Origin of the sequence: Lelliottia wanjuensis, from assembly GCF_030238365.1 — a bacterium.
In the GTDB taxonomy this organism is placed as follows: Bacteria; Pseudomonadota; Gammaproteobacteria; order Enterobacterales; family Enterobacteriaceae; genus Enterobacter; species Enterobacter wanjuensis.
On record NZ_JASSOT010000049.1, the window covers coordinates 1 to 115,343 of the forward strand.

A 115,343-nucleotide genomic window follows, 5' to 3' on the forward strand; every position below is an offset into this window, starting at 1 on the left:
TCTTCGGCACACTGAAATCGGAGTGTTTTTACCTGAACAGGTTCAGCAATCTGAATGAACTGAGGAAGGCGATAGAGGACTATATCCATTACTATAACAACGAGCGGATCAGTCTGAAATTAAAAGGCCTGAGTCCGGTAGAATACCGAACCCAGACCCCGATAGCCGCTTAACATGAACTGTCCAACTTTATGGGGTCAGTCCAACTGCGGGCCTTTTTTTATGCCTTTTCAACGGGCTGCATCGGCGAAATTTGTGATCTGTTTGGCATAATCCGCGCTTTTTGTTTACCCTTTACTAACCTGCCTGTCTCCCAAGTGAGATGGATTTTTTTTGTCTGGATTAGAAAAGGAAGAATGAATGGATGATCTCGGTGTAGTCGATGGCATTAACAATGCGGGCACCTGGCTGGTGCGCAACCAGGCGCTGCTGCTGAGTTATGCGGTAAACATCGTGGCAGCAATTGCGATTATTATCGTCGGGATGATCGTGGCACGCGTGGTGTCCAATGCGATCAACCGCGTGATGCGCGCGCGACAGATTGACGCCACGGTAGCAGATTTCCTCTCGGCGCTGGTGCGCTACGGCATTATTGCCTTTACGCTGATTGCTGCGCTGGGGCGCGTCGGGGTACAGACGGCGTCCGTCATCGCGGTGCTCGGTGCTGCCGGTCTGGCCATCGGTCTGGCCCTGCAGGGTTCCCTCTCAAACCTGGCGGCAGGCGTGCTGCTGGTGACCTTCCGTCCGTTCCGCTCCGGTGAGTATGTCGATTTAGGCGGCATCGCCGGGACCGTACTGCAGGTGCAGATTTTCTCTACCACCCTGCGCACCGTTGATGGCCGTATCGTGGTGGTACCAAACGGGAAAATCATCGCCGGGAACATCATTAACTTCTCCCGCGAGCCGGTGCGTCGTAACGAGCTGTTGATCAGCGTGGCGTACGATTCTGATATCGATCAGGTGAAAGCCCTGCTTACCCGCATCATTGAGTCGGATGAGCGCATCATCAAAGACCGCGAAATGACCGTGCGCCTGAACGAACTGGGGGCGTCGTCGATCAATTTCGTGGTGCGTATCTGGAGCAAAAGCGGCGACCTGCAGAACGTGTACTGGGACGTGCTGGAGCGCATCAAACGTGAATTTGACGCCAACGGCATTAGCTTCCCGTATCCGCAGATGGACGTGAACTTCAAACGCGTGAAAGAAGGTGCGAGCGAGTAAATCCGCCCGGAAAGACCATGCCCGCTGGGGGATCCCGGCGGGCTTTTTTTATCTTATGACGTCGTTAACAATAGCGCTGACACCCTTCATCAGCAGGCCTGCATCCGTTATCCCTTTATCTTCCTGCTCAGTTACCCATTCAGCCTGAACCTGCTGATATCCGGTGGCGGTTTGCCAGGCTTCCAGCTCCTGGTTCGTCAGGTAGTGAATGGATGCGCCCTCTTTTTTCATCCGGTTTACCATCTCAAGCAGATTCGCGTCTTGCGCTGCCCCGAGACGTCTTTGCGTCGCGGCGGCTGCCCGTCTGATAGCGCCACGATCCTTCACGTCGAGACTATCCCAGACTGTTTTATTCATCACCAGCAGATACACATGGCCGAGCCACAGGGAAGGGGAAAGCTGAATATGAGGGGCTGCACGCTCGGCATGAATATCGTATCCGCTGTCGAGGTTAACCATCAGGCCGTCAAGCTGCCCGTCCGCCAGCGCGTTGGTGATGTTGTCATTCCACGGCATACTCACCGGCACGCCACCCGCGTTGCGTAAAAAGGACTGGTGCCAAAAGCTGGCGGTACGCCATTTGCTGCCGTTTAGCTGATCCAGTTTGACGTTGGGCTGGGTGGTGAAAAAACCGACCGGATAGCCGAGGAAAAATTGCAGGTTCACGAGGTTATTTTTTTCCAGCTCGTTCCCGAACTGGCGATACTCGCTGAAGATGCGCCGAAAAGTCGCCACCTGCGCATTGCCGCTGGCCGGCCCGAGGGGGAAGCTCTTAAATATCTGGTGTCGCGGGAGCAGATCCGGCGTGTATTCGGGAACCACAATCCCGATATCTGCGACATCGCCCCGGCTGAGGGTCTTCAGGGCGTCATAGCTGGTGGAAAGCTCGCCGTTCCAGTGCGCCTCGATTTTCAGGCGGCCGATCGATTCGGTCTCAATCGCTCTAAAAAAGGTCTCTTTGATGAGCCTGGTGCGCATGTTTCCGTACGGTTCATGATCCGTATAGCGCAACGTTGTGGTCGCGCTGGCAGTGGCGGCCCACACACTGGCAACGACCCATCCGGCACAGAAGAGTAAAGCCTTCGCGTTATGCTTCATATCCATTCCTTTGGTACGGTTGCTGGTACCTTCAGCATACGCTAAATCCTCACTGAAAACGTTTGTCGTAATCCCAATCTGCCATTATTAGCCACACTTATCAGGGATTAAAATTATCAATTTCCTCTAATGAGGATCTCGCAGTATAGTCTGCCGTAACGACAATCCTGTGAGATTATTTTCCATGTTATCTTATTATTTTCAAGGACTTGTGCTTGGTGCGGCCATGATCCTTCCTCTCGGTCCTCAGAATGCGTTCGTCATGAATCAGGGGATCCGCCGGCAATATCATTTAATGATTGCGATGCTCTGCGCCGTCAGCGATTTAGTGCTGATTTGCGCCGGAATTTTTGGCGGCAGCGCTTTGCTGATGCAATCCCCGTGGCTGCTGGCGCTGGTGACCTGGGGCGGCGTGGCGTTCCTGCTGTGGTACGGCTTTGGCGCGCTGAAAACCGCCATGAGCAGCAATCTCGAACTGGCCAGCGCCGAGGTGATGAAGCAGGGGCGCTGGAAGATTATCGCCACCATGCTGGCGGTGACCTGGCTCAACCCGCACGTCTATCTGGATACTTTTGTGGTGCTGGGCAGCCTGGGCGGTCAGTTGGATGTGGAACCTAAACGCTGGTTCGCGCTGGGGACGGTGAGTGCCTCCTTCCTGTGGTTCTTCGGCCTGGCGATACTGGCCGCCTGGCTCGCCCCGCGTTTACGCACCGCCAAAGCACAGCGCATCATTAATATTCTGGTCGGCGTGGTGATGTGGGTTATCGCCTTCCAGCTGGCGAAAGAGGGGATTAATCACGTGCAGGTATTGTTCAACTAAGCGTTGTCTTATGGACAACTGAAACAGACGCGCTAAGCTTGCTGGCATGCGCCCTTCGGTGGGCACTTCGCAACATGGAGGAATAACAGTGAAGTTTAAAGTGATGGCCCTGGCGGCATTAGTAGGTTTAGGCGCAGTGTCGGTACAGGCAAACGAATTGCCAAATGGACCGCACATTGTCACTTCCGGTACCGCAAGCGTGGACGCGGTTCCTGATGTTGCAACGCTTGCGATTGAAGTGAACGTCGCGGCAAAAGATGCGGCGTCCGCCAAGAAACAGGCTGACGATCGCGTTGCGCAATATCTCTCTTTCCTTGAGCAGAATGGCGTCGCGAAAAAAGACATTAACTCGGCGAATCTGCGCACCCAGCCCGATTACGACTATCAGAATGGCAAAAGCATTCTGAAAGGCTACCGCGCGGTGCGTACTGTTGAAGTGACCTTGCGTCAGCTGGACAAGCTGAACTCGCTGCTGGATGGCGCGCTGAAAGCGGGGCTGAACGAAATTCGTTCCGTGTCGCTGGGCGTTGCGCAACCAGAGAAATACAAAGACGAAGCGCGTAAAGCGGCAATTGATGACGCCGTGCGTCAGGCAGAGCAGCTGGCGTCCGGCTTCAAATCGAAGCTCGGCCCGGTGTATAGCGTGCGTTACCACGTCTCTAACTATCAGCCGAGCCCGATGGTTCGCATGATGAAGGCGGATGCCGCCCCGGCCTCTGCGCAGGAAACTTACGAGCAGCCGACCATTCAGTTCGACGATCAGGTCGATGTGGTGTTCCAGCTTGAACCTCAGCAGGCCCCTGCTCAATAACTTGTAGGCCGGGTAAGGCGTAGCCGCCACCCGGCTTTTTTAATCCTGCCTCAACACCTTATGCCCATAAGCCAGCAGTGCATCGGTGACGTTGCGCATCATGCGGCTTTCCGGCGCAAAGCGGTGCCAGTACAACATGCGACGCTGATACAGCCCTGGCGTTAAGTCGATAAGCTCTCCGCTCTTCAACTCTTTCTCAATCTGCAGATGCGGGATCATACAACAGGTGGTTCCCTGGCGCGCCAGCTGCACGAAGGCTTCCGACGAGTTCACGATATGACAGGGCACGCTGCCCGGCGGCAGGTCGAAGTTTTGCTGTAAAAACGCCTGGTGCATATCGTCGAGATGGTCGAACGCAACGGCGGGCGCTTTCAGCAGCGCGGCGCGGGTGACGCCGTTCGGGAAATAGCGATCCGCAAACTCTTTTGAACCGACAAACAGGTAGTCCAGCGCGCCGAGTTGATCGACCAGGCAGCTTGGCAGCGCCTGCGGCTGAATACTGACGGCCCCGACCACTTCGCCGCGACGCAGACGTTCCTGAGTACGGGTTTCATCTTCCACCTGCAAATTGAGGCGGATCGGTGAGTCGGCCAGCACGGTGGAGAGGGCAGGCAACAGCCAGGTTGCCAGACTGTCGGCGTTGACCGCCAGCGACAGCAGCAGCGGCGTGGAGCCGGTCTGTTCATCGCCCAGCCACTCCTCTTCCAGCAGCTCAACCTGACGCAGCAGGGCGAGTAGTTTCTGCCCTTGCTCCGTCGGACGTGGTGGAACCGTACGCACCAGCAGCGGTTGTCCGAACATATTCTCAAGCTGTTTGATTCGCTGTGATACGGCGGATTGAGTGATGCACAGCTTTTGCGCCGCGCGCTCAAAACCTCGTTCACGAATGACGGCATCAAGCGCCTGTAGTGTTCTGTAGTCCGGACGTTTCATTGCGGGGCAGTACTCCTGAATTTTGCTGATTCTGCACTATGACACAAATTTACCTTTGTGACAGACCAATTCCGACCACATCGGATCTGTCAGAGCTTTGCTCGTTAATGTGACACCGGTCACAGGGACATTCCCCGCCCGCATGTTCTATAATGCGCCCTGAGTTTTCACACCACAGGCAGAACGATCATGACGCAGGATGAACTGAAAAAAGCAGTAGGATGGGCCGCTCTCCAGTATGTACAACCCGGCACTATTGTTGGCGTAGGGACGGGCTCGACCGCCGCACATTTTATTGATGCGCTCGGCACGATGAAAGGGCAGATCGAGGGCGCGGTATCCAGCTCCGATGCTTCCACGGAAAAGCTGAAAAGTCTCGGCATTACGGTCTTCGATCTGAACGAAGTGGATCGTCTGGGGATTTACGTGGATGGTGCCGATGAGATCAACGGCCACATGCAGATGATCAAAGGCGGCGGCGCGGCGCTGACCCGTGAAAAGATCATTGCCTCCGTGGCGGATAAGTTCATCTGCATCGCGGACGCTTCCAAGCAGGTGGATATCCTCGGCAACTTCCCGCTGCCGGTGGAAGTGATCCCAATGGCGCGCAGCGCGGTGGCGCGTCAGCTGGTGAAGCTGGGCGGTCGTCCGGAATATCGCCAGGGTGTGGTGACGGACAACGGTAACGTGATCCTCGATGTTCACAATCTGGAGATCATGGACGCGGTGGCGATGGAAAATGCGATTAACGCGATTCCAGGCGTAGTGACCGTAGGGTTATTCGCCAACCGTGGCGCGGACGTGGCGCTGATCGGCACCGCCGATGGCGTGAAAACCATCGTAAAATGATCTGACGGGGGGAGCTCTCCCCCCGCTAAATATTTTTCAAAAGCCAAATTCGGTGACTTGTGTCACGTTTTTTCGCCTGTTCTGACGATCCTGCCGCTTTCCCGATTAACCACAGCATTTTCCTCTGACATTTCGCTCTGGATGACTTTTCTTCAGAGTGCCGACGCAAACGTTCATATTGCTGCAATAGTTTTTTTTGATATGTTGGCTGGAGTGGATTTAAATCCAGCACAACATCAGTTCAGACAAAACAGGGTCGGGTAAATGGCAAAGGTATCACTGGAAAAAGACAAGATTAAGTTTCTGCTCGTCGAAGGAGTGCATCAGAAAGCACTGGATAACCTTCGTGCAGCAGGTTACACCAACATCGAATTCCACAAAGGCGCGCTGGATACTGAGCAGCTGAAAGAATCCATCCGTGATGCCCATTTCATCGGCCTGCGATCCCGTACCCATCTGACTGAAGAGGTTATTGCCTGCGCTGAGAAGCTGGTGGCGATTGGCTGTTTCTGTATCGGTACCAACCAGGTGGATCTGAATGCAGCGGCTAAACGCGGCGTGCCGGTCTTTAACGCTCCTTTCTCCAACACCCGTTCCGTGGCGGAGTTAGTGATTGGCGAGCTGCTGCTCCTGCTGCGCGGCATTCCTGAAGCCAACGCCAAAGCGCACCGTGGCGTGTGGAACAAACTGGCCTCTGGCTCGTTTGAAGCGCGTGGTAAAAAGCTGGGGATCATCGGCTACGGCCATATCGGTACGCAGCTCGGGATTCTGGCGGAATCTCTCGGGATGAACGTCTTCTTCTACGATATCGAAAACAAACTCCCGCTGGGTAATGCAACTCAGGTGCAGCATCTTTCCGATCTGCTCAACATGAGCGACGTGGTGAGCCTGCATGTGCCGGAAAACGCCTCCACCAAAAACATGATGGGCGCGGAAGAGCTGGCGCTGATGAAGCCGGGTTCTCTGCTGATTAACGCCGCGCGCGGTACAGTGGTAGATATTCCTGCCCTGTGCGAGGCCCTGCGCAGTAAGCATCTGGCGGGCGCGGCTATCGATGTCTTCCCGACGGAACCGGCGACCAACACCGATCCGTTCACCTCTCCGCTGTGTGAATTCGACAACGTGATCCTGACGCCGCACATTGGCGGCTCGACTCAGGAAGCGCAGGAAAACATCGGTCTGGAAGTGGCGGGCAAACTGAGTAAGTATTCCGATAACGGCTCTACGCTGTCGGCGGTGAACTTCCCGGAAGTGTCTCTGCCATTACATGGCGGGCGCCGTTTGCTGCACATTCACGAGAATCGTCCTGGCGTGCTGACCGCGATTAACCAGATCTTCGCCGAGCAGAGCGTCAACATTGCGGCGCAGTACCTGCAAACTAACTCGCAGATGGGCTATGTAGTCATTGATATCGAAGCAGATGATGAAGTGGCGGAGAAAGCATTGCTGAGCATGAAGGCGATTCCAGGCACGATTCGCGCGCGTCTGTTGTACTAATCTGCGGTTTGCTGTGTCGGGTGGCGCTTGCGCTTACCCGACCTACGGGTTAATCGTGGTTTTGTAGGCCGGGTAAGGCGTAGCCGCCACCCGGCTTTGTTATTTCACCACTCCCACAATTTCGAAGGCGTCACCACCGCAGGCAGCGGTACATCCCATTTCTCCACCGGCAGCGCTTTCACGCCCTGACAATCATGGGCATAACCCACCGGCTGCAAACCATACTGCTGCCAGTTCTGCAGCGTGCGATCGTAAAATCCGCCGCCCATCCCCAGACGCTGACCGCTCTCATCGAAAGCCACCAGTGGCGTAATCAGCACATCCAAATCCTGCAACGGCAGCACATCGCGCACGTCGAGTTTCGGTTCGGTGATTTTCAGACGGTTCACCACCAGTTCGCTTTGCGGATGGTAGTGCAAGAACAGCAGATTGCCCGGACTGAACGGATGCAGCACCGGCAGATAAACCTTTTTCCCGGCGCGCCAGAGTTGTTCGATCAGCGGTTGAGTATCAAGCTCGCCGTCAAACGACAGAAACAGGGCGACCGTATGCGCCATCACAACGGGCGGATACGCCATCATGCGCGCGGCAGCTTGCTGGGCAAAATGAGCTTGTTGTTCGGGCGAAAGCGCTCGACGGTGTTTGCGGATTAACTGACGGATAGCTTGTCGGGAAGCAGGGACTTCAGGAAATTGAGTCATGATGCTTGAAGGTAGTAAAGAAGGGGAATCTCCGAGATGCCGCCGCAGGCTGTAACCCTTGAACCCTTGGTTCAAGGTGAATGTGTCGTCATAGTCTTAAGGCTTCTCGGACGAACCGAGCATGCTCACCGACCATGGAGCGCCACATTCTTGTGGTATGAAATATCGGCTCAGGGGACTGGCCCGCTTGCGAACATCTCAGAGAAATTTTGTCTTCACAGTCACTCTACCATAGTCAACTGCGAAGTGTTATTCAAACTTTTGCACTGGCCTTTCGGGAGTGCGACCCTGATCAAGCAACGCTTGTTCAATGGTCTGCTGGAGCATTTTAATGCGTTGCTCCATGCTCGCCGCGTAGTCGCGGGTCTTCGCTTTTTCCTGAGTTAATTCATAGCTGATGTTCAACGCGGCGATGAAAACCAGCTGCTCAGTATTTGTGACTCTAGTGCGTTCTTTTAGATCTTGCAACCGCTGATTCAAGTCGTCCGCAGCCTGACTCAAAGCATCCCTTTGTTCAGGCGGACAATTCACTCGCAGCGAACGGCCAAAAATCTGGAGATCGACGGGTTGTGCAGACATGCCACCTTCCTGCTGATTGACTGCGCGACCTTCGCACTCGGCCCGGGGGCTGCGAAGGGGCGACACTATAGCTACCCTGATATGAAGATACAAGCCCTTTTCTGGTATCTCCAGGGTCCAAAGTGGTAGCATATCATGAATATTCCTCCAACGATGACGAATGCGCATGTCTATACAGAACGAAATGCCTGGTTACAACGAAGTAAGCCAGTTACTTAACCAGCAGGGCGTGGGTTTGACCCCTGCTGAAATGCACGGTCTGATCAGTGGCATGCTGTGCGGCGGAAACAGCGACAGCTCATGGCAGCCGCTGCTTCACGACCTGACGAACGAAGGTCTGGCCTTTGGTCACGAACTGGCGGAAGCGCTGCGTAAAATGCACTCCGCGACCAGCGACTCCCTGGAGGACGACGGCTTCCTTTTTCAGCTTTATCTGCCTGATGGCGATGACGTCAGCGTTTTCGACCGCGCCGATGCCCTGGCGGGCTGGGTAAACCACTATCTGCTGGGTCTGGGCGTCACGCAGCCGAAGCTCGATAAAGTCACCGGCGAAGCGGGTGAAGCGATCGACGATCTGCGTAACATCGCGCAGCTGGGCTACGACGAAGACGAAGACCAGGAAGAGCTGGAAATGTCCGTCGAAGAGATTATCGAGTACGTTCGTGTAGCGGCGCTGCTGTGCCACGACACCTTTACGCGCTCACAGCCGACCGCACCGGAAGTACGCAAACCGACCTTACATTAAAAAAAAGAACGCACAGGAGGGTGTCATGACTCAGCAGGAGTATCTTCGCCGCCGTCAGGCGCTGTTAGCCAACATGCAGCCGGGCAGCGCGGCGCTGATCTTTGCCGCACCGGAAGCCACGCGCAGCAATGACAGCGAATATCCCTATCGCCAGAGCAGCGATTTCTGGTACTTCACCGGCTTTAACGAGCCCGAAGCGGTGCTGGTGCTGATCAAAAGCGATGACACCCACAACCACAGCGTTCTCTTTAACCGCGTTCGCGATCTCACCGCCGAAATCTGGTTTGGCCGCCGCTTAGGGCAAGACGCCGCGCCGGAGAAACTCGGCGTCGAACGCGCGCTGGCCTTTAGCGAAATCAACGAACAGCTCTATCAGCTGCTGAACGGTCTGGACGTGGTCTACCACGCTCAGGGCGAATACGCCTACGCCGATGAGCTGGTGTTTGCCGCGCTGGATAAACTGCGTAAAGGCTCGCGTCAGAATCTCTCCGCGCCTGCGTCCATCACCGACTGGCGTCCGATCGTGCATGAAATGCGCCTGTTTAAATCGCCGGAAGAGCTGGATGTGATGCGCCGCGCGGGTGAAATCAGCGCGCTCGCCCACACCCGTGCGATGGAAAAATGCCGTCCGGGGATGTTCGAGTATCAGCTCGAAGGCGAAATCCTGCATGAGTTCAACCGCCACGGCGCGCGCTTCCCGTCCTACAACACCATTGTCGGCGGCGGCGAAAACGGCTGCATCCTGCACTACACCGAAAACGAAAGTGAACTGCGCGACGGCGATCTGGTGCTGATCGACGCGGGGTGTGAATATCGCGGTTACGCCGGTGACATCACCCGCACCTTCCCGGTGAACGGCAAATTCACGCCAGCCCAGCGCGCGGTTTACGACATCGTTCTTGAGTCTCTGGAAACCGCGCTGACCTTGTTCCGCCCTGGCACTTCCATTCAGGAAGTGACCGGCTCGGTGATCCGCATCATGGTCAACGGCCTGGTGAAACTCGGCGTACTGAAGGGCGATGTGGAAGAGCTGATTGCCGACAACGCCCATCGCGCGTTCTTTATGCACGGTCTCAGCCACTGGCTGGGGCTGGATGTGCACGATGTCGGCGTCTACGGCACAGATCGTTCCCGCACGCTTGAGCCGGGAATGGTGTTAACCGTCGAGCCGGGCCTGTACATCGCGCCGGACGCAGATGTCCCTGCCGAGTATCGCGGGATCGGGATTCGTATCGAAGACGACATTGTGATCACCGAAAACGGCAACGAAAACCTGACGGCGTCGGTCGTCAAAAAAGCCGATGAGATCGAAGCCCTGATGGCGGCGGCACGCGCATGAGCGTGGTAATCGTTGGCGGCGGCATGGCGGGCGCGACGCTCGCCCTGGCGATTTCACAGCTGACGCGCGGCCAGCTCCCGGTTCATCTGATCGAGGCCGTCGCGCCACAGACAACGGAACACCCAGGTTTTGACTCCCGCGCGATTGCGCTGGCGCAGGGCACCTGTCAGCACCTGTCGCGCTTAGGCATCTGGCAGGCGATTGCTGAGTGCGCCACGTCTATTAATACCGTTCACGTCAGCGATCGCGGCCACGCCGGTTTTGTCACCCTCGATGCGCAGGATTACCACATTGATGCCCTCGGGCAGGTGGTCGAACTGCACGACGTCGGTCAGCGCCTGTTCCGCTTACTACAGGACGCACCCGGTGTGACGCTCCACTGTCCGGCGCGCGTCGCCAGTTTCACCCGTAGTGAAGAGGGCGTGAGCGTGACGCTGGATAACGGCGATGTGCTGGAGGGCAAACTGCTGGTCGCCGCAGACGGTTCCCGCTCCGCGCTGGCGACCCAGTGTGGTATCGCCTGGCAGCAGCAGCCTTACGGTCAGGCGGCGGTAATTGCCAACGTTTCGACCGCGGTTGCCCATCAGGGCCGCGCCTTTGAACGTTTTACCGAGCACGGTCCGCTGGCGATGCTGCCGATGTCTCATGGTCGCAGTTCGCTGGTCTGGTGCCACGCCGTAGACGCGATGGATGACGTCATGGCCTGGTCAGATAGGCGTTTTTGCGACGAGCTGCAAAAAGCCTTCGGCTGGCGTTTAGGGCGCATCACCCACGCCGGAAAGCGCGCGGCGTATCCGCTGGCGCTGACCACCGCGTCGCAGTCGGTTTCTCATCGCGTGGCGTTAGTCGGGAATGCGGCGCAGACGCTGCATCCGATTGCCGGACAGGGGTTTAATTTAGGTTTGCGCGACGTCATGAGCCTGGCCGAGACGCTGGCGCAGGCCTGGCAGGACAGTGAAGATTGCGGCGCGTATTCCGTGCTTTGTCAGTATCAGAAACGTCGTCAGGCAGATAAAGAGGCCACCATCGGCGTGACCGATGGGCTGGTGCATCTTTTCGCGAATCGCTGGGCACCACTGGTGGCCGGGCGCAACGCGGGGCTGATGGCGATGGAACTATTCATTCCGGCACGCGACGTGCTGGCGCAGCGAACTCTCGGTTGGGTCGCTCGTTAAGGAGTTACTAAGTGCAGAATGTTGATGTTGCCATTGTTGGCGGCGGAATGGTGGGGCTGGCGCTGGCCTGCGGTTTACAGGGCAGCGGCCTGCGTGTGGCGGTGCTTGAGAATAAACCGCCGCAGCCCGTTGCGCAGGACTCAGCGCCAGAGCTGCGCGTGTCGGCCATTAACGCCGCCAGCGAAAAGCTGTTAACGCATCTCGGCGTCTGGTCTGATATCACGGCGTTTCGCGCCAGCTGCTATCACGGCATGGAAGTGTGGGATAAAGACAGCTTCGGTCATATTGCTTTTGACGACGAAAGCATGGGCTACAGCCATCTGGGCCACATTGTTGAAAATTCGGTGATCCACCACGCCCTGTGGCGTAAAGCGCAGAGCTGCTCCGACGTCACCCTGATGGCACCCGCCCAGGTGCAACAGATTGCCTGGGGCGAAAACGAAGCTTTCCTGACGCTGCAAAGCGGCGATATGCTGACCGCCCGGCTGGTGGTGGGTGCCGATGGCGCCAACTCCTGGCTGCGTAACAAAGCCGATATTCCGCTCACCTTCTGGGATTACCGCCATCACGCGCTGGTGGCGACGATCCGCACCGCAGAGCCGCACGGCGGCGTGGCGCGTCAGATTTTCCACAACGACGGTATTCTGGCGTTTCTGCCGTTAAGCGATCCGCATCTGTGCTCCATCGTCTGGTCGCTGGTGCCGGAGAAAGCGCAGCAGATGGAAGCCGCCACGCCGGACGAGTTCAATCAGGCGCTGTGCATGGCTTTTGATAATCGTCTCGGGCTGTGTACGCTTGAAAGTGAGCGCCAGCTCTTCCCGCTGACCGGCCGCTACGCGCGTCAGTTTGCCTCGCACCGAATGGCGCTGGTCGGCGATGCGGCGCACACCATTCATCCGCTGGCCGGTCAGGGCGTGAATCTGGGCTTTATGGATGCCGCGGAGCTGATTGACGAGCTGCGTCGTCTGCATCGCGAAGGCAAAGATATTGGTCAGCACATGTACCTGCGCCGCTACGAGCGCAGCCGCAAACACAGCGCGGCGATGATGCTGGCGGGGATGCAGGGCTTCCGCGAGCTCTTTGCCGGTAACAATCCGGCGAAAAAACTGCTGCGCGACGTTGGCCTCAAACTGGCGGACACGCTTCCCGGCGTCAAACCGCAACTTCTGCGTCAGGCGATGGGCTTAAACGATCTCCCCGAGTGGCTGCGTTAAGCACAAAACGTTAAATTAGACCCCCATCACACTTTCCTCTCCCGGCCTTTGTGCCGGGATGTTTCCCTCGTTTGAAATATTCTAATTCCACTCCTCTTTTCGCATTAGATTATCTAATGTCGCGTTTTTTTCATGACGGAAAATAGGCGCGTTTTTCCGCAGGAAATATCAGCCTGTGCTCAATTTTGTGAAATTTAAGTTAATTTTATGCGGGGTAAATCGCATTTTGCCAGTGAATAACTCTGTAGGCTTTTCAGCGTTTTTTGGTCATAAGCTAATGTGATGACCCGTTTTACCTTATGGTTAATCGCCGGTTTCGGTGGTAACTTCAGGGAAAAGAGAACGTTTGCGTCGACGTCCTGGAGTGATGCCGACGCCGGGTTTCGTGGTGAGAAATTTCGCGCGAAACGCAAGATTGCCCTGCTCTGATCATTCAACGAGGACAAGATGGCTCAACAGACTCCTTTGTACGAACAACACACGTTATGCGGCGCGCGCATGGTCGATTTCCATGGCTGGATGATGCCGTTGCACTACGGCTCGCAGATCGATGAGCACCACGCGGTGCGCACCGATGCCGGGATGTTCGATGTCTCCCACATGACCATCGTCGATTTGCGCGGCAGTCGCACCCGGGAGTTTCTGCGTTATCTGTTGGCGAACGACGTCGCCAAACTCAAAACACCAGGCAAAGCGCTCTATACCGGGATGCTAAACGCCTCCGGCGGCGTGATTGATGACCTGATCGTCTATTACTTCACTGAAGATTTCTTCCGCCTCGTTGTTAACTCCGCCACCCGCGAAAAAGACCTCTCCTGGATTTCCGAACACGCCGCCAAATTCGCCATCGATATCACCGTTCGCGACGATCTTTCCCTGATCGCCGTGCAGGGGCCGAACGCGCAGGCCAAATCCGCTTCCCTGTTCAGCGATGAGCAGCGTAAAGCCGTGGAAGGCATGAAGCCGTTCTTCGGCGTGCAGGCAGGCGATCTGTTTATTGCGACCACCGGTTACACCGGGGAAGCGGGCTACGAAATTGCGATGCCGAACGAGAAAGCGGCCGATTTCTGGCGCGCGCTGGTCGAAGCCGGTGTTAAACCTGCCGGTCTGGGCGCGCGCGATACGCTGCGTCTCGAAGCCGGGATGAACCTCTACGGTCAGGAGATGGACGAAGGGATCTCTCCGCTGGCGGCCAATATGGGCTGGACCATCGCATGGGAACCGGCTGACCGTGATTTCATTGGTCGCGAAGCCCTGGAGTCGCAGCGCGAGAAAGGCACCGAGCAGCTGGTCGGCCTGGTGATGAAAGAGAAAGGGGTGCTGCGTAACGAACTGCCAGTGCGTTTCACCGATGCCAGCGGCAATCTTCACGAAGGCGTTATCACCAGCGGGACCTTCTCACCGACGCTGGGCTACAGCATTGCGCTGGCGCGCGTCCCGGCCGGGATTGGCGAGACTGCCGTGGTGCAGATCCGCAACCGCGAAATGCCGGTCAGCGTGACTAAACCGATTTTTGTTCGCGCCGGTAAGCCGGTCGCCTAATCATTTTTATCAGGAGAATTCCAATGAGCAATGTGCCAGCAGAACTGAAATACAGCAAAGAACACGAATGGCTGCGCAAAGAAGCCGACGGCACTTACACGGTAGGCATCACCGAGCACGCGCAAGAGCTGCTGGGTGACATGGTCTTCGTGGACCTGCCGGACGTCGGTGCGACCGTGAGCGCGGGAGACGACTGCGCCGTGGCGGAGTCGGTGAAAGCCGCGTCTGACATTTACGCGCCAGTGGGCGGCGAAATCGTGGCCGTCAACGACGCGCTGAGCGACTCCCCGGAGCTGGTCAACAGCGAGCCGTACACCGGCGGCTGGATCTTCAAAATCAAAGCCAACGACGAAGCAGAAGTTGAAGCGCTGCTGGATGCGACCGCGTACGCAGCCCTGTTAGAAGACGAGTAACGTTGTGCCGGATGGCACTGCGTTTATCCGGCCTACAGAGCAACGTAGGCCCGGTAAGCGCCAGCGCCACTGGGCAAAAAAGTTCGAGACATATACGATTCACTGCACGTTTCAGGAACCATCGCTCATGACACAGACTTTAAGCCAGCTTGAAAACCGTGGCGCTTTCATTGAACGTCACATTGGGCCGGATGCTCAGCAACAGCAGGAGATGCTGAAGACAGTTGGCGCGGATTCGTTAAACGCACTGATCGGCCAGATCGTGCCCAAAGACATTCAGCTTGCCACGCCGCCGCAGGTGGGTGACGCGACCACTGAATACGCCGCGCTGGCAGAGCTGAAGGCAATTGCCGGCCTCAACAAGCGCTTTAAGTCTTACATTGGCATGGGCTACACCCCTGTGCAGTTACCGCCGGTGATCCTGCGCAACATGCTGGAAAATCCAGGCTGGTACACCGCCTATACCCCTTATCAGCCGGAAGTCTCTCAGGGACGTCTGGAAGCGCTGCTGAACTTCCAGCAGGTGACGCTGGATCTGACCGGTCTGGATATCGCCTCCGCCTCTCTGCTTGATGAAGCGACCGCCGCCGCCGAAGCGATGGCGATGGCAAAACGCGTCAGCAAACTGAAAAACGCGAACCGCTTCTTCGTCGCTGCCGATATCCATCCGCAGACGCTGGACGTAGTCCGCACTCGCGCGGAAACCTTCGGCTTTGACGTGATTGTCGACGACGCTGAAAAAGTGCTGGATCATCAGGATGTGTTCGGCGTGCTGTTGCAGCAGGTCGGCACCACCGGTGAAGTCCACGACTACACCAGCCTGATCGCTGAGCTGAAATCCCGCAAAATTGTGGTCAGCGTCGCCGCTGATTTTATGGCGCTGGTACTGCTCACCGCTCCAGGCAAACAGGGCGCAGACATTGTCTTCGGCTCTGCACAACGCTTTGGCGTACCGATGGGCTACGGCGGCCCGCACGCGGCCTTCTTCGCGGCGAAAGACGAATTCAAACGCTCCATGCCTGGCCGTATTATCGGCGTGTCGAAAGACGCCGCCGGTAACACTGCGCTGCGCATGGCGATGCAGACTCGCGAGCAGCATATCCGCCGCGAGAAAGCGAACTCCAACATCTGTACTTCTCAGGTGCTGCTGGCCAACATCGCCAGCCTCTACGCCGTGTTCCACGGCCCGGTCGGCCTGAAACGTATCGCCTCCCGCATTCACCGCTTTGCCGATATTCTGGCGGCGGGCTTGCAGCAGAAAGGGCTGAAGCTGCGTCATGCCCACTACTTCGACACCCTGTGTGTGGAAGTGGCCGATAAAGCGGGCGTGCTGGCGCGCGCCGAAGCCGCTGAAATTAACCTGCGCAGCGATATCCTGAACGCGGTTGGCATCACCCTGAACGAAACCACGTCCCGCGAAGATATTCAGGCGCTGTTCACCGTTCTGCTGGGCGATGCCCACGGTCTGGACGTGGATGCCCTGGATAAAGATGTGGCGCACGATAGCCGCTCCATTCAGGAAAGCATGCTGCGCGACGACGCGATCCTGACCCATCCGGTGTTTAACCGCTATCACAGCGAAACCGAGATGATGCGTTACATGCACTCTCTGGAGCGCAAAGATCTGGCGCTGAACCAGGCGATGATCCCGCTCGGCTCCTGCACCATGAAGCTCAACGCTGCCGCGGAAATGATCCCGATTACCTGGCCTGAATTCTCTGAACTTCACCCGTTCTGCCCGGCAGATCAGGCGGAAGGTTACCATCAGATGATCGGTCAGCTCTCCGACTGGCTGGTGAAACTGACCGGTTACGACGCGCTCTGCATGCAGCCGAACTCTGGCGCGCAGGGGGAATATGCGGGCCTGCTGGCGATTCGTCACTATCACGAAAGCCGCAACGAAGGGCATCGCGATATCTGCCTGATCCCAAGCTCTGCCCACGGCACCAACCCGGCGTCTGCGCAGATGGCGGGGATGGAAGTGGTGGTCGTGGCCTGCGATAAGAACGGTAACATTGACCTCGCCGATCTGCGTGCGAAAGCCGAGCAGGCGGGCGAAAAACTCTCCTGCATCATGGTGACCTATCCGTCCACTCACGGCGTCTATGAAGAGACGATCCGCGAAGTGTGCGAAGTGGTGCATCAGTTCGGCGGTCAGGTTTATCTCGACGGCGCGAACATGAACGCCCAGGTGGGCATTACCTCTCCGGGCTTTATCGGCGCGGACGTCTCGCACCTGAACCTTCACAAAACCTTCTGCATTCCGCACGGCGGTGGCGGCCCGGGTATGGGCCCAATCGGTGTGAAAGCGCATCTGGCTCCGTTTGTTCCGGGCCACAGCGTGGTGCAGATCGAAGGCATGCTGACCCGTCAGGGCGCAGTGTCTGCGGCACCGTTCGGCAGCGCCTCTATTCTGCCAATCAGCTGGATGTACATCCGCATGATGGGCGCTGAAGGGCTGAAACAGGCGAGCCAGGTGGCGATCCTCAATGCGAACTACATCGCGACACGCCTCAAAAACGCCTATCCGGTGCTCTACACCGGCCGTGATGGCCGCGTGGCGCACGAATGTATTCTCGATATTCGTCCGCTGAAAGACGAAACCGGCATCAGCGAGCTGGATATCGCCAAACGCCTGATCGACTATGGTTTCCACGCGCCAACCATGTCCTTCCCGGTGGCGGGTACGCTGATGGTGGAGCCGACCGAATCGGAAAGCAAAGTCGAGCTGGACCGCTTTATCGATGCGATGCTGGCGATCCGCGGTGAAATCGACCGCGTTAAACAGGGCGAATGGCCGCTGGAAGATAACCCGCTGGTGAACGCGCCGCACACCCAGAACGAGCTGGTGGCGGAGTGGAATCACGGCTATACCCGCGAGCTGGCGGTCTTCCCGGCTGGTGTGGCGAACAAGTACTGGCCGACCGTGAAGCGTCTCGATGACGTTTACGGCGACCGTAATTTGTTCTGTTCTTGCGTGCCAATGAGCGATTATCAGTAATACTTAAGCTCTGAACTGTAGGCCGGGTGAGGCGTAGCCGCTACCCGGCCTTTTTATTGGGAGAAAGGAAATGGCAATCGCACTGGTCACCGGCGCCAGCCGGGGCATTGGCAAAGCGACGGCGCTGCAGCTGGCGCGTGAAGGTTATACGGTGGCGGTGAACTATCACCACAACATCAAGGCCGCAACGGATGTGATCAATCAGATCGCCGAGGCGGGCGGCAAAGCCTTCGCCGTGCGCGCCGACATCAGCGAAGAATCTCAGGTGCTGGCGATGTTTGACAGCATCGACCGCGAAGGCGAGTCGCTGACGGCACTGGTTAACAACGCCGGGATTTTGTTTGAACAGAGCACGATTGAGAATCTCTCCGCCGAGCGTATCAACCGCGTGCTGGCCACCAACGTCACAGGCTATTTCCTCTGCTGTCGCGAGGCGGTAAAACGTATGTCCTTCAAACACAACGGCAAGGGCGGGGCGATTGTGAACGTCTCGTCGGCGGCATCACGTCTGGGCGCGCCGGGGGAATACGTTGATTATGCGGCATCGAAAGGGGCGGTGGATTCACTCACGACCGGCCTGGCGCTGGAAGTCGCGGCATGTGGCATTCGGGTCAACGGCGTGCGTCCTGGGCTGATTTACACCGATATCCATGCCTCCGGCGGTGAGCCAGGGCGAGTGGACCGGGTGAAATCGATGTTGCCGATGCAGCGCGGCGGACAGCCGGAAGAGGTCGCGCAGGCGATCGTCTGGTTGCTAAGTGAGAAAGCGTCGTATGTGACGGGCAGTTTTCTTGAATTGGCGGGCGGGAAATAGTGTTAATGCCCGGTGGCGCTGCGCTTACCGGGCCTACGAAACTGAAGGCCGGTGCAAGCGAAGCGCCGCCCGGCATGATGTTTAAATGTTCTCGCCGTTGCTGGCGATCACTTCTTTGTACCACTCAAAGCTCTTCTTGCGGGAGCGGGACATATCGCCCGTACCGTCGTCGTGCTTGTTCACATAGATAAAGCCGTAGCGTTTGCTGTACTGGCCGGTGGTGAACGAGACGCAGTCGATGCAGCCCCACGGGGTGTATCCCATCAGATCCACACCATCATAGGTGACCGCTTTCATCATCTCTTCCACGTGGGCACGCAGATAATCGATACGGTAGTCGTCGTTAATGCTGCCGTCTTCTTCGACTTTATCGTAAGCGCCGAAGCCGTTTTCCACGATAAACAGCGGCTTCTGATAGCGCTCATACAGTTCGCACAGGGCATAGCGCAGGCCAACCGGGTCAATCTGCCAGCCCCAGTCGGAAGCTTTGACGTGCGGGTTCGGCACGCTGCCTTCAAAGCCAGAAATCGCGTCACCGGTGCCGCCTTCAGCTTTGACGGCGTTGGTCATGTAGTAGCTGAAACCGAGATAATCGCAGGTGCCTTCACGCAGGATCTGCTCGTCGCCCGCTTCCATGTTGATAGTAAAGCCACGGCGTTCCCACTCGTTCAGGACGTAGCTTGGGTAGTAGCCGCGCAGCTGAACATCGGTAAAGACATAACGCTCACGCATGGATTCCTGGGCAAACATCACGTCTTCTGGCTTACAGGAGAACGGATAGAGCGCGACCATCGCCAGCATGCAGCCGACTTTCATTTCCGGGTTGATGCGACGCGCGGCTTTCACCGCCAGGGCGCTGGCAACGAACTGGTGATGCAGCACCTGGTACATGGTCTCTTCCGGATTTTCATGCTCGGTATAGACCACGCCGGAGCAGCAATACCCGAACAGTGGCGCGCGCCAGTTACGCTGGTTGTTGATTTCGTTGAAGGTCATCCAGTATTTGACCTTGCTCTTGTAACGCTCGAAAACCACTTCAGAGAAACGGACGAAGAAATCCACCACTTTACGGTTGGTCCAGCCGCCGTACTCCTGCACCAGGTGCAGCGGCATTTCGAAATGGGAGAGGGTGATCACCGGCTCGATGTTGTACTTCAGCAGCTCATCGAACATGTCGTCGTAGAATTTCAGCCCTTCTTCATTCGGCTGAGTTTCGTCGCCTTTCGGGAAGATGCGCGTCCAGGCGATGGAGGTGCGGAAACATTTGAAGCCCATCTCGGCGAACAGCTTGATGTCTTCTTTGTAATGGCCGTGGAAGTCGATGGCTTCGTGGTTGGGATAGTATTTGCCCGGCACCACTTCCTGGGTGATTTCACGCGGAACGCCGTGCGCGCCGCCGGTCAGGACGTCACAAATGCTTGGGCCTTTGCCGCCTTTATTCCAGCCGCCTTCAACCTGGTGCGCCGCCACCGCGCCGCCCCATAAAAAATCTTTCGGTAAGGTGAGTTTTTTCATGTTTGCTAATCTCGTCTTAGGATCTATTGTTTTCGAGTCTAGCAAAGCAGAATTAAATGTCACGATATAACAATTAGCTGGTAATGTAATATGTTACATCAAAAAAACAGGGCGTTTTATTCCGCCAGTTTCTTCGCCAGTTTCCGGCCGATGGATTCGAGAATATAAATAACCGGAATCTGTGTCGTAATATCGTAAACACCCGCAATACGGGTTTGTGGGACATGCCAGGAGAGATTAAAGTCCGCCAGTTTCGCCAGGCGGGAGTGCTCGTGGCTGGTGATAGAGAGCACCTTGCAGTGATGCAGGCTGAACTGGCTGGCGAAGCGCAGGATCTCTTCCGTCTCACCCGAAACGGAGAGCACGATCGCCAGTGCATTTTTCGCCATATCGTTGGTCACCGGGAAATAAGGGTCGTCGATATGGTTACTAAATTTCCCGATATTTGAGAAAAATCGCGCACCATATTTTGCCAGCGATCCGGAAGTGCCAGCACCGACAAAAATAATACGCTCAGACGATAATATAATATCAACCGCCTGCTCTAATAACGTATCAAACTCTTCATTGTTGACGCTTTTGAAAAAGCTAATAATTTCACTGGTGCCGAAATTCGCCTGCTGGGGTTCGTTTTGTTCCAGATATAATTTAAAGCGCACCCGGAATTCGGAATAGCCATCGCAGTTAAGCTTACGGCAAAAGCGCAGCACCGTGGTGGTGGACACGCCCGCCGCATCCGCCAGTTCACGGATAGTCATGTAGGTCACTTTGTCACGGTTTTTAATGACATAGTTGTAGACCATCATCTCGAGATTGTTGAGACTGGCAATGGCGGAATGGGAGAACATGCTCACAGGGGCTAAACTCACTCATCAGACTTCATCTACAGGGAATAATAACATGCAGCCTAACGACATCACTTTTTTTCAGCGCTTTCAGGATGACATTCTGGCCGGGCGTAAAACCATTACCATCCGTGATGAATCCGAAGCGCATTTTAAAACCGGCGATATTTTGCGCGTCGGGCGCTTTGAGGACGATGCGTATTTTTGCACCATCGAAGTGGTGGGAACCTCGACGGTGACTCTGGACACCCTGACGGAAAAGCACGCCCAGCAGGAGAATATGACCCTTGCAGCGCTCAAAGAGGTGATTGCGGAGATCTACCCGAATCAGTCGCAATTTTATGTGATTGATTTTAAATGCCTTAGTTCGGACTAACATCTGTTAGTTGAAAATTGAATTCAAAATTATGATTTATAAGGACTAATCCTGAAGTGAGATTTATTTTAGCTAACAGGTGTTCACTGGAATCATTCTCAGTTAGCATAGTCAGGTGATACATCATGATCTTACGTTCTCCCGGAGTCCTCCTATGGTTAGCAAACCATTTACTGCGCAGGGATATTCACTGGCCGAGGAAGTAGCCAACAGTATCAGCCACGGTATCGGCCTTGTTTTTGGCATCGTGGGCCTGGTGTTGCTGCTGGTTCAGGCGATAGACACCAACGCGAATGCGATGGCGATTACCAGTTACAGCTTGTACGGCGGGAGTATGATCCTGCTGTTCCTCGCCTCCACCCTGTACCACGCCATTCCGCATCAGCGGGCAAAACGATGGCTGAAGAAATTCGACCACTGCGCTATCTATCTGCTGATTGCCGGGACTTACACCCCGTTTTTACTGGTGGGATTAAACTCACCGCTGTCGCGCGGGCTGATGATTGTCATCTGGAGCCTGGCGCTGCTCGGGATCTTGTTCAAGCTCACCATCGCGCATCGCTTTAAGGTGCTGTCGCTGGTGACCTATCTGACGATGGGCTGGTTGTCGCTGATTGTGGTCTATCAGCTGGCGGTGAAACTGGCGGCGGGCGGAGTGACGCTGCTGGCGGTAGGCGGGATTGTCTATTCCCTTGGCGTGATTTTTTACGTCTGCAAACGCATTCCGTATAACCATGCCATCTGGCACGGCTTTGTGTTAGGCGGCAGTGTGTGTCATTTCCTGGCGATTTATTTGTATGTTGGGCAGGTTTGATAGCGGGTGCGGCCTGATGCCCTCACCCCAACCCTCTCCCACGGGGAGAGGGCGCAAAAACTAAAAACGGTAACCCAAGGGTTACCGTTTTGCTTTTACCTTCCGCCACCCGGCGATTCCCACCGACTAAAACTACTCTTCTAACGAATACGGCAACGGCTCAATGCTCAACGTGCTGGCATCGTCACGCACGCGGAACACGCTGTCCGGCTCCATATCGTTGTTCATCACTACCTGCACCAGCAGACGACCGTCGTCCAGCTGAACGGCAGCTAAAACGGTGCCGGTACGACGCCAGTTGTCGCCCATCTTCAGTTCGAGATCTTCACCGGCTTCCGGTACGCGGCTGGCATGGCCTGCCAGATACCACAGGGCGCGTTTGTTGGCCCCACGGAATTTCGCCCGCGCCACCATCTCCTGACCGGTGTAGCAGCCTTTCTTAAAGCTGATGCCGCCCAGCGCCTGCAGGTTTGTCGCCTGCGGGATAAACTGCGCGCTGTTGGCCGCATCGATAACCGCTAATCCGGCTTCAATGTTGAGAGCCAACCACTGCTGACTGTTGTTCAACTGCGCTTCGCCGCGCAGGGCTTCGGTCACGCGTTCAGCGGTCGCCGCATCGGTCACCAGCAGGAAACGCTCGGCAGGATGTTCAAACCACAGAATCGAGGTCGCGCCTTCGCTGACCAGCTGTTTCTCGGCATCCGGCAGTTCGCTGAACAGATTGTTCAGCGCGGCTCGCGCCTGGAAACCGGCTACACCCAGCAGAACGTGTTCGTCATCCGCGGCGATAGTGACCTTAGAAAATACGGCGTACTTCTTCAGTTCAGTCAACTGAGCGTCGCGCAGGCTGCGGCGTTCAATCAGGGCGAACCCGTCCTGACGGCGGAACAGACGCAGATTGCTCCACATCTTCCCTTTAGGATCGCAATGCGCCGCCAGCAGATGCTGGTGCTCAGTCATCTGGCCCACGTCGGCGGTCACCTGGCCCTGCAGATACTTCTCGGCATCCGCGCCGGTGAGGGTCGCCAGCGCCCAGTCATCAAGAGAGATCAGCGTCAGCGGCAGACGCGCGGAGGCGACGGGCTGGCGAGGAGGAAATGGAGTAAAAGCCATAATGATGTCCTGAATTGCATAACGCTTCGGTAATGCCTAATGGTAAAAGAGACTGTAGTCATTGCAAGCGCTTTCAGCAGCCCAATTGTGCCTTATCGCCGTTCTGCGTAGCGCCACGCAGAACAGAGTAATCCGCTTACATTGCAGGGTTTTTTCTGGAAGCGTGCTTCCAGTTAGCGATATTCCAGTAATGAAACAGCAAAAAACACGTTACACTAGAAATCGTCCCTCTTAGAGGTAGAAGAAACGTTAAGCAGGAAATCGACATGGACATTAACAACAAGGCCCGTATTCACTGGGCGTGCCGTCGCGGCATGCGTGAACTTGATATTTCCGTCATGCCCTTCTTCGAGTATGAGTACGACAGCTTAAGCGATGATGATAAACGCCTGTTTATCCGCCTGCTGGAGAGTGACGATCCTGATTTATTCAACTGGCTGATGAATCATGGCAAACCCGCCGACACCGAGTTGCAGCGGATGGTGCAATTAATTCAAACACGGAATCGGGAACGTGGTCCTGTGGCAATCTGATCTGCGCGTCTCCTGGCGCTCACAGTGGATGTCCCTTTTGCTCCACGGCGTTGTCGCAGCCTTTATTCTGCTGATGCCGTGGCCGCTCAGCTATACTCCGCTCTGGATGCTGTTATTGTCGCTGGTGGTGTTCGATAGCGTCCGCAGCCAGCGGCGTATCAATTCCCGTCAGGGTGAGATCAAACTGCTGATGGATTCGCGCCTGCGCTGGCAGGGCAAAGAGTGGGAGATCGTCGGCACGCCCTGGATGTTGAACTCCGGGATGATGTTCCGTCTGCGCAAAGAGGAAGGGGCGCGATGCCAGCATCTGTGGCTGTCAGCCGACAGTATGGATGCCAGCGAATGGCGAGATTTGCGTCGGATGGTTTTGCAGCAGCAGCCGACGCCGTAATGCCAGGGAACTAGCTAAACTTCTCGGCCATTTCGCCCAGAATTTGCTCGCACCAGTTTTGCAGACGCTCATCGCTTAAGTCGTACTGGTTGGTTTCATCCAGCGCCAGTCCGACAAACAGCTGGCCATCTGCGATGATCGGTTTTTGGCTTGTAAACTCGTAGCCTTCCGTCGGCCAGTAGCCAATAAAGGTAACGCCTTTTGGGGAGAGTTTATCGTGCAGCATACCGAGCGCGTCGAGGAACCATTCGCCATAGCCCAACTGGTCGCCCATGCCGTACAGCGCAATGATTTTGCCCTCAAGATTAAGCGAGTCGAGCTGATCCCAGATGGCTTCCCAGTCTTCCTGTAATTCACCAAAATCCCAGGTCGGAATGCCAAGAATCAGAACGTCGTACTGCTCCATCTCGGTGGGCGCGTCGTCTTTCAGATTGTGCAGAGTCACCAGTTCCGGGCCAATAATGTCGCGAATTTTCTCCGCGGCCATCTCGGTGTAGCAGGTGCTGGAACCATAAAACAGACCAATATTCATCGCGTAAACTTCTCAATACTTGCTTTGACTTTAGGCGTAGTGTACCAGAAACCTGTACCATTACGTCATAATGGCCGATGGCAGAATCACAGGAGCAGACGTGGAAAAGGATCTCGCCCTCATCGAACAATTTCTCGATGCGCTCTGGCTGGAAAAGAATCTGGCGGAGAATACGCTCAGCGCTTATCGCCGCGATTTGACCATGCTGGTGGAGTGGCTGGCGCATCGCAACTTGTCTCTTGAGCAGGCACAAAGCGACGATCTGCAGGCGCTGCTGGCTGAACGCATGGACGGCGGCTACAAAGCCACCAGTTCCGCGCGGTTGTTGAGTGCGATGCGGCGGCTGTTCCAGCATATGTATCGCGAGAAGCTGCGAGCCGACGACCCGAGCGCGCTGCTGGCGTCGCCCAAGCTGCCGCAGCGTTTGCCGAAAGATCTTAGCGAAGCGCAGGTCGATCGCCTGTTGCAGTCCCCGGCGGTTGACCTGCCGCTGGAGTTACGCGATAAAGCCATGCTTGAGGTGTTGTATGCCACCGGGCTGCGCGTGTCGGAGCTGGTCGGTTTAACGATGAGCGACATCAGCCTGCGCCAGGGCGTGGTGCGGGTAATTGGTAAAGGGAACAAAGAGCGGCTGGTGCCGCTTGGCGAAGAGGCGGTCTACTGGGTGGAAAACTACCTGGAGCACGGGCGTCCGTGGCTGCTGAACGGCGTGTCGATTGATGTGCTGTTCCCGAGCCAGCGCGCGCAGCAGATGACGCGTCAAACCTTCTGGCATCGCATTAAACATTACGCCACACTGGCGGGCATCGACAGTGAAAAACTTTCGCCGCACGTTCTGCGTCACGCCTTCGCGACGCATTTGCTAAACCATGGCGCGGATTTACGCGTGGTGCAGATGCTGCTTGGGCACAGCGATCTTTCCACGACGCAGATCTACACCCATGTAGCAACAGAACGCCTGCGGCAGCTACACCAACAGCACCACCCACGAGCGTGAGTGCCGACCCATAGTGATAGGATTGAAAATGAAAAAATCTTTAGTGCTGTTCTCCCTGCTGGCCGCCTCTTTTACCGGTTTTGCCCATGCTGATGACGCAGCGATCAAACAGTCGCTGGCGAAACTCGGCGTGACCAGCAGCGAAATCCAGCCTGCGCCGGTGGCCGGAATGAAAACCGTGCTGACCAGCAGCGGCGTGCTGTACGTGACCGAAGACGGCAAGCACTTCATCCAGGGTCCACTGTACGACGTCAGCGGCGCGCAGCCGGTGAACGTCACCAACCAGCTGCTGATGAAAAATCTGAACGCGCTGGAAAAAGAGATGATCGTCTACAAAGCCGCGCAGGAAAAACACGTGATTACCGTGTTCACCGATATCACCTGCGGCTACTGCCACAAGCTGCATGAAGAGATGAAAGACTACAACGCGCTCGGCATCACCGTGCGTTATCTGGCGTTCCCGCGCGCAGGCGTGCAGAGCCAGCCAGAGCAGGACATGAAAGCCATCTGGTGTGCCAAAGACCGCAATAAAGCCTTTGATGACGCGATGAACGGCAAGGGCGTCACTCCAGCCTCCTGTGATATCGACATCGCTAACCACTACGCGCTGGGCGTGCAGTTTGGTGTGACCGGGACCCCGGCCATCGTGCTGAGCAACGGCTACGTCGTGCCGGGCTACCAGGGGCCGAAAGAGATGAAAGAGTTCCTCGACGCGCACCAGAAACAGACTGGCGGTAAATAATTCGCGTGAAAGCCCAAACAAAATTGCGCCGCCGTGAGGTGGATGAAAGTATTGAGTTACCCGCCGATCTCTCACCGCTCCTGCGCCGTTTATACGCCGGGCGCGGCGTTCGCGCGGCCACGGAACTGGAGCGCAGTGTCAAAGGGATGCTGCCCTGGCAGCAGCTCAGCGGCATCGAAAAAGCGACAGAGATCCTTTATGACGCCCTGCGCGAAGGGACGCGGATTGTCGTCGTCGGCGATTTCGATGCCGATGGCGCGACCAGCACCGCCCTGAGCGTCCTCAGCCTGCGCGCGCTGGGCTGCGATAACGTCACTTATCTGGTGCCGAACCGTTTTGAAGACGGTTACGGCCTCAGCCCGGAAGTGGTCGATCAGGCTCACGCTCGCGGGGCGCAAATGATCCTGACCGTCGATAACGGGATCTCCTCCCATGCCGGCGTCGATCGCGCGCACGATCTGGGGATCCCGGTCGTGGTCACCGATCACCACCTGCCGGGTGAAACCCTCCCGGCAGCCGAAGCCATCATTAACCCGAACCTGCGCGACTGCGACTTCCCGTCGAAATCGCTGGCGGGCGTGGGCGTGGCGTTTTACCTGATGCTGGCCCTGCGTGCATTGCTGCGGGATAAAGGCTGGTTTGAGGCGCGCGGCATTGCGATCCCAAATCTGGCCGAGTATCTCGATTTAGTTGCCCTCGGTACGGTGGCGGACGTGGTGCCGCTCGATACCAACAACCGTATTCTGACCTGGCAGGGGCTGGGCCGCATCCGGGCGGGGAAATGTCGTCCGGGGATTAAAGCCCTGCTCGAAATTTCCAATCGCGATCCGCTGAAGCTGGCGGCAAGCGATCTCGGGTTTGCCCTCGGGCCGCGTCTGAATGCGGCAGGGCGACTGGATGATATGTCCGTTGGCGTGGCGCTGCTGCTCTGCGACAACATCGGCGAAGCCCGCGTTCTGGCCAATGAACTCGACGCGCTGAACCAGACGCGCAAAGAGATCGAGCAGGGGATGCAGGCCGAAGCCCTGACCCTGTGCGAAAAACTCGAGCGTAGCACCGACACGCTGCCCGGTGGACTCGCGATGTACCACCCGGAGTGGCACCAGGGCGTGGTCGGAATTCTGGCCTCGCGCATCAAAGAGCGTTTCCACCGTCCGGTGATCGCCTTTGCGCCTGCGGGCGACGGCACGCTGAAAGGCTCGGGCCGTTCCATTCAGGGGCTGCACATGCGCGATGCGCTGGAGCGTCTGGACACGCTTCATCCTGGGCTGATGATCAAATTCGGCGGCCACGCGATGGCGGCGGGGTTATCCCTGGAAGAGGCGAAGTTCGACGAGTTCCAGCGGCTCTTCGGCGAGTTGGTCACCGACTGGCTGGACCCGGCCTTGCTGCAGGGCGAAGTGGTCTCTGACGGTGCGCTGTCCGGCGCGGAGATGACCATGGAAGTGGCGCAGATGCTGCGCGACGCCGGTCCGTGGGGGCAGATGTTCCCGGAGCCACTGTTTGACGGGCGTTTTCGCCTGCTGCAACAGCGTCTGGTGGGCGAGCGTCATCTCAAAGTGATGGTCGAGCCGGTGAACGGTGGCCCGCTGCTGGATGGCATCGCCTTTAACGTCGATACCGCCGTCTGGCCCGATAACGGCGTGCGCGAAGTCGAACTGGCTTACAAACTCGATATTAACGAGTTTCGCGGTAATCGCAGTTTGCAGATTATCATCGATCATATCTGGCCAATTTAGCGGCACTATTCTCTATAAAAAAGAGCGTGGATTCGGTACAATCCCGCTCTTATCACCGCATTTTGACTAGTCCAATAAAGAAAACAGACCATGTTTGAAATTAATCCGGTAAAAAACCGCATTCAAGACCTCACGGAACGTTCTAGCGTTCTTCGGGGGTATCTTTGACTACGATGCCAAGAAAGAGCGTCTTGAAGAAGTAAACGCCGAGCTGGAACAGCCCGACGTCTGGAACCAACCTGAACGCGCACAGGCGCTGGGTAAAGAGCGTTCCTCCCTCGAAGCCATCGTTGAAACGCTGGATCAAATGACACAGGGGCTGGAAGATGTTTCCGGTCTGCTGGAACTCGCCGTCGAAGCCGACGACGAAGAGACCTTTAACGAAACCATCGCTGAACTCGACGTGCTGGAAGAGAAACTGGCGCAGCTCGAATTCCGCCGTATGTTCTCTGGCGAGTACGACAGCGCTGACTGCTATCTCGATATCCAGGCCGGTTCTGGCGGGACAGAAGCACAGGACTGGGCGAGCATGCTGGCGCGTATGTATCTGCGTTGGGCAGAAGCGCGCGGCTTCAAAACCGAAATCATTGAAGAGTCTGAAGGTGAAGTGGCGGGTCTTAAATCCATCACCATCAAGATCATTGGTGATTACGCCTACGGCTGGCTGCGTACCGAAACGGGCGTTCACCGCCTGGTGCGTAAGAGCCCGTTCGATTCCGGCGGCCGTCGTCACACCTCTTTTAGCTCTGCGTTTGTCTATCCGGAAGTGGATGAAGATATCGATATCGAAATCAATCCGGCGGACCTGCGTATCGACGTTTACCGCGCATCCGGTGCGGGTGGTCAGCACGTTAACCGTACGGAATCGGCGGTGCGTATTACCCACCTCCCGACCAACACGGTGACGCAGTGCCAGAACGACCGTTCGCAGCATAAGAACAAAGACCAGGCCATGAAGCAGATGAAAGCGAAGCTTTATGAACTGGAAATGCAGAAGAAGAATGCTGAGAAACAGGTGATGGAAGATAACAAATCTGACATCGGCTGGGGCAGCCAGATTCGTTCTTACGTCCTTGATGACTCCCGTATCAAAGACTTGCGTACCGGGGTTGAAACCCGTAACACGCAGGCGGTGCTGGACGGCAGCCTGGACCAATTTATCGAAGCAAGTTTGAAAGCAGGGTTATGAGGAACCAACATGTCTGAACAACAAGCACAGGGCACTGACGCGGTAGTCGATCTTAATAACGAACTGAAAACCCGTCGCGAAAAGCTGGCTGCACTGCGTGAGCAGGGTATCCCATTCCCGAACGATTTCCGTCGCGATCATACCTCAGACCAGCTGCACGCTGACTTCGACGCGAAAGAAAACGAAGAGCTGGAAGCGCTGAACGTTGAAGTGTCCGTTGCAGGCCGCATGATGACCCGTCGCGTGATGGGTAAAGCGTCTTTCGTGACGTTACAGGACGTCGGTGGCCGTATTCAGCTGTACGTTTCCCGTGACGATCTGCCAGAAGGCATCTACAACGAGCAGTTCAAGAAGTGGGACCTGGGCGATATCCTGGGCGCGAAAGGCAAGCTGTTCAAGACCAAGACCGGCGAGCTGTCCATCCACTGCACCGAACTGCGTTTGCTGACGAAAGCACTGCGTCCGCTGCCGGACAAATTCCACGGCCTGCAGGATCAGGAAGCGCGCTATCGTCAGCGCTACCTGGATCTCATCTCTAACGATGAATCCCGCAAAACGTTCAAAATCCGTTCCCAGATTATGGCGGGTATCCGTCAGTTCATGGTTGGCCGTGATTTTATGGAAGTTGAAACGCCAATGATGCAGGTGATCCCAGGCGGCGCGTCTGCCCGTCCGTTCATCACCCATCACAACGCGCTGGATCTGGACATGTACCTGCGTATCGCGCCGGAACTGTACCTGAAACGTCTGGTGGTTGGCGGTTTTGAGCGCGTGTTCGAAATCAACCGTAACTTCCGTAACGAAGGCATCTCCGTACGTCATAACCCAGAGTTCACCATGATGGAACTCTATATGGCGTATGCAGATTACAAAGACCTGATCGAACTGACCGAGTCTCTGTTCCGCACCCTGGCGCAGGATATTCTCGGCACCACTGAAGTGCCTTACGGCGAAGAGGTGTTCGACTTTGGTAAGCCGTTCGTCAAACTGACCATGCGCGAGGCGATCAAGAAATACCGTCCAGAGACTAATATGGCTGACCTGGATAACTTCGATTCAGCGAAAGCTATCGCGACCAGCATCGGCATCAAAGTTGAGAAGAGCTGGGGTCTGGGCCGTATCGTGACCGAGATCTTCGAAGAAGTGGCCGAAGCGCACCTGATTCAGCCAACCTTCATCACCGAATACCCGGCAGAAGTGTCTCCGCTGGCGCGTCGTAACGACGAAAACCCGGAAATCACCGACCGCTTTGAATTCTTCATCGGTGGTCGCGAAATCGGTAACGGCTTTAGCGAGCTGAACGATGCGCAGGATCAGGCGCAGCGCTTCCAGGATCAGGTTAACGCGAAAGAAGCGGGCGACGACGAAGCGATGTTCTTCGACGAAGACTACGTCACCGCGCTGGAGCACGGCCTGCCACCGACTGCAGGTCTGGGCATTGGTATCGACCGTATGGTGATGCTGTTCACCAACAGCCACACCATCCGCGACGTGATCCTGTTCCCGGCGATGCGTCCGGTTAAATAAGTCACTGAGTGGCAAAAAGCCCCGGCGTTTATCGCGTCGGGGCTTTTTTTATGGCTGCAAGTCGGCGGCGAACTGCCTGAGCTTCTCGTGGGCGATCGCCACCTGCGACACCATCCACGGGCTGAACGCCCACGGCGTTGCGTTGATTGCGCACAGCAGGGATTCCAGTTCAACCCACTGCACCGCCATCACTTCATCAGGATTGAGCGTGAGCGTGCCGACGAGCTTTGCCGCAAACACCGGGCAGATTTCGTTTTCGACGATCCCGGAAGGGTCGGTTTCGCAGTAGCGGAAATCGACTGCGACGGGCGTCAGGTGGGCGATTTCGGCACCAATTTCGTAGCGGCAGCGGCGAATCAGGGCATGCTCGGTACTTTCGCCGGTTTGTGGGTGCCCACAGACGGAATTCGTCCAGACGCCGGGCCAGGCTTTTTTGCTCAGTGCGCGGCGGGTGACGAGGCATTCTCCCTGGTCGTTAAACAACCATGTAGAGAACGCCAGATGCAGCGGGGTATGCGATGTGTGGGCGGCGTACTTTTCCTGCGTGCCGATGACCTCTCCCTGGTCATTAACCAAAATGACGTGTTCTTGTATGCTCATTCCGACTCCAGTACCCGAACGACGGGATGCTGACATTATATCGCACTCTTTCACGGACGGGTTGGCTCCCGGTGGCGGAAAGCATCTTGCAGCAAAGATTGGCAACAGAATTTAGGCTGCTATCATAGGACGCCATTTACGCTGACCGAGGAGCCGCTTTGTTTGCAGGAAGCCTGACAAGAAATCCCCTGATTGCCCTGATCTGCCTGATGCTGACGTTAATGTTGGCAGGGTGCTCGGGCAGTAAATCAGGCTCTGACGGAAGCTACAGCGGCTCGGTCTATACCGTTCAGCGCGGGGATACGCTCTCCAAAATTTCCCGCATGACCGGCACCAGCGTGCGCGATCTGGCCAGCATGAACGGTATCTCGCCGCCGTACACCATTGAGATCGGGCAAAAGCTCAAGGTAAACGGCAGCAGCTCGTCAGGCAAAAAATCCTCATCCAAAGGCAAAACGGCCAAAGTGACGCCGTCGTACGCCGTGCCGCAATCCTCCTGGCCGCCGGTCGGACAGCGCTGCTGGGTGTGGCCTGCCAGCGGGAAAGTGATCGCGCCGTATTCCACCTCAGAGGGCGGCAATAAAGGGATTGATATCGCGAATGCGCGCGGGACACCGGTGTATGCGTCGGGTGCAGGGAAGGTGGTCTACGTGGGCGATCAGCTGCGCGGCTACGGCAACCTGATCATGATTAAGCACGGGGAAGATTACATCACCGCGTATGCGCATAACGACACGCTGCTGGTGAATAACGGGCAAAATGTGAAGGCCGGACAGAAGATTGCGACGATGGGGAGTACGGGGGCGAGCTCTGTTGCGCTGCATTTCCAGATCCGTTACCGGGCAACGGCAATCGATCCACAGCGTTATCTTCCGAAGCAAGGCAGCAAAACGAAGTGCTAAATGGTTAATTAATCACCGGTTAGCAGCGATGAGGCTTGTGCAGACAGGCGTAAGGTCTATAATGCTTTACGCACCTCAAAGCGGGCGTAGTTCAATGGTAGAACGAGAGCTTCCCAAGCTCTATACGAGGGTTCGATTCCCTTCGCCCGCTCCATCTTTACCTCTGGTAACATCTGACTTCCTTGTCTCTTTCCTGTGAAACAATCTGATTTAGTGGACTGCGACGCTCAGTAACTTGATGAGATCCAGACAGAAATAACAAATGCTGTCGTAGTTCTCGGTTATGTAGGGAATGCAGGGGTAGCTGTCGGGTTGTTCATCCTCAAGCAGGGCAGCGATTTCATCTGGCGCAAACATGCTCAGGTCATAGCGTGACAGATACCAGTTTTTATATTCGGAATAATTATTTAAGATCACCACCTCACCGCATCGATCAAATGTCAGCGAATCATTGATGGTAAAATTCCGCATATAAACCTCCTCTTTTATCTCGTATTATCTATTCTCATTAAGTGCCCATAGTATTACATCAAAACCTGTTTTTTATAACTCTTTTATCGTCCAGGAAAAGAGCGATATAAATAATTTAATATCAAACAGTGATATTTACTTTTTTTTAATGGTGTAAACTACAGGGGCGCTCATGTCTTATGATTTTCTTACTGCTTTAAATTCATTAAGTTAGCAATATTTTGTCCAAAAATGGACTCATTTGTAACTGCATGTCTTTTATAGGAGGATATGCTGCTTCTGAATGGCTCAGAGACTTTGGTAAAGTAACTTCAGCGGGAAGTAAATCTCCCATTTATATTACCAGCCAAATAAATTTATATCTGGAGTCGTATTTCAATGAATTCTAAATTCAATAAAGCGGTATTCGTCTGTGCTTTATCCCTGGCAACCTCTTTAGCTGCTCATGCTGACAATAAAATTACCTTTACCGGAAAAGTCATTGATTCCGCCTGTACCATTAGCGTGAATGGCGGCGTGGCGACTCTGGATCTGGGCGAAACCTCTGCTGCAGATATCGCGGCAAAAGGGCAAACCGGCGCACCTAAGAGCTTTAATATCTCTCTGGGTTCATGCCCGGTAGCAGCCGCAGGCGTACCGACTAAAGCCTATATTAAATTCAGCGGCACCACTGACGGCGACGATACCTATTTTAAAAACGATCTGTCGGGTGCCAACGCGGCGACCAACGTCGCTATTTTGATTAAAGACGCCAAAAACACCGCCATCATTAATAACGACGGCAACACCGCGATTACTTTACCGCCTACCGGTGGCGCGGTAGACCTTGATTACACCGCAAGCCTGGTCGCCAGCGCAGCAGCCCCAACCAAAGGGGATGTTTCTTCCGCTGTGACCTACACCGTCAGCTACGAATAATGCCGTTGAGTGCCAGAGTCCTCTGGCACTCCTTCAACTTTGTGAATTCCCGAATGAAAATAGTGAATACCTTTGTTGCAATACTGCTTGCGACACTCTCTGTCACGCACGCGATGGCCAGCGTCACCGTGGGTGGAACGCGCGTTGTATTTGATGGGACGAAGAAAGAAACCTCTTTGTCCGTCGAAAATAAAGATAAAGTCGCGAACCTGGTGCAGTCCTGGATCACCCCCGCAGACGCCGCCACGCCCGCGAAAGATGCGCTGATTATTACGCCGCCTTTATTCCGCCTCGATGCCGGGGATAAAAATGTCCTGCGCATTGCGCGCTCGGGTTTACCGATGCCGGAAGACCACGAAAGCATGTACTGGCTGAACGTGAAAGGTATTGCTGCCGCGAACGAAAACGCCGCCAGCAACAGCATTCAGATCGCCGTTAACTCACGGATTAAATTAATTTATCGCCCGGCGAAACTCGCGGGAACATATCCCGAACAGCAGACGCAAAAATTGAGCTGGCACATGGCGGGTAACAAGGTGGTGGTGAATAACCCTACGCCCTATTACATGAATTTTGCCACCGTGAAGATCAATGGAAAAAGTGTGGAGAGCGCGACCTGGGTGGGCCCAAATTCTGACGCCAGCTTTGTTTTACCTGTTGGCATCGGGGACGGGAAATTAACCTGGAGAATTTATAACGACTTTGGAATGGCCGGGGATGAGCATCAATCATCGATTTAATTTCTACACGATCCACAGTCGCACGCGTTTTTTTCATTCCGTACCATGGATGGTACCGCTGGTTCTGATTTATAGCGGATACGCCTTGTCCCGGGAATATTTTAACCCCGCCTTGCTGGAGATGACCGATTCCGTGTTAGCCACTGCGGATTTATCGGCATTCGAAAATGGCAAACAGGCACCCGGGAAATATCGCGTTGATGTGTTCGTCAATAATCAACAGGTAGATTCCCTGGAGATTGTATTTGATCATAGTCATGACCCTAATGCTGCCAACGCGCTTATGCCGTGCTTGTCTCTTGAACAGCTTAAAAGCTGGGGAGTCAATACCGACAACTATCCGGAACTGTCGATAGAAGGAAGTCAGTGCGTCAATCTTCTTGCCATTCGTGATGCTGCCGCTGAGTTTAAATTTAACGTCCAGAGATTAAATTTAAGCATTCCGCAATCTGCATTACTTAATCGCGCGCGCGACTATATTCCGCCTGAAAAATGGGACGAAGGCATTAATGCCTTTTTATTGAATTATAACCTGAACGGGTCAACGACGATGCCACGCCAATCCGGACAACAAACCGTTAATAGTCAGTACGGGAACTTTCGTCCCGGGCTGAATATTGGGCCGTGGCGAATTCGTAATTACTCGACGTGGAATCATGACAATCAGGGCCAGAACCAGTGGGACTCCGTCTACAACTACGTTTCCCGTGATATAAAGGCGCTGCAAAGCCAGCTGACGGTGGGGGACAGCAATACCCAGAGCGATGTTTTCGACAGCATCGCATTTCGCGGCGCGCAGCTGGCGTCTGACGAGAACATGACGCCGGACAGCCTGAAGGGCTACGCGCCGGTGATCCATGGTATTGCCCGCACCAACGCTGAAGTGACCGTTTCTCAGAACGGCCACAGTATCTATAAAACCAACGTCGCGCCGGGGGCATTTGTCATTGATGACATGTATCCGACCGGCGGCGGTGGGGATATGGAAGTGACCGTCAAAGAGTCCGACGGCAGCGTTCAGACTATGGTGGTTCCCTACGCGTCGTTGCCGGTGTTGCACCGCGAAGGCAGCTTCGAGTACAGCGTGACCGGGGGCAAAACCCGAACCGACGGCAGCAAAGAGGCGAACTTTAGCCAGGTGACGGCGGTATATGGCCTGCCGCATGGTTTCACGGTCTATGGCGGGCTGCAGGAGGCCAATGTCGGGTATTCCGCGGCCTCCATGGGGCTTGGCATCAACCTCGGCGATATCGGCGCTATCTCGACGGATATCACTCAGGCCTGGGCCAGAGTGCGCAGCACCGAGACGTCGACCGGCGCGCAGACGCTGACAGACCAGAACGGCCAGTCGCTGCGCCTGCGATACAGCAAAAACTTTTTGGATACCGGCACCAATCTGACCGTGGCGGGTTATCGCTATTCCACCAAAGGGTATTATTCTCTGAGCGATACCCTGGATTCTTATAATAGTGAATCGATGAGCGATCGTCGCCGCAACCGTACTGAACTGTCACTGTCGCAGGATATTGTCTATGGCTCCGTCTCGGTCAGTTATATTAATGAAAACTACTGGGATAACAGCAGAACCTCGTCCCTGAGTCTCAGTTACAACAATAACTGGAATGGGATCAGCTACGGGTTTAACTATATTTATAATTTAAACCAGCAATCCACTCAGGAAGGTCAAAACCCTAATGATAAAAACGATCAGCAGCTGTCGTTTAATATCAGCGTGCCGCTGGATAAATATCTGCCGGGGGCAAGCGTCAGCTACAGCATGAACAGTGCTAAAGGTGGGCCAACCACCTATAACGTGAATGCCTCTGGCACCTCGCTGGATGACCGCTCCCTGAACTGGAGCGTCCAGGAGGGCTATTCCGATGCGGAGCATCAAACCAATGGCAACGCCTTCGCAGGTTATAAAGGCCGCTATGCTCAGGTGAATGGCGGATATTCTTATGATAATAATTCCGAGCGCGTGAACTACGGTATTCAGGGCGGGGTGTTAGTCCACAAACAGGGCGTGACTCTTTCTCAACCCTTTAACGATACCGTGGTGCTGGTGAATACGCATGGCGCGGCGGATGTACCTGTCTCCAGCCAGACGGGCGTTAAGACCGACAAACAGGGCTTTGCCGTCGTGACTTACGCTAACCCGTACCATAAAAATGTCGTTTCTCTGGATACAGAAAATCTTGAAAGTGATGACGTTGAATTACAAGAGACCAGTAAGAGCGTGATCCCAACGCGCGGCGCGGTGGTTGAGGCGGGATATAACACCAGTCTGAGCAATCGTGTATTACTCACGTTGTTAAAAGAGAACAATCAGCCGGTGCCTTTTGGCGCAACGGTGAGCCAGCCGGATAATAGTCAGGGCATTAACGATCCCCACAACGGGATTGTCGGTGACGGCGGGCTGGTCTATTTAACCGGCATGGCAGAACAAGGCACAGTATTGGCGCGCTGGGGAGAGGGAAACCAAAATCAGTGTGTGGTGAATTACACCCTGCCGAAACAGAAAACAGTATCCGGAGTCACTATCCTGCATGAAAAATGTCATTAATAATCCTGGCTGGACGTCTATTTTTAGCCTTGTCTGGTTCGCCATTTTAATGTCTGGCTCGTTATTTGCCTATGGCTCTACGGATACCATCCAGATACAGGTAACAGGAAAGATAATCGCGGCATCCTGTCAGGTCGATATTCCTCAGACTGTGGACCTGGGCCAGATATCGCGTCAGGATCTCTCCGTGGCGGGCGGGAATAGCGGCACCATGGTCGTGCTGCTAAAACTCTCCCAGTGCTCACCGCAGGTCTCCCAGGCCACGGTGAGTTTTACCGGTTCACCTTATACCGCCGACCCGGCTTTTTCGAGCGCGATATATGCCAATGAGGCCTCTGGCGGGGCGACGGATATCGGCTTGCAACTTTTTAATCTGGATGGAAAGGCGCTGGTCAATCTGGCAAATGGTGTGGAATATTCATTCCCGGTGCAGACGGATACCCATGCGGGAATATTTTCCATGGGCGCCAGAATGTATACGCCTCACGGTACTCCGACGGCCGGTGATTTTAAATCCGCGGTAACGGTAAATTTTACGTATCAGTAACGCATAACTGTAGTGTTTAACAAAACTGTATTTCTGACGGTTTAAGTTAAATCTGCTTCCCCTCTTATGAAGAATCGTTTATTTATGAACATAAAATTATTTCTGGTGCTGACGTTGGCGCTGTTTTTCTCAACGGTTGGCCACGCCGCCTGCAAGCGCGGGGGCGGGCTCTTTGATGATAAAGATATTTCAACATCGTTCGCGAGTCTTCCGCCGAGTATTGTCATCACGAATGATAATTACACTGCCGGTACGGTGATTGCGACTACAGGTTGGTCCCCGGGCAACAACGATCAGCTGACTATCCAGGGTTGCGGCAGATCCTATGTTGTCGGCTTTTTTTATCTCGGCTCGCCTCAGGTGGATGCCGCGGCGGGAACACAAATTATGCCAACCAATATCAATGGCCTGGGTGTGCGTGTCACGACGATGAACCAGGCGGGGCCTAATGACGGTGCGACGGTAGTGGATAACAACTGGCACTCCGGCAGCGGCACAAAAGATGATCACACGTTGCGCAACTCTCAGTATTTGGTTGAACTTGTCGCCACCGGTGGGCCTATCACCCCTGGAACGCTGCAGGTCACCGGCACGCTGGCACAGGTTGAATTCCGTGAAAGCGCCAGTCACAGTGCAGATGGTGATATTGCGTCGAATATCGTGCTACAGAATACGCAGGTGGTGTTAAAAGCCATTGGCTGCAATGCAGATACGTCACAAATTAGCTTTAATTTTAATACCTTAAACGTAACGGATTTTGATGCACAAACCAGGGCGGGCTCTGCGCCGGATCAAACCGTGAATCTGACCTGTGAGCCTGGCACCAATGTGTCGCTTTCAGTCACCGCCGTGGAAGCTTCGGGTGATAATGCCAACCATACGGTGATGGCGTTGACCGGTGCCGGTAATAGCGATGTGGCGTCCGGGATCGGCGTGCAGCTGGGGCTGAAAACCCGCACCTATGATAGCGGAAGCGACGGTTTGCCTTTAAATAAAAACGTTGCCGTTGTCAGTTCAACCCGAAGCGGAAGCGAGTACACCAGCGGTGGCGCTCAGGCGCAGGAGCAGCTCGTCTTTAGCGCCGTCTATTATAAAACGGCTGCAACCGTGACTGCCGGAAATGCGAATGCAACAGCGACGCTGACACTGACCTATAATTGATTATGCTCACTTTACCGGTTTCGTTCTTAAAACAAAATTTGATCCATATTCGTTTTATGGAGGAATTCAATTATAATAAATATGCGTAACGCTCCTTAATTTACGCACTCTCTCTTAAAAAACTTATATAAATGAGTTGACTATGTGCGATAAATCTTATGTTTTTTCTAAATTTGAGTTAATTAAAAAACCTGTACATGATTACCAGGTGATCATGGAAGCTTTAGCGCCGTTTGCGACTTTCTTTGACTGTACAAAAAATAAAAAGTTAATGCTCGTTCAGTCCGGGAAACCCGTCTGCTATCTGGTATTTGAAGGGCGTGGGTTAATTTGCCGAAACCGGGATAATCTGGTGCTCACGACCTCGCGAGCGCCGATGATTGTGGGGCTCACCAGTATTCTGTTTCCACTGAATGAAGAATATTACTGGCGTCCAGAAACCGATTGTATCGCAATGAAGTTAGATGCCAGCGCTGCGCGACAGATCATTAGTGACAATAATTTGTGGCAGCATTTAGCCACCCTAATAGGGTATACCGCTTACCGTTTAAATGATCACAATGTCAAACTGACCGCCCGTTCTGGGCTCAGTATTATCTGCAAACAGATTTATGCGTTAATGGATGAGCCCATTGAAGTACGCAGGAAGGTGGGGCTGACGAACTATATTCTTGACCGAACCTTATTGTCGCGTAGCTACGTCATGAAAATTGTCGCAGAGCTGAAGGCCCAAGGGAAAATAGTGCTGGATGACAAAGTACTGATAAAAGTCGAGGGTCTGGAAGATAACGAATAAGGTAAGGTATTAAGAGGTCAAACGTCATTATGTTTAGTGTACAAAATAAAGGGTCTCTGATTCGGTTATTCGGTCAGAGACCCTTTTTTATGGGGGCTACACAAAAGGAGGTGGCTGATTAAGCCACCTCCCTAAGCATCACCCGCAGAATGGCGGCCAGAATCGCCATTCCGTCAGGCAGTCTTAGCCACCAATCTGATCGGTGTAACCGTCAACGAAAGTGGTGATGTCGTCTTTGCCATACAGGAAGCCGCCCACGCCACCGACAACGGTGCCGACCACGCTACCGACCACCGCGCCAACGCCCTGAGCGATCACGCCAAAGCCCAGACCATCGGATTTGGTGTTGATGCCACCTAATGCCAGACCGGTACAAAAACCTGCACCCGCGCCATATACAGCACCTTCAATCGCATCGCCAAGAGAAGATGCCCACGCACCGTTTACCATTTCGACTTCAGCTTGATTCAATTCACGCATTTTTTTAATGTCCTTATAATATCCATTGCCAGTAAATACCTGTCATTCGTCTATTTGAATGACAGGAACAATTATCGCTAAATCAAATATATTGTATAGGCAAATTCACAGGTATTTATTATTCCGGGGGGCATGACTGAATATTTCATTGTCTTTAATTTAGTGCGTAAGTTATCAATATAAAGTTAATTTACCCACAGCCGATAAAAGCGAAAGTCGCTGGAGATACCAGGCGATTCGAATATTCGCTTCGTCGATTTCGGTCGTCGATAATTGCTGCTGGGTATTCAGAAGTTCAATAATCGATCCCACGCCGGTTAAATAACGCCCGTTGGCAATATCATAAGCCCTGCGCGCCGTTTTCAGGCGCTGGGAAATCAACCGCAGGTTGTGGTTAGTGGTATTCAGTTTCTGCCAGGCGTTCCAGGTTTTCAGCCCGACATCATTCACAACATGCTGATAATCCTCTTGGGATAACGCCTGCTGAACGTGGGCGTCCTGCAGCTGGTTATAGCGGCGAAAACCCGAGAACAGCGGAACCGAGACGTTCAGGCCGACAAACATCGAGTCGGTTCGGTTGAGCGGCTCGTATCGGTTCTGGTCCAGAGACGACACTTCCCGGTTAACCCCGGCCTGTAGCGAGATGGACGGCAGAAAATCCCGCTGCGCCTGATTCAGCTGTTCGTCCGCGGCTTCGATGTTTTTCCTGGCGGCGAGGATCATCGGGTGCTGTTTTACCGCTTCGTCCAGCAGCGGCTTCAGGGCCATCATCTGCGTGTCCGACGGCACCTCGAGGTTATCTTCCGGATGGATCTGGCTGTCGACGGGGAAGTTTAACGCGCTGGCGAGCTGACCAATGGACTGCTGGTAATCCCCCTCACTCTGCACCCGGTCCTGGGTGGCAGAGAGCAACACGTTTTCCGCCTGCAGCGCATCCGCCAGCACGCCCACGCCGGAGCGGTATTTGTTCTGCGTGGTGTCCCAGGTTTTGCGCGCAATCATCTCGTTCTGCTTCGCGGCAGAGAGGATGGTGCGCTTCGCCAGTACCTGGTAATAAGTCTGCGCAAAAGAGATGACAAAATCCTGCAGGCCCGACAGCGCCTGGTAGCGATTGCTCAGCCACAGATCCTGCTTTTGGCTAATCAGCGCTTCGCGTTTGCCGAAATCAAACAGCAGCCAGTTCAGCTCCACCCCGGAGTTCATCGTCCGGTCGGTCTGCTTTTGGCTGCCCGAATGCTGGAAAGCGTAGCTGTCGCTTTCGCTGGCGGAGCTGAAAATGGCGTTGATGTCCGGCATCCAGCTCGCCTGGCTCATTTTGTAATCATACAGATAGTGGCGCATGTTCAGCGCCAGGCTGCGCATGCCAGGGTCCTGACACAGGGCCAGCGTCAGGGCCTGGGCAAAATGCTTCACGCTGGTTGTCGAGGTGATATTGCAGGCCTCTTCGATATCATTCTCCTCGTTCAGCAGCCACTCCGGGGCTTTGACGGGAGAGGGCATGGCGATCTCTTTGGCGACCGGCGCTGCGCGATCGGTGCTTTCCAGCTGGAGCTTATCCAGCAGCGCCAGGGTTTCCGGCGAGGTGGTCTGGGCATTCGGCGCGGTGGGGCTTTGCTCGCCGCTGTCCAGAAGCTGCTGCAGGTTATCCTCTGCGATGGCGAACGCGCTGATGACGCCAGCCAGCATCAGCGCCACGAGTGAAAACAGGCGCATCATGGGCGTTCTCCCTGCGTCGGGTTGAAAATGTCTGCCGGGGTTTTGTCGCCCGCCACGCGGCCACCCTCCATGACGATGACCCGGTCGGCCATCATCAGCGTCTGCGGTCGGTGCGCAATCATCAGCCGGGTGATGCGCAGCTGACGCAGGGCGTCGTTGACCTTTTTCTCCAGGAACAGGTCGAGATGGCTGGTCGCTTCATCGAGCAGTAAAAACGCGGGCCTGCGGTATAAGGCGCGAGCTAAAAACAGGCGCTGTTTTTGCCCGCCGGAAAGCGCGGCCCCCATGTCGCCGACCAGGGTGTTGTACTTCATCGGCATCGCCATGATGTCATGATGAATGGCCGCCATTTCCGCGCACTGGACGGCAAAGGCCATGTCGTCATTGGCATCGCCAAAGGTGATGTTGTCGATGATGGTGCCCGCAAACAGAACGTCGTCCTGCAGCACCGCGGCGCTGATACTGCGCAGGGATTCCACGCCAAACTTGGGCAGCGGCACGCCGTCGATCAGGATCTCGCCCTGCGTAGGCTGAAGGCAGCCGAGGGCAAGCTGTCCGAGCGTGGTTTTCCCGCAGCCCGATGTGCCCATGATCGCCACGCACTCTCCGGCGGCCACCGTGAATGAGACCTCATCCAGCACCAGCGGCTCCTGCGGGGCGTACTGGAAGGAGAGGGCGCTAAAGGTCAGCGCCGGGGCGCTGCGATCCACCGGCAGCCCGACGTGGCTGATTTCGCTCTCTTCCGGGTCGCTGAGCACGATATCCGCCAGCCGCTCTGTCTGAATCGAGAGCATGCGCAGGGCAAAGGCGTTATCGATCAGATTGCGCACGCGCTCGAGAAACTGGCCCTTGTAGGAGATAAACGCCATCAGCAAACCGACGGTGAAGACCTGGTCGATCACCATCGACGCGCCAATTCCCAGCACCAGAAGATTATCGAGCGAGAAAAGAATGCTGTTCAGCTGCTGATAGTAAATCTGCAGTTTCTGGGTTCTCACGCCCGCGTTGAGCTGATTGACCAGCAGGGTTAACCATTCGTCGGAACGCAGGGTCGTTTTCTGATACAGCTTGAGCGTTTTGACGCCCCGCAGGGTTTCCAGAAAGTGCGAGTTCTGCTTCGCGGCGTGGATAATCTGCTCCTGAGACGCATTGCGCAGCGGCCGATACCAGATCAGACGACCCAACAGATAGGCACCGATCACCAGCAAAGGGATTAGCGTCAGCATGGGGCTGTAAAGCAGCATCATCACCAGCGTGATAATACTGAGCAGGCCGTCGAGCACGGCGACCAGAAACGAGGAGGAGAGGGTTCCCTGGATGGCTTCCACCGCGCCAAAACGCGAGACCAGATCCCCCAGATGCCGCCGCTCGAAAAAGGCGACCGGGAGTCTCAGCAGATGGTGAAACACGCTGCCCTGCCACTGCACGCGGATCGAGGTGGTGATGTAGATCATCACCCACGCGCGGATCATCGACATCACCTGTTTGATCAGCAGCGTCAGGGCGTATCCCAGCATCAGAACCAGCAGCAGATGGCGATCGCTCGAGACGATCGCATCATCAATCGTCCACTGGGAAAAGAGCGGCAGCAGCAGGGTAATAAACTCAATGGCAAGCCCCAGCGCGATGACGTAAGCCGCGCTGGATTTCAGCCCGACGATGCGGCCAATCAGCTGACCAAACTTCACTTTCAGCGGCGGCGCGGTATGGGTGAAATCTTTGTCCGGCCACAGCTCCAGCGCCACGCCGGTAAATGAGGCCGACACGTCCGCCAGCGAGACCACGCGCGGGCCGATAGCCGGATCGTGGATCACGCAGTGTTTGCTTCCCACCTCTTTCAGGACGACAAAATGCACCATGTCCCAGTGCAATACGCAGGGCAGCCGGAGCTGGCTCAGCTCGGCCATATCCAGGCGCAGCGAGCGGCTGGCAAGCTGATGGTCGCGCGCCACATTCACCAGCTGATTGAGCGTTAACCCTTTTTGCGAGACGCCATGCTCGCGGCGCATCTGGCGCAGATCCAGCACGTTGTTATGCCACGCCGACACCATGCACAGGCACGCGAGGCCACATTCTGCGGCCTCGGTTTGGAGCACCATGGGCAGTGCTTTGCTGCGAAAGCCAAAGTTGATGGCCTGTAATTTACTGAGCATTCCCTTTCCCCTGACTCACTAACTCTGACGGTGCCATTTTGAGCAACGGTTCAAATATCCATTCATATAAGCGTCGGTTTTCGCGCACCACATCGGCTTCGAGCTGCATGCCGGCCTGCAGCTCCATTTTCTGACCGTAGACATTGACGTAATGCGCGTCCGGCTGGACCACGATGCGATAGAGCGGGGCGCCCGCCTCTTTGTTTTCAAAGAGATCCATTTCGTTTTGCGTCAGCGCGACTTTTGAGACGCTCACCACCACGCCATGATATTGACCGAATTTCTGCCACGGCCAGGCGGGGTAGCGCAGCCAGACGTCGCTGTGCGGGCGAATAAACCCGACGGCGTAGCTCGGCGCGTAGAGATACGCCAGCAGCCGGGAGTCCTGCGGGATAATGCTTAACAGCGGGGCGTGGCCATCAAAATATTGCCCGGCGGTCGCGGTCAGCGCGGTGACCGTCCCAGGCTTGGTGGCGCGAATAATAATCTCCCTTTTGGACTCGCTCTCCGTCAGCTCTTGCTCGGTGGAGGCGATCTTGCTGGCGATGTCATTGCGCTGTTTCTGATAGTTGCTCTCCAGCTGGAGCTGCTCGTTGGTGCGCTGAATTAATTCACGGCGGCTATTAATCAGCGCGCTGCGGCTGGTCTCAAGCGCGCCGTTCTGGCGCAGGCTCTCCTCTTTGACGCGCTGAAATTGCTCCAGCGAAACATACTCTTTCCCCCACAGCTCCTGATATTGCGCGACCCGTTTATTGAGGAGCTGCGAAAGCATCAGCTGATTATTGCTCTCTTGCTCCTGGAGTTTGACCTGCTCGGTCAACTGCTGGATCTGGCGTTCGGAGGCCGTTTTATCGGTGATCCAGCTGCCCTCCACTTCACGCAGGGTGTTATTGAACAGTTTCAGCCGGGTGCGGATTTGCTCGCTGATGGTCTCCTGGGTGGCATCTTTTCCCTCAAGGGAGCGGTCGCTTGAAAGGACGAAAAGAGGCTCCCCCAGCGTGACTTTGTCCCCTTCTTTAACGAAGACGTTTTTGACGGACCCCGCCTGCGGGCTATAGATGCGGATGATCCCTTTATCCGGCATTAATACTCCGGAAACCTGCTGCTTTCGGGTATACGAAAAAAAGTAGATAAATAAAATCAGCACAAAGACAATGCCCAGCGCAATATACGCGCTCAGGCGTAACGATGGCGGAGAGGCAATAATCACCTCTCCCAGCCAGTGACGTCTTCTGGATTCAGTCACTTCCTGGCGAAATAATCCCATAGTTCCTTCTTTATAAAACAGTGAATCCGTAGGTTGATTCTCAATCCGCTGCAATTACGCAGCAGGTTTGCTTAATTTGTCCGTACTGGAGACGGCGGAGAGTTTATCCACTTTGAGTTTGTACATAATGTTATAGCGATGAACGCACACGGTTTTGTAACTCACACCCAGAAAGTCAGCGATAGACTTATTGGAAACGCCCTGCGAAACAAAATGCAGAACTTCTCTTTCCCGCTGGGTCAGAAGTGAAAGCTGTGAATTCAGATTGACGTCTTTAAGCGGAGATTTTGGCAGACACTGGAATCCTTTCATCACCGCCGTAATGATCAGCACGATAATATCCATATCGAAAGTGCAATCAATCATGCCGTCCGCGTGGCTGCTGATGATTTGTCGCAGGCTATAATCCACTTCGCCATTCACTAAAATAATCGCTTTCAAATGGGTACGAGAATGTAAATCTTTCCTGAAGGTCGTATCAAACAGCAACGACGAATCAAATATAATCGTCTCGCATGCGTTGTCATGAAGAATGTCGGCGACGTTCTCTTTTGGCAACGGCATACAAATGGCTTCGTAGTCAAAATTTTTCGACAAAATCTCCTTAATAGTGAAGGTAATAAAATTATTCGACGAGTACACAAAGATCTTCTTTTTAGACAGTTCCATTATCCATTCTCGCTATAAAAATATGGTGAATTACATTAGGGGGACAACATAGCTAAAGGATCTTCTATATCTTTTATCGCGCCGGAGGCGGCGGATTGATTTTTTACCGCACTGACGGGCGGAGTCGTGGGAACAGAAAGTCCGCTGCTTTCCATTGCAGCGGAGGTATTAACCTTATCTGTTACCGCAGGTAAAGAAGGCGGGGCGCTATCCACGATGTTTTGCGGAATCGTCGAGTCTGTCTCTTGATTGTCAACGATATCAGGCTGATCGTTCAGCGCAGACTCAATATCCTGATCTTTGTCTATTGCCACATGAATGCCAAAGGCCTGGTTTATTTTCCCAAGCTTTGCGACCGCCCTGAGCATCGTGATCTGGTAACTCGCCATGCTGTTTATCTGGCTGTCGATGGTCTGGTAATACTCCTGAGCGGCATTTAACAGATCCAGAACCGAGCGGCGGTTAACGCGATATTGATCGTTATACAGAGACATCACCTGTTTCGACTGGGTTTCACGCACCTTGTAGATAGCCGCTTCTTGTTTATAGCCCAACGCCTGCTGAAAACTTTCTGACACGTTGGTGGCGTTATCTTCCATCGATTTCTGCACGTTCCAGCGCGCAGATTCCACCTGTTTTGCCGCGTTCTCCGCCTGGAAGAAGGTATTCCCGCCGTCGAACACATTGCTGGTGACGTTGAACATCACCTGAGTATCATTCGCGCCATAAATGGATGTTTTGCCCTGCGACAGGGAGACCGAGAGCTGAGGCAGCCAGCTTTTGCGCACGTACTGATACTGCGAGCTGACAGCCGCCTGCTCCATCTGCAGCGCCCGGATCTGCGGTGAAACCCTGATCAGCTCCCGCAGGTCTTTGCTGATTTCCCGATCGAGAAAGGTCAGGTCCGTGTCTTCCAGCACGCCGGACGGCGCGCCGACCAGAATCTGGTACTCGTTTTCCGCTGCCTGCAGCTGAGCCTGAATGCTCTCGGCGCTCGCCTCCAGGCCGCGGATCCTCACTTCGACCTGGCGCACGTCGCCCTGGTTATCCACGCCGCCTTCGGCGCGCGCCACGGCAAGCTCAAGGATCCTTTTATGCTCGACCATTTCGGCGATATTGTTTTGCAGCAGGTGCTGGCCCTTCAGGATATTGAAATAACTCTCCGCCACCTTTGAGGAGACGGTTTCAGCATCGTCAATCGCTTTCCAGATTTGCGAGCCTTTGTTGTATTTCGCGTTATCCACCCGGTCGCCGGTGCGGCCAAAATCGAATAAATTTTGCTGGACCGTCAGCGCATACTGATTATCCCCGGTATCAGATGTTTCTCCCGTCGCCTGTTGCCCCGCGGAGACGCTGATATTTGGCAGCCATCCGCTGCGGGCCTGATTGACAGAACTTTCGCTGGCGGAGATCTGGCTTAAGGAATATTGCAAAGAAGGCGAACGGGAAATCCCTTGCTGCAATGCCTGGACCAGCGATTCGGCAGTAGCCGGTTGCGAGGCAATGCCAGAGAACAGGCCACATAATGATACAATCCATTTTTTCATTAGCGTTCTCTTAAAGCTTCTTTAGCTTTGTTTAATGGTTTTACCAGATAATCGAAGACGGTTTTTTGTCCCGTCGAAATATCGGCCGTGGCGATCATGCCGGGCGATATTTCATGGGCCTTTCCGTCTTTGCTAAACAGGGATGACTGCGCAGTGCGAACGTCAATCTGATAATAAAACTGGTCCCGATGGGTTTCGTCGGCCAGCGTGTCCGGGGAAATACGATCCACGACGGCTTTCATGGTCCCGTAAATCGAGGACTCATAGGCGCTGATTTTCACCACCGCTTTCTGACCCGGATGGATAAACGCGATATCGCGCGGGTTTATTTTCACCTCAATCAGTAACTGATCTTCGGACGGCACCACCTCAAGTAATTTCCCGCCCGGCTCCAGCACGCCGCCCACGGTGGTGATCTGCACATCTTTCACCACGCCTTTCACCGGCGAATAAATAGTCGTTCCCGATAGCTGGTCGCCGCGCTGTAATAGCTGATAATAAAGCGAGTCGAGTTCGGTTTTTTGTTTTACCAGCTCGGCTTTGCTTTGTTCATACCAGCTGTTGCGCGTCTCGTTAATTTTATTTACCAGATCGGAAACTTCACGACGCAGGCGTAATTCTTCCACCTCTGAAACGGCGCCTTTGGCCACCAGAGGTAATGTCATATTCAGCTCGTTTTGTGCCAGCTGGCGGCTTCTTTCCATGCCCGTAATGGATTCGAGCAGCGCTTTGTGGCGCATTGTATACAGAGACGACTCGTGGGTAATAATATCTTTGTTGGCCGCCAGAATATCCTCATCAGATAATTGGTGAGCGTCTTTTTCGGCGACGTTATATTTCCTGAGGATATCCACATAGTCGGGCGTGACCGCCTGACCGTCAATGCCGGATATTTCGGCCTGTAATCGGGCGACCGCCACGGCGAGGGCTTTGACCCGCGAGCCAATTTCATTAAAACCGGCCTGAAAGCGTGTGGAGTCCAGCACGGCGATGCGCTGCCCGGCGTTGACGTGGTCGCCCTCACGCACCAGCAGGGCGCGGATCACGCCCCCGTCGCGGGACTGAATCACCTGCGAGCGGCTCCAGGTAATCACTTTACCCTGTCCGGTGGTCACCTCATCGAGCAGCGCGAATTGGCTCCAGATGAGCAGCGCGGTGATGGTCAGCACGATAATGGCAATCACCATGATGCTGCCCTTAATCTGGGCGTAATAGCTGTCCCTGATCGGGGTCTGAGAAGAGAAGCTCATCAGGCAATCCTTTTGTTCGAATTCAGCTGCTGGAGCACCTGTTCTTTGGGGCCATCCGCAGCAATTTTTCCGCGGTCCATGACGATAATTCGATCCACCAGTTTTAACGGCGCGTGGCGATGGGTCACCACCACCAGGGTTTTGGCCTGACAATGTTTTTGCAGGGCATTCACCACGTGCATTTCGGTGACTTCATCCATCGACGCCGTGGGTTCGTCCAGCAGTAATACATTGCCGTTCTGAATGAGTGTTCTGGCCAGCAGCAGCGCCTGACGCTGACCACCGGACAACCCTTTTCCCCCTTCGGAGATAGGCAGATCCAGCCCGCGATTGTTGCGTAACACCCCGGCCGCGCCTGAGAGCGTCAGGCTCTTGACGATCTCCTCAGCGCTGGCATGCGGATTTCCCAGCAGCACGTTATCCCGCACCGTTCCGCGAAACAGTTGGGCATCCTGCTGCAGGTAGCTCATGCCGTTGCGCAGATCGTTGACGGAGAGGTTGCTCATCGACACGCCGTCGAGGGCGATTTCCCCCTCGGCGTTATCCGCCATGCCTGACAGCACGCGCAGCAGCGTCGATTTACCCGCGCCGATGCTGCCGATAATGGCAATCTTCTCCCCGGCTTTGATGGAGAGTTTTTCGATATCCACCGACCATTGGGTGTCGGGCTGGAAGCGAAAACGCGCGTTCGCGAGTTCATAATGGCCGTGGATGGTCGGCAGGTGGGTGGATTCCGTGAAGGCGCGCTGCTCGAGAGGGCGCTCGAGAAAATCATTTAGCCCGCGCAGGGAGATACGCGCCTGCTGCCAACGGGTCAGCACCCCGGCAATTTGCCCCAGTGGCCCCACGGTGCGCGAAGAGAGGATCGAGCAGGCGATGAGCGTACCGGTGGTGATGGTATTGTCGATCACCAGATACACCCCGAGGGCAATCACGCAGGAGTAGACGCTTTGCTGCACGAACTGGCACCAGTTGCTGAGCCGGTGTCCCCAGCGGCGCTGTTCGAGGGAGATTTGCGAGGCGGTGCTGACGCAGTGCTCCCAGAGGCCGATAAAGCGGTCTTCGGACTGAGTCAGTTTGATATCTTCCAGACCCTGAATGGTCTCCACCAGCATGGCGTTACGCTGGGCGCTCTCTTCGTGGCCTTTCCCGGACAGGCGGGCCAGCGGCCACTGAATGATAATGCCGGGCACCACAATCAGCGGGATCGCCAGCAGTGTCGGCAGTACCAGCCAGCCGCCAATCATCCAGATCAGACCGAGGAACAAGGTGATAAACGGCATATCGACAATCGCCAGCACCGTGGTCGAGGTGAGCAGTTCCCGCACGTGTTCGATTTCACGGATCTGGGCAATAAACCCGCCGGTGGATTCCGGCGTGGCGCTGTTTTTAATGCTCATGGCGCGGGCGTAAAAGAGCGAGGACATGGAGATATCCGCCCGTTTGCCGATAGCATCCGCCAGTTTGCTGCGCGCCAGCCGCAGCAGCATGTCGCAGAGCAGGGCGATGATCACACCACCAAACAGCACCCACAGGGTAGAGAACGATTGCGCAGGAATGACGCGGTCATAAACCTGCATGGAAAACAGGGAACTGCCGAGCGTTAAGATATTGCCAAACAGGGCGCTGACGGTAATCAGCACATAAAAGCGAAGATCTTTTTGAATTAATTTCCACAGCCAGTGCGGGTTATCAGAATAGGCCGCAGTGCGTAATTTATATCCCTGCGACAAGGGCGTGCGTTTAACTATCCAGACGCTGCCTTCCCGCTGGGGTTCGAGAGTATCGAGGGCGATCTCGACTTTTATTTTTGGCGTTTCCACAAAAGTGACCAGCGCTTTATCCTGCTCAACGCTGTGGACGACCACCATTTTATTATTCTGCAACGGCATGCAGAGCGGAAATAGCTCCCCCGGCAGGGCCGAGAGTTTAAGATGACATTCCTGATACTGTAGCCCCAGATATTCTGCCATCGCTTTAAAAAGCGAAACGTCATCGTGGCCCTGCTTAACCAGGTGGACCAGATTATCTTCGCTAACGTTTAGGCTCAGTTCCCGCGCTGCAATCGTCAGCCCGGCACTCCATCGAGACAATAACATCCATTTTGACCTGTGATTGAGAGCGTAGAGAAAATCGCTTCTCTACGCTCAGGCTTCAGATAACGTGATTATGCAATTTGCATGTTGTTCTGCACCCAGACCTGGGTGTGGTGGTCATCGTCGTAGGTGTAAAGATTGTAAGATTGCCCGTCTTTGCACCCGGTGGCGGTCATCGTCCATTTCTCCTGGTCAAGATCCACCGTGTCGTTTGCCCCGCCGGTAATAAACAATTTATCGCCGCCCGAGGTGGTTTTAAGCACGTCGTCGATGGAGAGCGTTAAGGTGTTTGCCCCGTTGCTGGCATTCAAATCAATGGTTTCGATATGGCTGAATTTCGCCAGCGCGTCGCTGTTCACGTTGCCGTCGTTGGCGATAACGACCGTATCGTTGCCTGCGCCGCCGTCGACGTGAGCAATGGTGTTGCTGTCGACCATAATGCGGTCGTCACCGTTGCCGCCGTTGACGGTCGCGGAGGCCAGATGGGCGTCAATAACGTCTGAGCCATCGCTGCCGGTGAAGGTCGTCGTCTCTGGTGCCAGATGGTATTCCGAACCGTTGTCCGGCGTGGCGCTCTCTGCCCCGGAGGTGCGTAAAGAGCCATCGTCGTTATAGATTGCGTACATCACCGTGCTGGTGTTGTCGGTCAGGTTGCTTTCGCTCCAGTTCACCACGTAGCCGCCGTCATCGAGAGCCGTGACGCTGGAGTCGTTGATGGCGTTTCCGTGGCCGGAATCAATCTGCATTTCCGAGCCCACTTTCACGCAGTCCATATCGAACAGCTGCGCTTCCAGATGCTCTTTGCCGTCGGCGGCGGTTGAGGTCCAGGTGACAATAAAGCCGCCGTTGTCGAGCGCGCTGACGTCGTAGGCCTCTTTAAAAGTGCCGTCGATCAGACCCTGGGTGCCCTCGGTGACGGTGTTCACGCACTGCGGATTGCCGAGCGCGATAAACTGCCCGTTAGAGACGCTAAGATGCTGGGCGTAAATATCGCCGTGATCCTGCGGGTTAAGGCTGACGTAAGTCGCCACCAGCGAGCCGTCGTCGAGCGTCACGATTTTTGGATCAAGACCGGAATGCGAGAGCACCACGTCACTGGTGATGTGCTTGCCTGTCGTCGCGTCCACCAGCGTGATTTTGATTTCCGGCGTGGTGGTGTCAGACATCTCGGCGTTTTTGCCCATCGACTGCCAGATCACCGCGTAGGTATTCTCCCCGCACTGGGTGCCGTCCAGACCGATGCTTGCGCCGACGGAGTCCCCGTTGGTGCCAAAGATCCACTGGGCAATCTGGTTGATCGTGCCGTTATGATCGCTCCCGGAGATAAAGCCGTTTTCATCCAGGCCAGAGACAATATTGCGTACCTGGTCGTACTGGAAGTCCGTGGTTTGCACCAGGTTGCCATTTTCGTCCGGGGCAAATTCCACGCCCCAGACCAGGCTGCCGGCGCTGCCGGTGCTGATATCTACCCATTCAAGAATGCTGTCGACCACGTTCTCGATCGGTTCAACCAGCACTTTGCACAGGAAGTCGCCGATACTGCTCATCCCCAGGTCATCGCAGAAATCGTGGATAAAGCCGCTGATATCGAGACGATCGATCAGGGTGCCGCTATCCAGCCCTTCGGAATAACGCGAGCCGACAAAGACCACGCTGCCATCATCCATCTGGATAATGTTCGCGCCAAAAGTACCCGAACCGTAGAGCAGGCTGGCGAGACGATCGCTCAGGCCATCGACCAGGGTTTTTTCCAGCCCATCAATGTCGACGCCAAAAATCTCGCCGATCGGCTGAATCACTTTATCGATGGCGTTCCAGACGACATCCACGGCGCCGTTGATCGCATCGGCAATGTGCTGGCCGAGAATCGAATCCAGCAGACCGTTCAGGCCGCCTTGATCTTCCGTGGCCACGACGGTCTGCGGACCATCGGTGATCGGCGTGCCGTCGGCGGTGAAACGCTCGTAAACGGCTGTGGTGCCGGTGTAGCCCAGATCGCCCGGCGTGCCTTCCGCGTAGAACACGGTGATGGAGCCGTCGACAGGGGAGACGGACACGTCAAAGTTGTTCAGCCCCTGCAGGCCGTCTGTCGTCGTGTAGCCGTCCATGGTGTTTTCCTGACCGACTGTCAGGGTGTTCACCACCTGGCCTTTATCATCGTAGATATTGATTTTGATATCGTAATATTCGGAGCCCGCGCTTTCCGGCTGGGCCCAGGCAATCAAATATCCGCCGCCAGGCATGGCGCGCGTAATGCTCTGCGTGGTGTTGATTCCGTTATCGGTTTCCACCGTGTGGATCACGTCGTCCGGGGTGATCACATTCAGATTGCCCTGACCGCTGATGTAGTTAACGGTGATCGCAGAGGTCTGGTTATCGCATGACGAGGTCGCTTCGGCGCTCGCGTGGGTTACGGCGGAGAAGGTGTTGCTGCCCTGCGCTAAATTATCGAGGGTGATCTGCCACTGGCCGTCGGCGCCGACCTGGGTGGTGGCGACGACGTTGCCGTTGCTGTCCACCACGTCAATTTCGCTGCCAGGCTCGCCCATCCCGTGCACCGTCGGGGAGGTGCTGAGGGTGCTGTTGGTCATCTCGATGGTGCCATCAGGCGTATCGCTGATGCCGAGAATGGTTGGCGCGGCGTTCAGCGGCAGGTGTACCGTGGTACTGTTCCCGGCGGTGTCGGTGATGGTCAGCACCGAGGTGCCCGGAATCAGGACCTGATCGACCAGAGCAAAGCTGTATTTCCCCTGGGCGTCGGCTTTGATGGAGTAGTCGGCTTTGCCGTCGCCATCCACATCAAGGCTGACAACCGCATTCGCTTCCGTGACGCCAGACAACGCCGTCAGGTCGGTAGTCACATCCAGCGATACCACGTCCGGCGCGTGGAAATCGACGGTAATGGAAGTCTGGTTTTTAGCACCGTTTTCGTCGACGACCCAGGCGGTGACGCTCTGGTTATCCGCCAGATGCGGCTCGCACGACGGTACGCTCCAGCTACCTTTCGCATCGCTGGTGGCGGTGTAATCGGGTTTCCCGTCACCGTTGGTGTCGATCATGATTTTGGCGTTGGGGGTGTCCGTGGTGCCATGCAGCGAGGAGCCGTTGGAGACATCCATCGTTACCGCATGGGCGTAGCCTTTGTTGGCATCAGGATCGGGCGGAACCGGCGTATCGCCGCCGTTATCGTCGTCACCGCCGCCACCATTGCTGTCGCTGTGGTGGTCATCATCGTCGTCATCGTTATTCGCCAGCAGGGCGATGGTCCCGGCAATCAGAGCGACGCCACCCAGACCCAGCGCCACCCACAGCGGGTCGACTTCCGATTTACCGTCCTGTTCACCCGTTCCTGCGGCAGCTGCTTCACCTGCCTGGTGCGAATAATATTCCTGGCCGGATACCATTTGCCGTAATTGTTCCGGAGGATAAGAAACCACGGGCTGACCGTTGGCATAAATATGTTCATCACCCAGAACATATTCTTTATGTCCGGTGCCAACGTCATTCATGGTCAGGGATTTCATATCTTTATTTGCAGGGCCAAAGAAATGGTCAATCACAACGGATTTTCCATCGGCACTGTTGATCACTAACTGCTCCCCGTTGCGCGTCATGTTCTGAATATCACCTGCCTGTTTTTCAATAGAAAAACGTGACCCCGGCATGGCGGATACGAACGTGGTGTTGTTATTTTGCGACAGGGCTATTTCATGCGCATGTTGTCCGGTTTGCTGCATCAAAAGTTTAAACGTCATTTTTCATTCCATCCATTGCTATGTTTCTGTCGAGTTACTTTGAAGTAAGAGTCTTTTGCCAGAAATTATCCAGTTACGCCTTTTTGACGCTTGCTACTATATATTCGAGACAGAGTGCATAACAGTGAAATTTACAGGGTGAATCTTATCCTCTTATTTCGTAAATATCGTAATGGAATGCGATAAACGCTATTTACTTTTCGATGAAAATTTTTAAATGCTACAATTATAGTAGTGGCTTCAAAAGTTCAAGAAATAAATTGATTCGCATAAAGTACGGGAAAGGCATGAATGGCCCGATAAAAGACATCAAGCGAGTTGACATCGCCATAGTAGAAGGGTAAATAAAGTAAGGGGTTTAAGTTTGTGTTTTATAATAGTTTTTCATTAATTAATATTTATCATGAATAGATAATGCGTGAATCATTCATGATGCAAAAATCGCGATAAATATAAAAGGGAATGACATTGACGGTTTTTACATCGAAATAAAGCGCTGAGATAATTCAGTAATAAGTTTAATCCAGGCTTAACTAAAAAGAGCGGATGCGGTAATGGCTCAACGTCAGGTGATTCGGCTACCAGGTAGAAACTCATGAGACTGTCACCCAATACATTCGTCTTTATCAGCGCTATGCTTATCCCGAACCTATAACAATAACTGAGAGACTGTCGTGGATAAGGATTTACTGGAAGCGGGATACCGGGCGTATACCGGTGAGAAAATTGATGTCTACTTCAATACGGGAATGTGCCAGCACTCGGGAAACTGCGTGCGCGGCAGCAGCAAGCTGTTTAATCTGAAACGTAAGCCGTGGATCATCCCGGATGAAGTGGACGTTGAAACGGTCAAGAGCGTGATTGATACCTGCCCGAGCGGTGCGCTGAAGTACCGCCAGAAATAAGCGAGGAACCATGGATATTCTGGAAGGCCATAACAAGTTTTACGTCAACGATGCGCAGGGTAATCAGGTTGCCGAAATTGTGTTTGTCCCGACGGGAGAACACCTGAGCATCATTGAGCACACGGATGTCGATGCCAGTCTGAAAGGGCAGGGCGTGGGCAAACAGCTGGTGGCGAAAGTCGTCGAAAGGATGCGGGCGGAAAATCGCAAGGTTATCCCGCTCTGTCCGTTCGCCAAACACGAGTTTGATAAGACGCGGGAATACGATGATATCCGTGCCTGAGAAGATTGAGACGCCCCGACTGCTCCTCCGCCAGTGGACGCTCGCCGATCTGGCCCCTTTCGCGGCGCTGAACGGCGATCCCGAGGTGATGCGATTTTTCCCCGCGCCCTTAACGCGCGAAGAGAGCGATACTCTCGCCGGGCGATTCCGCGAGGGCATTGCCGAGCGTGGCTGGGGATTTTGGGCCGTTGAGGCCAAAGAGAGCGGTGAGTTTGTCGGCTGCGTCGGTTTGCATCCTCAGCCCGATCGTTTTGCCTTTTCGCCTTGTACCGAAATTGGCTGGCGTCTGGCGAAAGCCTTCTGGCATCAGGGGCTGGCGCACGAGGCGGCTGCGGCGGCGCTGGAGTTTGGCTTTGAAACGCTGGCGCTGGGCGAGGTGGTCTCGTTTACTTCGGTGCTGAATACGCCGTCTGAGAGTTTGATGAAACGGCTGGGGATGACCAGAGCAGAGGAGTTTTTACATCCGGCACTCCCGCCCGATCATCGTCTGGCGGAGCATGTGCTCTATCGAAAAGTGCGGAATGTGTAGGCCCGATAAGCGAAGCGCCATCGGGCGCTTTTTGCCGGGGGCGCTGCGCTTGCCCGGCCTACATCAATGCTACCCGACAAACATCACCGACACGCACAGCACGCCGACAATCAGCGTCAGCAGATTGCCGAAAGAACGGTACGGTTTGAGCGCCGGAATGAGATAGGTCGAAAGCGTCGGCATGATGAACAAAATCATGGCGATCAGCGGCCCGCTGATGGCGTAGATCATCGAAATCGCGTTCGGGTTGATGCAGCACACCACAAAGGTAATGAACGACACCGCCATGATCGACAGGGCGCGGTTAAAGGCGCGGCTCTTCTTAATCCCCACCTGATTCAGCGACGACTTGACGATCTCCGTTGCCCCTTCAATCACCCCAAAATAGGTGCCGAGGAAGGATTTCGACATCGCCACAATCGCCACTGCGATCCCCGAAATACCCAGCCAGGCCGGGGACGACGACATCATGGAGAGCGCAGAAAGAATCGTCACGCCTTCCTCTTTAGCCGCCACGATATACGACGGCGGAATCGACAGCAGGCAGCTGAAGACAAAGAACAGCACGCTCAGGCAAATGATCAGGTACGCGACCTTCATGATTTTTTTGCATTTATCCATTGCCGCATCGCCATACTTTTCGCGTCTGTCGACGGCAAAGGTAGAGATGATCGGCGTATGGCTAAAAGCGAAAACCATCACTGGAATAGAAATCCATACCTGGTGCAGGGTGTGCTGATCGAACGCCATCTGGCTGGTTAACAGCGACGGCTGCCAGCGGGTGGTGAGGTACAGCGACACAAACAGGAAGTAGGCGATCAGCGGGAAGACCAGGAACCCCATCACTTTGATGGTGACGTGGCGGCCCGTTAAGAAGATCAGATTCAGCACCATCACCACGCCGAGACTCACCAGCACGCGCACGGTGGTGTCGACGGTCAGATGTTTCGCCAGCTGTTCGGTGATCGAGTTGGTGATCGCCACGGCGTAAATCAGCACCACCACAAAGAAGGCGACAAAGTAGAGCGTGGTGATCAGATTGCCGATCTTTTTGCCGTAGTAGTGCGTCACCGCACTGGTGATCCCTTCGCTGCCTTTGGCGTTCGACGACAGGATGAACTGGGCCAGCGCTTTATGCGGCCAGTAGGTTAATGGATAAGCCACGAGGGCCGTAATCAGCAGGACAATCGCGCCTGCGGAGCCGAGCTGAATGGGCAAGAACAGGGTTCCTGCGCCCACGGCAGTGCCATAGAGGGCGAAACTCCAGAGAGTCTCTTCTTTTGACCAAATTTTCGACATTAGAGCAACGTATCAACTATAAAACGAACAAAAAGAAGCGTAATTTACCATAATTATGGATGGAAGGCGCAGTTGACGTCGCGGGGAGAGGCCGGAAGGGGCTTCCGGCCTGGTGGGGATCAGTTCGCCAGGGCGCGTCGTTGCTGGCGTCGCTTGATAAATTTATCGCGCAGCGTGTCGTACGCCCAGTTATAGAACATGGTGTACGGCAGGAAGAACAGGAAGAAACCTATTTCTAGGGTGAATGCCTGTAGCAGCGTCACGCCGAGCACCGCCGAAACGATCGACACCCCGATCACGATAAAGCCACACTCAAAGCCCAGGGCATGGAGGGCGCGCACTTTCGCGGTACGGGTAACGCGGTGAACCGGCCAGAAGCGGTCGAAGCCGAAGTTATAGATGATGTTCCAGACCATCGCCGTCGTCGCCAGAACAATGGTGAGTCCGCCCATCTCCATTACCGAACGCTGCATTAGCCAGGCGGCGGTCGGCGCCAGGATCGCCGTCGCAATCCCCTCGAAGCACACCGCGTGGAAGACGCGCTCCGGCAGTTTTCGTTTTTGTACATCGTGTTGCATAACCTGACCTCATGAATTCGCCGGAATGGGCGTTGATGCGAGCTATTTTTATCGTTATTTGTGATATATAAAAGATACTATCCATCGATAAAATAGATACTTCATGCGCTACTCCCCCGAAGCTCTGAACGCCTTCGTTGAAACCGTCGCCACTGGCTCGTTCTCCGCGGCGGCGCGACGCCTGCGTAAAAGCCAGTCCACTGTCAGCACCGCGATTGCCAATCTGGAAGCCGATCTCGGATTCGCGCTCTTTGACCGCTCCGCGCGCCAGCCGGTTTTAACCGAGCAGGGCGAACAGGTGTTGGGCTACGTGCAGTCGATTCTGGCTGCCATCGCGCGTCTGGATGAGCTGGCGGTCTCCCTGACGGCGCAGACCGAAGCCCGGCTGACCTTTGTGCTCTCAGACACGCTCAACCCGGACGTGCTGGAGGAGCTGATGATCCAGTTCGACAGGCGCTTTCCGCACACGGAGTTTGAGTGCCTGATTGGCGAGGAGGAGGACGTGATCGATCTTCTGCAAAAGGAGCGCGCGCAGATTGGCCTCACGGAGGCGCGCGACGTATATCCCACCGGGATCGGCGTGATCCGCCTGCCAATGCAAACCCAGATGGCGATCTATGTCTCGACCACCCATCCGCTCGCGGCGCAGGGCCGGGTGGAAGTCGATGAACTGCACGGCTGGCGCGAACTGCAGCTGAGCACCTATCTGGAACGCGAAACCCCCCAGGTGCGCGGCCCGATCTGGTCTGCGCCTAACTATCTGTTGCTGCTGAGCATGGCGGTGCAGGGCTTCGGCTGGTGCGCGTTGCCCTGTGCGCTGGTGGAGGAGTTTGCCGCCGCCAAAAGTCTGGTGCAAATCAGCGTTCCCGGCTGGCCGCGCTCGGTCGCCATCGATCTTCTGTGGAACAAACGCAGTCCGCCAGGCGTCGCCGGAAGCTGGCTGCGCCAGTATCTGCAGGACGCGCGCTAATCCTGTGACAAAACTCACTTTTTTTAAACAATTACGTTAATTGTTGATAACAATGCATCTACTATCAGCGGTGTCATTTTGCGCAGAGGTAGAGATGAAAGATGTCGTGATAGTGGGTGCGTTGCGTACGGCTATCGGCTGTTTTCAGGGCGCGCTGGCACGCCACTCGGCGGTTGAACTGGGGAGCGTGGTCGTGAAAGCCCTGGTCGAACGCAGTGGGATTGCCGCCCATGAAATTGATGAAGTGATCCTGGGCCAGGTGCTGACGGCGGGTGCCGGGCAGAACCCTGCGCGTCAGGCGGCGCTGAAAGGCGGGCTGCCGAATACGGTCTCGGCGATCACCATCAACGACGTCTGTGGCTCGGGGCTGAAAGCGCTGCATCTCGCGACCCAGGCGATTCAGTGCGGAGAGGCCGACGTGATCATCGCCGGCGGCCAGGAGAACATGAGCCGCGCGCCGCACGTTCTCACCGACAGTCGAACCGGCGCACAGCTTGGTAACAGCCAACTGCTCGACAGCCTGGTACACGACGGCCTGTGGGATGCGTTCAACGATTATCATATGGGCGTGACGGCGGAAAATCTGGCGCGGGAGTATGGCATCAGCCGTGAACTACAGGATGCCTACGCCCTCAGTTCGCAGCAAAAAGCGCGCGCCGCCATCGACTCCGGGCGTTTTCGCGATGAAATCGTGCCGGTGAATACGCTGCATCAAAACGGTCAACTGCTGATTGTCGACACCGACGAACAGCCGCGCACGGACGCCAGCGCCGAAGGGCTGGCGATGCTCAATCCTGCTTTTGAAACGCTCGGCTCGGTAACGGCGGGCAACGCCTCGTCGATCAACGACGGCGCGGCGGCGGTGGTGATGATGAGCGAAAGCAAAGCCGAAGAGCTGAATCTTCCGGTGCTGGCGCGCATCAAAGCCTTTGCCAGCGTGGGCGTCGATCCTGCCCTGATGGGGATCGCGCCGGTGTACGCCACGCGTCGCTGTCTGGAGCGTGCGGGCTGGCAGCTTGGCGATGTGGATCTGATTGAAGTGAACGAAGCCTTTGCTGCCCAGGCGATCTCGGTCGGGAAAATGCTGGAGTGGGATCCGAGCAGGGTGAATGTCAACGGCGGGGCGATTGCGCTCGGCCACCCGATTGGCGCGTCCGGCTGTCGTATTTTGGTCTCGCTGGTGCATGAGATGACCAAGCGCAACGCGCGCAAAGGGTTAGCCACCCTGTGCATTGGCGGCGGGCAGGGCGTGGCGTTAGCTATCGAAAGATAGTTCGCAGGAAATAACATTTTTACGAAGCCTCCTTATTGGAGGCTTTTTTGTATCCGTCTGAAATCTATTTTTACCCTTATGAGATGATTCTAAAGACTCCGGTTAAATCTAATAGCTTCGTATTCTGATCAAATACCCTCATTGTGTGATCTTAAACCTGAAATTCCCTTTTAATGCCCTGCGTTTGTTGATGGCTGTCACGTCGATCTTTGCCAAAAAAAGTGAAACAAATAATTACGATCTTGATCACTAAAATACTGTTGGTTAAAAAATAAAATGCAATTTCATAAAAACGAAACATCATTTTATTTACTTGAGGGTTTTTGCATGTTTAAGAAATCTCTGGTCCTTGCTTCTCTCGTTGGTGCGTCTTTTGCAGCTCAGGCTGTGACCGTTGACTTACGTCACGAATATATCGACAGCGGCTCTAACGCCGACCGTGTCTCCGTGTCACACCGCTTCGCCAATGGCTTAGGTTTCTCCGTGGAAGCGAAGTGGAAATCCGGCGGCGACAAAGCGGATCAGCCGTTTGCTGATGTCGTGGGTAACGGCCATGAAGACCAGATTAGCTGGCGCTGGAAAGCCACCGACAATATTGCGCTGACACCGGCATTTACTATCGAAAGTAATGACAGCCGTACCATCTATAAACCGAATCTGCATTTGCAATACAGTTTCGACAGCGGTTTCTACGTGGCTGCCCGTTATCGTTATGAATATACCCGCTACCCATCCAGCTCAAATAAAGACGATGATAAAGTGAATCGTGGCGATGCGTGGGTGGGTTGGGTGATGGGCGATTTCCGTACCGAGCTGAATTATGTTTATGCGAAGAGTTCAGAAGGGATGATTCGTAATAACAATAAAGATTATTCTAACGAATATAACGCCAAGCTGGCTTACAAATGGGATAAAAACTGGGCACCGTATGTGGAAGTGGGCAACGTGGGCGTGAAAGATACCGACGAGCGTCAGACCCGTTTCCGTTTAGGTGTGGCGTATTCCTTCTAAAAAATAATAAGCAGTACCTCCGGGAAAAAGCCGGCTCCACTGTGAGCCGGCTTTTTGCATTTCGATTCCGTGGTTTTGTAGGCCGGTGCAAGCGCAGCGCCGCCCGGCAAAAGCGCCCGATGGCGCTTCGCTTATCGGGCCTACGAAAAATAACAAACACCAAAAAAAAGCCCTCCAGGAGGAGGGCAAGGCCAGTTACAGAAACACTAACTAATCATGCATGCAACATTTCAGGTTGCTCGGGGAGTTTCGCGATATAGAGGGCCGGTTTGCCGTCTTTATCGGAACTGAACAGTACCGCTTTATCATCCGGGGTAAAGGATGGATGCGGGTGAGTCACCTGACGGCTGTTCGCCACGGTGGCCCAGGAGGTGTCATGCCGGGCGATGCGGAAGTGCGCTTTCTTCGCCACGTCAAAAGCATAAAGATAAGGATCGTTATCGATGGTATACCCGCTGGTGTCTTTCACATCCACCGGCGTGCCGGAGCCGTCGCCGACCAGCAGCGTGCCGTCGAAGTTACTCATCAAATGGGAGCAAGCGGGCATCTGCATCACCGCTTCGTTAACGCCGGTATCCGGGTTGAAGCTGTAAATGGTGCGGCCCTGCTGGCCCTTCAGATAGGAGACATACACCAGCGCGGAGCCGTTCGGCACCCAGAATTCATGGGTGCAGCTCTCGCCTTCGGCGTGCTCTTTCACTTTGCGCACGTTGCTCCCGTCTTCATTCACCATCCACATCCGCGCATCGACCAGGTCATGCGGCCCTTCGTGGCAGAAGGCGACGGTGTTGTCGTCGAACGGGCGGTAGATCGGGTGGCCGAGCCAGTTCTTCTCTTCATGAATGGTCGCGCTTTCACCGGTTTTCAGATCCACGCGCAGCAGGCGGCAGTGCGGCCCTTTGTGGAAAAAGTCGTGGAAAATTTTCCAGTCGTTGAGCGGCGTCCAGTCACTTTTTGCGATCTCGATTCCGACCAGTTTGGTGCAATCGCTGTTGGCGACCCAGGTGCCGTAGCCGACCCACTCGTCGGAGACGCGATACACTTCGCGCTCGACCAGCGTCTCAAGATTCACTTCCAGCAGGGTGCGATCGTTTTTGACGTAATAGAGGGACTTATCGTCCGGCGACAGAAAACCGCCGAAGGTGTTATCCCCCGCGCCTTCCGTCAGCTGCACCGCTTCGGCTTTTTTCAGATCCAGCAGGTAGTAGTTCCAGTGGCCGTCGAACTCCCCGGCGAACAGCAGGTGGCTGCCATCATTAAAGAAGCACTTCTGATAAAAGTAGTTTCGATGACAGGTGATTTCCGGTGGGGTCAGGCGGGTGATTTCCACGCCCGTATCCGGATCCTGGCTGACGTCATAGTTCAGCGTGACCCGCATACCTTTAGCCATGATGTGCTCCTTCAAGCGATAAGTTAAAAACTGAGTATTAAATTATCAAAACATCGTTTCAATGTGTGTGACTGATGGCGCACTTTGTAAGATTAATTGTCGGCGGTGATGAGTATCTTTGATTTTGAACAGCGAATGTTTTCTCTGCTGTCAAAACTTAAAGGTTTTATAATTTATTGTTTACTATGATAAATGTTCTGTCCTGTTTTCCCTTCGAACACATCTCAAGCCGCGTCAACTCTCAACAATCGTGATCCAAACTACACTTCTGCCAATAACATGCAGAAAAAGTGAAACAACGTTTTAAATGTAATTGAAAACCCATTTCGCAGCGGATACTATGTCCCCATCGAGAAAACGGAACGTTGTTTCGTTAATTATCCTGGCCCTCGGGCACGATCAATTCTGGAGGTAAATGTGGACGTCAGACAAAGCATCCACAGCGCGCACGCTAAGACGCTGGATACTCAGGGGCTGCGCGATGAGTTTTTAGTTGAGAAGGTGTTTGTTGCTGATGAGTACACCATGGTGTACAGCCACATCGACCGCATCATCGTCGGCGGCATTATGCCAGCCAGCAAAACCGTCTCTGTGGGCGGCGAAGTGGGTAAACAGCTGGGCGTGAGCTATTTCCTCGAGCGCCGCGAGCTGGGTGTGATCAACATCGGCGGGCCGGGCACCATCACCGTTGACGGCAAGTGCTTTGAGATCGGTCATCGTGACGCCCTGTATGTCGGCAAAGGCGCACAGGAAGTGGTGTTCGCCAGCATCGATAGCAGCAAACCGGCGAAGTTCTACTACAACTGCGCTCCGGCGCACACGGCCTACCCGACCAAAAAAGTGACGCCTGCGGACGTCGCGCCGGTCACCCTCGGCGACAACCTCACCAGCAACCGCCGCACCATCAACAAATACTTCGTTCCCGATGTGCTGGAAACCTGCCAGCTCAGCATGGGCCTGACCGAACTCGACCCAGGCAATCTGTGGAACACCATGCCGTGCCATACCCATGAGCGCCGCATGGAAGTGTACTTCTATTTCAACATGGACGAAGACGCCTGCGTGTTCCACATGATGGGGCAGCCGCAAGAGACGCGCCATATCGTGATGCAAAACGAGCAGGCGGTGATTTCCCCGAGCTGGTCCATTCACTCCGGTGTTGGCACCAAAGCCTATACCTTCATCTGGGGTATGGTCGGTGAAAACCAGGTCTTCGATGACATGGACCACGTCGCTGTTAAGGATCTGCGCTAGTCGCGGGCAGTTGAGCATAAACCTGCCTGTTCGTGACAGGCTCTGAAAGATTAAGGAACAAACATGATTCTGGATGCATTTTCTCTGCAGGGTAAAGTAGCGGTCGTGACCGGGTGTGACACCGGTCTGGGCCAGGGTATGGCGCTGGGTCTGGCGGAAGCGGGCTGCGACATCGTCGGGATCAACATTGTTGAACCTACCGAAACTATCGAGCGCGTTACCGCGCTGGGCCGTCGCTTCCTGAGCCTGACGGCTGACCTGCGTAAAATCGACGTGATCCCTGAGCTGCTGGACCGCGCGGTGGCTGAATTTGGTCATATCGATGTGCTGGTGAACAACGCCGGTCTGATTCGTCGTGAAGACGCGATCAACTTCAGCGAGCGCGACTGGGATGACGTCATGAACCTGAACATTAAGAGCGTGTTCTTCATGTCTCAGGCGGCGGCGAAGCACTTTATCGCCCAGGGTAACGGCGGCAAGATCATCAATATCGCGTCGATGCTCTCCTTCCAGGGCGGCATCCGGGTTCCGTCTTACACCGCCTCAAAAAGTGCGGTGATGGGTGTGACCCGTCTGCTGGCGAACGAGTGGGCGAAGCACAACATCAACGTCAACGCGATTGCGCCGGGCTACATGGCGACCAATAACACCCAGCAGCTGCGTGCGGACGAAGCGCGTAGCGCGGAAATTCTGGATCGCATCCCGGCGGGCCGCTGGGGCTTGCCGAGCGATCTGATGGGGCCGATTGTGTTCCTGGCATCGCCTGCGTCAGACTACATCAACGGCTACACCGTTGCGGTCGACGGTGGCTGGCTGGCGCGTTAATTCTCGCCCTGCGAAGAAACCTCTGCCTGGTGCGGAGGTTTTTTTTGTCCAAAAATCGGCTTGTCCATATTCATAAAGTCATAAAATCCATAGTGAAAATCCCATATGGACATGCATCACAACTTTATGGCTTATAAATTAACGCGTTAACAATAAATGGTGATTAATGACTCAGAGTTGAAATTGTAATGTCCATCACAGAACGCTACTGCCCAGCCAGATAATCCATAACTTCACGTTTTACGGCCTGACACTTTTGCTGGCTTTCTCGTAATTTCAGTTAACGTCTTAACGCTGTTCAGGCAGGAAATGATGACCTCAATTAATGACTCGACCTTAATGCCCCGCGCCCTGCGCGATACCCGCAGAATGAATCTGTTTGTTTCCGTTTCGGCGGCGGTGGCCGGTTTGCTGTTTGGCCTGGATATCGGCGTGATCGCCGGTGCGCTGCCGTTCATTACCGACCACTTTACTCTCAGCAGCCGTCTGCAGGAGTGGGTGGTAAGCAGCATGATGCTCGGGGCGGCGCTGGGTGCGCTGTTCAACGGCTGGCTCTCGTTCCGGCTCGGGCGCAAGTACAGCCTGATGGTCGGCGCAGTGCTGTTCGTCGCCGGTTCGCTCGGTTCCGCGTTTGCGACGGGCGTCGAGGCTTTGCTGCTCTCCCGCGTGCTGCTGGGCGTGGCGGTGGGGATCGCGTCCTACACCGCGCCGCTCTATCTCTCTGAAATGGCGAGCGAAAACGTACGCGGGAAAATGATCAGCATGTATCAGCTGATGGTGACGCTGGGGATCGTGCTGGCGTTCCTGTCGGACACGTATTTCAGCTACAGCGGCAACTGGCGGGCGATGCTGGGCGTGCTGGCGCTGCCTGCCGTGTTGCTGATGGTACTGGTGATTTTTCTGCCGAACAGCCCGCGCTGGCTGGCGCAAAAAGGGCGTCACGTTGAGGCGGAAGAGGTGCTGCGCATGCTGCGAGACACCTCCGAAAAAGCGCGCGAAGAGCTGAACGAAATCCGCGAAAGCCTGAAGTTAAAGCAGGGCGGCTGGTCGCTGTTCAAAGCCAACCGCAACGTGCGCCGGGCGGTGTTCCTTGGGATGTTGCTGCAGGCGATGCAGCAGTTCACCGGGATGAACATCATCATGTACTACGCCCCGCGGATCTTCAATATGGCCGGGTTTACCACCACCGAACAGCAGATGATCGCCACGCTGGTGGTGGGCCTGACCTTTATGTTCGCCACCTTTATTGCGGTGTTTACCGTCGATAAAGCGGGGCGCAAACCGGCGCTGAAAATCGGCTTTAGCGTGATGGCGCTCGGGACGCTGATCCTCGGGTACTGCCTGATGCAGTTCGATAACGGCACGGCGTCCAGCAGTCTTTCGTGGCTTTCCGTCGGCATGACGATGATGTGTATTGCGGGATACGCGATGAGCGCCGCGCCGGTGGTGTGGATCCTGTGCTCGGAGATCCAGCCCCTGAAATGCCGCGACTTTGGTATCACCTGTTCCACCACCACCAACTGGGTGTCGAACATGATTATCGGCGCGACCTTCCTGACCCTGCTTGATTCCATCGGGGCTGCGGGAACATTCTGGCTCTATACGGTGCTGAATGTGGCGTTTATCGGCGTCACGTTCTGGCTGATTCCTGAAACCAAAAACGTCACTCTGGAACATATTGAACGCAGGCTGATGGCGGGGGAGAAGTTAAGAAACATTGGTGTGTAATTTTATTGCCCGGCGGCGCTGCGCTTGCCGGTCCTGGGGTACTGAGTAGGCCGGGTAAGGCGTAGCCGCCACCCGGCTTTTTTTACACCCGCGCCAGATAAAGTGCCGGCATCCCTTCCTCATCCGACGTATACAGCACCCACTGATTGTCCGGCGAAAACGACGGGTGCGGATGCGTCACCTGACGGTCGCCGTCGAGCACTTTCCAACTGGTGTTGTGCTGGCAAATCGCCTTTTGCGTTCCGGCGTTAATATCAAACACCCAGATAAACGGATCGTTCAGGCTGATATCGCCGGTGTTATGCGGTGCGCCGTCGCCGACGATCAGCGAGCCGTCGTGGTTGCTCATCAGATGCGAACAGGGCGGGATCGCCATCAGCTGACGATTTTCCAGCGTCAGCGGATCGGCGCTGTAAAGATAGCGCTGCGGATCGTTCTCTTTATGCGCGACGTAATAGAGCGCCGAACCATCCGGCACCCAAAACTCATGGGTAAAACTTTCACCCGTCGCGTGCTGGCGCACTTTGCGCAGATTACTGCCATCGGGATTAATGAGCCACATGCGGGCGTCGATCCCATCGCGCGGCCCTTCGTGGCAAAACGCCACGGTGCTGTCGTCAAACGGGCGGTAAATCGGATGCCCGAGCCAGCGTTTCTCCTGCAAAATCACCTGCTGCTCGCCGGTGCGCAGATCGATATTGATCAGGCGGCATTCGGGTTGAGTGAAGTAAAACGCGCGGAATTTGCTCCAGTCGGTCAGCGGCTGCCAGTCACTCTTTTTGATTTCGATCCCAACCAGTTTTGTGCAGTCGGAATTGGCGACCCAGGTGCCGTACGCCACCCACTCGTCATCCACTTGATACACAATCTGCTCTTCGAAGCTCTCGAGGCAGACGCGCCGCAGTTCGCGGCTGTTTTTCACGTACCACAGAGACTGGTCGTCAGCCGATAAAAAGCCGCCAAAGGTGTTATCGCCCGCCCCGTCGGTGAGCTGGGTGGCTTGCTGTCCGGCGATATCCAGCAGGTAGTAGTTCCAGTGACCCTCGAACGCACCGCCAAAAATCAGCTTGCTGCCGTCCTGGGTAAAGCATTTTTGATAGAAGTAGTTGCGATGACAAATGATGTGCGGGGGCGTCATCCGTATCACTTCGTGCCCCGTTTGACTGTCCAGGCGCGTGCGAAAATTCAGCGGGATGATTTTGCCTTTCATAGGAAATTCTCCGGATAAAAAAATACCCTGCCACCGGAAGTGACAGGGCAGGGTAGGGCAATGGAATTAGCGCATCGCGCGTTTCAGGATGCGTTCCGCCTGACGCTGGAAGTCCGTTGCGGTCTCTTCTACGGATTTCTGGCCGTAGTCGATGTACTGCAGAGAGGTGCCGAACTGCGCCACGATCTGCGGATCGTCAAAGTATGGCGACACGGAGAGTTTGGCTGGCAGAGACTGCGCCAGGCGCAGGCCCGCGACCGCCGGATCGTTCTCTTTGATGGTGCCGTCTTCCGTCAGGTATTTCACCGCCACTTTGCTCAGCGGCACGCCGCGCTCCAGACCTAGCGTATCCACGCCCTCTTTGCTGTTCAGCAGGAAGTTAATGACTTTCGCCGCCGCTTCCGGGTTTTTGCTCGACTTACCGATGGAGAGCATCTGCGCCGGTTTGAAGAACAGGCCCGCATCCGTTGCGCCTGGCAGCATTGGGTAGTTACCCAGCTCCAGTTTTGCCGGTGGCTTCAGGTTGTCGGAGTATTTGTTGATGGTGGAGTTCCACATGTAGGTGCCGCCCCATTCGCCCTGGATCCACGGCTTCATTTCATACATGTTGCTCTTGCCGAATGACGCGTAGTACTTGGTATCAGGCATCACGTGGCTATCAACCAGATCTTTGTAAGTCTGGAAGAATTCCACCCACTGCTCTTTGCTGTAGGAGAATTTTTTCGCTTTTTCATCCACCGCCGGGATGTTGTATTTCTGAATCATGTAGGAATTCAGTAGCGCCAGGGTGTCCTGATGTTCCAGAACCACCGGGTAATACTGTTTGCCCAGTTTGCTCTCAAAAGCTTTACCCGCCGCTTTCAGCTCGTCCCAGGTTTTCGGGTACTCAACGCCCGCTTTTTTCCAGGTCTCATCGTTAAAATAGAACACGCGTGCGGTGACGGAGATCGGAATACCGTTCAGCTTGCCGTCGACGGTGGTGGACTGCAGCTCTTTCGGATCGAACTGAGACAGGTCGATCACGTCCTTCATTTTGTTCAGATCGTAGAAGCCGTCGCCGGTTTTCGAGAAGATCGGCAGCCAGTTCCAGTTGGTCTGCATCACGTCAGGCTCAGTACCGCCCGCAATCTGGGTGGTCAGACGCGACAGGTGGCCGTCCCAGCCGGTGTATTCGGCTTTGACGGTGATGTCCGGATTCTGTTTGTGGAACTCTTCTAACGCTTTCAGGGTGACCTGATGGCGACCGTTGCCGCCCCACCAGGACATACGTAAATCAACATCTTGCGCCATCGTTGGCAGGGCAGTAAGACCCAGGGTAGCGGAGATTGCTGCGCTTAAAAGCACTTTTTTCATTCTTATAAACTCCAGTTAGATTGAGATGTTCAGTTCAGTTTTTGCATCAAAAATGTGGCACTTATTCATATCAAACTTGAAATACACCTGACGATGAAGACCTTTATCAATCATCGGCTTAGCTTCATCGGAAGGAATTCGGGCGGTCAGTTCGTAATCGGACACTTTCAGGTAGACGAAGAACTCGTGACCCATATTCTCCACGCGCACCAGCTCACCGCTGCAGCCGCCTTCGGCGAACGGCTCGTCAGAGACCGAGACGAATTCCGGGCGAATGCCGTAGAAAGTCTCCTGCGCCTGATGGCCGACCACTTTGTCGTGCAGGGTTTCGCTTAACGGCATGGTTTCGCTGCCGATGCTCAGCGCCAGACGGCCCTGCTGATCGACCAGACGGGTGGCGCGAATGTTCATCTCCGGCGCGCCGATAAAGCCCGCCACGAACATGTTTTTCGGCTTGTGGTACAGGTTGTCCGGGGTGTCCACCTGCATGATGTGGCCGAGCTTCATCACGCAGATGCGGTCGCCCATGGTCATCGCTTCCGTCTGATCGTGCGTCACGTAGACGGTGGTCGCCGGTTTGCCGGATTTCTTCAGCTGTTTGTGCAGGTCAGAGATACGGATGCGCATCGAGGCGCGCAGTTTGGCGTCGAGGTTGGAGAGCGGTTCATCGAACAGGAACACGTCGGGCTTTTTCACAATCGCACGGCCCACGGCCACGCGCTGCGCCTGGCCACCAGAGAGCTGACGCGGCAGACGATCCAGCAGCTCTTCCAGCTCGAGGATTTTCGCCGCTTCGTTCACCTGGGACTCAATCTGATCTTTCGGCATTTTGCTCAGCTTCAGACCGAAGGCCAGATTTTCGCGCACGGTCATGTGCGGATAGAGCGCGTAGTTCTGGAACACCATCGCAATTCCACGCTCTTTTGGCGCGAGGTTGTTGACGATCTTCTCGCCGATGCGCACTTCGCCGCCGCTGATGGTTTCCAGTCCTGCGAGCATACGCAGGGTGGTGGATTTGGCGCAGCCGGATGGCCCGACGATCACCATGAACTCCCCTTCAGCGATTTTCAGGTCGATAGCATGTACCGCTTTGAAGCCGTTGGAGTAGACCTTTTCCAGTTTATTGAAAATAACTTCAGCCATGATATTTCCCTCTTAACCTTTAATTCCGCTGCTGGTTACGCCCTGTACGAAGTAGCGCTGTGCCAGGAAGAAGACAATGATGGATGGCAGAATGGAGATGCTCGCCATTGCCAGAATTTCGTTCCACGGCGCACCTTCGGTGACGTCGATGGACATTTTCAGAGCCAGTGCAATCGGGTATTTGTCCACGCTGTAGACGTAAATCAGCGGCCCGATAAAGTCGTTCATTGACCACATGAACTGGAACAGGGCGACGGAGATAATGGCCGGTTTCAGAATCGGTACCACCACGTACCAGAGCACCTGAATTGAGTTACAGCCGTCGATCTGCGCGGCCTCTTCCATGTCACGCGGCACGCCGCGCAGGAACTGAATCAGCATGAAGACGAAGAATCCCTGAGTGGCAAACGCCAGCGGCAGGTACAGCGGCATATAGCTGTTCAGCATGCCCATTTCGCGGAACATCAGGTACTGCGGGATCAGCAGGACCGTGCTCGGCAGCAGCATGGTGGTGATGAGCGTGGCGAACCAGAATTTCTTCCACGGGATCTCGAAGCGGGCAAAGCCGTACGCCACGATGGTGGAGGAGATAATGGTCAGAATCACTTTCGGGATCACATACTTAAAGGTGTTCAGCATGTAATGACCAAAGTTGTATTCGGTACCGGTTTTCCAGCCGTTGACGAAGCCGTCCCAGGTGGCGTGGGCGGGCCACAGGCTCAGGGTGGTGAAGATCTCGTGGTTCGGTTTGAACGACGCCGAGAACATCCACACCAGCGGATAGAGCATCAGCAGGCCGACAAACAGCAGGATCACGTAGCGAATGCTGGCGTTGATCTTCTCTTTGCGCAGCGTGCGAGCCACTTCGCGTTCCGCGATGCTTCTCGCCGTGGAGAGTTCCTGAATATCAGCCATTTTTGCCTCCCTTATCGGCGGAGTAGAACACCCAGTATTTCGAAGACTTAAAGGCGATAGCGGCGAAGACCGCGACGACCAGGAACAGAACCCAGGCCAGTGCCGCGCCGTAGCCCATATCAAAGTATTTGAAGGCGGTGTCGTAGATGTAGAGTGAGAACAGATAGGTCGAGTAGGTTGGTCCACCGCCCGTTATCACGTACGGTCCGGTAAACTCCTGGAACGCCTGGGTGGTCTGCATGATGAAGTTGAAGAAGATCACCGGCGTAATCAGCGGCACGGTCACTTTCATGAACATCTGCCATTTAGACGCACCGTCGATCATTGCCGCTTCATACTGAGACTGCGGCACGTTTTGCAGGGCGGCCAGGAAGATGACCATTGCAGAACCAAACTGCCAGACGCGCAGTAAGGTCACGGACATCAGCGCCAGAGAAGGCTCGCCGAGCCAGTTCACCGGGTCGAGGCCAAATACGCCAATAAAGCTGTTCAGCAGGCCATCAATTGCAAACAGCGCACGCCACAAAACAGCAATGGCGACGGAGCTGCCGAGGATGGACGGAATATAATAGGCGGTTCGGAAGAATCCTATGCCGCGTAATTTGAAGTTCAGGACAAATGCAATCCCAAGCGCAAAGGCAAGCTTCAGCGGGATGGTCAAAAATACATACGCAAAGGTCACGCCCATGGATTTCCAGAAGAGCGTATCTTCCGTAAACATGTAGCGGTAATTCTCAATGCCGTTAAAAACCGGCGGGCTCATCAGATCGTAATCCGTAAAACTGAGAAAGAACGATGAGACAAAGGGAAACGCGGTAAAGATTATCAACCCGATAATGTAGGGTGATATCCACGCTAGCCCCAGCATTTTGTTTTCATTCATACATACCTACCTGGCAATCAATGGTTTAAAACGGAATCTGCTGGTGGTGCTGCTTCCCGCGTCTCTTTTACGAGACGGGAAAACGTGTGTTCGCTGTGCGTTGCACGAGTGTTACTCCATTTACCTTCTGATTTGTAAGATGTTTTCTAGTTGCCCTGGTTCGGGAACTTTCAGGGTTTCAAAAACTGACGAACCGCTGTCCTTAATTTGTAAAACATCGTTTTAATTTATTTTATTGCGATTTGTTTCTGCGTCATTCGATAAATGGTGGAAATGTGATCGCGGTCGAAACGCTGTTTCAATAAGGTGAGGTGGCTGGCAATTTTGACTTTACTGGAGAAGAAAAGCCGAAGGAGAGAAGAGCGGTGATGGGTCAGACAGGTGTCTTTGTAACATTCAATAACTGGCTGAGACTAACTACCAAATTTCGTAGCACATTCCTCATTTTTTGCAAACTAACATTCAGATGATTCTTACTTTCGGGTATCATCCCTTTTTCCTAACTGTCATTGGCAGAATTTCACTGCAACTTAACCAAAAGAATGAGCAAGTCTGCTATGGATATCAAAAAAAGCACGGAGCTGCATTTTGCCAGTTATCCTCCCCCGGTCGTTGCCCAGAAAGAAATTGACCTGCTGGGTCTGTTCGACATCTTATTTGCCGCCAGAAAGCGGATTATCGCCGTCGTTTTTGCCTTTGCTATGGTGGGTCTCATCGCGTCCTTCCTGATGCCGCAAAAGTGGACCAGTAAAGCGGTGGTCACGGCCGCAGAACAAACACAGTGGAGTGAAGTGCAGAGAATGCTCGTCGCGCTGCAGGTGCTGGACGTGGATATCAGCGTGAAGCGCTCGGACATCTTTAACCTGTTTATCAAAAAGTTTCAGTCCCAGTCGCTGCTGGAAGAGTATCTCAAGAGTTCACCGTTCGTGATGGCGCAGCTGAAAGACGCCGACATCGATCCGCAGGACTTACACCGCGCGGCGGTCAATATTGCTGAACGCATGACCGCCATCGACAACGCGGCGGGCAAAAATGCCGAGAAAGCGCCGTACACCTCCTGGACATTGAGCTTCAGCGCCCCGACGGCAGAAGATGCTCAGATTGTGCTGAAAGGGTATATCGACTACATCTCCGCCATCGTTGAGCAAGAGACGATGCTCAACGTGCGAAACGCCCTGGCGCTGAAAACGCAGATGGAAAAAGAGCGTCTGGAGCTGGATCGGGTTCGCCTGACGACGATCCATAACACCAACGTTCAGCGCCTCAACTATTCGCTGGAAGTGGCGAACGCCGCCGGGATCAAAAAGCCGGTTTACAGCAACGGTCAGGCGGTCAAAGACGATCCGGATTACTCCGTTGCGCTGGGCGCGGACGGTATCGCGCAGAAGCTGCAGATTGAGAAATCCCTGAAAGATGTGGCCGAGCTGAATGCCGATTTCCAGAACCGCGAATATCACCTGGCGCAGCTCGAAAAGCTCTCCATCAACGATGTGAATTTCGAACCGTTCAAGTATCAGCTTTCGCCGTCGATACCGGTGAAGAAAGACGGTCCGGGTAAATCCCTGATTGTCATTCTGGCCGCTCTGGTCGGCGGAATCCTGGCCTGCGGTAGCATCCTGGTGCGTGAAGCCATGCTTGCGCGCTCACCGATGCCAGAGCCTGAGCTGGCGACGAATTAAGTTTTAGCTGTAACGAGGAGGGCGGGTGAAAAACCGCCCTTTTTTATTTATTGCAGAAAATCTTCGCGCACCGGCGTGAAGGTATCCAGCAGCGTGCCGGGTTTCAGGCACACGCAGCCGTGCATCACGTGCGGTTCTTTATAAAGCGTATCGCCCGCCGTCACCACGTGCTTCTCATCGCCAATAGTGAATTCAAATTCGCCGGACAGTACGTAGGTCAGCTGTTCGTGCGGATGGTTGTGCATCGGGCCGATCGCGCCCTGCTCAAAATTGACCTCTACCGCCATCATTTTGCCGTCATGCGCCAGAATACGACGCGTCACGCCATTGCCCAGATCCTCAAGCCGTGTCTCTTTGTGGAAAATAAACATCGTCGTTTTTGTCCTTATAGTGAAACATTGTTTTAATTAATTTATCCCACTGCGACTGAAAAGGAAACGGCAAGCCAAATAACTGGAAACAGGATCACAAGTTTGCTTCACTGGGGGAAAGCGAAAAGGAGAGAAGATGAAAACGATCGGTCTGCTGGGCGGAATGAGCTGGGAATCGACCATCCCTTATTACCGCCTGATTAACGAAGGTATCAAACAGCGTCTCGGCGGCCTACATTCGGCGAGCCTTTTACTGCACAGCGTCGATTTCCACGAGATTGAAGCCTGTCAGGCGAGCGGGGAATGGGAGAAAGCGGGTGAGATTCTGGCGCAGGCGGCGCTGGGGCTGCAGCGCGCGGGGGCGGAAGGCATTTTGCTCTGTACCAATACCATGCACAAAGTGGCGTCACAGATTGAGGAACGCTGTTCGCTGCCGTTCCTGCACATCGCTGATGCCACCGGCCGCGCCATTGCCGCCAGCGGGATGAAACGCGTCGCGCTACTCGGCACGCGCTATACCATGGAGCAGGATTTCTATCGCGGGCGGCTGGAATCACAGTTCGGCATTGAAAGTCTGGTCCCGGATGAAGCCGACCGGGCGCGCATCAACCAGATCATCTTTGAAGAGCTGTGCCTCGGGACGTTCAGCGACGCTTCGCGCCACTACTATCTCAGCGTGATTGATAAACTGGCGAAGCAGGGCGCACAAGGGGTGATCTTCGGCTGCACGGAGATTGGCCTGCTGGTGCCGGCCGATGAAAGCGCGCTCCCGGTATTCGATACCACGGCGATCCATGCCGTCGATGCGGTCGAATTTATGCTCTCGTAATGCCTTAGCTTTCAAGGTCCGGCAAGCGCTGGGCGATCTGGCGGGAATGGGCCACTAAATGCTCTGTAAACGCCTCAACCAGCGCCGATACCGGGCGATGCAGCGGGCGAATCAGGCTCACGGTGAAAGGCACGGAAATGCTGAAGCGGCGGATCACAACTCCGCTGCCAGCGTAGTCCAGTGCCGTGAGCGGGTTCACCACCGCAATCCCCACGCCCGCGCGCACCATCGCGCAGATGGACGCCGCGCTGTGGGTCTCCACCACCATGCGCCGTTTCACCTGATGTTCCAGGAACAACGTATCCAGTAGCTGCCGATAGCTGTCGGTTTGCGACAGGCTGATATAGTTTTCGCCGTGAAAATCCGCAGGCGTTAATACGCTTTTGCTGGCGAGGTGATGGCCCTCGGGCAGCACGCAGACTTCATCCAGCGACAGCAGCTCGGTGCGCTCGGTTCCCGCTGGCGTGGCGAGCGTTTCGGTCAGGCCTAAATCGTGGCGCTGGGCGGAGAGCCACTCTTCAAGCAGGGGTGATTCCTGCGGTACGATAGTGAGATTGACGTCGGGATAGCGGGCGAGAAACGGCTGAAGCAGCTGGGGCAGGAACGACTGCGAAAAGACCGGCAGACAGACAATCGACAGCTCGCCCTGGCGGAACTCCCGCAGGCTCTCTGCCGCGCTGACGATGCGGTCCAGGCCGTACCAGGAACGCTGAACTTCCTCGAACAACCGCAAACCCTGCACCGTCGGATGTAATCGCCCGCGCGTGCGCGCGAACAGCGTCAAACCCAACACTTTTTCAAACCGCGCCAGTTCGCGGCTGACCGTCGGCTGTGAGGTGTGCAGCATCTGCGCGGCTTCCGTCAGATTGCCGGTGGTCATCACCGCGTGAAAAATCTCGATATGACGTAGGTTAACGGCGGGCATAGGACACCTGTTTTGTTATCGGTAAGCCATATCATTTTTGCATAGACTCACGATAAAACGATATTTTTTATTCGCTTTCGCCTGTGGCGTAATAATAAAAAAATGACGTCACCCGGAGAACACCATGCCACGCCCGCTGAACAGTACTGATACCGATCTGAACGCCGAAAACCTGCTGCGCTTACCCGCCGAGTTTGGTTGCCCGGTCTGGGTTTACGACGCGCAGATCGTTCGCGAAAAGATCGCGGCACTGCATCAGTTTGACGTGGTGCGTTTCGCCCAGAAGGCCTGTTCGAACATCCATATTCTGCGTCTGATGCGCGAGCAGGGCGTCAAAGTGGACTCCGTTTCGCTGGGCGAAATCGAACGCGCGCTGGCGGCCGGGTACGACCCGAAAACCGACAGCGATGCAATTGTCTTTACCGCCGACCTGATCGATAGCGCGACGCTCACACGCGTGCATGAACTGCAAATTCCGGTAAACGCCGGTTCCGTGGATATGCTGGAACAGCTGGGGCAAGTCTCACCCGGCCACCGCGTGTGGCTGCGCGTGAATCCTGGCTTTGGTCACGGCCACAGCCAGAAAACCAATACCGGCGGAGAGAACAGCAAACACGGCATCTGGTATGCCGATCTGCCAGCCGCGCTGGAAGTCTTGCAACGCTACAACCTGACGCTGGTAGGCATCCACATGCACATCGGTTCTGGTGTGGATTATGGTCATCTTGAGCAGGTGTGCGGCGCGATGGTGCGCCAGGTGATTGAATTTGGTCAGGATCTGGAGGCGATCTCCGCCGGTGGCGGTCTGTCGATCCCGTATCGCGAAGGCGAAGAGGCGATCGACACCGATCACTACTACGGCCTGTGGAGTGCGGCGCGCGACAAAATTGCCGCCCATCTGGGACATGCGGTCAAACTGGAAATCGAACCGGGACGTTTCCTGGTGGCGGAATCCGGCGTGCTGGTGACGCAGGTGCGCAGTGTGAAAGCGATGGGCAGCCGTCACTTCGTGCTGGTCGATGCAGGCTTTAACGATCTAATGCGCCCGGCGATGTACGGCAGCTATCACCACATTACGGCCCTGGCGGCGGACGGTCGCGATTTAACCCAGGCTCCGCGTGTCGAAACCGTGGTCGCCGGTCCGCTGTGTGAGTCGGGCGATGTGTTTACTCAGCAGGAGGGCGGCAAAGTGGAAACCCGCGCGCTGCCTGCCGTCCAGCCTGGTGACTATCTGGTGCTGCACGATACGGGCGCGTACGGGGCGTCGATGTCGTCGAACTACAACAGCCGCCCGCTGCTGCCGGAAGTGCTGTTTGACCACGGCGTGGCGCGACTGATTCGCCGTCGCCAGACCATCGAAGAGCTGCTCGCGCTCGAACTATTTTGATGCGTAGTACGGGCCTGTCGTTATCGAATCGCGGATCATCAGCGTACCGGTAAACGGCGGGATCGTCTCGATCGGCTGGTTGTTCGCCAGCCGAACCGCCTGATCGATTGCCGTGACGATCATATTATCGATCGGCAGATAGACGGTCGAGAGGGCGGGCTCCAGCCATTTTGCGCTTGGCGCATCGTCAAAGCCAAACAGCGAAATATCCTGCGGAATACGCAGCCCGGCCTGATGCATCGCTTTGGACGACCCGAGCGCCATATCATCGTTACAGGCAAACAGGGCGGTGAACGGCACCTTTTCTTTCAGCAGCTCGTTGCACAGCTCATACCCCCGCGTCATTCCCGCATCGCCATATTTCACCCGCCTGTCGTCCCAGGCAATGCCGTGTTTTTCCAGCGCCTGGCGATAGCCCATCAGGCGCGCTTTGCCCGTTGGCGTATGGATCGGGACTGTAATACAGGCGATCTCCCGGTGGCCCTGGCTAATCAGATAATCCACGGCCTTAAACGCAGAGTCCTGCTGCTCGAAGAACACGCAGCGATCGCGCGCCAGGCTGACGTCACGGTTGATCACCACCAGCGGCATTTTCACGCTGTTGATGAGTTTCATGATCGCCTTTTCACTCATATAACGCGTGTAGAGCACGATGGCGTCGCACTGGCGGTCGGCCAGCATCTGCACCGCTTGCTCTTCACGCTCGGGCGCGTCGTGACCATCGGTCACAATCAGCTGCTTGCCGTGGGTTTCGGTCTGGCGCGAGGCCTGTTGTAACAGACGACCAAAGTAAAAACCGTCAAAGGTTGAGACCACCAGACCAATGCTGTTGCTGGTCTGGTTCGCCAGCGATTGCGCGAGAAAATTCGGGCGATAGCCCAGCTCTTCCATCGCGTTAAACACCTGCTGCCGCGTACTCTCTTTCACCTGACCTGTGCCATTCAGCACGCGCGACACGGTGGCTTTCGACACGCCCGCGCGTAATGAGACATCCAGCATTGTTGCCATTAGACATTCCTGCATTCACGTAATCGCCCGCAGTTTATCACAGACCCTCAGGCGCATAAGCGAGGCGGGACGCGGAAAATCCCTGTCGGGATCACGGTTCAGCATAAAACGGGGTAAGTGGCATACCAAAGTGGTGAAATATCATGATTTGGAATACCTCTGGCCGCACTGAGAGTTCAGTCACAGAACAATAAATCACCAGAAGCTATTTTTGGTATGCCAATAGTATTCGGCTATCCACCTTATTCGACAGATAAAAGCCCTTTTACTGAGGTAATACCTAATGGCATTACAGGAAAAACTGATCGACTCTCTGGGCAGTTTCGCCACCAAATTCAACAGCTATCGCTACATCATGGCGATTAAGTCCGCCTTCATTACCTTAATGCCGGTCATCATTGTGGGCGCCTTTTCGGTGCTGATTTCCAACATGGTGCTGGACCCCAAAAATGGCCTCGCGAGCTTTGAATCCCTCTCGTTTCTGGCCGCGCTGAAGCCGATCACCAGCGCTATTAACTACGCCACGCTGAACTTCCTCAACATTGGCGCGGTGTTTTTAATCGGCATTGAGCTCGGGCGCATCAACGGCATCAAGTCGCTATTTCCGGGGCTGCTGGCGGTGATCTGCTTTATCTGCGTCACGCCGACCACCGTTGAAATGATGGTCGACGGGCAGATGCACGTGGTGAAAGATGTGCTGCTGCGCCAGTTCTCCGACACCCGCAGCCTGTTCCTCGGCATGTTTATCGCCATTCTGTCCGTGGAGATTTACTGCTGGCTGGAGAATCGCCCTGGGCTGAAAATTAAAATGCCCGATACGGTGCCGCCCAACGTCGCTGCGTCCTTCTCGGCGCTGATCCCGGCGATTATCACCACTACCGCCATCGCGACCTTCGGTTTTATCTTCCATCAACTGACCGGCATGTACCTGTATGACGCGGTCTATCAGGTGGTGCAGCAGCCGCTCGAGCGCGTGGTGCAGAGCCTGCCGGGCATTCTGCTGCTGATGTTTGTCGCGCAGCTCTTCTGGGTGATTGGTATTCACGGCAACCAGATGATCAAGCCGATCCGCGAGCCGCTGCTGCTCGGCGCGATCACCGTCAACATGAGCGCTTTCGAGCAGGGGAAAGAGATCCCCAACATCATCACCATGCCGTTCTGGGATGTGTACATGAGCATCGGCGGGTCGGGTTTGACCATTGGCCTGCTAATCGCGGTGATGATTGGCACCAAACGCAAAGAGATGCGCGAGATCGCCAAGCTCTCCATCGGGCCGGGGCTGTTCAACATCAACGAGCCGGTGATCTTCGGTATGCCAATCATGCTCAACCCGATCCTGGCGATCCCCTTCATCATCACTCCGCTGGTGACCGGCTCGATTGGTTATTTCGCCACGGTGACCGGTTTTGCCGGCAAAGCAGTGGTAATGGTGCCCTGGACCACGCCGCCGCTGATTAACGCCTGGCTCTCGACGGCGGGCTCTATGGGCGCGGTGATCACTCAGGGGATTTGTATTCTGACCGCGGTTCTTATCTATCTGCCGTTCGTGAAAATTGCCTCACGCCGCGCGGAACAGGCCGCCCTTCAGGCGCAGAGCCAGCAGGCCGCTAACAACGCATGAGGATGTTATGAGCACAAAACAGATTGCGATCCCGCAGGATTTTATTCTGGGGGCCGCCGCGTCGGCCTGGCAAACGGAAGGCTGGAGCGGGAAAAAAGAGGGGCAGGATTCGTGGATCGACCTCTGGTACAAAAACGATCGTCACGTCTGGCATAACGGCTACGGTCCGGCGGTGGCGACGGATTTCATCAACCGCTTCCGCGAAGACGTGGCGCTGATGAAACAGGCGGGACTGACGCACTACCGCACCTCCATCAACTGGTCGCGGTTTTTGACCGATTATGAAAACGCGACCGTCGATGAAGAGTACGCGGCCTATTACGACGCGCTGTTCGACGAGATGCAGCGACAGGGCATCGATCCGATGATCTGCCTCGAGCACTACGAGTTGCCGGGCGTGCTGCTGGAAACCTATGGCGGCTGGGCCTCGAAGCATGTGGTTGAGTTGTTTGTGCGCTACGCCGAAAAGGTGTTTGAACGCTACCACGGGAAAGTGACGCGCTGGTTTACCTTCAACGAGCCGATTGTGGTGCAAACCCGCGTTTATCTCGACGCCCTGCGCTGGCCGTACGAGCAGAACACCAGCACCTGGATGCAGTGGAATCATCACAAGGTGCTGGCGACGGCGAAAGTGGTGAAGCTGTTCCACGAGAAGGGCTACCGGGGAACCGTGGGCTGTATTCTGAATCCCGAAGTGACCTATCCGCGCTCGAAAGCCCCGCACGATGTGCGCGCCGCCGAGATTTACGATCTGTTCTACAACCGCGTATTCCTCGACCCGCTGGTTCACGGGCGTTATCCGCAAGCGTTGTTTACCCTGCTGGAGCAGCATCAGGTTGCGTGGGAGTACAGCGCGGAAGAGCTGGCGCTGATTGCTGAAAACCCTGTCGATGAGCTGGGGATCAACCTCTATTACCCGCATCGGGTGAAAGCCCCGTCGCGGGCCTGGCACCCCCAAACGCCATTCCATCCGGCGTACTACTACGAACCTTTCGAGTTGCCAGGGCGCAAAATGAACGCCTCTCGCGGCTGGGAAATCTACCCGAAGATCATCTATGACATGGCGATGCGCATTAAAAATGAGTATCGCAACATCCCTTGGTTTGTGGCGGAAAGCGGAATGGGCGTGGAAAACGAAGGGCAGTTCCGCGGGAGCGACGGTGTCATCGCCGACGATTACCGCATCCATTTTATCAGCGAACACCTCTACTACACGCTGCTGGCGCGCGAGGAGGGGGCGAACTGCCACGGCTACATGCTGTGGGCGTTTACCGACAACGTCTCGCCGATGAACGCCTTTAAAAATCGCTATGGGCTAATAGAAATCGATCTGGCCGATAACCGCGCTCGTCGGGCGAAAAAGTCGGCGGCGTGGTTCCGTCAGCTGCGCGATGAGCGCACCCTGACGCTCAGCGTCGATGATGAATGGAAATAGGCTAAACACGCCGCAGGTTCTGGTAAAATAGCCGCCAACTGGCCGGGGGAGAATGCCCGGCCCGAGCGTCAACTCAACCGTCAGCGCAGGTGAAATCGTGGAGAAGGCCGTCGTTCCGCCAGAGAAAAAACAGTATCAGGAGATTGGCGATGATCTGCGCACGCAAATCATCGAAGGCCACTATCCTGTGGGATCCCGTCTGCCGCCTGAGCGCAATATTGCCGAGACTTACGGCGTCAGCCGCACCATCGTGCGCGAAGCGTTACTCATGCTGGAGCTGCAGGGCACGGTGGATATCCGCCAGGGCTCCGGCGTCTACGTGATGCGCATTCCGGAAGAGCATGAAAACGAGGAAGAGCGCTTCTTAAACAGCGACGTCGGCCCGTTTGAGATTTTGCAGGCGCGCCAGCTGCTCGAAAGCAACATCGCCGCCTTCGCCGCCAAAATGGCGACCCGCGCGGATATCGACAATCTGCGCCGCATCATCGAGCAGGAGCAGCGCGCGATTGCCGCCGACGATAACAGTCAGGATAACAACAAGATGTTCCATCTGGTGCTGGCGGGAGCGACGCAAAACCAGATGCTGCTGGCGACCGTCGAGAGCGTCTGGCACCACATGGACAGCAGCCCGCTGTGGCAGCAGTTCAACGTTCACATCGCCAGCCGGGCGTACCGCCTGAAATGGCTGGGCGATCGTCAGACCATTCTGGCCGCCCTGCGTCGACGCGATGTGATGGGCGCATGGCAGGCCATGTTCCAGCACCTGGAAAACGTCAAAAAAAGTCTGCTGGAGTTATCCGATGAAGATGCGCCGGATTTCGACGGCTATCTTTTTGAGTCGGTTCCGCTCTTCCAGGGGAAACTGGTATGAACATCCTGCCCTTGCATTGCGTTCCACACCACGCGGAGCGCGTCACCGACTGGCTGTGGCAAGAATTTGGCGACGGATTACCGCGCGAATTTTTAGCCAGCGTCATCGAACACAGCCAGACGCCGGGCGCGCTGCCCATGACCTTTGTGGCGGTCGACGGCGAACAGCTGCTGGGCACCGTAGGATTGTGGCGCTGTGATTTGATTACGCGTCAGGATCTCTTCCCGTGGCTGGCGGCGCTGTACGTAGACGAAGCCGCGCGCGGGAAAGGGCTGGCGGGGCAACTGCAGGAGCATGTGATGGGCTACGCCGCAAAAGCCGGATATTCCGAGTTACATCTCTGGTCCGCCTGCCGCGACTTTTACGAACGCTACGGCTGGCAGTACATCGGCGATGGGCTGGAATACCCGAATAAAACGGTCCATCTCTATCGCTATTCGCTGACCGGCTCCGCGGGGGCCACCACTGAGTGACGGCGTACCAGCGTCGGGCTGAACAAATGAGTGATGTCCGGCGGCGGGCGTTTTTCCGCCAGCGCCAGCGCCAGTTCGGCGGCCTGGGTCGCCATCGTCACAATTGGGTAGCGCACGGTCGTCAGACGTGGGCGCACATAGCGCGCGACTAACACATCATCAAAACCAATCAGTGAAATTTCGGCAGGCACGTCGATACCGTTATCGTTCAGCACGCCCATCGCACCCGCGGCCATGGAGTCGTTATAGCAAGCCACTGCAGTGAAATTCCGTCCACGTCCCAGCAGTTCAGTCATCGCCTGCTCGCCGCCGCTCTCGTCCGGTTCCCCGTAGGTCACCAGACGATCGTTGCACGGCAGACCGCTTTCACGCAGGGCATCGTAATAGCCCCGCAGGCGGTCTTCGGCGTCAGAAATCTGGTGGTTTGAGCAGAGATAGCCGATGCGCGTGTGTCCCTGCTGAATCAGATGGCGGGTGGCAAGCCAGGCGCCGTAGCGATCGTCCAGCGCCACGCAGCGCTTTTCATAGCCCGGAATAATACGGTTAATCAAGACCATGCCGGGGATCTGCTTCATCAGATGGAGCAGCTCTTCGTCGGGAAGCACTTTGGCGTGAACCACCAGCGCCGCGCAGCGATGGCGAATCAGCTGTTCGATGGCCTGACGCTCTTTTTGTTCGTTGTGGTAGCCGTTGCCGATCAGCAGAAAATTACCGGTCTGGTACGCCACCTGTTCCACCGCTTTAACCATCGCGCCGAAAAAGGGATCGGAGACGTCGCCGACCACCAGCCCGACGGTTTCCGTCGACTGCTGCGCCAGGGCGCGGGCGTTGGCGTTGGGATGATAATTCAGGGTTTCCATGGCGCTCTGCACGGCCTGACGGGAAGCATCGCTGGCTTTGGGGGAGTTGTTAATGACGCGAGAAACGGTCGCCACAGAAACACCCGACAGACGAGCCACATCCTTAATTGTCGCCATTTAATACCTTCTTTAGGGGGTAAGCGTTTACACACACAATAGTGTTGCGGAAAAGTGAGGTGCATTCAAGGCCTGCGCCGGAAAGCCGCTCGCAAACGTGATGGAGGACATGGGAAAACAGTGTAATCGTTACACGGGCAAGCGTGTCAGAATAATGTCAAACCGAACCTTTGGTTACACTTTGCCGCAGGCTGTTGCGATTGTCCGCTGGTGGAGAATGTGAACAGATTGCTACAGTCGAGATCCCAGAGGTATTGATAGGTGAAATCAGCTCCGGTTGATTAACACGAATTACACCAACCTGCGTCCATACGCAGGTTTTTTTTGCCTGTAACTTCAATCTGTAACAGCAATCGAGAATATTCACACCTGGTTGCACTTAGGCTCATTCCCTTGCGTTTTCCTGCTGGCGAAGCGAGGGGCCAACAGCCACAATCAAGATCCCAGAGGTATTGATTGGTGAGAATTCTTGGTACGGTTTCGTACTCATCTCTTGCACCAGCCTGCGCGGATGCGCAGGTTTTTTTTCGCCTGAAATACGCTATCACTCCTCCCGCCTGCACTTCTCGTGTAATCTGCCACAATTTAGCGTAACCCTAAAATTTGACAGGCAAAGGGAGTTGAAATGCTATTTGGGTTCTTCCGTACCTTGTTTCGTATCCTCTTTCGCGTCCGCCTGACGGGTGACACTCAGTCACTGCGCGGCGAGCGTGTGCTCATCACCCCAAACCATGTCTCCTTTATCGACGGCGTGTTGCTGGCACTTTTCCTGCCCGGCCGCCCGGTGTTTGCGGTTTACAGCTCCATCAGCCAGAAGTGGTTCATGCGAGGCCTTGCGCCGCTGATCGATTTTGTCCCGCTCGACCCGACCAAACCGATGATGATCAAACATCTGGTGCGCCTGATTGAGCAGGGGCGTCCGGTGGTGATCTTCCCGGAAGGGCGACTTACCGTGACCGGTTCGCTGATGAAAATCTACGACGGCGCGGGGTTTGTGGCGGCGAAATCGAAAGCTACCGTGGTGCCGCTGCGTATTGAAGGGGCGGAACTGACCTACTTCAGCCGTCTGAAAGGGCTGGTGAAGCAGCGCCTGTTCCCGCAAATCACCCTGCATATTCTGCCGCCAACGACGGTACCGATGCCTGACGCGCCGCGTGCGCGGGATCGCCGCAAGATAGCGGGCGAAATGCTCCATCAAATCATGATGGAAGCGCGCATGGCCGTGCGCCCGCGCGAAACCTTATATGAAGCGCTCCTCTCGGCTCAGCACCGTTTTGGCGACAAGAAAAACTGCGTCGAAGACATCAACTTTACCCCCGACACCTACCGCAAGCTGCTGACCAAGACGCTGTTTGTCGGCCGTATTCTGGAAAAATACAGCCAGCAGGGGGAAAAAATTGGTCTGATGCTGCCGAACGCCGGGATCAGCGCGGCGGTGATTTTCGGGGCGGTATCGCGCGGACGCATTCCGGCGATGATGAACTACACGGCGGGCGTTAAAGGGCTGACCAGCGCCATCACCGCCGCGGAGATCAAAACCGTCTTCACCTCGCGCCAGTTCCTCGACAAGGGCAAGCTCTGGCATCTGCCGGAACAGCTCAAGCAGGTGCGCTGGGTCTTCCTCGAAGATCTGAAAGCCGACGTTACCCTCGCCGATAAGCTGTGGATTTTTGCCCATCTGCTGGCACCGCATCTGGCGCAGGTCAAACAGCAGCCGGAAGATGCGGCCATTATTCTCTTCACCTCGGGCTCAGAAGGCCATCCGAAGGGCGTTGTTCACTCTCATAAAAGCATTCTGGCGAACGTCGAGCAGATCAAAACTATCGCTGATTTCACCGCCAACGATCGCTTTATGTCGGCGCTGCCGCTGTTCCACTCCTTTGGCCTGACTGTTGGGCTGTTTACGCCGCTGTTCACGGGCGCAGAGGTGTTCCTCTATCCGAGCCCGCTGCATTACCGGGTCGTGCCGGAGCTGGTCTATGACCGCAACTGTACGGTGTTGTTCGGGACTTCAACCTTCCTTGGCAACTACGCGCGCTTCGCCAATCCCTATGATTTCTTCCGCGTGCGCTACGTGGTGGCCGGGGCAGAAAAACTGCAGGACAGCACCCGGCAAATCTGGCAGGACAAGTTTGGCCTGCGCATCCTTGAGGGCTACGGCGTGACGGAATGCGCGCCGGTGGTGTCGATCAACGTGCCGATGGCGGCGAAGCCCAATACGGTCGGGCGCATTTTGCCGGGGATGGACGCGCGTCTGCTGGCGGTGCCGGGCATTGAAGACGGTGGTCGTCTGCAGCTCAAAGGGCCAAACGTGATGAACGGCTACTTGCGCGTGGAAAACCCCGGTGTGCTCGAAGCGCCGACGGCGGAAAATGCGCAGGGCGAAGTGGAAACCGGCTGGTATGACACGGGCGATATCGTGCGCTTTGACGAGCAGGGCTTTGTGCAGATCAAAGGCCGCGCCAAACGTTTCGCCAAAATCGCCGGGGAGATGGTCTCGCTGGAGATGGTGGAGCAGCTGGCGACGGCGGTCTCGGCCGACAAAATGCACGCCACGGCGATCAAGAGCGACGCCAGCAAAGGCGAAGCCCTGGTGCTGTTTACCACCGACAGCGAACTCAAACGCGAACAGCTTCTGCATTACGCTCGCGAGCATGGTGTGCCAGAACTCGCTGTGCCGCGCGATATTCGTTATCTGAAACAGCTACCGGTGCTCGGCAGCGGTAAACCTGATTTTGTCGCGCTGAAAGGCATGGTTGATGAGGCGGAACAGCATAATGCGTGAGTCAGTACACACTAACACTTCCCTGTGGTCGAAGGGCATGATGGCGGTGACCAGCGCCCAGTTCCTTTCGGCCTTCGGCGACAACGCGCTGCTGTTTGCCACGCTGGCGCTGCTCAAAGCCGAGTTTTACCCGGACTGGAGCCAGCCGATCCTGCAGATGGTGTTTGTGGGTGCTTACATCATTTTCGCCCCCTTTGTCGGACAGGTGGCGGACAGCTTCCCTAAAGGCCGGGTGATGATGTTCGCCAACAGTCTCAAGCTATTAGGCGCGGCGAGCATCTGCTTTGGCTTTAATCCCTTTATCGGCTACACGCTGGTGGGGATTGGCGCGGCGGCCTATTCCCCGGCGAAGTACGGCATTCTGGGCGAGCTGACCACCGGTGACAAACTGGTGAAAGCCAACGGTCTGATGGAGTCTTCAACCATCGCCGCTATTCTGCTCGGCTCCGTCGCGGGCGGCGTGCTGGCGGACTGGCACGTGCTGGCAGCGCTCGGCGTGTGTGCGCTGGTGTATGCCGGGGCGGTCGTGGCAAACCTGTTTATCCCGACGCTGCCGGTGGCGCGTCCGGGGCAGTCCTGGCGCTTTACGCCGATGACGGCCAGCTTCTTCAATGCCTGCCGCGTGCTGTGGCGCAACGGCGAAACGCGTTTCTCTTTGATGGGAACCAGCATGTTCTGGGGCGCAGGCGTGACGCTGCGCTTCCTGCTGGTACTCTGGGTGCCGACGGCGCTCGGGATCACCGATAACGCCACGCCAACCTATCTCAACGCCATGGTGGCCGTCGGGATTGTGATCGGGGCGGGGGCGGCAGCGAAGCTGGTCACGCTGGAGACCGTCGCGCGCTGTATGCCGGCGGGGATTTTGATTGGCGTCGGGGTGCTGTTTTTCTCCCTGCAACATGCGCTGCTCCCGGCTTACGTGCTGCTGATCCTGATCGGTATGCTCGGGGGTTTCTTCGTGGTGCCGCTGAACGCGCTCCTGCAGGAGCGTGGCAAACAGACGGTGGGCGCGGGTAACGCGATTGCGGTGCAGAATCTCGGTGAAAACACCGCCATGCTGCTGATGCTGGGGCTTTATTCGCTGGCCGTGAAAGCGGGATTACCGGTGGTGGGAATCGGTGTCGGGTTCGGCGGGTTATTCGCGCTGGCGATTGCCGGGCTGTGGCTCTGGCAGCGTCGCCGGTAACGGATTGCCGGGTGGCGGCTTCGCCTTACCCGGCCTACAAATCACGGTATTCACACATCGTAGGCCCGGTAAGCGCAGCGCCACCGGGCATGACAACGCGTTACGGTGCCGGGTAGGTATAAACCTGATGCACCGCTTCAATCTCCGCTAACACCTCTTCGCTCAACTCCAGATGGAAGCTTTCAACGTTCGTCTTCAGCTGCTCCATCGTCGTGGCACCCAGCAGGGTGCTGGCCACGAACGGCTGACGCCGTACAAACGCCAGAGCCATCTGCGCCGGGTCCAGACCGTGGCGTTTCGCGATATCCACATACGCCGCGACCGCTTTCTGCGTCTGCTCGCCGCTGTAACGGGTGAAACGGCTGAACAGCGTATTACGCGCTCCCGCCGGTTTGGCTCCGTTCAGGTATTTGCCGGTCAGCGTACCAAAGGCCAGGCAGGAATAAGCCAGCAGTTCCACGCCTTCGTATTGACTGACTTCCGCCAGACCCACTTCATAGCTGCGGTTCACTAAGCTGTACGGGTTTTGAATCGTCACAATGCGCGGCAGATCGTGCTTATCCGCCAGATGCAGATAACGCATCACGCCAAACGCCGTTTCGTTCGAGACTCCAATGTAGCGAATCTTCCCGGCTCGCTGGCACTCGGTCAGCGCTTCCAGGGTTTCGAGCAGCGTCACCACCGGCGCGCTGTCGCTCCAGGTGTAGCCGAGTTTGCCGAAGCAGTTGGTCGGACGCTGCGGCCAGTGAACCTGATATAAATCGAGATAATCGGTCTGGAGACGTTGCAGGCTGGCATCCAGCGCGGCGCGGATATTTTTGCGATCCAGAATCTGATTCGGACGAATGCCCGCGTCGTTATTGCGCGACGGGCCGCTAACTTTCGACGCCAGCACCAGCTTTTCGCGATTGCCGCTTTTCGCCAGCCAGTTGCCAACGTAGGTTTCAGTTAATCCCTGGGTTTCCGGGCGCGGCGGCACCGGATACATCTCCGCCACGTCAATCAGGTTGATTCCCTGGCTGACGGCGTAATCGAGTTGCGCATGGGCATCGGCTTCGCTGTTTTGTTCACCGAATGTCATCGTGCCCAACCCCAGTTGGCTGATCTCCAGAGTGCTGTGGGGGATACGGTGATAATGCATAGCCGGCTTCCTTTACTGTGAAAAATGACGGCGTCAGGAACCTGCCCGACGAAGGACTATAAACATGGCAGAGGGGAAGCAAAAGGGGAAGAAAAAAATCAAAAAGGCCAGTAAGCAACTGACCTTGAACGGGTTATCTTTCGATGATTTGCGAAACTTCGTCGCGATTGATCTGCATTTTATTACCCTGCTGATCGTGATAGCTGACCAGACCGGTATCGTCATCGACTTCGGGTTTGCCGTCAGTCAGGATCATTCGACCATCTTTTGTCGCCATGACGTAATCACTACTACAACCTGAAACAGCAAACGCTAAACCGACCGCTGAGATTATCACTGCCCATTTTTTCATCGTTATCATCCTCACCTGTCTCGTATCACATCATAGTGTAGTAATAACCTGAGAATGCGTCAGGAGGAAGCAGTAAAATCTTAATTGGGAGTGGATTATGTTTGATTGAGTTCAAACTTCTCATAAATCCGCCTTTACGCAAAAAAGTGTCGAGCCAACAGGGCTCCGGTGAAATTCTTTTTTAAGTAAAAGCCGCGCGGCAGCGTCAGGATGGGCTCGCCGTGGGCACCAATGGCCTCGGTCAGCGCCTTGCTGTTTGCCGCTTTGGGGCGAAGCTGCATCACTTCACCATGGCGCGCCGTAATACGCTCCACCTGGCCCAGCACGATCATATCCATTAACTCTTCCCAGTCCTGCGAAAGCTGGCGTTCTTCCTCTTCGTTGGGGCTCCAGAGCAGCGGTGCGCCTACGCGGCGGTCAGCGAGAGGAATTGCCCGGTCACCTTCAATAGGCACCCACAGCACCCGCTTGAGCTTATGGCGCACGTGGCTCATTTCCCAGGTGACGCCCGTATTCCCGGTTAAGGGTGCAACGCAGACAAAGGTGGTTTCGAGCGGTCTTCCCTGGCTATCAATGGGGATGGTTTTGAGCTCAACGCCCAGCGCGGCAAAATCCTGCTCGGGTTTGCTGCCCGCGCTTGCACCCAGCCAGCGCTCCAGCAGCACGCCGATCCAGCCTTTATCCCGTTTCAGATCCTTGGGTATCGGCAAGCCCGCCATCGCCGCCAGTTCTCCAAGCGAATAGCCCGCGACGCGTTGCGCCTGGTGCAAGAGTTGCGCTTCTGTTGCAGGAGGAGAAGTCAGTGGGACGAGCGGAAGCATAAATATAAGCCTTTGATTAAAAAATGAACCGTAAAAACAGACCTTGTGGATAGAGTTTAACTATTTCTGCGGCGTATTGGCAGGCTTATGATTTATCGACGTTTTTAGGATGAATCTGCCTGCGTTTGAAAAGGGCAAAACCAGGTTGTTCAAAACTGGTCACTGACAATGAACAGGATCTTACACCATGTTATCCACAGAAAAGTGGGATAACTGGGAATAACCCCCACTACTGTTTCGATTTACAGCCTTGACGTGCGACGAAAATCGAATTTTCACACAAATAGTGCCTAAGTTATTGGCACAATCTGTGGATAAAACCGACGCTGTTCGATCTTTCATCAGCACGACGATCCCTGATGTGATGATCGTCACGGTATGGCGTGCGTCCGAGCCTTTTTTGTATTTAACGGTATGAAAAATAGATAGTTATTGTTATGCTCTTTCTGGGTGAGATTATCCACCGGGAATGTTGTCCAGCGGTAATTCCATACTTCTTCACAACTATATCCACAGAAAAAGTGAATAAAATGGCCTTCCGACAGCCTCATCTGTTTATAACTCGAGTGAAAATTGTGAGTTATTCAAATGTTATTCCTTCGCAGCCCTGTAAGAGAGTGGTTTACCGCCTCACTGGAGTGTGAAACAATCGATCATATATAAGGTTTAGTTTGAGGTAGTCCGGTGATTGATGACGATGGCTACCGCCCGAACGTAGGTATCGTAATTTGTAATCGTCAGGGCCAGGTTATGTGGGCAAGACGGTATGGTCAGCACTCCTGGCAGTTCCCGCAAGGCGGGATCAACCCAGGAGAGTCCCCAGAACAAGCGATGTATCGGGAGCTGTTCGAAGAAGTCGGCTTAAGCCGAAAAGATGTTCGCATCCTGGCTTCGACCCGCAACTGGTTGCGTTACAAGTTACCGAAACGTTTGGTGCGTTGGGACACAAAGCCGGTTTGTATCGGCCAGAAACAAAAGTGGTTTCTTCTGCAATTGGTGAGTAACGACTCGGAAATCAATATGCAAACCAGCAGTACGCCGGAGTTCGATGGCTGGCGCTGGGTGAGTTACTGGTATCCCGTTCGTCAGGTCGTCTCATTTAAACGCGATGTTTACCGTAGGGTGATGAAAGAGTTTGCAAGTGTGGTCATTGCGTTTCAGGAGGCCCCTCCTAAGCCGCAAAGCACACCTGCCTGGCGACGTAAAAGAGGTTAAGCAACGCAAATCATGCTCACCCGCTTGCGAGAAATAGTCGAAAAGGTTGCCAGTGCCCCGCGCCTCAATGAGGCGCTGGACATTCTGGTCACCGACATCTGTCTTGCGATGGAAACCGAAGTTTGTTCGGTGTATCTGGCCGACCACGATCGGCGCTGTTATTACCTGATGGCGACCCGCGGGTTGAAAAAACCGCGCGGCCGCACCGTTGCGCTGGCCTTTGATGAAGGGATCGTCGGCCTGGTTGGACGGCTGGCGGAACCGATCAACCTCGCCGATGCGCAAAAACACCCAAGTTTTAAATACATCCCGTCCGTTAAGGAAGAGCGCTTTCGCGCGTTCCTCGGCGTGCCGATCATTCAGCGCCGCCAGCTTCTTGGTGTGCTGGTGGTCCAGCAGCGCGAACTGCGTCAGTTCGACGAAAGCGAAGAGTCATTCCTCGTTACGCTGGCCACGCAAATGGCCGCGATCCTCTCCCAGTCTCAGTTAGCCGCCCTGTTTGGTCAGTATCGCCAGACGCGTATCCGCGCGCTGCCTGCGTCGCCGGGTGTTGCTATCGCCGAAGGCTGGATGGACGCCACGCTGCCGCTGATGGAGCAGGTGTACGAAGCCTCGACGCTCGATGCAGCCCTTGAACGCGAACGCCTGACCGGCGCGCTGGAAGAGGCCTCCAACGAATTCCGTCGCTACAGCAAGCGATTTGCCGCCGGTGCTCAAAAAGAGACGGCGGCGATTTTTGACCTCTATTCACACCTGCTCTCCGATGCCCGTCTGCGCCGCGAACTCTTCGCCGAAGTGGACAAAGGATCGGTGGCCGAGTGGGCGGTTAAAAAGGTTATCGAACGTTTTGCCGAGCAGTTTGCCGCCCTGACGGATGGTTATCTGAAAGAACGTGCGGGCGATCTGCGAAGCCTGGGCCAGCGTCTTCTGTTCCATCTCGACGATACCATTCAGGGCGAAAACGCCTGGCCGAAACGCTTTGTGCTGGTCGCCGATGAACTGTCGGCCACCACGCTTGCCGAACTGCCGCACGATCGTCTGGCGGGCGTCGTGGTCCGCGACGGTGCGGCCAACTCCCACGCGGCCATTATGGTGCGCGCGCTGGGAATTCCTACCGTTATGGGCGCGGATATTCAGCCTTCGGTGCTGCAACGCCGCACCCTGGTAGTGGACGGTTATCGCGGCGAACTGCTGGTCGATCCTGAACCGGTGCTGCTGCAGGAATATCAACGCTTAATCAGCGAAGAAAACGAACTCAGTCGCCTTGCCGAAGACGACGTCGATCTGCCTGCACAGCTGAAAAGCGGCGAGCGGGTCAAGGTAATGCTCAACGCAGGCCTGAGTCCGGCCCACGAAGAGAAGCTCGGCAGCCGCATCGACGGCATCGGTCTGTACCGCACGGAAATTCCTTTCATGCTGCAAAGCGGCTTCCCTTCCGAGGAGGAGCAGGTGGCGCAGTATCAGGGGATGCTGCAGATGTTTAACGACAAACCCGTCACCCTGCGCACGCTGGACGTCGGAGCCGACAAACAGCTGCCCTACATGCCGATAAGCGAAGAGAACCCGTGCCTGGGCTGGCGCGGGATCCGCATTACGCTCGACCAGCCGGAGATTTTCCTGGTGCAGGTGCGCGCCATGCTGCGTGCCAACGCGGCCACGGGCAATCTCAGCATTCTTCTGCCAATGGTCACCAGCCTCGATGAAATCGACGAAGCGCGTCGGCTCATTGAACGTGCGGGCCGTGAAGTGGAAGAGATGATCGGGTATGCGATCCCCAAACCGCGTCTGGGCGTGATGCTCGAAGTCCCTTCGATGGTCTTTATGCTGCCGCAGCTGGCGACCCGCGTGGATTTCATCTCCGTCGGCACCAACGACCTGACGCAGTACATCCTGGCCGTCGATCGCAACAACACCCGCGTAGCGAGCATTTACGACAGCCTGCACCCTGGGATGCTGCGGGCGCTGGCGATGATTGCGCGTGACGCCGAGCAGTACGGCATCGACCTGCGCCTGTGCGGTGAAATGGCCGGTGATTCCATGTGCGTAGCAATTCTGATTGGCCTTGGCTTCCGTCATCTGTCGATGAACGGCCGCTCGGTAGCGCGCGTGAAATACCTGCTGCGCCATATCGAGATTGAAGACGCGCAGGAGCTGGCAAAACGCAGCCTCGAGGCGCAGCTGGCGACGGAAGTTCGTCATCAGGTGGCGGCCTTTATGGAGCGTCGCGGCATGGGCGGTTTGATCCGCGGCGGCCGTTAGCACTCTCTTTTCGTATACACATCTTTTACATCTCGGGCGCATCCTCTGCGCCTGCCTTGTGCTATGATTCGCAACTTTGGAGCGTTGGTTAACCCTGCGCGCGTCTATTTTTCGCTGTCCACTTTCAGCGGAATAACAACATCTTGTGGTGACAGATGAACAGTGGTTATCTGCATTTTCCGGAATTTGATCCGGTCATTTTCTCAGTTGGTCCCGTTGCGCTTCACTGGTACGGTCTTATGTATCTGGTGGGTTTCATTTTTGCCATGTGGCTTGCCAGCCGTCGCGCCGGTCGTCCGGGCAGCGGATGGACCAAAAACGAAGTTGAAAACCTGCTATACGCGGGCTTCCTCGGGGTGTTCCTCGGTGGGCGTATCGGCTATGTGCTGTTCTACAATTTCCCGATCTTCCTGAGCGATCCACTCTATCTGTTCCGCGTTTGGGACGGCGGCATGTCCTTCCACGGCGGCCTGATTGGTGTGATTCTGGTGATGGTGATCTTCGCTAAACGCACCAAACGCAACTTCTTCCAGGTGGCTGATTTCATTGCTCCTCTGATCCCGTTTGGCCTTGGCGCCGGGCGTCTGGGTAACTTCATCAACGGCGAGCTGTGGGGCCGTGTGGACCCGAGCGTCTCCTGGACGATGCTGTTCCCGAACTCTCGTGCGGAAGATATCGCGCTGCTGCCGTCGCACCCGGAATGGCAGTCTATCTTCGATACCTACGGCTCACTGCCGCGCCATATGTCTCAGCTGTATGAGCTGGCGCTCGAAGGCGTGGTGCTGTTTATCATCCTGAATCTGTTTATCCGCAAACCACGTCCAATGGGCTCTGTCTCCGGACTGTTCCTGATTGGTTACGGCGCGTTCCGTATCATCGTTGAATTCTTCCGCCAGCCGGATCAGCAGTTCACCGGTGAGTGGGTTCAGTACATCAGCATGGGGCAGATTCTCTCTATCCCGATGATTGTCGCGGGTATCATTATGATGATTTGGGCGTACCGTCGTCGTCCACAGCAACAGCTTTCCTGAGGAACCATGAAACAGTATCTTGAACTGATGAAAAAAGTGCTCGATGAGGGCACGCCGAAAAACGATCGCACCGGTACCGGAACGCTCTCCATTTTTGGCCACCAGATGCGCTTTAACCTGCAGGAAGGTTTTCCGCTGGTGACGACTAAGCGCTGCCATTTGCGCTCGATCATTCATGAACTGCTCTGGTTCCTGCAAGGCGATACCAATGTGGCGTATCTGCACGAAAACAACGTCTCAATCTGGGACGAATGGGCAGATGAAAACGGCAACCTGGGCCCGGTCTACGGCAAGCAGTGGCGCGCGTGGCCAACGCCTGATGGCCGTCATATCGACCAAATCACCACCGTTCTGAACCAGCTGAAAAACGATCCCGATTCGCGTCGTATCATCGTTTCAGCCTGGAACGTCGGTGAGCTGGACAAAATGGCGCTGGCACCTTGCCACGCCTTCTTCCAGTTCTATGTCGCTGACGGCAAGCTCTCCTGCCAGCTGTATCAGCGCTCTTGCGACGTGTTCCTCGGTCTGCCGTTCAATATCGCCAGCTACGCCTTACTGGTGCATATGATTGCGCAGCAGTGCGACCTCGAAGTCGGAGATTTTGTCTGGACCGGTGGCGATACGCACCTCTACAGCAACCACATGGAACAGACGCATCTGCAGCTGAGCCGCGAACCGCGCGCGCTGCCGAAGCTGGTTATCAAGCGTAAGCCGGAATCCATCTTCGACTATCGCTTCGACGATTTCGAGATTGAAGGCTACGATCCGCACCCCGGCATCAAAGCCCCTGTCGCTATCTGATAACGTCTATCCTCACACAACCGGTGCTCTTGAGCGCCGGTTTTTTTTGCCCTGATTTCGCTTTTACGAGGCGCTTTCCAGCGTTTTTGCAACGCAATGCAACGGATGATTTTTCGCGGAAAGCGCCTCGTAACCTTCACTTTCTTCAGTCGTTTTTATTGCCCGCTCTCGTCACACTGCGAGCATGAAAAAACAACGCGGCTTTACGCTTACCGAAACCCTGTTTGCCATCGCGCTGGTCGTCATTCTCAGCGCCACGGGTCTGTCCGGCTGGCAAAGCTGGCAACACCAGCAGCGCCTGTGGCAAACCGCCCATCAGGTCAGAGATTACCTGGTGCAGCTGCGCAACGACGCGAACGGCTACAACCGGGATCATCTCATCATCGCCAAAAAGGACGGTGAAAGCTGGTGTCTGTTGACGACCAAAATGGTGGATTGTCAGTCCCGGGATCGTCGGGTGCTCAACTCACACTGGCCGGAAGTGACCCTCGCGGAGCTGACGCCTTCCCTGGGTTTTTATGGGCTACGGGATACCGCCTGGCCTGGGCGAGTACGCGTCAAAAGTTCTGTGGGTGAGTGGCTCGTTATCGTGTCGAACACCGGTCGCATCAGGATGTGCAAAAGCACGGGGAAAGGAACATGTTAAATCAACGCGGGTTCTCGCTGACAGAGGTGCTCATCGCCATGGCGATTGGCAGTATTTTACTCCTGTGCACCGCGCGTTTTCTGCCGGGTTTGCAGCGGGCGATCCTGATGCAGGAGCAACAGCAGGAACTGGAGGAAGCGATCTGGCAGAGAGCGACCGCCATCGGCAAACAGCTGCAGAGAGCCGGATATTGCGCCGGACTTTGCCAGGGACAGGCGCTGACCCTGGGCCGCGACGGGCACTGTGTAATTGTGCAATGGGATGCCAACAGCAACGGTCGTTGGGAAAGCTCACCCTCGACGGAGGCCGAGCAAACGGGTTATCGCCTGGAAGCAGGCGCGCTGGAGACGCAGCGCGGAGCCACGAACTGCGAAGGAAAAGGCTGGGAAAAACTGACTGAGCCTGAAAGCATCTGGGTGACGCAGTTCACAGTGAGCAAAACCGATCACCCCGGCTTTGCCCCTGAGCTGAATATAGCGCTGGATGCTGCGCGCGCAGGGCGATTGACAGAGTCATTTCAGGCAAGGTGGCGAGTCACGGGGTTCAACCTGTGAAGCGCCAGCAAGGGATGTCATCCCTCGCACTGGTCCTGCTGCTGCTGGTAATGGGCAGCCTGATCCTGACCGGTCTAAACCAACAGCTCGACGTTTTTACGCAAATCGTCAGCAATGAGCGCGGGGCGATTGTACAGCAGGCGGAGGCACAGTCGGCGCTGGAGTGGGGTAGAAGTCAGCCCTGGTCGGCGGCACCGGACGTTCAGTGCCGAAACGGGCTGCCGGGCCGCGTCTGTTTGCGGGGCTTGAGTGGAGACAGAGTCCTGCTCATTGCTGGCAGCGGCGAACTGTTGCTGTGGCGTGGCGGCACCATTCAGGACAACCGCGTGGTGTTTTCACCCCACGGCTGGAGCGATTTCTGCCCCTTGAAGGAGACCGCGTTATGTCAGCTACCTTAGCGAGGCAAAAGGGATTTAGCATGGTAGAAGTCCTGTTGGCCATGATGCTGCTGATCATCGTCATCACCGCGCTGTCGGGCTATCATCGGGCGCTGGCGGCGCGTTTTATGATGTTTAATCAGTATCGCCAGCTCTGGCACTATGCCTGGAATGAGTCCCAGCTATCGCAGGAGACGTTACCTGCTGGCTGGCGGATAAACCGGGGGCAGACAACACAGGCCGGATGTGTCAGCATCACGGTCACACTTATTTCGCCATTGGGGCGGCAGGGTCAGATGACACGCCTGCATTGCCCGCTTAGCCAGTAGTCGGGAGCGTCTATGTTAAGGGTCTACCACTCAAATCGTCTGGATGTGCTGGAAGCGCTGATGGAGTTTATCGTCGAGCGTGAGCATCCTGCCGACCCTTTTGAGCCAGAAATGGTGCTGGTGCAAAGCACCGGTATGGCCCAGTGGCTTCAGATGTCCCTGGCGCAAAAGTTTGGCATTGCGGCCAATATTGAGTTCCCGCTTCCGGCCAGTTTCATCTGGGAGATGTTTGTCCGCGTCCTGCCGGAAATCCCCAAAAAAAGCGAATTCAACAAGCAGAGCATGAGCTGGAAGCTGATGTCGCTGTTGCCGGATATGCTGGCGAGCGATGAGTTCGCCATGCTGCGCCACTACCTCAGCGACGATACCGACAAACGTAAGCTGTTCCAGCTGGCCTCGCGAACCGCCGATCTGTATGACCAGTATCTGGTTTACCGCCCGGACTGGCTGACGCGCTGGGAAGCCGGAGAGCTGGTTGACGGCCTGCCGGAGGCGCAAATCTGGCAGGCTCCGCTGTGGAAAGCGCTGGTGGAACACACGGAAAAACTGGGGCAACCGCAGTGGCACCGTGCCAACCTGTATGAGCGTTTTATCTCGGCGCTGGAAACGGCCTCTGAACCGCCTGCCGGCCTGCCGTCGCGGGTGTTTATCTGTGGGATTTCAGCCTTACCGCCGGTCTACCTGGATGCCCTAAAAGCACTCGGGAAACACATCGATATCCACATTCTGTTTACCAACCCCTGTCGTCATTACTGGGGCGATATTCAGGACCCGAAATGGCTGGCGCGGCTTGTTGCCCGCCAGAGGCGGCGGATCTTTGAAGAGCGCGCGATCCCGCTCTTCAAAGACAGCGACAATGCCGCTCAGCTATTCGATGAAGAAGGCATTCAAAACTTACCGAACCCGCTGCTGGCTTCCTGGGGTAAACTGGGGCGCGACTACATACACATGTTGTCTGACATTACCTCATCCGGGGAAGGGGACGTCGATGCCTTCGCGGAGATCACCCCGGACAGCCTGTTGCACAACGTCCAGCTGGATATTCTCGATCTGGAAAACCGCGCGATCGCCGGGGTCACCGCCGAGGAATTCGCCCGCAGCGACAAGAAGCGAAAACTGGAGCCAGAGGATCGCAGCGTCACGGTACATATGTGCCACAGCCCGCAGCGCGAAGTGGAAGTGCTGCATGACAAACTGCTGGCAATGCTGCAGGACGATCCTGAGCTGACGCCGCGCGATATCGTGGTGATGGTGGCGGATATCGACAGCTACAGCCCGTTTATTCAGGCGGTGTTCGGAAGTGCAACGGGCGATCGCTATCTTCCTTATGCCGTTTCTGACCGCCGGGCGCGTCAGTCCCATCCGGCTTTGCAGGCCTTTATCAGTCTGCTGGCTCTGCCTGACAGCCGCTTTATTTCGGAAGACGTGCTGGCGCTGCTGGATGTGCCGGTGCTGGCCGCGCGCTTCGATATCGATGAAGACGGATTGCGCTATCTGCGCCAGTGGGTGAACGAATCGGGCGTTCGCTGGGGAATCGACGACGACAACGTTCAGGAGTTCGAACTTCCTCCTACGGGCCAGCACACCTGGCAGTTTGGCCTGACGCGTATGCTGCTGGGCTACGCGATGGAGAGCCATCAGGGCGAGTGGAATGAGGTTCTGCCGTACGACGAATCTTCCGGCCTGATTGCCGGGCTGGTGGGCCATCTGGCCTCGCTGTTAATGCAGCTTAACCGCTGGCGGCGCGAGCTGATGCAGTCCCGCACGCTGGAAGAATGGCAGCCGCTGTGTCGTGAAATGCTCAATGATTTCTTCCTGCCCGATACGGACACGGAAGCGGCGATGGCGCTGATCGAACAGCAGTGGCAGGCCATTATCGATGAGGGCATTTCGTCACATTATGACGAAGCCATCCCGCTCTCTCTGCTGCGTGACGAACTGACTCAGCGCCTGGACCAGGAGCGTATTAGCCAGCGCTTCCTCGCGGGCCCTGTCAATATCTGTACGCTGATGCCGATGCGTTCGATTCCGTTCAAGGTGGTGTGTCTGCTGGGGATGAACGACGGCGTCTATCCGCGCGCCCTTGCGCCGCTAGGCTTCGATCTCATGAGCCAGCAGCCGAAGCGCGGCGACCGTAGCCGACGTGATGATGACCGCTACCTCTTCCTGGAAGCGCTGATTTCGGCCCAGCAAAAGCTCTACATCAGCTATATCGGGCACTCCATTCAGGATAACAGCGAGCGTTTCCCGTCGGTGCTGGTGCAGGAGCTGGTGGATTACATCGGTCAAAGTCACTATCTGCCGGGCGACGAACTGCTTAACTGCGACGAGAGCGAGCAGCGGGTAAAAAAACATATTACCCATCTTCACAGCCGTATGCCGTTTGACCCGATCAACTACGTCGACAACGAACAGCAAAGCTACGCCCGCGAATGGCTCCCCGCTGCGAGGAAAGAGGGGCAAGCCCATACGGATTTCATTCAGGAACTGGAATCTCGCCCAATCGAAACACTGACGTTTGAACAATTGCAGCGCTTTTGGGCGCACCCGGTACGGGCGTTTTTCCAGCAGCGACTGCAGGTGAACTTCCGCTCCGAGGAGAGTGAAATCCCGGATGCAGAACCCTTTACCCTCGACGGATTAAGCCGCTACCAGTTGAATCAGCAGCTGCTCAATGCGCTGGTGGAAGAGGAAAATGCGCAAATGCTGTTCCGCCGCTATCGGGCTGCGGGGCAACTCCCTTACGGTGCATTCGGAGAAATTGCCTGGGACATGCAGTGTCAGGAGATGCAGGCCCTGGCGGACCGGGTGGTGGAGTGCCGTCAGCCGGGTAAAAGCCTCGAAATTGATCTGACGTGCAACGGCATTCAGCTGACGGGCTGGTTACAGCAGGTTCAACCGGACGGCTTGCTGCGCTGGCGTCCTGCCATGCTCAGTGTTTCACAGGGTTTGCAACTCTGGCTCGAACATCTTGTCTACAGTGCCTGTGGCAACGAAGGCGAAAGCCGGTTGTTTGTGCGTAAGGATGGCGAATGGCGATTCCCACCGATGGCTGCCGATCGGGCATTAGCCTATCTGGAGCCCTACATTGAGGGCTATCGTCAGGGGATGAACAAACCGCTGCTGTTGCTCCCAGAAAGTGGGGGCGCGTGGATAAAAGCTTGTTACGACGCGCAGAATGATGCCATGTTAACGGATGACGTCACGCTGCAAAAAGCGCGCAGCAAGTTTTTACAGGCGTACGAAGGGAACATGATGGTGCGCGGAGAGGGTGATGATGTCTGGTATCAGCGTTTATGGAGAACCCTGGAGCCGGAGTACTTCGAGGTCATCACGCAAGAGGCGCAGCGCTATCTGTTACCTTTGTTTAAATATAATCAGTCCTGATGATTGTATAAAAATTGCGCAGGGAAAGGTGTTCATTTATTATGCCCATCTTGTCACGGACTGATGTACCAACATAAAGAGATGCTGGCGTGCCCAGCACGCAAATTGTTAATGATGTAGCCGTGATGAAGAGGTAGTGAATGCCAGGCAGCACCTTGTTTAAAGCGTTTGTATTGTTTGTCGCCCTCTGGGCTCCCCTCACTCAGGCAGATACCGGTTGGCAACCCGTTCAGGAAACAATCCGTAAGAGCGAAAAAGACACTCGCCAATATCAGGCGATTCGCCTTGATAACGGGATGACTGTGCTGCTGGTTTCTGACCCGCAGGCGGTGAAGTCGCTCTCTGCGCTGGTGGTGCCGGTGGGCTCGCTGGAAGATCCTGACGCGCATCCGGGCCTGGCTCATTATCTTGAGCACATGACGCTGATGGGCTCCAAAAAATACCCACAGCCGGACAGTCTCTCCGAATTCCTCAAAATGCACGGCGGCAGCCACAATGCCAGCACCGCGCCGTATCGCACCGCGTTTTATCTGGAAGTCGAAAACGATGCGCTGGAAGGGGCGGTAGACAGTCTCGCCGATGCCATCGCCTCGCCGCTGCTTGATAAAAAATATGCCGATCGCGAGCGTAACGCCGTCAATGCCGAGCTGACCATGGCCCGTACCCGAGACGGTATGCGTATGGCTCAGGTCAGCGCCGAAACCATCAACCCGGCGCACCCCGGCTCGCGTTTTTCCGGGGGAAATCTCGAAACCCTGAGCGACAAACCTGGCAGCCCGGTGCTTGATGCCTTACACGCGTTTCGCGATAAATATTATTCCGCCAACCTGATGAAAGCGGTGGTCTACAGCAACAAACCGTTGCCGGAGCTGGCGCGCATCGCAGCGCAAACCTATGGCCGCGTCCCCAACAAAAACATCGACAAGCCGGAAATCACCACGCCAGTGGTCACCGACGAGCAGAAAGGCATCATCATTCACTACGTTCCGGCCATGCCGCGAAAAGTGCTGCGTGTCGAATTCCGTATTGATAACAACACCGCCCAGTTCCGCAGTAAAACGGACGAACTGGTCACCTATCTGATCGGCAACCGCAGTCCGGGCACGCTCTCGGACTGGCTGCAAAAGCAGGGCCTGGTAGAGGGCATCCGCGCTGACTCCGATCCGGTCGTGAATGGCAACAGCGGTGTGCTGGCTATCTCGGCAACCCTGACTGACAAAGGCCTCGCGCACCGCGATGAAGTGGTTGCGGCGATTTTCAGCTATCTCTCGCTGCTTCGTGATAAAGGCGTTGATAAACGCTACTTTGACGAGCTGGCCCATGTGCTGGATCTCGACTTCCGCTATCCGTCGATCACCCGCGATATGGACTATGTCGAATGGCTGGCTGACACCATGATCCGCGTCCCGGTCGAACATACGCTGGATGCGGTCAACATTGCCGATCAGTATGACGCCGACGCTATCAAAGCGCGTCTGGCGATGATGACCCCGCAAAACGCCCGTATCTGGTACATCAGCCCGAAAGAGCCGCATAACAAAACGGCGTACTTCGTCGATGCACCGTATCAGGTGAATAAAATCAGCGCGCAAACCTTCGCGGACTGGCAGAAAAAAGCCGGAGAGATTGCCCTGCAACTGCCGGAACTGAACCCATACATCCCTGATGATTTCACGCTGATCAAACCTGCGAAGGAATACCCGCATCCGGAACTGATCGTTAACGAACCGACTTTACGCGTGGTCTATACCCCGAGCCGCTACTTTGCCAGCGAGCCGAAGGCGGATGTCAGCGTCGTGCTGCGTAACCCGCAGGCGATGGACAGCGCCAAAAATCAGGTCATGTTTGCCCTGAATGACTACCTGGCAGGCATCGCCCTCGATCAGCTGAGTAACCAGGCTGCCGTGGGCGGGATCAGTTTCTCCACCAACGCTAACAACGGACTGATGGTCAACGCCAACGGCTACACCCAGCGTCTGCCGCAGCTTTTCGAAGCGCTGCTGGACGGGTATTTCAGCTACACGCCGACCGAAGAGCAGCTTGAACAGGCGAAATCCTGGTACGCGCAGATGATGGATTCGGCGGAAAAAGGCAAAGCCTTCGATCAGGCGATTATGCCGGTGCAGATGCTGTCGCAGATCCCGTACTTCCAGCGTGAAACCCGCCGTGCGCTGCTGCCGTCGATCACCCTGAAAGAGGTGCTGGACTACCGTACCGCCCTGAAAACGAACTCGCGGCCAGAGTTCCTGATTGTCGGCAACATGAGCGAAGACCAGGCCAAAACCCTCGCGCAGAATGTTCGCAAGCAGCTGGGAGCGAACGGCAACGAGTGGTGTCGTAACCAGGACGTGCTGGTGGATAAACAGCAGAATGTGATCTTCGAAAAAGCGGGCAGCAGCACGGATTCCGCGCTGGCCGCCGTCTTTGTCCCGACCGGCTACGATGAGTTTGCCAGCTCCGCCTACAGCGCGGTGCTGGGGCAAATCATCCAGCCGTGGTTCTACAACCAGCTGCGTACCGAAGAACAGCTCGGCTATGCGGTGTTTGCGTTCTCGATGAACGTCGGTCGCCAGTGGGGCCTCGGCTTCTTGCTGCAAAGCAGCGACAAACAGCCCGCTTATCTTTGGCAGCGTTATCAGGCGTTCTTCCCGCAGGCGGAAGAGAAACTGCGCAAAATGACGCCAGAAGAGTTTGCCCAAATTCAGCAGGCGGTGATCGCGCAGGTGGTGCAAGCTCCGCAGACCCTGGGCGAAGAAGCGTCGCAGTTGAGCAAAGATTTCGACCGGGGGAATATGACCTTCGATTCCCGTGATAAAGTAGTGGCCGAGATAAAACAGCTGACGCCGCAAAAGGTTGCCGATTTCTTCCACCAGGCGGTGGTGAAGCCGCAAGGTATGGCATGCTTGTCTCAGGTTTCCGGCAGCCAGAACGGAAAAGTGGATTATGTGGATCCGCAGGGCTGGAAAGTCTGGGAGAGCGTCAGCGCATTACAGAAATCGATGCCCTGGAGTAAGAAAGAATGACCGACACCGCTGAGTCCCTTGATCCCTTACGTTTGCCGTTGCAGGGCGAACGATTGATTGAAGCCTCAGCGGGAACCGGAAAAACCTTCACCATTGCCGCCCTGTACCTGCGCCTGTTGCTGGGTCTGGGCGGTAATGCTGCGTTTGGGCGTCCGCTCAGCGTGGAGCAGCTGCTGGTGGTGACCTTCACCGAAGCGGCGACCGCCGAACTACGTGGGCGTATTCGGTTGAACATTCACGAACTGCGCATCGCCTGCCTGCGTCAAACCACCGATAACCCCCTTTACGCTCGCCTGCTGGAAGAGATCACCGACAAACAGCAGGCGGCCCAATGGCTGCTGCTGGCCGAGCGTCAAATGGACGAAGCGGCCGTCTTTACCATTCACGGTTTTTGCCAGCGCATGCTGAGCCTGAATGCGTTTGAATCGGGCATGCTCTTTGAACAACAGCTCATCGAAGATGAATCCGAGCTGCGCCATCAGGCCTGCGCGGATTTCTGGCGTCGCCACTGTTACCCGCTCCCGCGCGACATCGCCGAAGCGGTGCACGCCATGTGGAAAGGGCCGGAAGAACTTTTGCGCGCGATCGAGCGCTATCTGCAAGGCGAAGCGCCTGCGATAAAATCCCCGCCGCCTGCGGACGAAACTCTCGCGGCGAGGCACGAGAAAATCATTTCACTGATCGCCGCCCTGAAGCAGAAATGGTGCGATTCTGTCGCCGACATTGAGTCCATTCTGGAAAATTCCGGCATTGACCGACGCAAGTTCAACCGCGGCAATCAGGGGAAATGGATCGAAAAAATCAGCGCCTGGGCGCAGGAAGAGACGCGGGGCTATCAGCTTCCCGACGCGCTGGAAAAGTTTTCCCAAAGTTTCCTGGTGGAGCGCACCAAAGCCGATGGCGTTGTGCCTGAACATCCGCTGTTTGTCGCGATTGAAACCCTGCTGGCGCAGCCGCTCACCCTCAACGATTTAATGATCACGCGTGCGATGGCGGAGATCCGCGAAACGGTCGCCCGCGAAAAGCGTCGCCGCGGCGAGCTGGGCTTTGACGATATGCTGAGCCGCCTGGATGCGGCGCTCGGCAGTGAGAACGGCGACGCGCTGGCGGCGGCCATCCGCACCCGTTTCCCGGTGGCGATGATCGATGAATTCCAGGACACCGACCCGCAGCAATACCGCATTTTCCGCCGCATCTGGCGCCAGCAGCCGGATACGGCGCTACTGCTGATTGGCGATCCCAAGCAGGCAATCTACGCCTTTCGTGGCGCGGATATCTTCACCTACATGAAAGCCCGCGGCGAGGTCGAAGCGCATTACACGCTGGACACCAACTGGCGTTCCGCGCCGGGGATGGTGGCGAGCGTCAACACGCTTTTTGCGCGGATGGACGCGGCATTCATGTTCAAGGAAATTCCCTTTTCATCCGTGAAATCGGCGGAGAAAAACAGCGCGCTGCGGTTTGAATTTCGCGGTGAAATTCAGCCTGCGATGAACTTTTGGCTGATGGACGGCGAAGGCTGTGGCGTCAGCGACTATCAGAACTTTATGGCGCAGCAGTGCGCGGCGCAGATCCGCGACTGGCTCAGCGCCGGCGCGCAGGGCCAGGCGCTGCTGTGGAAAGGTGAAACCGCCAAAGCGGTCAGCGCCTCGGACATCACCGTGCTGGTGCGCAGCCGCCAGGAGGCGTCCCTGGTTCGCGATGCGCTCACGATGCTCTCGATCCCGTCGGTTTATCTCTCTAACCGCGACAGCGTGTTTGAAACGCTCGAAGCGCAGGAGATGCTCTGGCTGCTACAAGCCGTGCTGACGCCGGAGCGAGAGAGCACGCTGCGCAGCGCGCTGGCAAGCTCGATGCTCGGCCTGAATGCGCGCGACATCGACGCGCTGAATAACGATGAAAGCGCATGGGATGCGGTGGTCGAAGAGTTCACCCATTATCGCGAACGCTGGCAGAAACGCGGCGTGATGGCGATGCTGCGCGAACTGATGACGCAGCGGCAGGTCGCGGAAAACATGCTGGCAACGGCAGGCGGCGAGCGCCGTCTGACCGACATTTTGCACATCAGCGAGCTGCTGCAGGAGGCGGGATCGCAGCTTGAGAGCGAGCATGCTCTGGTGCGCTGGCTGTCGCAGCACATCGCCGATCCTAACAGTAATGCCTCAAGCCAGCAGATGCGTCTCGAAAGCGACAAGCATCTGGTGAAAATCGTCACCATCCACAAATCCAAAGGGCTGGAATACCCGCTGGTGTGCCTGCCGTTTATCGCCAACTATCGCGCGCAGGACCAGGCGTTCTATCACGATCGCGTGTCGTTCGAACCGGTGCTGGATCTCAGCAAAGCCGATGCCAGCGTTGAGCTCGCCGAAGCCGAACGTCTGGCGGAAGATTTACGCCTGCTGTATGTCGCCCTGACGCGTTCCGTCTGGCATTGCAGCCTGGGCGTCGCGCCGCTGTTCCGCCGTCGCGGCGAAAAAGCGGGGGAGAGCGATTTCCATCTCAGTGCCCTCGGGCGGCTGATTCAAAAGGGCGAACCCAAAGACGCCGCCGGGCTGCGTCAGTGCCTCGACGAATTATGCGGCGACAATATCGCGCTGCAGATCCCCGGTCAGCCCGATCTTTCCCGCTGGCAGATGCCCGAGCTTTCGGTGCCTGATTTAGGCGCACGGCAGATCATCCGCGCGCTGAGGGATGACTGGCGTGTGACCAGCTACTCCGGCCTGCAGCAGCACGGACAGAATATCGCTCAGGATCTAATGCCAAAGCTCGATGTAGATGCTTCGGGCGTGGGCGAAGTGGTGGAAGAACCCGAACTGACGCCCCATCAGTTCCCGCGCGGCGCATCGCCCGGAACCTTTTTGCACAGCCTGTTCGAAACGCTCGACTTTACCCAGCCGGTGTCGCCGGAGTGGGTGCTGGAGACGCTGCAAAAAGGCGGATACGACGCCCATTGGCAGCCGGTGCTGACCGAGTGGATCACCGCGATTTTACAGGCTCCGCTCACCGAAGCCGGCGTATCTCTCAGTCAGCTCACGGCAAAAGAGAAGCAGGTCGAGATGGAGTTCTATCTCCCGATTGCCGGGCCGCTGACGGCGGATGCCCTTGATGCGATTATTCGCGAGCACGATCCGCTGTCGAAGAACTGCCCGCCGCTCAATTTCCGCCAGGTGAGCGGGATGCTGAAAGGCTTTATCGATTTAGTATTCCGCCACGAGGGCCGCTATTACCTGCTGGATTACAAATCCAACTGGCTGGGTGAGAACAGCGAGGCTTACACCCGGGAGGCGATGGCCGCGGCGATGCAGTCGCACCGCTACGATTTGCAGTATCAGCTTTACACTCTGGCGCTGCATCGCTATCTGCGCCATCGCATCGCGGATTATGACTATGACGACCATTTCGGCGGCGTCATTTATCTGTTCTTACGCGGCGTTGATGCCAAAGATCCGCAGTCGGGGATCTTCACGACGCGACCTGATTCGGTACTGATTGATAAAATGGACCGGCTGTTTGCCGCAAACACGGAAGAGGTGGCCCAATGACGATGAAAGATCTGTTACTGGCGGCGGTAGAGCAGCGCGTGCTGCGCCCGCTGGATGCGCAGTTTGCCATGATGGTTGCTGGTGACGACGCGGCGGTGATGCTGGCCGCTGCGATTTTAAGCCGTGATGCTGGTGAGGGCCATGTCTGTTTGCCGCTCTCGCGCCTGATGCCGGACGAGAAAACGCCGGTGCCGCTGCAGGCCTGTTTCGCGCTGATCGGTGAAACGACAGACTGGCCAGGCGTACTGCTGCGCTCACGCGCGGTGAGTCAGGGCGAAATCCCGACGCCGCTCATCCTTTGCAATGACCGGCTGTATCTCAATCGCATGTGGCGCAATGAGCTGGCGATTGCGCATTTCTTCAATGAGTCCAACCAGCCGTTGCCCTACGACGATGCCCAGCTGATTCAAACCCTGAATGACCTGTTCGGTGAGTCGGAAACGGTGAACTGGCAAAAAGTGGCCGCGGCGGTGGCGCTGACGCGGCGCATATCGGTCATCTCCGGCGGGCCGGGGACCGGGAAAACCACCACCGTGGCAAAACTGCTGGCGGCGCTGATCCAGATGGCGGGGGAGCAGAAGTGCCGTATCCGCCTGGCGGCCCCTACAGGAAAAGCGGCGGCGCGACTGACGGAATCTCTGGGCGGTACGCTGCAAAAACTGCCGCTTAACGATGCGCAGCGCAAGCTGTTCCCGAGTGAAGCCAGCACCTTGCACCGCTTGCTCGGCGCACAGCCCGGCAGCCAGCGTCTGCGCTATCACGCGGGCAATCCGCTGCACCTCGACGTGCTGGTGGTCGACGAAGCGTCGATGATCGATCTGACGATGATGTCGCGCCTGATTGACGCGCTCCCGCCGCACGCCCGCGTGATTTTCCTCGGCGATCGCGATCAGCTGGCCTCGGTTGAGGCCGGGGCGGTGCTGGGAGATATCTGTAATTATGCCAGCGCAGGGTACACCGCTCAGCGCGCGCAGGAGTTGTCGCACCTGACCGGATGTCCGATTGAAGGGAATCATGAGCAACGGGCGGGGGCTTTGCGCGACAGCCTGTGCCTGCTGCAAAAAAGCTACCGCTTCGGCAGCGACTCCGGCATCGGCCAGCTCGCGGCGGCGGTCAATCGCGGCGATCGCACGGCCATCAGGTCAGTGTTTAGCGGCGCTTTTGCGGATATCGAGAAAAAGCCGCTCCAGACGGGCGAGGAGTATCTCGCGATGCTCGACGATGCGTTGCAGGGCTACCAGCATTTCCTGTCGAGCGTGCAGCAGCAGGATGCGCCGGAGGCGGTCATCGCTGCGTTTGGCGAATATCAGCTGCTCTGTGCCCTGCGTGAGGGCCCGTTTGGCGTGACGGGGCTGAATGAACGGCTCGAACAGGCGTTAGCGCAGAAGCGAAAAATTACCCGCCAGCCGCACTCGCGCTGGTATGAGGGGCGTCCGGTGATGATCTCACGCAACGACAGCGCGCTGGGGCTGTTTAACGGTGATATTGGTATTGCCCTCGATCGCGGACAGGGGCTGCGCGTCTGGTTTCAGATGCCGGATGGCAGCGTGAAATCGGTCCAGCCAAGCCGCCTGCCGGAACACGAAACCGCGTGGGCGATGACGGTGCATAAATCGCAAGGATCGGAATTCGACCACGCAGTGCTGATTCTGCCCGCGCAGATGTCGCCGGTGGTGACGCGCGAGCTGGTGTATACCGCTATCACACGCGCGCGGAGACGATTGTCGCTCTATGCCGACGAGCGTGTTCTGGCGCAGGCCGTCACCACGCGTACCGAGCGTCGCAGCGGGTTGAGTGCGGTGTTTGAATCAGCTTAAATCGGCCATCAGTACCTTTGAACGGCGCTGATAGTTGTACATCTCTTTTTTACTCTCCGGCAGCAAATCAATATCGACCGGCGTAAAGCCGCGTTCCTGGAACCAGTGAATGCTGCGGGTTGTCAGGACGAAGAGTTTGTTCAGGCCGATTTGTCGCGCCTGAGCGGCGACCCGCTCCAGCAAGACTTCTCCGCGCGATGAGCTGCGATAATCCGGATGCACCGCCACGCAGGCCATCTCACCGATCTTCTCCTCCGGGAACGGATAGAGCGCCGCACAGGCGATCGTCAGGTTGTCGCGCTGAATGATGGTGAATTTGTCGATCTCCATCTCCAGCTGTTCGCGGGAGCGGCGCACCAGAATGCCCTGCTGCTCCAGCGGGCGAATCAGTTCCAGAATCCCGCCGATGTCGTTAATGGTGGCGCGACGAATTTGCTCCGCGCTTTCCATGACGATCTGTGTGCCGATCCCGTCGCGGGAGAACAGCTCCTGCAACAGCGCACCATCTTCCTGATAGCTGATCAGGTGGCTGCGACGCACGCCGCTGCGGCAGGCTTTAACCGCCCCGCGCAGGAAACGCACGGTGCCGGAGTGGTAATCACCTTCCGCTTCCAGCGCTTCGACGCGCGCCTGGGCTTCGTTAGGGAACAGCTCCGAAACGATATCTCCCTGTTCGTTAAACACCCCCTGAGAGGAGCAGAAGCCGATCATCTTCTCGGCTTTCAGTTTGATCGCCAGCTGCGTCGCGACCTCTTCGGAGGTGAGGTTGAAGCTTTCACCGGTCACAGACACGGCTACCGGGCCCATCAGGACAATCGCGCCGTTATCGAGCTGACGATGAATCGCCTCTTCGTCGATACGACGGATACGCCCGCTGTGGCAGTAATCCACGCCATCATCCACGCCTAATGGCTGGGAAATGATGAAATTGCCGCTGACCACGTTGATGTGCGCCCCCTGCAGCGGGGTGTTGTTGAGGCTCATCGACAGGCGCGCGGTGATATCCAGCTGCAACTGCCCGGCTGCCTGCTTAACCAGCTCCAGGGTTTTGGCGTCAGTCACGCGGGTGTGTTTGTGATAAATCGGCTCATGGTGATGTGCCGCGAGGTTGGCGTCGATCTGCGGACGTGCGCCGTACACCACAACCAGACGGATGCCGAGGCTGTGAAGAAGGCCGATGTCATTGACAATGCTGGAAAAGTTCTCATGCTCGATGGCTTCACCACCCAGCATGATGACAAACGTTTTTCCCCGATGGGTATTGATGTAGGGAACAGAATGGCGGAATCCCTGGACCAGTTCGGTTCTACGTTCCTTAACCACGGCACAACCCCTCAGTGAATGTTTATTCGTATTTTCTGTATTTTTATTCGATTATCGCCGCGCGCGCAACCCTAAAATCATCGCCAACCCGAGAAAAAATTAAGTGATGCGTGCGTTACTGCATGATTGTTTACCCTTTTATAGATGACAGGTTATGCGTCATTCGTTAAAGTTTTCGGTCAATTTGGCCGTTTTATCTATGAATTCGTTTTCTTGCTCGGGAGAAGCATGTCGGGATCCAAATCAGCAATAAGCCGCCGCCGCTTGCTACAAGGGGCTGGGGCGATGTGGTTGCTTAGCGTCAGTCAGGTAGCATTCGCCGCTGTGAGTCAGGTGGTGGCGGTGCGCGTCTGGCCGTCTTCGACCTATACGCGCGTGACGGTAGAGTCTAATCAGGTACTGAAATACAAACAGTTTGCGTTGAGCAATCCTGAGCGTGTGGTGGTGGATATCGAGGGCGTGAATCTCAACTCGGTGCTGAAAGGCATGGGGGCGCAGATCCGTGGCGACGATCCTTACATTAAATCGGCCCGCGTCGGCCAGTTCGATCCACAAACCGTGCGCATGGTGTTTGAGCTAAAGCAGAACGTGAAGCCGCAGCTGTTCGCCCTCGCGCCGGTGGCGGGGTTTAAAGAGCGTCTGGTGATGGATCTCTACCCGGCGAATGCGACGGATATTCAGGATCCGCTCCTCGCGCTGCTGGAAGATTACAACAAAGGCGATCTTGAGAAACAGGTACCGCCGGCCCAGAGCGGCCCGAAACCGGGCAAAGCGGGGCGTGACCGTCCGATTGTGATCATGCTCGATCCAGGCCACGGCGGGGAAGACTCCGGTGCGGTCGGGAAATATCGTACGCGGGAAAAAGACGTGGTGCTGCAAATTGGTCGCCGTCTGAAGGCGCTGATCGATCAAGAGGGCAACATGCGGGCGTACATGACGCGCAATGAAGACGTGTTCATTCCGCTCAAAGTGCGCGTGGCGAAAGCCCAGAAGCAGCGCGCCGACCTGTTTGTCTCTATTCACGCGGATGCCTTTACCAGCAGACAGCCGAGCGGTTCGTCGGTCTTTGCGCTCTCGACTAAAGGGGCGACCAGTACGGCGGCACGTTTGCTGGCGGATTCCCAGAACGCCTCCGACCTTATCGGTGGGGTAAGCAAGAGCGGCGATCGCTATGTCGATCACACCATGTTCGATATGGTGCAGTCCCTGACCATCACCGACAGCCTGAAATTTGGCAAAGCGGTGCTGGGGAAACTCGGGAATGTGAACAAGCTGCACAAGAATAGCGTTGAGCAGGCAGGGTTTGCGGTGCTGAAGGCCCCGGATATTCCGTCGATTCTGGTCGAAACCGCGTTTATCAGTAACGTGGAAGAGGAGCGTAAGCTCAAGACCGCGAAGTTCCAGCAGGAAGTGGCGGAGTCGATTCTGGCAGGGATTAAGGCGTATTTCTCGGATGGCGCGACGTTGGCCAGAAGAGGGTAGTGGCATCAGCCGGGTTCACGCCCGGCAAATTCACAAACGGCAGATACAAAAAAACACCCTTGAGGGTGTCTATTGTTTTGAGATGCATTGTTTTTCGAAGAATTGGTTGCGGGGGCCAGATTTGAACTGACGACCTTCGGGTTATGAGCCCGACGAGCTACCGGGCTGCTCCACCCCGCGTCCGTATTTCTTCTTTTTACATCTTACTGCTTAAAAATTTGATTGGTTGCGGGGGCCAGATTTGAACTGACGACCTTCGGGTTATGAGCCCGACGAGCTACCGGGCTGCTCCACCCCGCGTCCGTCTTTCTACTGAGCAAAAACATCGTAGAAAGTACTGCATCAAATTTTAATTGGTTGCGGGGGCCAGATTTGAACTGACGACCTTCGGGTTATGAGCCCGACGAGCTACCAGGCTGCTCCACCCCGCGTCCGTGGATGCGCACTATACTCGGATAGGTTTTTGATGCAACCCTTTTTCACATAAATTCCTAAATTAGTACGTAATTTGAACGACATCGCGTTATCCGTATGATTATTGCGCAAAACCTGCCTCAGGATGCGCTATCAGATTTCATTAGCCTGAGGGGTTTGTTATCTTCTTTATAGCGACTCAGGGCAACTTAAAGACGAGATATAATGAAAGGACGTTGGGCGAAGTATCTGATGACGGGCGCAATGGTAGCGATTCTTGCGGCCTGTAGCTCTAAACCGACCGATCGCGGTCAGCAATATAAAGACGGGAAGTTCTCCCAGCCTTTCTCTTTAGTTAATCAGCCGGATGCCGTCGGTGCCCCGATCAACGCGGGTGACTTTGCTGAGCAGGTCAACCAGATCCGCACTGCGTCGCCGCGTCTGTACGGTTCGCAGAACAGCATCTATAACGCTGTGCAAGATTGGCTGCGTGCAGGCGGAGATACGCGCACCATGCGTCAGTACGGCATTGACGCCTGGCAGATGGAAGGGGCCGATAACTACGGCAACGTCCAGTTCACCGGCTACTACACGCCGGTTGTCCAGGCGCGGCACACCCGCCAGGGCGAGTTCCAGTATCCTATCTACCGCATGCCGCCAAAACGTGGTCGTCTGCCGTCTCGCGCGGACATCTATGCCGGTGCGCTGAACGAAACCTATGTGCTGGCCTACAGCAACTCGCTGATGGATAACTTCATCATGGACGTGCAGGGCAGCGGATACATTGATTATGGCGATGGTTCACCGCTGAACTTCTTTAGCTACTCCGGTAAAAACGGCCACGCCTACCGCAGTATCGGCAAAGTGCTGATCGACCGTGGGGAAGTAAAGAAAGAAGATATGTCGATGCAGGCCATCCGCGAGTGGGGCGAAAAACACAGCGAAGCAGAAGTGCGCGAGCTGCTGGAGCAGAACCCGTCCTTCGTCTTCTTTAAACCGCAAAACTTTGCGCCAGTGAAAGGGGCCAGCGCGGTTCCGCTGATTGGCCGGGCGTCGGTGGCTTCCGATCGTTCTATTATTCCACCGGGCACTACGCTGCTGGCAGAAGTGCCGACTCTCGACAACAACGGCAAATTTAGCGGCCAGTATGAATTACGCCTGATGGTGGCGCTGGATGTCGGTGGGGCGATTAAAGGCCAGCACTTCGATATTTATCAGGGTATTGGCTCTGATGCTGGTCACCGAGCGGGCTGGTATAACCATTATGGCCGCGTATGGGTACTCAAACCTGCAGCAGGTGCTGGCAACGTTTTCAGCGGCTGAGTGTGGTAATCTAGCGCGTAATATTTACCGCCTTCTCATCTATAGAGAAGGGCAGGGTGAGGATAAAACCTCACCCTTTTTACATCCTGAGGTCTTATGTCTGCGTTAATCAGCGATGCATGGCGTCAACGTTTTGGCGGCACAGCGCGTTTATATGGTGAAAAAGCCCTGCAACTGTTTGCGGATGCACACGTGTGCGTCGTCGGCATCGGCGGAGTCGGCTCCTGGGCGGCCGAGGCGCTGGCGCGTACCGGCATTGGCGCGATTACGCTCATTGATATGGATGATGTGTGCGTCACCAACACTAACCGTCAGATCCACGCCCTGCGCGATAACGTCGGTCTGGCGAAAGCGGAAGTGATGGCCGATCGCATTCGCCTGATTAACCCGGAATGCCGCGTGACGGTGATCGATGATTTTGTGACGCCCGATAATGTGGCGCAATACATGGGCGCAGGGTTTAGCTATGTGATTGATGCAATTGACAGCGTGCGTCCGAAAGCGGCCCTGATAGCCTATTGCCGCCGCTACAAGGTTCCCTTAGTGACCACCGGCGGCGCGGGCGGTCAGATCGATCCGACGCAGATCCAGGTCGCCGATCTGGCGAAAACCATTCAGGATCCGCTGGCGGCCAAACTGCGTGAAAGGCTGAAAAGCGATTTTAACGTGGTGAAGAACAGCAAAGGGAAGCTCGGTGTGGACTGCGTATTCTCAACTGAAGCGCTGGTCTATCCGCAGTCAGACGGTTCCGTCTGCGCGATGAAAAGCACCGCCGAAGGGCCAAAACGGATGGACTGCGCCTCCGGTTTTGGCGCGGCGACGATGGTCACCGCGACCTTTGGGTTCGTCGCGGTCTCTCACGCCCTGAAGAAAATGATGGCTAAAGCTAGCCGTCAGGCCTGAACCTGACGGGCCGCATTCAGCACTGCTTCGCTGAGTGCGGTCAGCCCCTGGCTGCGGGAGGCGCTCAGCTGACCGCGCAGCCCCAGCTCATCAAAAAGAGCCAGCGGATCGCCATTCAACAGTTGCGCCGCGCTTTTACCTTCCACGGCGGTGAGTAGCACCGCCAGCAAGCCGCGCACGATGCGGCCTTCGCTGTCGCCAAAGAAATGCAGTTTATCCCCAGAGGTCGTCACACCGAGCCAGACGCGGTTTTCGCAGCCTGCGATCTCTTTCGCCTGCGCTTTAAGCTCGTCAGAAAGGGCGGGGAGCTGTTTGCCCAGCAGGATCAGCTGGCGGTATTTATCTTCCCACTGGGTGAGCGGGAGGAAGGTGTTTCGCAGCGTCTCTTCGGTGATCACGCTGCCGAAAGGATGCCCGGCTAAGGATGAGCTCGTCATTAATCCACCAGAAGTTCAAGGGCGCGATCGACGGCCGCCACCAGGGCGTGGACGTCGCTTTGCGTGTTGTAAGGAGCAAACGAGGCGCGCAGGGTACCGCTGACGCCAAGTGCCGCAAGAAGCGGCTGGGCGCAGTGCTGCCCGGCGCGCAGGGCGATGCCGTATTCGGCCAGCAGGGTGACCATATCGCTGTGATGAACGCCGGCAAAATCAAAGGCCAGCAGGCTGGAATCCTGAACGCGGAAAGATCGGAACCCCGGACGTTTTTTTAACTCTTCTTCTGCCAGCGTTGCCAGCCCGCGGCTCCAGCTTTCCGCCTGCACCACATCGGTATCGGCCAGCCACTCCAGCGCGGCGCTCAGACCAATGACCCC

Annotated in this window: 100 protein-coding genes, 4 tRNA genes, 1 other RNA gene and 1 pseudogene (1 of these 106 running past the window's edge); 64 read left to right on the plus strand and 42 right to left on the minus strand. The window is 55.8% G+C overall.

Annotated elements, in window-relative coordinates:
* The coding region (locus QQF33_RS04835; RefSeq protein WP_285150293.1) for an IS3 family transposase at positions 1-173 on the plus strand (173 nt) is incomplete at its 5' end.
* A gap of 187 nt (positions 174-360) precedes the next feature.
* Positions 361-1,221, plus strand: coding sequence for a small-conductance mechanosensitive channel MscS (locus tag QQF33_RS04840; RefSeq protein ID WP_282494411.1), 861 nt, complete (start codon positions 361-363; stop codon positions 1,219-1,221).
* 48 nt (positions 1,222-1,269) lie between these two features.
* Here the strand turns inward: QQF33_RS04840 and dctP are convergent, their stop codons facing one another.
* Entirely contained in the window at positions 1,270-2,319 is a 1,050-nt protein-coding gene (dctP, locus tag QQF33_RS04845; RefSeq protein ID WP_285150939.1) for a TRAP transporter substrate-binding protein DctP, read from the minus strand.
* Positions 2,320-2,503: 184 nt separating this feature from the next.
* Here dctP and argO point away from each other — a divergent pair, with 184 nt between their 5' ends.
* Positions 2,504-3,139: an arginine exporter ArgO gene (argO, locus tag QQF33_RS04850; protein WP_285150938.1), complete on the plus strand. Its 636-nt coding sequence runs from the start codon at positions 2,504-2,506 to the stop codon at positions 3,137-3,139.
* A gap of 88 nt (positions 3,140-3,227) precedes the next feature.
* Positions 3,228-3,950 carry an oxidative stress defense protein gene (locus QQF33_RS04855; RefSeq protein WP_282494414.1) on the plus strand — a complete coding sequence of 241 codons (723 nt, stop codon included), beginning with the start codon at positions 3,228-3,230 and terminating at the stop codon, positions 3,948-3,950.
* 39 nt (positions 3,951-3,989) lie between these two features.
* Here QQF33_RS04855 and argP read toward each other — a convergent pair whose 3' ends face one another.
* On the minus strand, positions 3,990-4,883 hold the full coding sequence (gene argP / locus QQF33_RS04860) for a DNA-binding transcriptional regulator ArgP (protein WP_285143803.1): 894 nt from the start codon (positions 4,881-4,883) through the stop codon (positions 3,990-3,992).
* 189 nt (positions 4,884-5,072) lie between these two features.
* Here argP and rpiA point away from each other — a divergent pair, with 189 nt between their 5' ends.
* Positions 5,073-5,732 carry a ribose-5-phosphate isomerase RpiA gene (gene rpiA / locus QQF33_RS04865; protein WP_285150937.1) on the plus strand — a complete coding sequence of 220 codons (660 nt, stop codon included), beginning with the start codon at positions 5,073-5,075 and terminating at the stop codon, positions 5,730-5,732.
* A 264-nt stretch (positions 5,733-5,996) separates the two neighbouring features.
* Positions 5,997-7,229 (plus strand): phosphoglycerate dehydrogenase, encoded by a 1,233-nt coding sequence (gene serA / locus QQF33_RS04870; protein WP_285143801.1) that lies wholly within the window; start codon positions 5,997-5,999, stop codon positions 7,227-7,229.
* Between the two features lie 104 nt (positions 7,230-7,333).
* On the opposite strand, the gene QQF33_RS04875 is transcribed toward serA, so the two are convergent.
* The 3 genes from QQF33_RS04875 to zapA all read right to left on the minus strand — a co-directional run bounded on the left by QQF33_RS04875 (position 7,334) and on the right by zapA (position 8,509).
* Entirely contained in the window at positions 7,334-7,930 is a 597-nt protein-coding gene (locus tag QQF33_RS04875; protein WP_285150936.1) for a 5-formyltetrahydrofolate cyclo-ligase, read from the minus strand.
* Positions 7,931-7,954: 24 nt separating this feature from the next.
* Positions 7,955-8,138: non-coding RNA, 6S RNA (ssrS, locus tag QQF33_RS04880), on the minus strand.
* Between the two features lie 41 nt (positions 8,139-8,179).
* Positions 8,180-8,509 carry a cell division protein ZapA gene (gene zapA / locus QQF33_RS04885; RefSeq protein ID WP_282494419.1) on the minus strand — a complete coding sequence of 110 codons (330 nt, stop codon included), beginning with the start codon at positions 8,507-8,509 and terminating at the stop codon, positions 8,180-8,182.
* 166 nt (positions 8,510-8,675) lie between these two features.
* Between zapA and QQF33_RS04890 the strand changes: the two genes are divergently transcribed.
* The 8 genes from QQF33_RS04890 (at position 8,676) to QQF33_RS04925 (ending at position 18,752) form a co-directional block, all read left to right on the plus strand.
* Positions 8,676-9,254, plus strand: a complete 579-nt coding sequence (locus QQF33_RS04890) for a YecA/YgfB family protein (RefSeq protein WP_123428885.1) — start codon at positions 8,676-8,678, stop codon at positions 9,252-9,254.
* Between the two features lie 25 nt (positions 9,255-9,279).
* A complete protein-coding gene (gene pepP, locus QQF33_RS04895; RefSeq protein WP_285150935.1) occupies positions 9,280-10,593 on the plus strand; it encodes a Xaa-Pro aminopeptidase in 1,314 nt (437 codons plus the stop codon).
* Positions 10,590-11,768 carry a 2-octaprenyl-6-methoxyphenyl hydroxylase gene (gene ubiH / locus QQF33_RS04900; RefSeq protein ID WP_285150934.1) on the plus strand — a complete coding sequence of 393 codons (1,179 nt, stop codon included), beginning with the start codon at positions 10,590-10,592 and terminating at the stop codon, positions 11,766-11,768. The genes pepP and ubiH overlap by 4 nt, the downstream gene beginning before the upstream one ends.
* Positions 11,769-11,779: 11 nt before the next feature.
* Positions 11,780-12,982 (plus strand): FAD-dependent 2-octaprenylphenol hydroxylase, encoded by a 1,203-nt coding sequence (gene ubiI, locus QQF33_RS04905; RefSeq protein ID WP_285150933.1) that lies wholly within the window; start codon positions 11,780-11,782, stop codon positions 12,980-12,982.
* A gap of 447 nt (positions 12,983-13,429) precedes the next feature.
* Positions 13,430-14,524 carry a glycine cleavage system aminomethyltransferase GcvT gene (gene gcvT, locus QQF33_RS04910; protein ID WP_285150931.1) on the plus strand — a complete coding sequence of 365 codons (1,095 nt, stop codon included), beginning with the start codon at positions 13,430-13,432 and terminating at the stop codon, positions 14,522-14,524.
* A gap of 23 nt (positions 14,525-14,547) precedes the next feature.
* On the plus strand, positions 14,548-14,937 hold the full coding sequence (gene gcvH, locus QQF33_RS04915) for a glycine cleavage system protein GcvH (RefSeq protein WP_100779029.1): 390 nt from the start codon (positions 14,548-14,550) through the stop codon (positions 14,935-14,937).
* Positions 14,938-15,064: 127 nt separating this feature from the next.
* Positions 15,065-17,938, plus strand: coding sequence for an aminomethyl-transferring glycine dehydrogenase (gcvP, locus tag QQF33_RS04920; RefSeq protein WP_285150930.1), 2,874 nt, complete (start codon positions 15,065-15,067; stop codon positions 17,936-17,938).
* A gap of 70 nt (positions 17,939-18,008) precedes the next feature.
* Positions 18,009-18,752: an SDR family oxidoreductase gene (locus QQF33_RS04925; protein ID WP_285150928.1), complete on the plus strand. Its 744-nt coding sequence runs from the start codon at positions 18,009-18,011 to the stop codon at positions 18,750-18,752.
* Positions 18,753-18,833: 81 nt separating this feature from the next.
* On the opposite strand, the gene bglA is transcribed toward QQF33_RS04925, so the two are convergent.
* Positions 18,834-20,267, minus strand: a complete 1,434-nt coding sequence (gene bglA / locus QQF33_RS04930; RefSeq protein WP_285150926.1) for a 6-phospho-beta-glucosidase BglA — start codon at positions 20,265-20,267, stop codon at positions 18,834-18,836.
* Positions 20,268-20,383: 116 nt separating this feature from the next.
* On the minus strand, positions 20,384-21,115 hold the full coding sequence (locus tag QQF33_RS04935) for a MurR/RpiR family transcriptional regulator (RefSeq protein ID WP_282494505.1): 732 nt from the start codon (positions 21,113-21,115) through the stop codon (positions 20,384-20,386).
* A gap of 52 nt (positions 21,116-21,167) precedes the next feature.
* Between QQF33_RS04935 and yqfB the strand changes: the two genes are divergently transcribed.
* Together yqfB and trhA are read left to right on the plus strand one after the other, a co-directional pair.
* Positions 21,168-21,488, plus strand: a complete 321-nt coding sequence (yqfB, locus tag QQF33_RS04940; RefSeq protein ID WP_285150925.1) for a N(4)-acetylcytidine aminohydrolase — start codon at positions 21,168-21,170, stop codon at positions 21,486-21,488.
* Between the two features lie 154 nt (positions 21,489-21,642).
* Complete coding sequence (trhA, locus tag QQF33_RS04945; RefSeq protein WP_103946619.1) at positions 21,643-22,302, plus strand: PAQR family membrane homeostasis protein TrhA; 660 nt, start codon at positions 21,643-21,645, stop codon at positions 22,300-22,302.
* 132 nt (positions 22,303-22,434) lie between these two features.
* On the opposite strand, the gene ygfZ is transcribed toward trhA, so the two are convergent.
* The gene (gene ygfZ, locus QQF33_RS04950) at positions 22,435-23,415 is read right to left on the minus strand and encodes a tRNA-modifying protein YgfZ (RefSeq protein WP_282494428.1); all 981 of its coding nucleotides are present in this window, start codon (positions 23,413-23,415) and stop codon (positions 22,435-22,437) included.
* 266 nt (positions 23,416-23,681) lie between these two features.
* On the opposite strand from ygfZ, the gene sdhE reads away from it, so the two are divergent.
* Positions 23,682-23,948: an FAD assembly factor SdhE gene (sdhE, locus tag QQF33_RS04955; RefSeq protein ID WP_095283258.1), complete on the plus strand. Its 267-nt coding sequence runs from the start codon at positions 23,682-23,684 to the stop codon at positions 23,946-23,948.
* Positions 23,929-24,339, plus strand: a complete 411-nt coding sequence (locus QQF33_RS04960) for a protein YgfX (RefSeq protein WP_282494429.1) — start codon at positions 23,929-23,931, stop codon at positions 24,337-24,339. The genes sdhE and QQF33_RS04960 overlap by 20 nt, the downstream gene beginning before the upstream one ends.
* 10 nt (positions 24,340-24,349) lie before the next feature.
* Here QQF33_RS04960 and fldB read toward each other — a convergent pair whose 3' ends face one another.
* A complete protein-coding gene (gene fldB, locus QQF33_RS04965; protein ID WP_285157468.1) occupies positions 24,350-24,871 on the minus strand; it encodes a flavodoxin FldB in 522 nt (173 codons plus the stop codon).
* Positions 24,872-24,971: 100 nt separating this feature from the next.
* On the opposite strand from fldB, the gene xerD reads away from it, so the two are divergent.
* From xerD to lysS, 5 genes are all read left to right on the plus strand, one after another.
* Positions 24,972-25,868: a site-specific tyrosine recombinase XerD gene (gene xerD, locus QQF33_RS04970; RefSeq protein ID WP_282494431.1), complete on the plus strand. Its 897-nt coding sequence runs from the start codon at positions 24,972-24,974 to the stop codon at positions 25,866-25,868.
* 28 nt (positions 25,869-25,896) lie between these two features.
* On the plus strand, positions 25,897-26,610 hold the full coding sequence (gene dsbC / locus QQF33_RS04975; RefSeq protein ID WP_282494432.1) for a bifunctional protein-disulfide isomerase/oxidoreductase DsbC: 714 nt from the start codon (positions 25,897-25,899) through the stop codon (positions 26,608-26,610).
* Between the two features lie 5 nt (positions 26,611-26,615).
* Positions 26,616-28,349 carry a single-stranded-DNA-specific exonuclease RecJ gene (gene recJ, locus QQF33_RS04980; RefSeq protein WP_285143790.1) on the plus strand — a complete coding sequence of 578 codons (1,734 nt, stop codon included), beginning with the start codon at positions 26,616-26,618 and terminating at the stop codon, positions 28,347-28,349.
* 90 nt (positions 28,350-28,439) lie between these two features.
* Positions 28,440-29,538 (plus strand): peptide chain release factor 2 gene (prfB, locus tag QQF33_RS04985; protein ID WP_282494434.1). Its coding sequence is split into 2 segments (ribosomal slippage): positions 28,440-28,514 and positions 28,516-29,538, totalling 1,098 coding nucleotides; the frame shifts between segments, so codons are not numbered across the junction.
* A gap of 9 nt (positions 29,539-29,547) precedes the next feature.
* Entirely contained in the window at positions 29,548-31,065 is a 1,518-nt protein-coding gene (gene lysS, locus QQF33_RS04990) for a lysine--tRNA ligase (RefSeq protein ID WP_282494435.1), read from the plus strand.
* A 48-nt stretch (positions 31,066-31,113) separates the two neighbouring features.
* On the opposite strand, the gene idi is transcribed toward lysS, so the two are convergent.
* Entirely contained in the window at positions 31,114-31,665 is a 552-nt protein-coding gene (gene idi / locus QQF33_RS04995; protein ID WP_282494436.1) for an isopentenyl-diphosphate Delta-isomerase, read from the minus strand.
* Positions 31,666-31,823: 158 nt separating this feature from the next.
* On the opposite strand from idi, the gene actS reads away from it, so the two are divergent.
* Positions 31,824-32,567 carry an amidase activator ActS gene (gene actS / locus QQF33_RS05000; protein WP_282494437.1) on the plus strand — a complete coding sequence of 248 codons (744 nt, stop codon included), beginning with the start codon at positions 31,824-31,826 and terminating at the stop codon, positions 32,565-32,567.
* Between the two features lie 80 nt (positions 32,568-32,647).
* Positions 32,648-32,721, plus strand: a tRNA-Gly gene (locus tag QQF33_RS05005).
* A 56-nt stretch (positions 32,722-32,777) separates the two neighbouring features.
* On the opposite strand, the gene QQF33_RS05010 is transcribed toward QQF33_RS05005, so the two are convergent.
* Positions 32,778-33,038, minus strand: a complete 261-nt coding sequence (locus tag QQF33_RS05010) for a hypothetical protein (RefSeq protein WP_282494438.1) — start codon at positions 33,036-33,038, stop codon at positions 32,778-32,780.
* 378 nt (positions 33,039-33,416) lie between these two features.
* Here QQF33_RS05010 and QQF33_RS05015 point away from each other — a divergent pair, with 378 nt between their 5' ends.
* The 6 genes from QQF33_RS05015 to QQF33_RS05040 all read left to right on the plus strand — a co-directional run bounded on the left by QQF33_RS05015 (position 33,417) and on the right by QQF33_RS05040 (position 39,763).
* Positions 33,417-33,956 carry a fimbrial protein gene (locus tag QQF33_RS05015; RefSeq protein ID WP_285143786.1) on the plus strand — a complete coding sequence of 180 codons (540 nt, stop codon included), beginning with the start codon at positions 33,417-33,419 and terminating at the stop codon, positions 33,954-33,956.
* Between the two features lie 53 nt (positions 33,957-34,009).
* Entirely contained in the window at positions 34,010-34,696 is a 687-nt protein-coding gene (locus QQF33_RS05020) for a fimbrial assembly chaperone (protein ID WP_285157469.1), read from the plus strand.
* An 85-nt stretch (positions 34,697-34,781) separates the two neighbouring features.
* Positions 34,782-37,259 carry a fimbria/pilus outer membrane usher protein gene (locus QQF33_RS05025; RefSeq protein ID WP_285157470.1) on the plus strand — a complete coding sequence of 826 codons (2,478 nt, stop codon included), beginning with the start codon at positions 34,782-34,784 and terminating at the stop codon, positions 37,257-37,259.
* On the plus strand, positions 37,243-37,806 hold the full coding sequence (locus QQF33_RS05030) for a fimbrial protein (protein ID WP_285157471.1): 564 nt from the start codon (positions 37,243-37,245) through the stop codon (positions 37,804-37,806). The genes QQF33_RS05025 and QQF33_RS05030 overlap by 17 nt, the downstream gene beginning before the upstream one ends.
* Before the next feature lie 84 nt (positions 37,807-37,890).
* Positions 37,891-38,967 carry a type 1 fimbrial protein gene (locus tag QQF33_RS05035; RefSeq protein WP_282494442.1) on the plus strand — a complete coding sequence of 359 codons (1,077 nt, stop codon included), beginning with the start codon at positions 37,891-37,893 and terminating at the stop codon, positions 38,965-38,967.
* A 142-nt stretch (positions 38,968-39,109) separates the two neighbouring features.
* A complete protein-coding gene (locus QQF33_RS05040) occupies positions 39,110-39,763 on the plus strand; it encodes a helix-turn-helix domain-containing protein (RefSeq protein WP_282494443.1) in 654 nt (217 codons plus the stop codon).
* A gap of 183 nt (positions 39,764-39,946) precedes the next feature.
* On the opposite strand, the gene QQF33_RS05045 is transcribed toward QQF33_RS05040, so the two are convergent.
* The 9 genes from QQF33_RS05045 to QQF33_RS05085 all read right to left on the minus strand — a co-directional run bounded on the left by QQF33_RS05045 (position 39,947) and on the right by QQF33_RS05085 (position 54,696).
* On the minus strand, positions 39,947-40,243 hold the full coding sequence (locus QQF33_RS05045) for a DUF5862 family protein (protein WP_282494444.1): 297 nt from the start codon (positions 40,241-40,243) through the stop codon (positions 39,947-39,949).
* A 174-nt stretch (positions 40,244-40,417) separates the two neighbouring features.
* A complete protein-coding gene (locus tag QQF33_RS05050) occupies positions 40,418-41,959 on the minus strand; it encodes a TolC family protein (protein WP_285157472.1) in 1,542 nt (513 codons plus the stop codon).
* Positions 41,956-44,112 carry a peptidase domain-containing ABC transporter gene (locus QQF33_RS05055; protein WP_285157473.1) on the minus strand — a complete coding sequence of 719 codons (2,157 nt, stop codon included), beginning with the start codon at positions 44,110-44,112 and terminating at the stop codon, positions 41,956-41,958. The genes QQF33_RS05050 and QQF33_RS05055 overlap by 4 nt, the downstream gene beginning before the upstream one ends.
* Positions 44,102-45,379, minus strand: coding sequence for an HlyD family efflux transporter periplasmic adaptor subunit (locus QQF33_RS05060; protein WP_282494447.1), 1,278 nt, complete (start codon positions 45,377-45,379; stop codon positions 44,102-44,104). The genes QQF33_RS05055 and QQF33_RS05060 overlap by 11 nt, the downstream gene beginning before the upstream one ends.
* 54 nt (positions 45,380-45,433) lie before the next feature.
* Entirely contained in the window at positions 45,434-46,048 is a 615-nt protein-coding gene (locus tag QQF33_RS05065) for a response regulator transcription factor (RefSeq protein WP_285147716.1), read from the minus strand.
* Positions 46,049-46,083: 35 nt separating this feature from the next.
* Positions 46,084-47,595, minus strand: coding sequence for a TolC family protein (locus tag QQF33_RS05070; RefSeq protein WP_285150910.1), 1,512 nt, complete (start codon positions 47,593-47,595; stop codon positions 46,084-46,086).
* Entirely contained in the window at positions 47,595-48,845 is a 1,251-nt protein-coding gene (locus QQF33_RS05075; RefSeq protein WP_285157474.1) for an HlyD family efflux transporter periplasmic adaptor subunit, read from the minus strand. Before QQF33_RS05075 ends, QQF33_RS05070 begins: the two co-directional genes overlap by 1 nt.
* On the minus strand, positions 48,845-50,944 hold the full coding sequence (locus QQF33_RS05080; protein ID WP_285157475.1) for a type I secretion system permease/ATPase: 2,100 nt from the start codon (positions 50,942-50,944) through the stop codon (positions 48,845-48,847). The genes QQF33_RS05075 and QQF33_RS05080 overlap by 1 nt, the downstream gene beginning before the upstream one ends.
* 68 nt (positions 50,945-51,012) lie before the next feature.
* Positions 51,013-54,696 (minus strand): Ig-like domain-containing protein, encoded by a 3,684-nt coding sequence (locus QQF33_RS05085; RefSeq protein WP_285157476.1) that lies wholly within the window; start codon positions 54,694-54,696, stop codon positions 51,013-51,015.
* A gap of 674 nt (positions 54,697-55,370) precedes the next feature.
* Between QQF33_RS05085 and yjdI the strand changes: the two genes are divergently transcribed.
* From yjdI to QQF33_RS05100, 3 genes are read left to right on the plus strand one after another with little or no spacing between them, the layout of a single operon-like run.
* Entirely contained in the window at positions 55,371-55,601 is a 231-nt protein-coding gene (yjdI, locus tag QQF33_RS05090; protein WP_285143774.1) for a 4Fe-4S mono-cluster protein YjdI, read from the plus strand.
* 10 nt (positions 55,602-55,611) lie between these two features.
* Positions 55,612-55,884, plus strand: coding sequence for a GNAT family N-acetyltransferase (locus QQF33_RS05095; RefSeq protein WP_285143773.1), 273 nt, complete (start codon positions 55,612-55,614; stop codon positions 55,882-55,884).
* Positions 55,868-56,413: a GNAT family N-acetyltransferase gene (locus QQF33_RS05100; RefSeq protein ID WP_285157477.1), complete on the plus strand. Its 546-nt coding sequence runs from the start codon at positions 55,868-55,870 to the stop codon at positions 56,411-56,413. The genes QQF33_RS05095 and QQF33_RS05100 overlap by 17 nt, the downstream gene beginning before the upstream one ends.
* A gap of 69 nt (positions 56,414-56,482) precedes the next feature.
* Here QQF33_RS05100 and QQF33_RS05105 read toward each other — a convergent pair whose 3' ends face one another.
* Positions 56,483-57,712 carry an amino acid permease gene (locus QQF33_RS05105; protein ID WP_285157478.1) on the minus strand — a complete coding sequence of 410 codons (1,230 nt, stop codon included), beginning with the start codon at positions 57,710-57,712 and terminating at the stop codon, positions 56,483-56,485.
* A gap of 119 nt (positions 57,713-57,831) precedes the next feature.
* Positions 57,832-58,290 carry a multidrug/biocide efflux PACE transporter gene (locus QQF33_RS05110; protein ID WP_285157479.1) on the minus strand — a complete coding sequence of 153 codons (459 nt, stop codon included), beginning with the start codon at positions 58,288-58,290 and terminating at the stop codon, positions 57,832-57,834.
* Positions 58,291-58,393: 103 nt separating this feature from the next.
* Between QQF33_RS05110 and QQF33_RS05115 the strand changes: the two genes are divergently transcribed.
* From QQF33_RS05115 to QQF33_RS05125, 3 genes are all read left to right on the plus strand, one after another.
* Positions 58,394-59,260, plus strand: coding sequence for a LysR family transcriptional regulator (locus tag QQF33_RS05115; RefSeq protein WP_285157480.1), 867 nt, complete (start codon positions 58,394-58,396; stop codon positions 59,258-59,260).
* A gap of 94 nt (positions 59,261-59,354) precedes the next feature.
* Entirely contained in the window at positions 59,355-60,533 is a 1,179-nt protein-coding gene (locus tag QQF33_RS05120; RefSeq protein WP_285157481.1) for an acetyl-CoA C-acetyltransferase, read from the plus strand.
* A gap of 327 nt (positions 60,534-60,860) precedes the next feature.
* Positions 60,861-61,544: an oligogalacturonate-specific porin KdgM family protein gene (locus QQF33_RS05125; RefSeq protein ID WP_282494460.1), complete on the plus strand. Its 684-nt coding sequence runs from the start codon at positions 60,861-60,863 to the stop codon at positions 61,542-61,544.
* A gap of 214 nt (positions 61,545-61,758) precedes the next feature.
* Here QQF33_RS05125 and QQF33_RS05130 read toward each other — a convergent pair whose 3' ends face one another.
* A complete protein-coding gene (locus QQF33_RS05130; RefSeq protein ID WP_285143770.1) occupies positions 61,759-62,934 on the minus strand; it encodes an oligogalacturonate lyase family protein in 1,176 nt (391 codons plus the stop codon).
* A 417-nt stretch (positions 62,935-63,351) separates the two neighbouring features.
* Here QQF33_RS05130 and kduI point away from each other — a divergent pair, with 417 nt between their 5' ends.
* The 3 genes from kduI (at position 63,352) to araE (ending at position 66,741) form a co-directional block, all read left to right on the plus strand.
* On the plus strand, positions 63,352-64,188 hold the full coding sequence (kduI, locus tag QQF33_RS05135) for a 5-dehydro-4-deoxy-D-glucuronate isomerase (protein ID WP_282494462.1): 837 nt from the start codon (positions 63,352-63,354) through the stop codon (positions 64,186-64,188).
* Between the two features lie 63 nt (positions 64,189-64,251).
* Positions 64,252-65,013: a 2-dehydro-3-deoxy-D-gluconate 5-dehydrogenase KduD gene (gene kduD, locus QQF33_RS05140; protein ID WP_282494463.1), complete on the plus strand. Its 762-nt coding sequence runs from the start codon at positions 64,252-64,254 to the stop codon at positions 65,011-65,013.
* 294 nt (positions 65,014-65,307) lie between these two features.
* The gene (gene araE, locus QQF33_RS05145) at positions 65,308-66,741 is read left to right on the plus strand and encodes an arabinose-proton symporter AraE (protein ID WP_285157501.1); all 1,434 of its coding nucleotides are present in this window, start codon (positions 65,308-65,310) and stop codon (positions 66,739-66,741) included.
* Between the two features lie 82 nt (positions 66,742-66,823).
* Here the strand turns inward: araE and QQF33_RS05150 are convergent, their stop codons facing one another.
* The 5 genes from QQF33_RS05150 to QQF33_RS05170 form a co-directional block, all read right to left on the minus strand.
* Positions 66,824-67,951 carry an oligogalacturonate lyase family protein gene (locus QQF33_RS05150; RefSeq protein ID WP_285157482.1) on the minus strand — a complete coding sequence of 376 codons (1,128 nt, stop codon included), beginning with the start codon at positions 67,949-67,951 and terminating at the stop codon, positions 66,824-66,826.
* Positions 67,952-68,017: 66 nt separating this feature from the next.
* Positions 68,018-69,304, minus strand: coding sequence for an ABC transporter substrate-binding protein (locus QQF33_RS05155; RefSeq protein ID WP_282494465.1), 1,287 nt, complete (start codon positions 69,302-69,304; stop codon positions 68,018-68,020).
* A gap of 15 nt (positions 69,305-69,319) precedes the next feature.
* A complete protein-coding gene (locus tag QQF33_RS05160) occupies positions 69,320-70,447 on the minus strand; it encodes an ABC transporter ATP-binding protein (protein WP_285157483.1) in 1,128 nt (375 codons plus the stop codon).
* Between the two features lie 12 nt (positions 70,448-70,459).
* Positions 70,460-71,362, minus strand: a complete 903-nt coding sequence (locus tag QQF33_RS05165; protein ID WP_282494467.1) for a carbohydrate ABC transporter permease — start codon at positions 71,360-71,362, stop codon at positions 70,460-70,462.
* Positions 71,355-72,245, minus strand: coding sequence for a carbohydrate ABC transporter permease (locus QQF33_RS05170; protein WP_095283226.1), 891 nt, complete (start codon positions 72,243-72,245; stop codon positions 71,355-71,357). Before QQF33_RS05170 ends, QQF33_RS05165 begins: the two co-directional genes overlap by 8 nt.
* Before the next feature lie 557 nt (positions 72,246-72,802).
* On the opposite strand from QQF33_RS05170, the gene wzz(fepE) reads away from it, so the two are divergent.
* Positions 72,803-73,924, plus strand: a complete 1,122-nt coding sequence (gene wzz(fepE), locus QQF33_RS05175) for an LPS O-antigen length regulator Wzz(fepE) (protein WP_282494468.1) — start codon at positions 72,803-72,805, stop codon at positions 73,922-73,924.
* Between the two features lie 47 nt (positions 73,925-73,971).
* Here the strand turns inward: wzz(fepE) and QQF33_RS05180 are convergent, their stop codons facing one another.
* Positions 73,972-74,295 (minus strand): cupin domain-containing protein, encoded by a 324-nt coding sequence (locus QQF33_RS05180; protein ID WP_282494469.1) that lies wholly within the window; start codon positions 74,293-74,295, stop codon positions 73,972-73,974.
* Positions 74,296-74,431: 136 nt separating this feature from the next.
* Here QQF33_RS05180 and QQF33_RS05185 point away from each other — a divergent pair, with 136 nt between their 5' ends.
* Positions 74,432-75,124 (plus strand): aspartate/glutamate racemase, encoded by a 693-nt coding sequence (locus QQF33_RS05185; protein WP_285157484.1) that lies wholly within the window; start codon positions 74,432-74,434, stop codon positions 75,122-75,124.
* Between the two features lie 4 nt (positions 75,125-75,128).
* Here QQF33_RS05185 and QQF33_RS05190 read toward each other — a convergent pair whose 3' ends face one another.
* The gene (locus QQF33_RS05190) at positions 75,129-76,049 is read right to left on the minus strand and encodes a LysR family transcriptional regulator (RefSeq protein WP_285157485.1); all 921 of its coding nucleotides are present in this window, start codon (positions 76,047-76,049) and stop codon (positions 75,129-75,131) included.
* 124 nt (positions 76,050-76,173) lie between these two features.
* Here QQF33_RS05190 and lysA point away from each other — a divergent pair, with 124 nt between their 5' ends.
* Positions 76,174-77,436, plus strand: coding sequence for a diaminopimelate decarboxylase (lysA, locus tag QQF33_RS05195; protein ID WP_285150894.1), 1,263 nt, complete (start codon positions 76,174-76,176; stop codon positions 77,434-77,436).
* Here lysA and QQF33_RS05200 read toward each other — a convergent pair.
* A complete protein-coding gene (locus QQF33_RS05200) occupies positions 77,428-78,444 on the minus strand; it encodes a LacI family DNA-binding transcriptional regulator (protein ID WP_282494473.1) in 1,017 nt (338 codons plus the stop codon). The two genes, lysA and QQF33_RS05200, sit on opposite strands and share 9 nt — an antisense overlap.
* A gap of 283 nt (positions 78,445-78,727) precedes the next feature.
* Between QQF33_RS05200 and QQF33_RS05205 the strand changes: the two genes are divergently transcribed.
* From QQF33_RS05205 to QQF33_RS05220, 4 genes are all read left to right on the plus strand, one after another.
* Positions 78,728-80,065, plus strand: a complete 1,338-nt coding sequence (locus QQF33_RS05205) for a PTS sugar transporter subunit IIC (protein WP_282494474.1) — start codon at positions 78,728-78,730, stop codon at positions 80,063-80,065.
* A gap of 7 nt (positions 80,066-80,072) precedes the next feature.
* Positions 80,073-81,500, plus strand: coding sequence for a glycoside hydrolase family 1 protein (locus QQF33_RS05210; protein WP_285157486.1), 1,428 nt, complete (start codon positions 80,073-80,075; stop codon positions 81,498-81,500).
* 97 nt (positions 81,501-81,597) lie between these two features.
* Complete coding sequence (locus tag QQF33_RS05215; protein ID WP_095284369.1) at positions 81,598-82,371, plus strand: GntR family transcriptional regulator; 774 nt, start codon at positions 81,598-81,600, stop codon at positions 82,369-82,371.
* Positions 82,368-82,844 carry a GNAT family N-acetyltransferase gene (locus QQF33_RS05220; protein WP_285157487.1) on the plus strand — a complete coding sequence of 159 codons (477 nt, stop codon included), beginning with the start codon at positions 82,368-82,370 and terminating at the stop codon, positions 82,842-82,844. Before QQF33_RS05215 ends, QQF33_RS05220 begins: the two co-directional genes overlap by 4 nt.
* On the opposite strand, the gene galR is transcribed toward QQF33_RS05220, so the two are convergent.
* Entirely contained in the window at positions 82,805-83,821 is a 1,017-nt protein-coding gene (gene galR, locus QQF33_RS05225; protein WP_282494477.1) for an HTH-type transcriptional regulator GalR, read from the minus strand. The genes QQF33_RS05220 and galR overlap by 40 nt on opposite strands.
* Before the next feature lie 625 nt (positions 83,822-84,446).
* Between galR and aas the strand changes: the two genes are divergently transcribed.
* A complete protein-coding gene (gene aas, locus QQF33_RS05230) occupies positions 84,447-86,606 on the plus strand; it encodes a bifunctional acyl-ACP--phospholipid O-acyltransferase/long-chain-fatty-acid--ACP ligase (RefSeq protein WP_285157488.1) in 2,160 nt (719 codons plus the stop codon).
* A complete protein-coding gene (lplT, locus tag QQF33_RS05235) occupies positions 86,599-87,792 on the plus strand; it encodes a lysophospholipid transporter LplT (protein WP_285157489.1) in 1,194 nt (397 codons plus the stop codon). The genes aas and lplT overlap by 8 nt, the downstream gene beginning before the upstream one ends.
* A 100-nt stretch (positions 87,793-87,892) precedes the next feature.
* On the opposite strand, the gene QQF33_RS05240 is transcribed toward lplT, so the two are convergent.
* The 4 genes and pseudogenes from QQF33_RS05240 to QQF33_RS05255 all read right to left on the minus strand — a co-directional run.
* Positions 87,893-88,933: an NADP(H)-dependent aldo-keto reductase gene (locus QQF33_RS05240; protein ID WP_282494480.1), complete on the minus strand. Its 1,041-nt coding sequence runs from the start codon at positions 88,931-88,933 to the stop codon at positions 87,893-87,895.
* A gap of 133 nt (positions 88,934-89,066) precedes the next feature.
* Positions 89,067-89,285 (minus strand): lipoprotein YgdR, encoded by a 219-nt coding sequence (ygdR, locus tag QQF33_RS05245; RefSeq protein ID WP_112009758.1) that lies wholly within the window; start codon positions 89,283-89,285, stop codon positions 89,067-89,069.
* 134 nt (positions 89,286-89,419) lie between these two features.
* On the minus strand, positions 89,420-90,106 hold the full coding sequence (mutH, locus tag QQF33_RS05250; RefSeq protein ID WP_282494481.1) for a DNA mismatch repair endonuclease MutH: 687 nt from the start codon (positions 90,104-90,106) through the stop codon (positions 89,420-89,422).
* A 152-nt stretch (positions 90,107-90,258) separates the two neighbouring features.
* Positions 90,259-90,336: pseudogene (locus QQF33_RS05255) on the minus strand (hypothetical protein); the annotation flags it as partial.
* Between the two features lie 454 nt (positions 90,337-90,790).
* Here QQF33_RS05255 and rppH point away from each other — a divergent pair.
* From rppH to recD, 12 genes are all read left to right on the plus strand, one after another.
* Complete coding sequence (rppH, locus tag QQF33_RS05260; RefSeq protein WP_095283210.1) at positions 90,791-91,321, plus strand: RNA pyrophosphohydrolase; 531 nt, start codon at positions 90,791-90,793, stop codon at positions 91,319-91,321.
* A 12-nt stretch (positions 91,322-91,333) separates the two neighbouring features.
* Positions 91,334-93,580 carry a phosphoenolpyruvate--protein phosphotransferase gene (gene ptsP / locus QQF33_RS05265; RefSeq protein ID WP_282494482.1) on the plus strand — a complete coding sequence of 749 codons (2,247 nt, stop codon included), beginning with the start codon at positions 91,334-91,336 and terminating at the stop codon, positions 93,578-93,580.
* A gap of 155 nt (positions 93,581-93,735) precedes the next feature.
* The gene (gene lgt, locus QQF33_RS05270; RefSeq protein WP_285157490.1) at positions 93,736-94,611 is read left to right on the plus strand and encodes a prolipoprotein diacylglyceryl transferase; all 876 of its coding nucleotides are present in this window, start codon (positions 93,736-93,738) and stop codon (positions 94,609-94,611) included.
* Positions 94,612-94,617: 6 nt separating this feature from the next.
* On the plus strand, positions 94,618-95,412 hold the full coding sequence (thyA, locus tag QQF33_RS05275) for a thymidylate synthase (protein ID WP_285157491.1): 795 nt from the start codon (positions 94,618-94,620) through the stop codon (positions 95,410-95,412).
* Positions 95,413-95,596: 184 nt separating this feature from the next.
* Positions 95,597-96,058, plus strand: a complete 462-nt coding sequence (locus tag QQF33_RS05280; RefSeq protein WP_285157492.1) for a prepilin peptidase-dependent protein — start codon at positions 95,597-95,599, stop codon at positions 96,056-96,058.
* A complete protein-coding gene (locus QQF33_RS05285) occupies positions 96,052-96,612 on the plus strand; it encodes a prepilin peptidase-dependent protein (protein ID WP_285157493.1) in 561 nt (186 codons plus the stop codon). Before QQF33_RS05280 ends, QQF33_RS05285 begins: the two co-directional genes overlap by 7 nt.
* On the plus strand, positions 96,609-97,010 hold the full coding sequence (locus tag QQF33_RS05290; protein WP_285157494.1) for a DUF2509 family protein: 402 nt from the start codon (positions 96,609-96,611) through the stop codon (positions 97,008-97,010). Before QQF33_RS05285 ends, QQF33_RS05290 begins: the two co-directional genes overlap by 4 nt.
* The gene (locus QQF33_RS05295) at positions 96,995-97,318 is read left to right on the plus strand and encodes a prepilin-type N-terminal cleavage/methylation domain-containing protein (protein WP_285157495.1); all 324 of its coding nucleotides are present in this window, start codon (positions 96,995-96,997) and stop codon (positions 97,316-97,318) included. Before QQF33_RS05290 ends, QQF33_RS05295 begins: the two co-directional genes overlap by 16 nt.
* A 12-nt stretch (positions 97,319-97,330) precedes the next feature.
* Entirely contained in the window at positions 97,331-100,705 is a 3,375-nt protein-coding gene (gene recC / locus QQF33_RS05300; RefSeq protein ID WP_285157496.1) for an exodeoxyribonuclease V subunit gamma, read from the plus strand.
* 140 nt (positions 100,706-100,845) lie between these two features.
* Positions 100,846-103,728, plus strand: coding sequence for a pitrilysin (ptrA, locus tag QQF33_RS05305; protein WP_285143754.1), 2,883 nt, complete (start codon positions 100,846-100,848; stop codon positions 103,726-103,728).
* A complete protein-coding gene (recB, locus tag QQF33_RS05310) occupies positions 103,725-107,270 on the plus strand; it encodes an exodeoxyribonuclease V subunit beta (RefSeq protein WP_285157497.1) in 3,546 nt (1,181 codons plus the stop codon). Before ptrA ends, recB begins: the two co-directional genes overlap by 4 nt.
* Complete coding sequence (gene recD, locus QQF33_RS05315) at positions 107,267-109,087, plus strand: exodeoxyribonuclease V subunit alpha (protein ID WP_285157498.1); 1,821 nt, start codon at positions 107,267-107,269, stop codon at positions 109,085-109,087. Before recB ends, recD begins: the two co-directional genes overlap by 4 nt.
* On the opposite strand, the gene argA is transcribed toward recD, so the two are convergent.
* Complete coding sequence (argA, locus tag QQF33_RS05320; protein ID WP_282494493.1) at positions 109,079-110,410, minus strand: amino-acid N-acetyltransferase; 1,332 nt, start codon at positions 110,408-110,410, stop codon at positions 109,079-109,081. The genes recD and argA overlap by 9 nt on opposite strands.
* 228 nt (positions 110,411-110,638) lie before the next feature.
* Between argA and amiC the strand changes: the two genes are divergently transcribed.
* Entirely contained in the window at positions 110,639-111,892 is a 1,254-nt protein-coding gene (gene amiC / locus QQF33_RS05325) for an N-acetylmuramoyl-L-alanine amidase AmiC (protein ID WP_282494494.1), read from the plus strand.
* Positions 111,893-111,995: 103 nt separating this feature from the next.
* On the opposite strand, the gene QQF33_RS05330 is transcribed toward amiC, so the two are convergent.
* The 3 genes from QQF33_RS05330 to QQF33_RS05340 form a co-directional block, all read right to left on the minus strand.
* Positions 111,996-112,072, minus strand: a tRNA-Met gene (locus QQF33_RS05330).
* Between the two features lie 43 nt (positions 112,073-112,115).
* Positions 112,116-112,192, minus strand: a tRNA-Met gene (locus QQF33_RS05335).
* A gap of 54 nt (positions 112,193-112,246) precedes the next feature.
* Positions 112,247-112,323, minus strand: a tRNA-Met gene (locus QQF33_RS05340).
* A 208-nt stretch (positions 112,324-112,531) separates the two neighbouring features.
* Between QQF33_RS05340 and mltA the strand changes: the two genes are divergently transcribed.
* Together mltA and tcdA are read left to right on the plus strand one after the other, a co-directional pair.
* Complete coding sequence (gene mltA, locus QQF33_RS05345; RefSeq protein WP_285143751.1) at positions 112,532-113,629, plus strand: murein transglycosylase A; 1,098 nt, start codon at positions 112,532-112,534, stop codon at positions 113,627-113,629.
* Positions 113,630-113,725: 96 nt separating this feature from the next.
* Positions 113,726-114,532 carry a tRNA cyclic N6-threonylcarbamoyladenosine(37) synthase TcdA gene (gene tcdA, locus QQF33_RS05350; protein WP_285143750.1) on the plus strand — a complete coding sequence of 269 codons (807 nt, stop codon included), beginning with the start codon at positions 113,726-113,728 and terminating at the stop codon, positions 114,530-114,532.
* On the opposite strand, the gene csdE is transcribed toward tcdA, so the two are convergent.
* Positions 114,523-114,969 (minus strand): cysteine desulfurase sulfur acceptor subunit CsdE, encoded by a 447-nt coding sequence (gene csdE / locus QQF33_RS05355; protein WP_285143749.1) that lies wholly within the window; start codon positions 114,967-114,969, stop codon positions 114,523-114,525. The two genes, tcdA and csdE, sit on opposite strands and share 10 nt — an antisense overlap.
* Positions 114,969-115,343 carry the final stretch of a cysteine desulfurase CsdA gene (gene csdA, locus QQF33_RS05360; protein ID WP_285150880.1) on the minus strand. It continues 831 nt past the right edge of the window, so 375 of the gene's 1,206 nt are visible here — the last part of the coding sequence; its start codon lies off the right edge, out of view — the gene reads right to left on this strand; it ends in the stop codon at positions 114,969-114,971. The genes csdE and csdA overlap by 1 nt, the downstream gene beginning before the upstream one ends.

What these genes read in the sequence shown, in the direction of transcription:
- QQF33_RS04840 (WP_282494411.1), top strand. Translation starts at nt 361, where the DNA reads ATGGATGATCTCGGTGTAGTCGATGGCATTAACAATGCGGGCACCTGG.
- dctP (WP_285150939.1), bottom strand. Translation starts at nt 2,319, where the DNA reads ATGAAGCATAACGCGAAGGCTTTACTCTTCTGTGCCGGATGGGTCGTT.
- argO (WP_285150938.1), top strand. Translation starts at nt 2,504, where the DNA reads ATGTTATCTTATTATTTTCAAGGACTTGTGCTTGGTGCGGCCATGATC.
- argP (WP_285143803.1), bottom strand. Translation starts at nt 4,883, where the DNA reads ATGAAACGTCCGGACTACAGAACACTACAGGCGCTTGATGCCGTCATT.
- rpiA (WP_285150937.1), top strand. Translation starts at nt 5,073, where the DNA reads ATGACGCAGGATGAACTGAAAAAAGCAGTAGGATGGGCCGCTCTCCAG.
- serA (WP_285143801.1), top strand. Translation starts at nt 5,997, where the DNA reads ATGGCAAAGGTATCACTGGAAAAAGACAAGATTAAGTTTCTGCTCGTC.
- QQF33_RS04875 (WP_285150936.1), bottom strand. Translation starts at nt 7,930, where the DNA reads ATGACTCAATTTCCTGAAGTCCCTGCTTCCCGACAAGCTATCCGTCAG.
- zapA (WP_282494419.1), bottom strand. Translation starts at nt 8,509, where the DNA reads ATGTCTGCACAACCCGTCGATCTCCAGATTTTTGGCCGTTCGCTGCGA.
- QQF33_RS04890 (WP_123428885.1), top strand. Translation starts at nt 8,676, where the DNA reads ATGTCTATACAGAACGAAATGCCTGGTTACAACGAAGTAAGCCAGTTA.
- pepP (WP_285150935.1), top strand. Translation starts at nt 9,280, where the DNA reads ATGACTCAGCAGGAGTATCTTCGCCGCCGTCAGGCGCTGTTAGCCAAC.
- ubiH (WP_285150934.1), top strand. Translation starts at nt 10,590, where the DNA reads ATGAGCGTGGTAATCGTTGGCGGCGGCATGGCGGGCGCGACGCTCGCC.
- gcvT (WP_285150931.1), top strand. Translation starts at nt 13,430, where the DNA reads ATGGCTCAACAGACTCCTTTGTACGAACAACACACGTTATGCGGCGCG.
- gcvH (WP_100779029.1), top strand. Translation starts at nt 14,548, where the DNA reads ATGAGCAATGTGCCAGCAGAACTGAAATACAGCAAAGAACACGAATGG.
- gcvP (WP_285150930.1), top strand. Translation starts at nt 15,065, where the DNA reads ATGACACAGACTTTAAGCCAGCTTGAAAACCGTGGCGCTTTCATTGAA.
- QQF33_RS04925 (WP_285150928.1), top strand. Translation starts at nt 18,009, where the DNA reads ATGGCAATCGCACTGGTCACCGGCGCCAGCCGGGGCATTGGCAAAGCG.
- bglA (WP_285150926.1), bottom strand. Translation starts at nt 20,267, where the DNA reads ATGAAAAAACTCACCTTACCGAAAGATTTTTTATGGGGCGGCGCGGTG.
- QQF33_RS04935 (WP_282494505.1), bottom strand. Translation starts at nt 21,115, where the DNA reads ATGTTCTCCCATTCCGCCATTGCCAGTCTCAACAATCTCGAGATGATG.
- yqfB (WP_285150925.1), top strand. Translation starts at nt 21,168, where the DNA reads ATGCAGCCTAACGACATCACTTTTTTTCAGCGCTTTCAGGATGACATT.
- trhA (WP_103946619.1), top strand. Translation starts at nt 21,643, where the DNA reads ATGGTTAGCAAACCATTTACTGCGCAGGGATATTCACTGGCCGAGGAA.
- ygfZ (WP_282494428.1), bottom strand. Translation starts at nt 23,415, where the DNA reads ATGGCTTTTACTCCATTTCCTCCTCGCCAGCCCGTCGCCTCCGCGCGT.
- sdhE (WP_095283258.1), top strand. Translation starts at nt 23,682, where the DNA reads ATGGACATTAACAACAAGGCCCGTATTCACTGGGCGTGCCGTCGCGGC.
- fldB (WP_285157468.1), bottom strand. Translation starts at nt 24,871, where the DNA reads ATGAATATTGGTCTGTTTTATGGTTCCAGCACCTGCTACACCGAGATG.
- dsbC (WP_282494432.1), top strand. Translation starts at nt 25,897, where the DNA reads ATGAAAAAATCTTTAGTGCTGTTCTCCCTGCTGGCCGCCTCTTTTACC.
- lysS (WP_282494435.1), top strand. Translation starts at nt 29,548, where the DNA reads ATGTCTGAACAACAAGCACAGGGCACTGACGCGGTAGTCGATCTTAAT.
- idi (WP_282494436.1), bottom strand. Translation starts at nt 31,665, where the DNA reads ATGAGCATACAAGAACACGTCATTTTGGTTAATGACCAGGGAGAGGTC.
- QQF33_RS05010 (WP_282494438.1), bottom strand. Translation starts at nt 33,038, where the DNA reads ATGCGGAATTTTACCATCAATGATTCGCTGACATTTGATCGATGCGGT.
- QQF33_RS05015 (WP_285143786.1), top strand. Translation starts at nt 33,417, where the DNA reads ATGAATTCTAAATTCAATAAAGCGGTATTCGTCTGTGCTTTATCCCTG.
- QQF33_RS05020 (WP_285157469.1), top strand. Translation starts at nt 34,010, where the DNA reads ATGAAAATAGTGAATACCTTTGTTGCAATACTGCTTGCGACACTCTCT.
- QQF33_RS05030 (WP_285157471.1), top strand. Translation starts at nt 37,243, where the DNA reads ATGAAAAATGTCATTAATAATCCTGGCTGGACGTCTATTTTTAGCCTT.
- QQF33_RS05035 (WP_282494442.1), top strand. Translation starts at nt 37,891, where the DNA reads ATGAACATAAAATTATTTCTGGTGCTGACGTTGGCGCTGTTTTTCTCA.
- QQF33_RS05040 (WP_282494443.1), top strand. Translation starts at nt 39,110, where the DNA reads ATGTGCGATAAATCTTATGTTTTTTCTAAATTTGAGTTAATTAAAAAA.
- QQF33_RS05045 (WP_282494444.1), bottom strand. Translation starts at nt 40,243, where the DNA reads ATGCGTGAATTGAATCAAGCTGAAGTCGAAATGGTAAACGGTGCGTGG.
- QQF33_RS05050 (WP_285157472.1), bottom strand. Translation starts at nt 41,959, where the DNA reads ATGATGCGCCTGTTTTCACTCGTGGCGCTGATGCTGGCTGGCGTCATC.
- QQF33_RS05055 (WP_285157473.1), bottom strand. Translation starts at nt 44,112, where the DNA reads ATGCTCAGTAAATTACAGGCCATCAACTTTGGCTTTCGCAGCAAAGCA.
- QQF33_RS05060 (WP_282494447.1), bottom strand. Translation starts at nt 45,379, where the DNA reads ATGGGATTATTTCGCCAGGAAGTGACTGAATCCAGAAGACGTCACTGG.
- QQF33_RS05065 (WP_285147716.1), bottom strand. Translation starts at nt 46,048, where the DNA reads ATGGAACTGTCTAAAAAGAAGATCTTTGTGTACTCGTCGAATAATTTT.
- QQF33_RS05070 (WP_285150910.1), bottom strand. Translation starts at nt 47,595, where the DNA reads ATGAAAAAATGGATTGTATCATTATGTGGCCTGTTCTCTGGCATTGCC.
- QQF33_RS05075 (WP_285157474.1), bottom strand. Translation starts at nt 48,845, where the DNA reads ATGAGCTTCTCTTCTCAGACCCCGATCAGGGACAGCTATTACGCCCAG.
- QQF33_RS05080 (WP_285157475.1), bottom strand. Translation starts at nt 50,944, where the DNA reads ATGTTATTGTCTCGATGGAGTGCCGGGCTGACGATTGCAGCGCGGGAA.
- QQF33_RS05085 (WP_285157476.1), bottom strand. Translation starts at nt 54,696, where the DNA reads ATGACGTTTAAACTTTTGATGCAGCAAACCGGACAACATGCGCATGAA.
- QQF33_RS05095 (WP_285143773.1), top strand. Translation starts at nt 55,612, where the DNA reads ATGGATATTCTGGAAGGCCATAACAAGTTTTACGTCAACGATGCGCAG.
- QQF33_RS05100 (WP_285157477.1), top strand. Translation starts at nt 55,868, where the DNA reads ATGATATCCGTGCCTGAGAAGATTGAGACGCCCCGACTGCTCCTCCGC.
- QQF33_RS05105 (WP_285157478.1), bottom strand. Translation starts at nt 57,712, where the DNA reads ATGTCGAAAATTTGGTCAAAAGAAGAGACTCTCTGGAGTTTCGCCCTC.
- QQF33_RS05110 (WP_285157479.1), bottom strand. Translation starts at nt 58,290, where the DNA reads ATGCAACACGATGTACAAAAACGAAAACTGCCGGAGCGCGTCTTCCAC.
- QQF33_RS05115 (WP_285157480.1), top strand. Translation starts at nt 58,394, where the DNA reads ATGCGCTACTCCCCCGAAGCTCTGAACGCCTTCGTTGAAACCGTCGCC.
- QQF33_RS05120 (WP_285157481.1), top strand. Translation starts at nt 59,355, where the DNA reads ATGAAAGATGTCGTGATAGTGGGTGCGTTGCGTACGGCTATCGGCTGT.
- QQF33_RS05125 (WP_282494460.1), top strand. Translation starts at nt 60,861, where the DNA reads ATGTTTAAGAAATCTCTGGTCCTTGCTTCTCTCGTTGGTGCGTCTTTT.
- QQF33_RS05130 (WP_285143770.1), bottom strand. Translation starts at nt 62,934, where the DNA reads ATGGCTAAAGGTATGCGGGTCACGCTGAACTATGACGTCAGCCAGGAT.
- kduD (WP_282494463.1), top strand. Translation starts at nt 64,252, where the DNA reads ATGATTCTGGATGCATTTTCTCTGCAGGGTAAAGTAGCGGTCGTGACC.
- QQF33_RS05150 (WP_285157482.1), bottom strand. Translation starts at nt 67,951, where the DNA reads ATGAAAGGCAAAATCATCCCGCTGAATTTTCGCACGCGCCTGGACAGT.
- QQF33_RS05155 (WP_282494465.1), bottom strand. Translation starts at nt 69,304, where the DNA reads ATGAAAAAAGTGCTTTTAAGCGCAGCAATCTCCGCTACCCTGGGTCTT.
- QQF33_RS05160 (WP_285157483.1), bottom strand. Translation starts at nt 70,447, where the DNA reads ATGGCTGAAGTTATTTTCAATAAACTGGAAAAGGTCTACTCCAACGGC.
- QQF33_RS05165 (WP_282494467.1), bottom strand. Translation starts at nt 71,362, where the DNA reads ATGGCTGATATTCAGGAACTCTCCACGGCGAGAAGCATCGCGGAACGC.
- QQF33_RS05170 (WP_095283226.1), bottom strand. Translation starts at nt 72,245, where the DNA reads ATGAATGAAAACAAAATGCTGGGGCTAGCGTGGATATCACCCTACATT.
- QQF33_RS05180 (WP_282494469.1), bottom strand. Translation starts at nt 74,295, where the DNA reads ATGTTTATTTTCCACAAAGAGACACGGCTTGAGGATCTGGGCAATGGC.
- QQF33_RS05185 (WP_285157484.1), top strand. Translation starts at nt 74,432, where the DNA reads ATGAAAACGATCGGTCTGCTGGGCGGAATGAGCTGGGAATCGACCATC.
- QQF33_RS05190 (WP_285157485.1), bottom strand. Translation starts at nt 76,049, where the DNA reads ATGCCCGCCGTTAACCTACGTCATATCGAGATTTTTCACGCGGTGATG.
- lysA (WP_285150894.1), top strand. Translation starts at nt 76,174, where the DNA reads ATGCCACGCCCGCTGAACAGTACTGATACCGATCTGAACGCCGAAAAC.
- QQF33_RS05200 (WP_282494473.1), bottom strand. Translation starts at nt 78,444, where the DNA reads ATGGCAACAATGCTGGATGTCTCATTACGCGCGGGCGTGTCGAAAGCC.
- QQF33_RS05205 (WP_282494474.1), top strand. Translation starts at nt 78,728, where the DNA reads ATGGCATTACAGGAAAAACTGATCGACTCTCTGGGCAGTTTCGCCACC.
- QQF33_RS05210 (WP_285157486.1), top strand. Translation starts at nt 80,073, where the DNA reads ATGAGCACAAAACAGATTGCGATCCCGCAGGATTTTATTCTGGGGGCC.
- QQF33_RS05220 (WP_285157487.1), top strand. Translation starts at nt 82,368, where the DNA reads ATGAACATCCTGCCCTTGCATTGCGTTCCACACCACGCGGAGCGCGTC.
- galR (WP_282494477.1), bottom strand. Translation starts at nt 83,821, where the DNA reads ATGGCGACAATTAAGGATGTGGCTCGTCTGTCGGGTGTTTCTGTGGCG.
- aas (WP_285157488.1), top strand. Translation starts at nt 84,447, where the DNA reads ATGCTATTTGGGTTCTTCCGTACCTTGTTTCGTATCCTCTTTCGCGTC.
- lplT (WP_285157489.1), top strand. Translation starts at nt 86,599, where the DNA reads ATGCGTGAGTCAGTACACACTAACACTTCCCTGTGGTCGAAGGGCATG.
- QQF33_RS05240 (WP_282494480.1), bottom strand. Translation starts at nt 88,933, where the DNA reads ATGCATTATCACCGTATCCCCCACAGCACTCTGGAGATCAGCCAACTG.
- ygdR (WP_112009758.1), bottom strand. Translation starts at nt 89,285, where the DNA reads ATGAAAAAATGGGCAGTGATAATCTCAGCGGTCGGTTTAGCGTTTGCT.
- mutH (WP_282494481.1), bottom strand. Translation starts at nt 90,106, where the DNA reads ATGCTTCCGCTCGTCCCACTGACTTCTCCTCCTGCAACAGAAGCGCAA.
- ptsP (WP_282494482.1), top strand. Translation starts at nt 91,334, where the DNA reads ATGCTCACCCGCTTGCGAGAAATAGTCGAAAAGGTTGCCAGTGCCCCG.
- lgt (WP_285157490.1), top strand. Translation starts at nt 93,736, where the DNA reads ATGAACAGTGGTTATCTGCATTTTCCGGAATTTGATCCGGTCATTTTC.
- thyA (WP_285157491.1), top strand. Translation starts at nt 94,618, where the DNA reads ATGAAACAGTATCTTGAACTGATGAAAAAAGTGCTCGATGAGGGCACG.
- QQF33_RS05280 (WP_285157492.1), top strand. Translation starts at nt 95,597, where the DNA reads ATGAAAAAACAACGCGGCTTTACGCTTACCGAAACCCTGTTTGCCATC.
- QQF33_RS05285 (WP_285157493.1), top strand. Translation starts at nt 96,052, where the DNA reads ATGTTAAATCAACGCGGGTTCTCGCTGACAGAGGTGCTCATCGCCATG.
- QQF33_RS05295 (WP_285157495.1), top strand. Translation starts at nt 96,995, where the DNA reads ATGTCAGCTACCTTAGCGAGGCAAAAGGGATTTAGCATGGTAGAAGTC.
- recC (WP_285157496.1), top strand. Translation starts at nt 97,331, where the DNA reads ATGTTAAGGGTCTACCACTCAAATCGTCTGGATGTGCTGGAAGCGCTG.
- ptrA (WP_285143754.1), top strand. Translation starts at nt 100,846, where the DNA reads ATGCCAGGCAGCACCTTGTTTAAAGCGTTTGTATTGTTTGTCGCCCTC.
- recB (WP_285157497.1), top strand. Translation starts at nt 103,725, where the DNA reads ATGACCGACACCGCTGAGTCCCTTGATCCCTTACGTTTGCCGTTGCAG.
- recD (WP_285157498.1), top strand. Translation starts at nt 107,267, where the DNA reads ATGACGATGAAAGATCTGTTACTGGCGGCGGTAGAGCAGCGCGTGCTG.
- amiC (WP_282494494.1), top strand. Translation starts at nt 110,639, where the DNA reads ATGTCGGGATCCAAATCAGCAATAAGCCGCCGCCGCTTGCTACAAGGG.
- mltA (WP_285143751.1), top strand. Translation starts at nt 112,532, where the DNA reads ATGAAAGGACGTTGGGCGAAGTATCTGATGACGGGCGCAATGGTAGCG.
- tcdA (WP_285143750.1), top strand. Translation starts at nt 113,726, where the DNA reads ATGTCTGCGTTAATCAGCGATGCATGGCGTCAACGTTTTGGCGGCACA.
- csdE (WP_285143749.1), bottom strand. Translation starts at nt 114,969, where the DNA reads ATGACGAGCTCATCCTTAGCCGGGCATCCTTTCGGCAGCGTGATCACC.